114 protein-coding genes and 1 tRNA gene (2 of these 115 only partly in view) are annotated in these 111709 nt (G+C 68.3%); 43 read left to right on the plus strand and 72 right to left on the minus strand.

All coding sequences use genetic code 11. The annotated features are described in order from the left end of the window. The 4 genes in view from B3Z70_RS05220 to guaB are tightly spaced (at most 4 nt apart) and all read right to left on the minus strand, a layout consistent with a single transcriptional unit that may run on beyond the window. Positions 1-359, minus strand: partial view of a 5'-methylthioadenosine/S-adenosylhomocysteine nucleosidase gene (locus tag B3Z70_RS05220; RefSeq protein ID WP_292020402.1) — the 5' portion only. It extends 349 nt beyond the left edge of the window; the window shows 359 of its 708 coding nt (coding positions 1-359); the start codon lies at positions 357-359; its stop codon lies beyond the left edge, outside the window. Next, positions 356-1657, minus strand: a complete 1302-nt coding sequence (locus tag B3Z70_RS05225) for an RsmB/NOP family class I SAM-dependent RNA methyltransferase (protein WP_292020400.1) — start codon at positions 1655-1657, stop codon at positions 356-358. The genes B3Z70_RS05220 and B3Z70_RS05225 overlap by 4 nt, the downstream gene beginning before the upstream one ends. Position 1658: 1 nt before the next feature. Beyond that, positions 1659-2060: an MAPEG family protein gene (locus tag B3Z70_RS05230; RefSeq protein WP_292020398.1), complete on the minus strand. Its 402-nt coding sequence runs from the start codon at positions 2058-2060 to the stop codon at positions 1659-1661. Between the two features lie 4 nt (positions 2061-2064). Further along, positions 2065-3522: an IMP dehydrogenase gene (gene guaB, locus B3Z70_RS05235; protein ID WP_292020396.1), complete on the minus strand. Its 1458-nt coding sequence runs from the start codon at positions 3520-3522 to the stop codon at positions 2065-2067. Positions 3523-3649: 127 nt separating this feature from the next. Here guaB and B3Z70_RS05240 point away from each other — a divergent pair, with 127 nt between their 5' ends. Then, positions 3650-4186 (plus strand): DUF2061 domain-containing protein, encoded by a 537-nt coding sequence (locus B3Z70_RS05240; RefSeq protein ID WP_292020394.1) that lies wholly within the window; start codon positions 3650-3652, stop codon positions 4184-4186. On the opposite strand, the gene B3Z70_RS05245 is transcribed toward B3Z70_RS05240, so the two are convergent. Together B3Z70_RS05245 and B3Z70_RS05250 are read right to left on the minus strand one after the other, a co-directional pair. Continuing rightward, positions 4183-5238 (minus strand): DUF2332 domain-containing protein, encoded by a 1056-nt coding sequence (locus B3Z70_RS05245; RefSeq protein ID WP_292020392.1) that lies wholly within the window; start codon positions 5236-5238, stop codon positions 4183-4185. The genes B3Z70_RS05240 and B3Z70_RS05245 overlap by 4 nt on opposite strands. Beyond that, the gene (locus B3Z70_RS05250; RefSeq protein ID WP_292020390.1) at positions 5235-5945 is read right to left on the minus strand and encodes an RlmE family RNA methyltransferase; all 711 of its coding nucleotides are present in this window, start codon (positions 5943-5945) and stop codon (positions 5235-5237) included. Before B3Z70_RS05250 ends, B3Z70_RS05245 begins: the two co-directional genes overlap by 4 nt. A gap of 72 nt (positions 5946-6017) precedes the next feature. Here B3Z70_RS05250 and B3Z70_RS05255 point away from each other — a divergent pair, with 72 nt between their 5' ends. From B3Z70_RS05255 to B3Z70_RS05265, 3 genes are all read left to right on the plus strand, one after another. After that, positions 6018-6479: a peptidylprolyl isomerase gene (locus B3Z70_RS05255; RefSeq protein ID WP_292020389.1), complete on the plus strand. Its 462-nt coding sequence runs from the start codon at positions 6018-6020 to the stop codon at positions 6477-6479. A 72-nt stretch (positions 6480-6551) separates the two neighbouring features. After that, positions 6552-7649, plus strand: coding sequence for a glycosyltransferase (locus B3Z70_RS05260; protein WP_292044875.1), 1098 nt, complete (start codon positions 6552-6554; stop codon positions 7647-7649). After that, positions 7642-8703 carry a glycosyltransferase family 4 protein gene (locus B3Z70_RS05265; RefSeq protein WP_292044877.1) on the plus strand — a complete coding sequence of 354 codons (1062 nt, stop codon included), beginning with the start codon at positions 7642-7644 and terminating at the stop codon, positions 8701-8703. The genes B3Z70_RS05260 and B3Z70_RS05265 overlap by 8 nt, the downstream gene beginning before the upstream one ends. On the opposite strand, the gene B3Z70_RS05270 is transcribed toward B3Z70_RS05265, so the two are convergent. The 7 genes from B3Z70_RS05270 to B3Z70_RS05300 all read right to left on the minus strand — a co-directional run bounded on the left by B3Z70_RS05270 (position 8643) and on the right by B3Z70_RS05300 (position 15914). Then, on the minus strand, positions 8643-9851 hold the full coding sequence (locus B3Z70_RS05270) for a glycosyltransferase (protein ID WP_292044880.1): 1209 nt from the start codon (positions 9849-9851) through the stop codon (positions 8643-8645). The two genes, B3Z70_RS05265 and B3Z70_RS05270, sit on opposite strands and share 61 nt — an antisense overlap. Next, entirely contained in the window at positions 9848-11083 is a 1236-nt protein-coding gene (locus B3Z70_RS05275) for an O-antigen ligase family protein (protein ID WP_292020340.1), read from the minus strand. The genes B3Z70_RS05270 and B3Z70_RS05275 overlap by 4 nt, the downstream gene beginning before the upstream one ends. Further along, entirely contained in the window at positions 11068-11985 is a 918-nt protein-coding gene (locus tag B3Z70_RS05280; RefSeq protein WP_292020339.1) for a glycosyltransferase, read from the minus strand. Before B3Z70_RS05280 ends, B3Z70_RS05275 begins: the two co-directional genes overlap by 16 nt. Then, on the minus strand, positions 11982-13130 hold the full coding sequence (gene glf / locus B3Z70_RS05285) for a UDP-galactopyranose mutase (RefSeq protein ID WP_292020337.1): 1149 nt from the start codon (positions 13128-13130) through the stop codon (positions 11982-11984). Before glf ends, B3Z70_RS05280 begins: the two co-directional genes overlap by 4 nt. Continuing rightward, positions 13114-14346 carry an oligosaccharide flippase family protein gene (locus B3Z70_RS05290; RefSeq protein ID WP_292020335.1) on the minus strand — a complete coding sequence of 411 codons (1233 nt, stop codon included), beginning with the start codon at positions 14344-14346 and terminating at the stop codon, positions 13114-13116. The genes glf and B3Z70_RS05290 overlap by 17 nt, the downstream gene beginning before the upstream one ends. A gap of 118 nt (positions 14347-14464) precedes the next feature. Beyond that, complete coding sequence (locus B3Z70_RS05295; RefSeq protein ID WP_292020333.1) at positions 14465-14878, minus strand: DUF2177 family protein; 414 nt, start codon at positions 14876-14878, stop codon at positions 14465-14467. A gap of 10 nt (positions 14879-14888) precedes the next feature. Continuing rightward, positions 14889-15914, minus strand: a complete 1026-nt coding sequence (locus tag B3Z70_RS05300; protein ID WP_292020331.1) for an SAM-dependent methyltransferase — start codon at positions 15912-15914, stop codon at positions 14889-14891. A 335-nt stretch (positions 15915-16249) separates the two neighbouring features. Here B3Z70_RS05300 and B3Z70_RS05305 point away from each other — a divergent pair, with 335 nt between their 5' ends. Both B3Z70_RS05305 and B3Z70_RS05310 read left to right on the plus strand, forming a co-directional pair. Then, positions 16250-16975: a CoA transferase subunit A gene (locus B3Z70_RS05305; RefSeq protein ID WP_292020329.1), complete on the plus strand. Its 726-nt coding sequence runs from the start codon at positions 16250-16252 to the stop codon at positions 16973-16975. A gap of 2 nt (positions 16976-16977) precedes the next feature. Beyond that, positions 16978-17628 carry a 3-oxoacid CoA-transferase subunit B gene (locus B3Z70_RS05310; RefSeq protein ID WP_292044882.1) on the plus strand — a complete coding sequence of 217 codons (651 nt, stop codon included), beginning with the start codon at positions 16978-16980 and terminating at the stop codon, positions 17626-17628. Between the two features lie 14 nt (positions 17629-17642). Here B3Z70_RS05310 and B3Z70_RS05315 read toward each other — a convergent pair whose 3' ends face one another. Continuing rightward, positions 17643-18437, minus strand: coding sequence for a hypothetical protein (locus B3Z70_RS05315; protein WP_409410583.1), 795 nt, complete (start codon positions 18435-18437; stop codon positions 17643-17645). Between the two features lie 73 nt (positions 18438-18510). On the opposite strand from B3Z70_RS05315, the gene trmFO reads away from it, so the two are divergent. After that, positions 18511-19917: a methylenetetrahydrofolate--tRNA-(uracil(54)-C(5))-methyltransferase (FADH(2)-oxidizing) TrmFO gene (gene trmFO, locus B3Z70_RS05320; protein ID WP_292020322.1), complete on the plus strand. Its 1407-nt coding sequence runs from the start codon at positions 18511-18513 to the stop codon at positions 19915-19917. Here the strand turns inward: trmFO and B3Z70_RS05325 are convergent. After that, positions 19910-20221: a hypothetical protein gene (locus B3Z70_RS05325; RefSeq protein WP_292044884.1), complete on the minus strand. Its 312-nt coding sequence runs from the start codon at positions 20219-20221 to the stop codon at positions 19910-19912. The two genes, trmFO and B3Z70_RS05325, sit on opposite strands and share 8 nt — an antisense overlap. A gap of 66 nt (positions 20222-20287) precedes the next feature. Further along, on the minus strand, positions 20288-21493 hold the full coding sequence (locus B3Z70_RS05330; RefSeq protein WP_292020318.1) for an MFS transporter: 1206 nt from the start codon (positions 21491-21493) through the stop codon (positions 20288-20290). Positions 21494-21557: 64 nt separating this feature from the next. Here B3Z70_RS05330 and B3Z70_RS05335 point away from each other — a divergent pair, with 64 nt between their 5' ends. Beyond that, the gene (locus B3Z70_RS05335) at positions 21558-22049 is read left to right on the plus strand and encodes a MarR family winged helix-turn-helix transcriptional regulator (protein ID WP_292020316.1); all 492 of its coding nucleotides are present in this window, start codon (positions 21558-21560) and stop codon (positions 22047-22049) included. A 1-nt stretch (position 22050) separates the two neighbouring features. On the opposite strand, the gene B3Z70_RS05340 is transcribed toward B3Z70_RS05335, so the two are convergent. Next, a complete protein-coding gene (locus B3Z70_RS05340) occupies positions 22051-22698 on the minus strand; it encodes a squalene/phytoene synthase family protein (RefSeq protein WP_292044885.1) in 648 nt (215 codons plus the stop codon). Between the two features lie 2 nt (positions 22699-22700). Then, positions 22701-23642 carry a polyprenyl synthetase family protein gene (locus B3Z70_RS05345; protein WP_409410584.1) on the minus strand — a complete coding sequence of 314 codons (942 nt, stop codon included), beginning with the start codon at positions 23640-23642 and terminating at the stop codon, positions 22701-22703. Positions 23643-23838: 196 nt separating this feature from the next. Between B3Z70_RS05345 and B3Z70_RS05350 the strand changes: the two genes are divergently transcribed. The 3 genes from B3Z70_RS05350 (at position 23839) to tgt (ending at position 26250) form a co-directional block, all read left to right on the plus strand. Beyond that, positions 23839-24597, plus strand: a complete 759-nt coding sequence (locus B3Z70_RS05350) for a tRNA1(Val) (adenine(37)-N6)-methyltransferase (RefSeq protein ID WP_292044886.1) — start codon at positions 23839-23841, stop codon at positions 24595-24597. Positions 24598-24664: 67 nt separating this feature from the next. Next, positions 24665-25138, plus strand: coding sequence for a hypothetical protein (locus tag B3Z70_RS05355; RefSeq protein WP_292022275.1), 474 nt, complete (start codon positions 24665-24667; stop codon positions 25136-25138). Beyond that, positions 25138-26250 (plus strand): tRNA guanosine(34) transglycosylase Tgt, encoded by a 1113-nt coding sequence (gene tgt, locus B3Z70_RS05360; protein WP_409514362.1) that lies wholly within the window; start codon positions 25138-25140, stop codon positions 26248-26250. The genes B3Z70_RS05355 and tgt overlap by 1 nt, the downstream gene beginning before the upstream one ends. Before the next feature lie 194 nt (positions 26251-26444). Here tgt and B3Z70_RS05365 read toward each other — a convergent pair whose 3' ends face one another. Then, positions 26445-27002 carry a hypothetical protein gene (locus B3Z70_RS05365; RefSeq protein ID WP_292022273.1) on the minus strand — a complete coding sequence of 186 codons (558 nt, stop codon included), beginning with the start codon at positions 27000-27002 and terminating at the stop codon, positions 26445-26447. A gap of 198 nt (positions 27003-27200) precedes the next feature. Further along, entirely contained in the window at positions 27201-27809 is a 609-nt protein-coding gene (locus B3Z70_RS05370) for a TetR/AcrR family transcriptional regulator (RefSeq protein ID WP_292022271.1), read from the minus strand. A gap of 61 nt (positions 27810-27870) precedes the next feature. On the opposite strand from B3Z70_RS05370, the gene B3Z70_RS05375 reads away from it, so the two are divergent. Both B3Z70_RS05375 and B3Z70_RS05380 read left to right on the plus strand, forming a co-directional pair. After that, complete coding sequence (locus B3Z70_RS05375; protein WP_292022269.1) at positions 27871-28656, plus strand: Coq4 family protein; 786 nt, start codon at positions 27871-27873, stop codon at positions 28654-28656. Further along, positions 28656-29081 (plus strand): DUF2147 domain-containing protein, encoded by a 426-nt coding sequence (locus B3Z70_RS05380; RefSeq protein WP_292022267.1) that lies wholly within the window; start codon positions 28656-28658, stop codon positions 29079-29081. The genes B3Z70_RS05375 and B3Z70_RS05380 overlap by 1 nt, the downstream gene beginning before the upstream one ends. A gap of 9 nt (positions 29082-29090) precedes the next feature. Here the strand turns inward: B3Z70_RS05380 and B3Z70_RS05385 are convergent, their stop codons facing one another. Next, the gene (locus B3Z70_RS05385) at positions 29091-30758 is read right to left on the minus strand and encodes an FAD-binding dehydrogenase (RefSeq protein WP_292022265.1); all 1668 of its coding nucleotides are present in this window, start codon (positions 30756-30758) and stop codon (positions 29091-29093) included. Positions 30759-31033: 275 nt separating this feature from the next. Between B3Z70_RS05385 and B3Z70_RS05390 the strand changes: the two genes are divergently transcribed. The 4 genes from B3Z70_RS05390 to B3Z70_RS05405 all read left to right on the plus strand — a co-directional run bounded on the left by B3Z70_RS05390 (position 31034) and on the right by B3Z70_RS05405 (position 37497). Further along, positions 31034-33949 carry a TonB-dependent receptor gene (locus tag B3Z70_RS05390; RefSeq protein WP_292022263.1) on the plus strand — a complete coding sequence of 972 codons (2916 nt, stop codon included), beginning with the start codon at positions 31034-31036 and terminating at the stop codon, positions 33947-33949. A gap of 152 nt (positions 33950-34101) precedes the next feature. Beyond that, positions 34102-34587, plus strand: a complete 486-nt coding sequence (locus tag B3Z70_RS05395; RefSeq protein ID WP_292022261.1) for a hypothetical protein — start codon at positions 34102-34104, stop codon at positions 34585-34587. 203 nt (positions 34588-34790) lie between these two features. Continuing rightward, complete coding sequence (locus B3Z70_RS05400) at positions 34791-35270, plus strand: hypothetical protein (RefSeq protein WP_292022259.1); 480 nt, start codon at positions 34791-34793, stop codon at positions 35268-35270. Between the two features lie 118 nt (positions 35271-35388). After that, the gene (locus B3Z70_RS05405; protein WP_292022256.1) at positions 35389-37497 is read left to right on the plus strand and encodes a TonB-dependent receptor; all 2109 of its coding nucleotides are present in this window, start codon (positions 35389-35391) and stop codon (positions 37495-37497) included. Positions 37498-37680: 183 nt separating this feature from the next. On the opposite strand, the gene B3Z70_RS05410 is transcribed toward B3Z70_RS05405, so the two are convergent. The 4 genes from B3Z70_RS05410 to B3Z70_RS05425 form a co-directional block, all read right to left on the minus strand. Further along, positions 37681-39564: a TRAP transporter large permease subunit gene (locus tag B3Z70_RS05410; RefSeq protein ID WP_292022254.1), complete on the minus strand. Its 1884-nt coding sequence runs from the start codon at positions 39562-39564 to the stop codon at positions 37681-37683. Further along, positions 39561-40571, minus strand: a complete 1011-nt coding sequence (locus B3Z70_RS05415) for a TRAP transporter substrate-binding protein (protein WP_292022252.1) — start codon at positions 40569-40571, stop codon at positions 39561-39563. The genes B3Z70_RS05410 and B3Z70_RS05415 overlap by 4 nt, the downstream gene beginning before the upstream one ends. A gap of 90 nt (positions 40572-40661) precedes the next feature. Next, positions 40662-41063 (minus strand): PCC domain-containing protein, encoded by a 402-nt coding sequence (locus B3Z70_RS05420; RefSeq protein ID WP_292022250.1) that lies wholly within the window; start codon positions 41061-41063, stop codon positions 40662-40664. Beyond that, positions 41041-41595: a PCC domain-containing protein gene (locus tag B3Z70_RS05425; protein WP_292044889.1), complete on the minus strand. Its 555-nt coding sequence runs from the start codon at positions 41593-41595 to the stop codon at positions 41041-41043. The genes B3Z70_RS05420 and B3Z70_RS05425 overlap by 23 nt, the downstream gene beginning before the upstream one ends. Positions 41596-41792: 197 nt before the next feature. Here B3Z70_RS05425 and B3Z70_RS05430 point away from each other — a divergent pair, with 197 nt between their 5' ends. After that, positions 41793-42551 (plus strand): SDR family NAD(P)-dependent oxidoreductase, encoded by a 759-nt coding sequence (locus B3Z70_RS05430; protein WP_292022246.1) that lies wholly within the window; start codon positions 41793-41795, stop codon positions 42549-42551. Positions 42552-42555: 4 nt separating this feature from the next. Here B3Z70_RS05430 and dld read toward each other — a convergent pair whose 3' ends face one another. The 5 genes from dld to B3Z70_RS05455 all read right to left on the minus strand — a co-directional run bounded on the left by dld (position 42556) and on the right by B3Z70_RS05455 (position 47692). Continuing rightward, positions 42556-44289, minus strand: coding sequence for a D-lactate dehydrogenase (gene dld, locus B3Z70_RS05435; RefSeq protein WP_292022243.1), 1734 nt, complete (start codon positions 44287-44289; stop codon positions 42556-42558). After that, positions 44286-45212: an AEC family transporter gene (locus tag B3Z70_RS05440; RefSeq protein WP_292022242.1), complete on the minus strand. Its 927-nt coding sequence runs from the start codon at positions 45210-45212 to the stop codon at positions 44286-44288. The genes dld and B3Z70_RS05440 overlap by 4 nt, the downstream gene beginning before the upstream one ends. A gap of 27 nt (positions 45213-45239) precedes the next feature. Next, positions 45240-46037, minus strand: coding sequence for an SDR family NAD(P)-dependent oxidoreductase (locus B3Z70_RS05445; protein ID WP_292022241.1), 798 nt, complete (start codon positions 46035-46037; stop codon positions 45240-45242). A gap of 88 nt (positions 46038-46125) precedes the next feature. After that, on the minus strand, positions 46126-46923 hold the full coding sequence (locus B3Z70_RS05450) for a phytanoyl-CoA dioxygenase family protein (RefSeq protein WP_292022240.1): 798 nt from the start codon (positions 46921-46923) through the stop codon (positions 46126-46128). Between the two features lie 40 nt (positions 46924-46963). Further along, positions 46964-47692 carry a GntR family transcriptional regulator gene (locus B3Z70_RS05455; protein ID WP_292022239.1) on the minus strand — a complete coding sequence of 243 codons (729 nt, stop codon included), beginning with the start codon at positions 47690-47692 and terminating at the stop codon, positions 46964-46966. Positions 47693-47847: 155 nt separating this feature from the next. On the opposite strand from B3Z70_RS05455, the gene B3Z70_RS05460 reads away from it, so the two are divergent. From B3Z70_RS05460 to B3Z70_RS05480, 5 genes are all read left to right on the plus strand, one after another. Continuing rightward, complete coding sequence (locus tag B3Z70_RS05460) at positions 47848-48690, plus strand: IclR family transcriptional regulator (RefSeq protein ID WP_292022238.1); 843 nt, start codon at positions 47848-47850, stop codon at positions 48688-48690. Continuing rightward, positions 48687-49862 carry an acetyl-CoA acetyltransferase gene (locus tag B3Z70_RS05465; RefSeq protein ID WP_292022237.1) on the plus strand — a complete coding sequence of 392 codons (1176 nt, stop codon included), beginning with the start codon at positions 48687-48689 and terminating at the stop codon, positions 49860-49862. The genes B3Z70_RS05460 and B3Z70_RS05465 overlap by 4 nt, the downstream gene beginning before the upstream one ends. Continuing rightward, positions 49859-51433 carry an acyl-CoA synthetase gene (locus tag B3Z70_RS05470; RefSeq protein WP_292022236.1) on the plus strand — a complete coding sequence of 525 codons (1575 nt, stop codon included), beginning with the start codon at positions 49859-49861 and terminating at the stop codon, positions 51431-51433. Before B3Z70_RS05465 ends, B3Z70_RS05470 begins: the two co-directional genes overlap by 4 nt. A gap of 101 nt (positions 51434-51534) precedes the next feature. After that, entirely contained in the window at positions 51535-52914 is a 1380-nt protein-coding gene (locus B3Z70_RS05475; protein WP_292022235.1) for a carbohydrate porin, read from the plus strand. Between the two features lie 92 nt (positions 52915-53006). Beyond that, positions 53007-54680, plus strand: a complete 1674-nt coding sequence (locus B3Z70_RS05480; RefSeq protein WP_292022234.1) for an FAD/NAD(P)-binding protein — start codon at positions 53007-53009, stop codon at positions 54678-54680. Between the two features lie 27 nt (positions 54681-54707). Here B3Z70_RS05480 and B3Z70_RS05485 read toward each other — a convergent pair. After that, positions 54708-54784: transfer RNA gene (locus tag B3Z70_RS05485), tRNA-Lys, on the minus strand. A gap of 95 nt (positions 54785-54879) precedes the next feature. On the opposite strand from B3Z70_RS05485, the gene B3Z70_RS05490 reads away from it, so the two are divergent. From B3Z70_RS05490 to B3Z70_RS05505, 4 genes are all read left to right on the plus strand, one after another. Beyond that, positions 54880-55986: a CaiB/BaiF CoA transferase family protein gene (locus B3Z70_RS05490; RefSeq protein ID WP_292022233.1), complete on the plus strand. Its 1107-nt coding sequence runs from the start codon at positions 54880-54882 to the stop codon at positions 55984-55986. Positions 55987-56060: 74 nt separating this feature from the next. Beyond that, a complete protein-coding gene (locus B3Z70_RS05495; protein ID WP_292022232.1) occupies positions 56061-56327 on the plus strand; it encodes a hypothetical protein in 267 nt (88 codons plus the stop codon). Between the two features lie 44 nt (positions 56328-56371). After that, positions 56372-58165 (plus strand): autotransporter assembly complex protein TamA, encoded by a 1794-nt coding sequence (locus B3Z70_RS05500; protein WP_292022231.1) that lies wholly within the window; start codon positions 56372-56374, stop codon positions 58163-58165. Next, positions 58162-62424: a translocation/assembly module TamB domain-containing protein gene (locus B3Z70_RS05505; RefSeq protein ID WP_292044890.1), complete on the plus strand. Its 4263-nt coding sequence runs from the start codon at positions 58162-58164 to the stop codon at positions 62422-62424. The genes B3Z70_RS05500 and B3Z70_RS05505 overlap by 4 nt, the downstream gene beginning before the upstream one ends. Positions 62425-62489: 65 nt before the next feature. On the opposite strand, the gene arsC is transcribed toward B3Z70_RS05505, so the two are convergent. Continuing rightward, complete coding sequence (arsC, locus tag B3Z70_RS05510) at positions 62490-62831, minus strand: arsenate reductase (glutaredoxin) (RefSeq protein ID WP_292044892.1); 342 nt, start codon at positions 62829-62831, stop codon at positions 62490-62492. Beyond that, complete coding sequence (locus B3Z70_RS05515) at positions 62831-63373, minus strand: hypothetical protein (protein ID WP_292044894.1); 543 nt, start codon at positions 63371-63373, stop codon at positions 62831-62833. Before B3Z70_RS05515 ends, arsC begins: the two co-directional genes overlap by 1 nt. 98 nt (positions 63374-63471) lie before the next feature. Here B3Z70_RS05515 and B3Z70_RS05520 point away from each other — a divergent pair, with 98 nt between their 5' ends. From B3Z70_RS05520 to B3Z70_RS05540, 5 genes are all read left to right on the plus strand, one after another. After that, on the plus strand, positions 63472-64722 hold the full coding sequence (locus B3Z70_RS05520) for a hydrolase (RefSeq protein ID WP_292019287.1): 1251 nt from the start codon (positions 63472-63474) through the stop codon (positions 64720-64722). Position 64723: 1 nt separating this feature from the next. Next, on the plus strand, positions 64724-65731 hold the full coding sequence (locus B3Z70_RS05525; RefSeq protein ID WP_292019285.1) for an arginine N-succinyltransferase: 1008 nt from the start codon (positions 64724-64726) through the stop codon (positions 65729-65731). A 151-nt stretch (positions 65732-65882) separates the two neighbouring features. After that, positions 65883-67298, plus strand: coding sequence for a succinylglutamate-semialdehyde dehydrogenase (astD, locus tag B3Z70_RS05530; RefSeq protein ID WP_292019283.1), 1416 nt, complete (start codon positions 65883-65885; stop codon positions 67296-67298). Continuing rightward, complete coding sequence (astB, locus tag B3Z70_RS05535; protein ID WP_292019280.1) at positions 67295-68632, plus strand: N-succinylarginine dihydrolase; 1338 nt, start codon at positions 67295-67297, stop codon at positions 68630-68632. The genes astD and astB overlap by 4 nt, the downstream gene beginning before the upstream one ends. Positions 68633-68639: 7 nt before the next feature. After that, complete coding sequence (locus tag B3Z70_RS05540; protein WP_292044897.1) at positions 68640-69938, plus strand: MFS transporter; 1299 nt, start codon at positions 68640-68642, stop codon at positions 69936-69938. A 99-nt stretch (positions 69939-70037) separates the two neighbouring features. Here B3Z70_RS05540 and phhA read toward each other — a convergent pair whose 3' ends face one another. Next, the gene (gene phhA, locus B3Z70_RS05545) at positions 70038-70913 is read right to left on the minus strand and encodes a phenylalanine 4-monooxygenase (protein ID WP_292019276.1); all 876 of its coding nucleotides are present in this window, start codon (positions 70911-70913) and stop codon (positions 70038-70040) included. Positions 70914-70970: 57 nt separating this feature from the next. Further along, the gene (hspQ, locus tag B3Z70_RS05550; RefSeq protein WP_292019274.1) at positions 70971-71279 is read right to left on the minus strand and encodes a heat shock protein HspQ; all 309 of its coding nucleotides are present in this window, start codon (positions 71277-71279) and stop codon (positions 70971-70973) included. 145 nt (positions 71280-71424) lie between these two features. Here hspQ and B3Z70_RS05555 point away from each other — a divergent pair, with 145 nt between their 5' ends. Beyond that, positions 71425-72522, plus strand: a complete 1098-nt coding sequence (locus tag B3Z70_RS05555) for a Ppx/GppA phosphatase family protein (protein ID WP_292019271.1) — start codon at positions 71425-71427, stop codon at positions 72520-72522. A gap of 4 nt (positions 72523-72526) precedes the next feature. Here B3Z70_RS05555 and B3Z70_RS05560 read toward each other — a convergent pair whose 3' ends face one another. The 5 genes from B3Z70_RS05560 to gyrA all read right to left on the minus strand — a co-directional run bounded on the left by B3Z70_RS05560 (position 72527) and on the right by gyrA (position 78618). Then, entirely contained in the window at positions 72527-73396 is an 870-nt protein-coding gene (locus B3Z70_RS05560; protein ID WP_292019269.1) for a peptidylprolyl isomerase, read from the minus strand. A 32-nt stretch (positions 73397-73428) separates the two neighbouring features. Further along, positions 73429-74304: a peptidylprolyl isomerase gene (locus tag B3Z70_RS05565; RefSeq protein WP_292019266.1), complete on the minus strand. Its 876-nt coding sequence runs from the start codon at positions 74302-74304 to the stop codon at positions 73429-73431. Between the two features lie 8 nt (positions 74305-74312). Beyond that, positions 74313-74801, minus strand: a complete 489-nt coding sequence (gene coaD, locus B3Z70_RS05570) for a pantetheine-phosphate adenylyltransferase (protein ID WP_248119604.1) — start codon at positions 74799-74801, stop codon at positions 74313-74315. A gap of 55 nt (positions 74802-74856) precedes the next feature. Beyond that, the gene (locus tag B3Z70_RS05575; RefSeq protein ID WP_292019264.1) at positions 74857-75690 is read right to left on the minus strand and encodes an aminotransferase class IV; all 834 of its coding nucleotides are present in this window, start codon (positions 75688-75690) and stop codon (positions 74857-74859) included. A gap of 153 nt (positions 75691-75843) precedes the next feature. After that, entirely contained in the window at positions 75844-78618 is a 2775-nt protein-coding gene (gyrA, locus tag B3Z70_RS05580) for a DNA gyrase subunit A (RefSeq protein WP_292019262.1), read from the minus strand. 122 nt (positions 78619-78740) lie between these two features. On the opposite strand from gyrA, the gene B3Z70_RS05585 reads away from it, so the two are divergent. Beyond that, positions 78741-79316, plus strand: a complete 576-nt coding sequence (locus B3Z70_RS05585; RefSeq protein ID WP_292019260.1) for a superoxide dismutase family protein — start codon at positions 78741-78743, stop codon at positions 79314-79316. A 4-nt stretch (positions 79317-79320) separates the two neighbouring features. Here the strand turns inward: B3Z70_RS05585 and B3Z70_RS05590 are convergent, their stop codons facing one another. Next, positions 79321-79851, minus strand: a complete 531-nt coding sequence (locus tag B3Z70_RS05590; RefSeq protein WP_292019258.1) for a DUF1003 domain-containing protein — start codon at positions 79849-79851, stop codon at positions 79321-79323. 29 nt (positions 79852-79880) lie between these two features. Further along, positions 79881-80831 (minus strand): DMT family transporter, encoded by a 951-nt coding sequence (locus B3Z70_RS05595; RefSeq protein WP_292019256.1) that lies wholly within the window; start codon positions 80829-80831, stop codon positions 79881-79883. Positions 80832-80927: 96 nt separating this feature from the next. Here B3Z70_RS05595 and B3Z70_RS05600 point away from each other — a divergent pair, with 96 nt between their 5' ends. Beyond that, the gene (locus tag B3Z70_RS05600; RefSeq protein ID WP_292019254.1) at positions 80928-81206 is read left to right on the plus strand and encodes a type II toxin-antitoxin system Phd/YefM family antitoxin; all 279 of its coding nucleotides are present in this window, start codon (positions 80928-80930) and stop codon (positions 81204-81206) included. Beyond that, the gene (locus B3Z70_RS05605) at positions 81203-81583 is read left to right on the plus strand and encodes a type II toxin-antitoxin system VapC family toxin (RefSeq protein ID WP_292019252.1); all 381 of its coding nucleotides are present in this window, start codon (positions 81203-81205) and stop codon (positions 81581-81583) included. Before B3Z70_RS05600 ends, B3Z70_RS05605 begins: the two co-directional genes overlap by 4 nt. Positions 81584-81587: 4 nt before the next feature. On the opposite strand, the gene B3Z70_RS05610 is transcribed toward B3Z70_RS05605, so the two are convergent. From B3Z70_RS05610 to B3Z70_RS05700, 19 genes are all read right to left on the minus strand, one after another. Further along, positions 81588-82058: a DUF2269 family protein gene (locus B3Z70_RS05610; RefSeq protein WP_292019250.1), complete on the minus strand. Its 471-nt coding sequence runs from the start codon at positions 82056-82058 to the stop codon at positions 81588-81590. Further along, positions 82055-83356 carry an SDR family oxidoreductase gene (locus tag B3Z70_RS05615; RefSeq protein ID WP_292019248.1) on the minus strand — a complete coding sequence of 434 codons (1302 nt, stop codon included), beginning with the start codon at positions 83354-83356 and terminating at the stop codon, positions 82055-82057. The genes B3Z70_RS05610 and B3Z70_RS05615 overlap by 4 nt, the downstream gene beginning before the upstream one ends. After that, positions 83353-83769, minus strand: coding sequence for a thiol-disulfide oxidoreductase DCC family protein (locus B3Z70_RS05620; protein ID WP_292019245.1), 417 nt, complete (start codon positions 83767-83769; stop codon positions 83353-83355). The genes B3Z70_RS05615 and B3Z70_RS05620 overlap by 4 nt, the downstream gene beginning before the upstream one ends. A gap of 49 nt (positions 83770-83818) precedes the next feature. Continuing rightward, a complete protein-coding gene (ssb, locus tag B3Z70_RS05625; RefSeq protein WP_292019243.1) occupies positions 83819-84322 on the minus strand; it encodes a single-stranded DNA-binding protein in 504 nt (167 codons plus the stop codon). 162 nt (positions 84323-84484) lie between these two features. Beyond that, entirely contained in the window at positions 84485-84907 is a 423-nt protein-coding gene (locus B3Z70_RS05630) for a hypothetical protein (protein WP_292019241.1), read from the minus strand. After that, a complete protein-coding gene (locus tag B3Z70_RS05635; protein WP_292044899.1) occupies positions 84907-85578 on the minus strand; it encodes a hypothetical protein in 672 nt (223 codons plus the stop codon). Before B3Z70_RS05635 ends, B3Z70_RS05630 begins: the two co-directional genes overlap by 1 nt. 82 nt (positions 85579-85660) lie before the next feature. Next, positions 85661-88363: a transcriptional regulator gene (locus B3Z70_RS05640; RefSeq protein WP_292044901.1), complete on the minus strand. Its 2703-nt coding sequence runs from the start codon at positions 88361-88363 to the stop codon at positions 85661-85663. A 57-nt stretch (positions 88364-88420) separates the two neighbouring features. Next, positions 88421-89275 carry a flagellin gene (locus tag B3Z70_RS05645; RefSeq protein WP_292021213.1) on the minus strand — a complete coding sequence of 285 codons (855 nt, stop codon included), beginning with the start codon at positions 89273-89275 and terminating at the stop codon, positions 88421-88423. A 135-nt stretch (positions 89276-89410) separates the two neighbouring features. After that, a complete protein-coding gene (locus B3Z70_RS05650; protein ID WP_292021215.1) occupies positions 89411-89683 on the minus strand; it encodes a flagellar protein FlaG in 273 nt (90 codons plus the stop codon). A gap of 84 nt (positions 89684-89767) precedes the next feature. Further along, positions 89768-90598 carry a flagellin gene (locus B3Z70_RS05655; RefSeq protein WP_292021217.1) on the minus strand — a complete coding sequence of 277 codons (831 nt, stop codon included), beginning with the start codon at positions 90596-90598 and terminating at the stop codon, positions 89768-89770. A gap of 144 nt (positions 90599-90742) precedes the next feature. Continuing rightward, positions 90743-91549, minus strand: coding sequence for a flagellin (locus tag B3Z70_RS05660; protein ID WP_292021219.1), 807 nt, complete (start codon positions 91547-91549; stop codon positions 90743-90745). A 280-nt stretch (positions 91550-91829) separates the two neighbouring features. Beyond that, positions 91830-92648, minus strand: a complete 819-nt coding sequence (locus B3Z70_RS05665) for a flagellin (protein ID WP_292021221.1) — start codon at positions 92646-92648, stop codon at positions 91830-91832. A 220-nt stretch (positions 92649-92868) separates the two neighbouring features. Beyond that, entirely contained in the window at positions 92869-93069 is a 201-nt protein-coding gene (locus B3Z70_RS05670; RefSeq protein WP_292021224.1) for a hypothetical protein, read from the minus strand. Beyond that, positions 93020-93499, minus strand: coding sequence for a hypothetical protein (locus tag B3Z70_RS05675; protein WP_292021226.1), 480 nt, complete (start codon positions 93497-93499; stop codon positions 93020-93022). The genes B3Z70_RS05670 and B3Z70_RS05675 overlap by 50 nt, the downstream gene beginning before the upstream one ends. Beyond that, positions 93496-93879 (minus strand): M15 family metallopeptidase, encoded by a 384-nt coding sequence (locus tag B3Z70_RS05680; RefSeq protein ID WP_292021227.1) that lies wholly within the window; start codon positions 93877-93879, stop codon positions 93496-93498. Before B3Z70_RS05680 ends, B3Z70_RS05675 begins: the two co-directional genes overlap by 4 nt. Continuing rightward, positions 93876-94139 carry a hypothetical protein gene (locus B3Z70_RS05685; protein WP_292021229.1) on the minus strand — a complete coding sequence of 88 codons (264 nt, stop codon included), beginning with the start codon at positions 94137-94139 and terminating at the stop codon, positions 93876-93878. The genes B3Z70_RS05680 and B3Z70_RS05685 overlap by 4 nt, the downstream gene beginning before the upstream one ends. Then, a complete protein-coding gene (locus tag B3Z70_RS05690) occupies positions 94136-94291 on the minus strand; it encodes a hypothetical protein (RefSeq protein WP_292044902.1) in 156 nt (51 codons plus the stop codon). The genes B3Z70_RS05685 and B3Z70_RS05690 overlap by 4 nt, the downstream gene beginning before the upstream one ends. Next, positions 94288-95733 (minus strand): DUF2793 domain-containing protein, encoded by a 1446-nt coding sequence (locus B3Z70_RS05695; RefSeq protein ID WP_292044903.1) that lies wholly within the window; start codon positions 95731-95733, stop codon positions 94288-94290. The genes B3Z70_RS05690 and B3Z70_RS05695 overlap by 4 nt, the downstream gene beginning before the upstream one ends. 145 nt (positions 95734-95878) lie before the next feature. Further along, positions 95879-96340: a DUF4112 domain-containing protein gene (locus tag B3Z70_RS05700; RefSeq protein WP_292020738.1), complete on the minus strand. Its 462-nt coding sequence runs from the start codon at positions 96338-96340 to the stop codon at positions 95879-95881. Positions 96341-96409: 69 nt separating this feature from the next. Between B3Z70_RS05700 and B3Z70_RS05705 the strand changes: the two genes are divergently transcribed. After that, positions 96410-97360, plus strand: coding sequence for an endonuclease/exonuclease/phosphatase family protein (locus tag B3Z70_RS05705; protein WP_292044905.1), 951 nt, complete (start codon positions 96410-96412; stop codon positions 97358-97360). On the opposite strand, the gene B3Z70_RS05710 is transcribed toward B3Z70_RS05705, so the two are convergent. The 7 genes from B3Z70_RS05710 to B3Z70_RS05740 form a co-directional block, all read right to left on the minus strand. After that, a complete protein-coding gene (locus tag B3Z70_RS05710) occupies positions 97344-98558 on the minus strand; it encodes a CCA tRNA nucleotidyltransferase (protein ID WP_292044907.1) in 1215 nt (404 codons plus the stop codon). The two genes, B3Z70_RS05705 and B3Z70_RS05710, sit on opposite strands and share 17 nt — an antisense overlap. Continuing rightward, positions 98555-99217 (minus strand): CoA pyrophosphatase, encoded by a 663-nt coding sequence (locus B3Z70_RS05715; protein ID WP_292019997.1) that lies wholly within the window; start codon positions 99215-99217, stop codon positions 98555-98557. The genes B3Z70_RS05710 and B3Z70_RS05715 overlap by 4 nt, the downstream gene beginning before the upstream one ends. Then, on the minus strand, positions 99214-99765 hold the full coding sequence (locus tag B3Z70_RS05720) for a DUF1285 domain-containing protein (RefSeq protein ID WP_292019999.1): 552 nt from the start codon (positions 99763-99765) through the stop codon (positions 99214-99216). Before B3Z70_RS05720 ends, B3Z70_RS05715 begins: the two co-directional genes overlap by 4 nt. 70 nt (positions 99766-99835) lie before the next feature. Beyond that, complete coding sequence (locus tag B3Z70_RS05725) at positions 99836-100486, minus strand: OmpW/AlkL family protein (RefSeq protein WP_292044928.1); 651 nt, start codon at positions 100484-100486, stop codon at positions 99836-99838. Between the two features lie 129 nt (positions 100487-100615). After that, complete coding sequence (locus B3Z70_RS05730; protein ID WP_292024114.1) at positions 100616-101119, minus strand: GNAT family N-acetyltransferase; 504 nt, start codon at positions 101117-101119, stop codon at positions 100616-100618. Positions 101120-101175: 56 nt separating this feature from the next. After that, positions 101176-101949: an enoyl-CoA hydratase-related protein gene (locus tag B3Z70_RS05735; RefSeq protein ID WP_292024113.1), complete on the minus strand. Its 774-nt coding sequence runs from the start codon at positions 101947-101949 to the stop codon at positions 101176-101178. Further along, complete coding sequence (locus B3Z70_RS05740) at positions 101946-103028, minus strand: MBL fold metallo-hydrolase (protein WP_292024112.1); 1083 nt, start codon at positions 103026-103028, stop codon at positions 101946-101948. The genes B3Z70_RS05735 and B3Z70_RS05740 overlap by 4 nt, the downstream gene beginning before the upstream one ends. A 124-nt stretch (positions 103029-103152) precedes the next feature. Between B3Z70_RS05740 and B3Z70_RS05745 the strand changes: the two genes are divergently transcribed. The 4 genes from B3Z70_RS05745 (at position 103153) to B3Z70_RS05760 (ending at position 106517) form a co-directional block, all read left to right on the plus strand. Next, the gene (locus B3Z70_RS05745; RefSeq protein ID WP_292024111.1) at positions 103153-104115 is read left to right on the plus strand and encodes a hypothetical protein; all 963 of its coding nucleotides are present in this window, start codon (positions 103153-103155) and stop codon (positions 104113-104115) included. Between the two features lie 105 nt (positions 104116-104220). After that, the gene (gene xth / locus B3Z70_RS05750; protein WP_292024110.1) at positions 104221-105006 is read left to right on the plus strand and encodes an exodeoxyribonuclease III; all 786 of its coding nucleotides are present in this window, start codon (positions 104221-104223) and stop codon (positions 105004-105006) included. 5 nt (positions 105007-105011) lie between these two features. Next, positions 105012-105527, plus strand: coding sequence for a hypothetical protein (locus B3Z70_RS05755; RefSeq protein WP_292024109.1), 516 nt, complete (start codon positions 105012-105014; stop codon positions 105525-105527). 84 nt (positions 105528-105611) lie between these two features. Next, positions 105612-106517: a cobalamin biosynthesis protein CbiG gene (locus tag B3Z70_RS05760; RefSeq protein ID WP_292024108.1), complete on the plus strand. Its 906-nt coding sequence runs from the start codon at positions 105612-105614 to the stop codon at positions 106515-106517. A 10-nt stretch (positions 106518-106527) separates the two neighbouring features. Here the strand turns inward: B3Z70_RS05760 and recN are convergent, their stop codons facing one another. The 4 genes from recN to B3Z70_RS05780 all read right to left on the minus strand — a co-directional run bounded on the left by recN (position 106528) and on the right by B3Z70_RS05780 (position 109730). Then, positions 106528-108237: a DNA repair protein RecN gene (recN, locus tag B3Z70_RS05765; protein WP_292024107.1), complete on the minus strand. Its 1710-nt coding sequence runs from the start codon at positions 108235-108237 to the stop codon at positions 106528-106530. A gap of 62 nt (positions 108238-108299) precedes the next feature. Continuing rightward, complete coding sequence (locus tag B3Z70_RS05770) at positions 108300-108590, minus strand: BrnA antitoxin family protein (protein ID WP_292024106.1); 291 nt, start codon at positions 108588-108590, stop codon at positions 108300-108302. Continuing rightward, positions 108553-108837, minus strand: coding sequence for a BrnT family toxin (locus B3Z70_RS05775; RefSeq protein WP_292024105.1), 285 nt, complete (start codon positions 108835-108837; stop codon positions 108553-108555). Before B3Z70_RS05775 ends, B3Z70_RS05770 begins: the two co-directional genes overlap by 38 nt. A 38-nt stretch (positions 108838-108875) precedes the next feature. Next, on the minus strand, positions 108876-109730 hold the full coding sequence (locus B3Z70_RS05780) for an outer membrane protein assembly factor BamD (protein ID WP_292024115.1): 855 nt from the start codon (positions 109728-109730) through the stop codon (positions 108876-108878). A gap of 194 nt (positions 109731-109924) precedes the next feature. Here B3Z70_RS05780 and B3Z70_RS05785 point away from each other — a divergent pair, with 194 nt between their 5' ends. Both B3Z70_RS05785 and B3Z70_RS05790 read left to right on the plus strand, forming a co-directional pair. Beyond that, entirely contained in the window at positions 109925-110860 is a 936-nt protein-coding gene (locus B3Z70_RS05785; protein ID WP_292024104.1) for a ribose-phosphate pyrophosphokinase, read from the plus strand. An 83-nt stretch (positions 110861-110943) separates the two neighbouring features. Further along, on the plus strand, positions 110944-111709 hold the 5' portion of the coding sequence (locus tag B3Z70_RS05790) for a hypothetical protein (RefSeq protein ID WP_292024103.1). The gene runs 371 nt beyond the window's last position; 766 of the gene's 1137 nt are visible here — the first part of the coding sequence; its start codon is at positions 110944-110946; its stop codon lies off the right edge, out of view.

Below are 111709 nucleotides of genomic sequence, written 5' to 3' on the forward strand. Positions count from 1 at the left end.
GGGATGGGGCACGGCAGGGGCAGGACCGCAGGCTGGGACAGCAGAGGCGTCACGCCCTTGGGAAAGCCCAGCGGACTGGCGTCCATGTCGCGATAGGCGACCGATGAGGCCTGATAGACGACGGCGTGCTCCAGCACCCGCGATCCGCACGACCCCAGCGACACGATCAGTTCCGGCAGGTCGCCCGCCGCCTCCAGCCGCGCCAGGGCGGTGCTCAGCACCACCGCCGCCTCGACAGGACCGATGCCGGTCATCAGGGGCTGGATGCGGGCGCGCAGGTCTTCGCCGTATTCGGCCGGGGCCGCCATGACGCACAGGACCGAGACGTCGCCGTATCGCTCCTGGCGTCCCGTCCTCACGCGGTGCGCTCGTAAACGGCGGCGAAGAAGCCGTCGGTGTCGGCCGAGGCCGGCGACAGTCGCAGGCGCGCGCCGTCAACCAGTTCGGCGAACTTCGCGCGCACCGCATCGGTCAGTTGACCGGCCGCCAGAAGCTCGGCGACGGCGACCGGACGGAACTCGCTGTTGGCGGCCTCAAAGGCGTCCACGCTGGCCTCGTTCTCACGCGCCAGCATCGAGCAGGTGACATAGACCAGACGCCCGCCCGGCTTCACCAGCTTGGCCGCCTGACCCAGGATGCGGACCTGCAGGCCGTGCAGTTTCTCGACCTCTTCCGCCGTCAGACGCCAGGCGTCCTCGGGGCGGCGGCGCCAGGTGCCGGAACCCGAACAGGGCGCATCGACGAAGACCAGATCGGCCTGACCGTTCAGGTCTTCCAGACCGCCGCCGTTCTGACCGATCAGGACCAGATCGGCCTCGACGCCCGCGCGTTGCAGACGGGGGCGGATGTTCTCAAGACGCTTGTTCACGACATCGGAGGCCACCAGCTTGCCCTGCCCGCCCATGGCCTGGGCCAGACCCAGGGTCTTGCCGCCGCCGCCCGCGCAGTAGTCCACCACCGTCGCGCCCGGTTCGGCGCCCGCCAGCCAGCAGACGACCTGGCTGCCTTCGTCCTGAATCTCGAACTTGCCGGCCTTGAAGCCTTCCAGCGCCTGGATGTTGGGCGGCGGCTCGGACGGCACGCGCAGACCCCATTCGGACCAGGGCGTGCGCGACACGTCCAGACCGGCCTCGCGCAGTTCGGTCTCGACCTCTTGCACCGTCGCGACGGCGCCGTTGACGCGCAGGTCGATGGGCGCGCGGGGCGCCATCAGGGCGTGGGCTTCCCCGGCCCAGCGCTCGCCGAAGACAGCCTTGAAATCCTCGACCACGAACTCGGGCAGACCGGCGGCGACCCAGCCGGGCAGTTCGCCCTGCCCGGCCGTGATGCGGCTGCGCTCCTGTTTCGACAGCGGACGCGGGCCATAACCGTCGCCCGAATGCAGCGCCTCGATCTCTTCCAGCGGCAGGCCGTCGATGGCGTGCAGCGAGCCGATCACCAGGGCGCGCCCATCCTCGCGTCCGCCCATGATCCACGACAGGCGGCCGCGCGCGCGCAGCACCTTATAGACCCGGTCGGCGATGGCGCGGCGGTCCTTGGACCCGGCGTAGCGGTTGGCGGTCCCCCAGGCCTTCATGACGGCCTCGGCCGGTTGGCGGCCCTGGGCGATGGAATCCAGAACGGAGGCGGCGGCGGCGAGACGGGCGGCTGGGGTCAAGTCAGGCTTTCAGGAAAAACAGGGACGCCAGCACCATGACCAGTCCCGCAAGCGAGACTAGCCAGACCAGCGACCGTACATAGGGAACGCCAAAGGCGTAGAGCGGCACATAGACGACGCGCGCGCAGAAATAGAGCGCCGTGCCCCACAGTGTCAGGGGGCTTTCCGCCCCGATCACATGGGCGATCAGCACGGCGCCGATGAACAGCGGCAGGGTCTCATACAGATTGGCCTGGGCGCGTTCCAGACGGCCGGTCAGCGGGCGCGTCGCAGTCGGCGTCGTGTCGCGCGCGCCCGCATTCCATTTCGAACCGAACTCGACCGTCCGCGCCCCTGCCGGCAGGAAGACCTGCACCAGCGCCAGGATCAGCGTCAGGGCCAGATAGGTCAGTTCGGTCGTCATGGCCTCAACCCTGTCTGTAGTTCGGCGCCTCGCGCGTGATCATCACGTCGTGGACATGGCTTTCCCGCAGGCCCGCGCCGGTGATGCGCACGAAGCGCGCGCGCTCCTGGAAGTCGGTGATCGTGCCGGCGCCAACATAGCCCATGGAGGCGCGAAGCCCGCCGACCAGCTGGTGCAGCACCGGGGCGATCGGCCCCTTGTAGGCGGTCTGGCCCTCGATGCCCTCGGGCACCAGCTTCTCGGACGACACTTCCTTCTGGAAATAGCGGTCGGCCGAGCCGCGCGCCATCGCCCCGACCGAACCCATGCCGCGATACGACTTGTAGCTGCGCCCCTGATACAGGAAGACCTCGCCGGGGCTTTCGTCGGTGCCGGCGAACATTGAGCCCATCATGGCCACATTGGCGCCGGCCGCGATGGCCTTGGCCAGGTCGCCCGAATATTTGATGCCGCCGTCGGCGATGACCGAGGCGCCCGTGCCCCGCGCGGCGCGCGCCGCATCCATCACCGCCGTCAGCTGCGGCACGCCCACGCCCGCGACGATGCGGGTGGTGCAGATGCTGCCCGGACCGATGCCCACCTTCACCGCATCGGCGCCCGCGTCGATCAGGGCGCGCGTCGCGTCATAGGTGGCCACGTTGCCGGCGATGACCTGCAGGCGGTTGGACTCGCGCTTGATCCGCTCCACCACCTGGGCGACCGAGGCCGAATGGCCGTGGGCGGTGTCGATCACCACCACGTCCACGCCCGCCTCCGCCAGCGCCATGGCCCGCTCGTAGCCGGCGTCGCCGACGGTCGAGGCGGCGCCGACCAGCAGGCGGCCCTGCTCGTCCTTGGCGGCGGTCGGGAAGGCCTGGGCCTTCTCGATGTCCTTCATGGTGATCAGGCCGACCGCGCGGTAATCCTCGTCCACCACGATGACCCGCTCGATCTTGCGGGTCCGCAGCAGTTCGCGCGCCTCTTCGCGGCCGGCGCCCTCGCGCACCGTGATCAGGTCGCCCGTGGTCATCAGCGAGGCCGCCGTGACGTTCAGGTCGCTCTCGAACCGCATGTCCCGGTGGGTCAGCATCCCGACCAGTTTTCCGGTCGCCGGATCGACGACGGGGAAGCCGGTGATCTTCTTGGCCTCGACGATCTGGCGCACCTCGCCCAGCGTCGTCTGCGGGCCGACCGTCACCGGATTGACCACCATCCCGCTCTCATAGCGTTTGACGGCGCGGACCTGATCGGCCTGCTCCTCGATGGTCATGTTGCGGTGCAGAACCCCCAGGCCGCCGGACTGGGCCATGGCGATGGCCAGGCGGCTTTCCGTCACCGTGTCCATGGCGGACGACAGCAGCGGGATGTTCAGTCTGATGTCGCGCGTCAGCTGGGTCGAGACATCGACCATCGCCGGCATGAACTCGGACGGGCCGGGTTCCAGCAAAACATCGTCGAAGGTCAGTCCTTCGCGTATCTCCATAGGGAGTCTCCGTTTTGCGGGCCGCGTATAACGGGATGCGGGGGGGCGGGGCAAGGGTCTTGCCGCTTATGACCGCGATAGATTTTATTGCTTTGCAACCGTAACGGCGGCTCACCATTCTGATCGCATGGTGGGCGTGATCCTCAGCACGGCGCGGAAACTGGCGATGAAGATCGCCAGCTATGGGCTGATGCACCTGGTGGTGGCGATACTGACGGCCTTCGTCATCACCCGCGACTGGCGCATCGCCCTGGCCGTCGGGGTGGTCGAGCCGATCTTCCAGACCCTGGCCTATTCCATCCACGACCGCGTCTGGCACCGGATCGAACGACGTCGCCTGGCCTCGGGCTTGGAAGAGGCGACCGAGGCCGTCGCCGCCCGTCTGGACGTCATGTCGCCGGACGAACAGGCGCGCGTCCACGATCATGCGGGCCACACCCACGCCCTGCCCCGCTCGTTCCGGCAGATCGCGATGAAGACGCTGACCTACGGCGTCATGCATTTCACCGTGGCCGTCACCGTCGCCTTCGCCCTGACCCACGACATCCGCACGGCCCTGGCCATCGGGATGATCGAGCCGCTGGTGCAGACGGTCTTCTTCACCCTGCACGACCGCATCTGGTCCCGGATCGAAGCCCGACGCGCCCAGGTGGCCACGGCCTAACCCCTCCAGTCGATCTCGGCCCCATGCGGCTGGCAGATCGCCAGGCGCCGCGTCTCACCGCCGGGCCAGACCGTCAAATCCAGCGCCGGTCTCCGGTCCACGCCGCCAGACGCCGCCTCGAAGCTCAGCCAGGCCAGTGGCGCATCCTGCCGCGCACGGGCGCCGACCTGGGCCAGATGATCGCGGATCCGCGCCTGCCCCTCGGGCGGAAAATACTGATAGGCGATGGTGTGCATCACCACCCGGCACACGCCCGGTTCCGGCGCGACCGCCAGCGTCGCCTCCAGCCAGTCGGCGGCGTCGGCCCGGTCGATGGGCGGCGGATCGACGGCCGCCAAGTCCAGCGCCGCCTCCAGCCGCGCCAACCGCTCGCGCTGATCCGCCCAAACATAGGCGGCCAGCCGCTCGCGCGTCGCCGGATCGCGCACGTCAAGCGGATTGCGATCCACGCCGGCCCGCTGCGCGATCTCGACCTCGGTCCTCGGCGGCGAGGCGCCGGTCCAGGTCGGCGCCAGCCGCACCGGCGACCCCGTCCTTCCCGCCTCGGTGTCGCCCAGACGATAGGCATAGCGATCCAGCACGGTGTTCAGCCCCGCGCTGGCGCCCAGTTCGTACAGGGCGAACGACAGGCCGAACCTCTCGGCCAGCACCAGCAGACCCGCCATCAAGGCCGCCGACCGGCCCACCTCATTGGTCTGAGGCGGTCCGTCCAGCCAGGAGGACAAGAAGTGCGCCTGTTCGATCAGAACGCGCTCCACGACGGCCCACGCCAAACCGTCGTCTGGCGCCGGATGTGGCGGATAGAGCGCCGACAGCGCCGCGTCCTGTCCTGACCGAGCCAAGGCGTGCAGCCCGCCCATCAATCGCAGCGGCAGGGCGTCGCCCTGGTGCGACGGGACGCCGATCCACCCCAGCACCCGCCGCCCGATTTCGCCATCGGCCGTCAGCCGCTCCCCGACCAGCCGACAAACCCGCCCGGTGAAGGGCGCGCCCGCTGCGGTGCAGATCACCGCCTGGTCCGCGAACGCCTGCCGGACCGCCGCCTCGCTCATCGCTTGTTCAGCGCCACCAGGAAGACCTCGGCGCTGTCCTTACGGCTGGACGCCGGCTTGACGTATTTCACCGTCTCGAACTCCTCGCGCAGCCGCGCCAGAACCCCGCCGGCGTCGCCGCCCTGGAAGTTCTTGGACACGAAGTTGCCGCCCGGCCTCAGGGTGCGGATGGCGAAATCGGCGGCGATTTCGATCAGGGCGATGATCTTCAGGTGGTCCGTCTGGCGGTGGCCCACGGTGTTGTGCGCCATGTCCGACAGCACCAGATCAGGCGCTCCGCCGACAGCGTCCAGCAGTTGCTGATCCACGCCCGGATGGGTGAAGTCGGCCTGGATGATCGTCGCGCCAGGCACGGGCTCGATCATCAGCAGGTCGACGCCCGCCACCGCCGCCGCGCCGCGATCGACCGCGACCTGCAGCCAGCCGCCCGGCGCCGCGCCCAGGTCGATGACCCGTGACCCGCGCTTGATCAGCCGGAACTTGTCGTCGATCTCGATCAGCTTGAAGGCCGCGCGCGACCGCCAGCCCTCGGCCCGCGCCTTCTCGGACCATTTGTCCGACAGCTGGCGCTTGATCCACTGCTGGCTGGACATCGACTTGGTGTCGGCCGTCTTCATTTTCGTGCCCATGCCGCGCCCTGCGGCGGTCCCGCCCGTGGGGGGACGCACCATCCGTCGGCGCTCTTGGGGCTTTTCGTCTTCGCTCATCGTTCCCACATAGCCCCGACCGGCGTTGCGGGCTATGTCCCGCCTCAAATCAACCCCAAGAGGACGACCGAAATGGCCGACACCCTGACCTTCACCCTGGACACCGGCGACGGCGAAGCCCGCGACGTGGTCATCAAGCTGCGCCCCGACCTGGCCCCCGGCCACGTCGCCCGCATCACCGAACTGGCCTCGGAAGGCTTCTATGACGGCGTGGTCTTCCACCGCGTGATCCCCGGCTTCATGGCCCAGGGCGGCGATCCGACCGGCACCGGCACCTCGGGCTCGACCAAGCCGAACCTGAAGCAGGAGTTCTCGGCCGAGCCGCACGTGCGCGGCGTCTGCTCGATGGCCCGCACCTCGGACCCCAACAGCGCCAACTCGCAGTTCTTCATCGTCTTCGACGACGCCACCTTCCTGGATCGCCAGTACACCGTCTGGGGCCAGGTCGAATCGGGCATGGAACACGTCGACGCCCTGCCCAAGGGCGAGCCGCCGCGCACCCCCGGCAAGATCGTCAAGGCGACGGTCAACTAGGAATACAATCTTGACGTTTTCCGACGATGGCTTGCAGTTGCGAAACTGATCCATCGTCGGGGGACGGCTGGCGTGCGTATTCTCCAGGTCATCGAGCCGTCCGGCGGCGGCTCGGGACGTCACGTCGTCGATCTGAGCGCCGCCCTGATCGACACCGGCCATTCGGTCGCCCTCGCCTATTCGCCTCTGCGGGCCGAACCGCGTTTCGAGGCCGAGGTCGCGGCCCTGCGTTTCACCGCCGTCGAACGCCTGGCTATGCGCCGCGCGATCGGTCCCTGGGACATTTCGGCGCTCAAGGCGCTGAACCGGCTGATCGCCCGATTGGGCCCTTTCGAAATCCTGCACGGCCACAGCGCCAAGGCCGGTGCCCTGGTGCGTCTGGCCCACGCGCCGGGCGCCGCCAAAATCTACACACCCCACGCCCTGCCGATGATGGGCGACGCCGGCGTGGCCAGGGTCGCGGCCGGCGTCGCGGAATGGGCGCTGGCCCACGCAGCGACCGACGCGGTCATCGCCGTCTCGACCGAGGAGGCCGCCGTCGCCCGCCGATGGGGCTTGCCGAAGGACCGCTTGCACGTCGTGTCCAATGGTCTGGCCGCCCCGCCCGGGCCCGACCGCGCCGCCGCCCGCCGAACCCTGGGCGCGCCGGATGACGCCCTGATCGTGGGCTTCGTGGGCCGCCTGTGTCGCCAGAAGGATCCGCTGCGCTTCGCCAGGGCCGTGCGGCTGGCCAGACAGTCCAACCCCCGCCTTCTGGGCGTCATGATCGGACAGGGCGATCTGGCGGCCGCGGTGGCGAGCGAGGGCGCCGCGGCCGTGCGCCTGCTGGGCCAGGCGGACGCGCACGAAATGATGGCGGGCTTCGACCTGTTCGCCCTGACCAGCCGCTACGAAGCCGACGCCTACGCCCTGATCGAGGCCGCCGCGCTGGGCCTGCCCATCGTCGCGACCGAGGTCGGCGGAACCGGCCGTCTGATGGCGGCCGGCGCGCGGATCGACCGCCTGCCCGTGGATGCGCCCGCCGAAGACCTGGCCCAGGCGATGCTGGCCGCCCTGGCCCGCCCGCCCAGGCTCTGCGCGGCGGCGCCCCTGCCCTCGGCCGCGCAGATGGCGGCGCAGACGGCGGACATCTATCGCCAAGCCTTCCAGCGGCGCCGCCTGGGTGACTGAGCCCATCCTGATAAACGGGCGGTTCCTGACCCAGCCCCTCAGCGGCGTACAGCGCTACGCCCGCGAGATCGTCCGCGCCCTGGACCGCCTGCCGCACGCCGGCCTTCGCTACCGGCTGATGATCCCCAGCGGCGCCGATGCCCTGCCTCTGGATCGGATTCCGACGTCCCGCCTGTCCGGCCCCGGCGGCCATATGTGGGAGCAGGTTCGCCTGGCGGACGCCGCCCGCAATCATCGCCTGCTGTCCCTGTGCGGCGCCGGGCCGGTCGGGCATTCGCGTCAGTTGGTGGTGATCCACGACGCCGCCGTCTTCCGCCGCCCCGACCTGTTCAAACCCCGCTACGCCCTGGCGCACCGGATTCTGGATCGACGGCTGGCCAGGCGCGCGCGGCTGGCCACCGTCTCGCGGTTTTCGCAGGGCGAGCTGGCGGCCGTGCTGAACCTGGCGCCCGACGCCATCGCCGTGGCGCCGAACAGCGCCGATCATCTTCGGGACATCCCGCCGGACACGGACATTCTGCGCGCGCTGAACCTGGCCGGACGCCGCTACTTCGTCGCCGTCGGCAATCTGACGCCGAACAAGAACCTTGCCGTCGCGGCCCGCGCCCTGGCCCGTCCTCCCGATCCAGACCTGCGGCTGGTGCTGGTAGGCGCGCATCTGACCGGCGTGACCAGGGCGTCGCTTATGCCCGACGACCCGCGCATCGTCATGGCCGGTCGCCGCACGGACCCCGAGGTCGCCGCCCTGCTGCGCGGCGCGGCGGGGCTGGTCTTCCCCAGCCTGTACGAAGGCTTCGGCATCCCGCCGCTGGAGGCCATGGTTCAGGGCTGCCCCGTGATCGCCTCCGACATCCCGGCGACCAGGGAGGTCTGCGCCGACGCCGCCCTCTATTTCGGCCCGACCGACGACGCAGCGTTAGCCGACCGGATGCGGACGCTGCTGAACGGCCCGCACCCCGCGCGTCTCGAAACGGGCCGACGCCGCGCCGACGCCTACAGCTGGTCCCGTTCGGCCGCCGTCCTCGACGCCCTTCTGGACAGCGCCTGGTCATAGATCGCCAGATGGGCCTTCACCACCGCCGCCTGGGTCCAGCGCGGCGGGCGCGATGCGGCGAACCGCCAGCGTTCGGGCTCGACAATCGCCGCCTGCATCGCCCGCGCCAGGGCCGCGACATCGCCGGCTTCGACCAGCGCCAGGGCGCCCGCCCCTTCCGCCGCCTCGGGCAGGCCGCCGATGCGCGAGGCGATCACGCCCCGCCCCTGCTGCACCGCCTCCGCCGCCGCCCGCCCGAACGGTTCGGCCCACACCGCCGGCGCGACCAGCACATCCGCCATCGGCCAGAAATCGACGGCGTCGACCTTCCCCAGCCAGGCGATGCGCGGATCGGGAAACCCGGCCCGCAGCCGCGCCACATAGGCCGGATCGCCGCGCCCCGCGATCCTCAGCCGCCAGTCGCCTTTCAACCGCGTCGTCGCGCGCAGCAGGGTTTCGATCCCCTTTTCCGGCTCGATCCGCCCCAGAAAGCCGAAGGTCAATCTCGGCTCCTCCACCCAGGCCGGCCGCCGCGTCGGCGCCGTCAGGGGCGCCGCATTGCCGATGACCGAACCGGCCCCAGGCCGAAAATAGCCGGCGCTCCGATGCGCCTCCAGAACCGGGCCGCTCAGCCCGATCACATGATCGACCCCTTGCGACCACGCCCGTTTGCCCGCCGTCAGAAGGACACACGATGCGCACCGCCGCGTGCAGCGCCGGCCCCGCCGAAACATCGACGCCCGCGCGCACATCATCGACCAGTCCCGCAGCGTCTGCACCAGCGGCAGGCCCCGCCGCGCCGCCGCCCGATGGACGGACTGGGAAAACCCGGTCGTCAGATGCAGATGGATCAGATCGGGCCGAACCTGCTCGACCACCCGGTCCACCCCGCCGTCCATCAGCGGATTGGCCGCCTCCAGCCCATGCCACAGCGCCCGTTTCGCCGCCGCGCGGGTCTGGCCGCCATAGGGCCAATAGAGGTTCTTCAGCCGCCGCCGATGGATGGCGACGCCCCGGACCGTCTGCTCGACGATATCGCTGGGCGACAGCGTCAGCACCGCCGTCTCGACGCCCGCCGCGGCCAGACCCTCGGCCAGTTGCGCCACGCTGCGTTCGGCCCCGCCGACATCCTCTGGCGGATACAGGGTGTTGACGATCAGCACCCTCATGGCGGCGTCGCCCTGCGCCAGGCCAGGGCCGCGACCAGGCAACACAGAAAGACGAACCCCGCCCCTTGCGTCAGGTCCTCAGCGAACATCGCCACAATCAGATAGGCCGACAGCGGCGTGAAGACATCCATCCGCGCCGCCGAAACCAGATGCAGCACCAGAAGCGCGACCGCCGCCCCCGCCCCCACTGTCCGCGCCATGAACAGATAGCCGTTGTGACTGACCGACAGGGCGCGATCGGCGCCCATCTCGTTGGCCGTCGTCCAGCCCGCGCCCCAAGGCCGGTCCGCCACCTGATCCAGGGTCCGCCGCCAGGTCTCGACCCGCCCGGCCAGATTGTCCGTCAGCGCCGCCCGGTCGAACCGCTCGGCGAAGCGCGCGTCGTCCAGATCGGCGCCGCCTTGCAGCGTCAGCACACCCGCCGCGACGACGCACAGCGCCAGCACCGCGCCCAGGACATTGAACCGCTCGCGCCATCGCCGACCGACCGCGATCCGGGCCAGCCAGGCGACGCCCGCCGCCGCCAGACCCGCCCGCGACAGCGCGCCCACGAACCCCAGCAAAGCCAGACAGACTCCGACCCAGGTCGCGACGCCCCGCGTCCACCGCCCGCGCGCCAGGGCGATCCCCGCCGGAACCGCCAGACCGATCATGGCCATGGCGGCGTTCGGATGTTCGGCCAGGGTGGTGATCCGCACCTGGGCCGCTACGGTCGTGACCATGGCGCGCGGCGAGGCCAGCCCGACCGCCTGCAACGCCTCGCGCCCGACCAATAACGACAGCCCCGACGTCGCCACATGAACCGCCGCGCCCGCCAGCACCGCCCCAAAGAACAGCCGCCGACACGCCGCATCCCGCACCAGCATCCCCGCGACCGGCGGCGCGACCAGACTGCTGGCGATCCAGCGAAACCAAAAGGCGGCGTCGCCCGCGTCGAACCGCGCCCCGACCGCCGACTGCTGGACCAACAGCGTGACCGTCAGGACGAAGGCGGCGATCCAGCCTATCGCCCGCAGCGGCGGCGTCATCCGCCTGAACTCGATCACCGCCATCGGCAGGGCCGCCGACAGCGCCAGATCGCCCAGGCGCGGCCCGCTGAGCTGTCCCGGCGTCAGGAACAGGGGCGCCGTAACCCCCAGCCCCAGCAGGCCCAGACACGTCCGCCCATAGGCCGCCCTGACCTGCGACCACCGCAGGCCGCGCGCCCGCCCGGCCGCTACGACCCCGTGCAAAACTCGACCTCGGGATTAAAGCGCGCGCCGTCCAGAACGCCTGCGGCCAGCACCCCCGCCTTCCTCCATCGCCCCTTCAGCGCCAGCCCGCCCGCCATCCGCAGCCGCGACGCAGCATAGCGCAGCGCCGATCCCGCCCCCTCGTGCCGCCGCTTGGCCAGGATGACGTTGCGGGTCAGATAGCGGTGCAGCCGCTCGCGCTCAGCGTCCGGCTCGGTCTCGATGCTCAACCGTCCGGGCGCGGCGCGGACGTGAACCACCCGGCTGGCGGCCGCCAGATGCCCCGGCCCGTCGCGCGACAGCCGCAGCGTATATTCCGTATCGTCGCCCCAGACGAACATCGGCGCCAGCGGCAGGCCGTGCTGCGCGACCGCCGCCCGCCCGACCATCAGGGATACGAAAGTCGCCTGCCGCACCGGGATCAGCCCCCGGTCCAGACGCTCGCCCCAGGCCGGATAGCCCAGAGCGTTCTCCCGCCGGTCGATCTCGGGCGTGTTGGTCAGATGGCCTTCCGGCGAGCGGACGCTGGAGCACAGGAAGGCGGGCGCCGCGCCATCGCCGGCCAGCGACGCTTCCGCCGCCAGCAACGCCTCCAGCGCGTCGGGCGCCGCCAACACATCGTCGTCCATCAGCCACAGCCTTTCCGCCCCCGCCTCCATGGCCGCGCGAATCCCGGCGTTGAACCCGCCCGCCCCGCCGGTGTTGGTCGCCATCCGCACCACCGTCGCCCGTCCCGCCCAGGCGTCGGCCAGCATTTCGGCGGTGCCGTCGTCGCTGGCGTTGTCCACCACGATCAGGCCGTCGCACGGCCGCGTCTGGGCCATCAGATGCGCCAGACACCGTTCAAGCAGGACGCGCCGGTTCCACGTCACCACCACGGCGAAGACGGCAGGCGATCTCATGCCGCCATCCCCGCCACGGCCGGCGCCAGGGCCTTGTCGACCAGGCTCAGGGCCCGCCCCACCGCCTGATCCATGTTGTAATAGCGGAAGTCGGCCAGCCGCCCCGCGAACCAAACCTTGCCCGCCAGCGTCCGCGCCATCGCCCGATAGTCGTCCGCCAGCCGTCCCGACGCCTCGGACAGGACCGGATAGTGGGGCTCGGTCACGCCGGGCTCATGAGCCAGCGGATATTCGGTGACGAGGGCGGTCGTCGGGCCCGCCTCGCCCGTCAGGTGGCGGAAATCGGTGACGCGGGTGAAGTCGGGTGCCTGTGGATGGTTGACCGTCCCGACCGGCAGACCTTCGCGAACATCCACCGCACAATGCGCGAACCGGACGCTGCGATAGGGCAAGGCGCCCGCCGACCGCCCGAAATAGTCGTCCAGCGGCCCGCAATAGACCATCCGGTCCCACGTCGTCGGCTCGACCTCCGTCATCGCCGTATTCAGCGACACATGGATGTTCGGATGGTCCAGCAGCCGCACGAACAGGGCCGAATAGCCGTCGCGCGGCATGGCCTGGCATCGGTCGGTGAAATAGCGGTCGTCCTCACCCACCACCACCGGCACCCGGGCCAGAACGGAGGCGTCCAGTTCCCCGACCGGCACGCCCCATTGTCTGGCCGAATACGGGGCGAAGACCTTTTCGAACACATAGTCGGCGATGCGCCGTAGATCGGGATCGTCCGCCGCCGCCCTCAGGTCGTGGATGTTCGGCCGGGCGTCGCGGCTGAACGCCTGCACCATCCGCTCGGACAATCTCGCCGCCGTCGTCTCCGGGAACAGCAGCCGCAGGGACGTCAGATTGAACGGCAACGGAACCAGCCGCCCGTCGATCCATCCCCGCACCCGATGCTCATAGGGTCGCCAGGCCGTGAACCGGCTCAGATAATCGAAGATCCGCGCGCTGTTGGTGTGAAAGACGTGCGGGCCATAGGGGTGGATCAGCCGCCCGCCCTCGTCGCGGCGATCATGGGCGTTGCCCCCGACATGGTCGCGCCGGTCGATCACCAGCACGCGCTGATCCAGGCCGCGCGCCAGCCGTTCGGCCACCACCGCCCCGGTAAAGCCCGCCCCGACCACCAGCCAGTCATACCGCCGCGACATGACGGCTCCGTGCGGGAAACAGCGCGCCCCAGTGGCGTTTCAGGCAGACCGCGCAGATCAGCACGACCACCGCCTCGCCCGCGATCCTGGCCCAGGCCATGCCGGTCGCGCCGAACGCCGGAGCCAGCGCCCACGCCGCCCCCAGGGTCGCCGCGCAACCCGCCGCCGTCATCGCCGCGAACCGGCCGTCCATCCTGAGCGAGGTCATCAGATGCAGGCCCAGCACCTGGCTGACCGCCACCAGAGGCAGGGTCGCGGCCAGCAGCCGCAGGGTCGGCTCCGCCTCCATGAAGGCCGCACCGAACAATCCGCGCACCAGGATCGGCGCCCCCGCCGTCAGGCCGATCCAGACGGCCGTCGCCGCCACGAAGACGCTGGCCAGCGTCCATCTGGCGGTGCGAAAGGCCGCGACCGGATCATGGGTCAGCAGGCCGGCGATCCGGGGCGCGATCACCCCCGCCAGCGGCCGCATCAGCGACCCGGCGGCCGAAACCACCCGATCCGCGACCCCATACAGCGCCGCCTGCGCCGGTCCGGCCAGGGCGGCGACCGCCAACACCCCCGCCCCCGTATAGGCCGCGATCACCGCGCGACTGAGAAACAGTGGCGCGCCGTCCCTCAACGCCCCCACTATCGACGCCCATGACGGACGCCCGATCCACTCCCGCCGCCAGACCCGCACGGCCCCGACCGCCGCCCCGCCCCAGACGCCCGCCGCTTGTATCGCCAGCGTCCCGGCCACACCCAGCCCCGGCCACGCCAGAATGGCCAGGGCAGCCGCCAGCATGAAACCGACCTCCAGCATCGCCATCGGCGCCGGGTCGCGGATGCCCTGAAAATACCACAGCAGGCCGACGCCCTGCCCCACGCCCAACACGATCGCCATGGCCGTCGCCCCCGCCCCCACTCCCAGCGCCGGTGTCAAGCTCGACAGCCCCAAGCCCACGCCGATGGCGGGCAGGATCAGCAACCCTCGCAAGGCGACCGCCTCTCCGACGATCCGTCCACGGTCAGCACGGCAGGCCGCGATATCGCGCGGACCGGAAACCGACAGGCCGTAATCGACGATGACCGACACGATCAGCGCCAGCGACAGACCCGCCGCATAGACGCCGAACCCCTCGACCCCCAGCCGTCGCGTCAGAACCGGATAGATCAGCAGCGGCGCGGCGTAGCGGGCGATGTGGGCGACATACAGCCAACCGGCGTCGGCCACGCGCCGCGCAGACAGCCCTCGCCGCCGGTTCCACCCCACCTGTCGCCCCCGACGCTCAACCCTGGCGCGACGTTACACACGCACGGCGCAGGCCCGCAAGGGCGAGCGAACTCTGGGTTCAGCCGAACCGGCCCTCGGCCCAGCGCGCTGCGAAATAGCCGCCGGTCGCCGACGTCGCGGTCAGCACCGTGCCCCACATCAGGTCGATGACCGTCAGCCTGGTCTGCCACACCGCCAGCGTCGCCTGGTTGGTCAGGTCATAGGTGGCGTAGGCCACGAACCCCAGCACCGCCCCGTTCAACGCCGCCCGCGTCCAGTTGCCGTCCTTCAGCGCGGGCGCGATGGCCAGAAAGACGGTCCCGGCGATGGAGATCAGATAGAACAGCACCGCCGCCTTCATGTCCGGCTTGTCCGCCATGATCGGCCCCAGCACGGGCCGATACAATCGGTCGGTCATGGTCGTCAGCCAGACGAAGTCGATGGCCGCGAACGTCAGTCCCGCCCCGAGGTATGCCGCGACATATTTGATCATGCTCGTCTCCTCAGACGGGTTTCAGTCGGTAATGGCTGACCGCCCAGGTCCGCCCGTCGTCGTTGCCGAACAGGCCGGCCGTCGCCAGGTAGAACCGCCGCCAGCGACGGGTCCACAGCCTGGCGTCGTCGCCATAGGTCTGGCGCATCAACACCGCGATCCGCGGGGCGTTCCGATCCATATTGGCCAGCCAGTCGTTGGCGGTCCGGGCGTAGTGGCCGCCGTTCCAGGTCCATTCCTGCTCCACCGCGAACAGGTCGGGGAACTGCCGGATCAGGCCGTGGCTGGGCATGACGCCGCCGGTGAAGAAGTGCTGGGCGATGAAGTCGCCGCTGTCGGTGTGGTCGAACCGATAGGGGGCGTCGCGATGGGTGAAGACGTGGATGAACATCCGCCCGTCGTCCTTCAGCCAGCCCCGCGCCTTGGTCAGCAGCGCGCGCCAGTTGGCCATATGTTCGAACATCTCCACCGAGACGATGCGGTCGAACCGCTGTTCGGTCTCGAAGGCGTTCATGTCGCGGGTGATGACGGTCAGATTGGTCAGGCCCCGCGTCGCCGCCTGGGCCTCGATATGGCCGCGCTGACCGTGGCTGTTCGACACCGCCGTGATCTTCGCATTGGGGTATGCCTCCGCCATCCACAGCGACAGCGAACCCCAGCCGCAGCCCATCTCCAGGATCGTCTGACCGTCGCTCAGGTCGGCATGGGCGCAGGTCTCGGCCAGCGCCGCTTCCTCCGCCTGATCCAGGGTTTCCGCGCCGGTCGGATACAGGCAGCAGGAATATTTCAGCCGCTCGCCCAGGCACAGCTGAAAGAACTCGGGCGGCAGTTCGTAATGCTGTTCGTTGGCCGCATCCGTATGTTCGGCGATGGCGCGCTGAGCCATGTCGCGGGCGAACGCCGCCTCGTCGTGCGGGCCGTCGCGATCCAGCCGCTTCCTGGCCTCCGTCACCAGACTGTCGATCGCCGGACGGGTGATGAAATCGGGAAAGGGCGCGTCCTGAAGCTGGCGAATGGCGACGTTGGTCAGGTTCATCGGGCGTCCTTGGCGATCAGGCGAAGCTTGCAGGTCTCAGGGAATACGCCGCCCCGCCCCCGGCGGATGCCTCCGCTCTTGAACACGGCGCCCGCGATGCCGACATCCGGTCCGAAGCGGCGCGATTTCGAACGAAGTGCACACTTTGCACCCTGTTTTTTCCGACGCCGATGGGGGGAATTCTGGACGAAGCGCACCCATTGCACCCTGTTTTTCGCAAGGGTGCGTCTGAAAATCGCGACGCCCTATCCACGCCGCGACTTGCCCCCCGCCCGCCCCCGCGTTAGGCGTGGTCAACAGCCGATATTCACCAGGCGATGAAAAAAGGGAGAGCGATGGGAAAGATCTACGCTGACGTCACGTCCGCGCTTGAGGGGCTGACCTTCGACGGCATGACGGTCATGTCCGGCGGCTTCGGCCTGTGCGGCATCCCCGAGAACCTGATCGCCGCCCTGCGCGACAGCGGCGTCAAGGGCCTGACGGTCATCTCGAACAACGCCGGCGTCGACGGCTTCGGCCTGGGCCAGCTGCTCGGCACCCGCCAGATCGCCAAGATGATCAGTTCTTACGTCGGCGAGAACAAGGAGTTCGAGCGCCAGTACCTGGCCGGGGAGCTGGAGCTGGAGTTCAACCCGCAGGGGACGCTGGCCGAGCGCATCCGCGCCGGCGGCGCAGGCATTCCCGCCTTCTTCACCGCCACCGGCGTCGGCACCCTGGTCGCCGAGGGCAAGGAGGTTCGCAACTTCGACGGCCGAGACTATGTGATGGAGACCGGCCTGATCGCCGACCTCTCCATCGTCAAGGCGTGGAAGGCCGACGAGCGCGGCAACCTGATCTTCCGCAAGACCGCCCGCAACTTCAACCCGATGATGGCCACGGCCGGCAAGGTCACGGTCGTCGAGGTGGAGGAGATCGTCCCCGTCGGCTCGCTCGATCCCGACCACATCCACACGCCGGGCGTCTATGTCGACCGCCTGGTCCAGACCGTGTCCGAGAAGCGCATCGAACAGCGCACCGTCCGTCAACGTGTCGCCGGCGCCGCCGCCGGATCGGAGGTCTGATCATGCCCCGCACCCGCGAACAACTCGCCGAACGCGCCGCCCGGGAACTGCAGGACGCCTTCTACGTGAACCTGGGCATCGGCATCCCGACCCTGGTGGCCAACTACATCCCCGCAGGCATGACCGTGACCCTGCAGTCCGAGAACGGCATGCTGGGCATGGGCCCCTTCCCCTATGAGGGCGAGGAAGACCCCGACCTGATCAACGCCGGCAAACAGACGATCACCGAGATCCCGGAATCGTCCTACTTCAGCAGCGCCGACAGCTTCGCCATGATCCGGGGCGGCCATATCAACCTGTCGATCCTGGGTGCGATGGAGGTGGCTCAGAACGGCGACATCGCCAACTGGATGATCCCCGGCAAGCTGGTGAAGGGCATGGGCGGCGCCATGGACCTGGTCGCGGGCGTCAAGCGCGTGGTCGTGGTCATGGAACACGCCAACAAGCACGGCCAGTCCAAGGTCTTGAAAGCCTGCACCCTTCCCCTGACGGGAACCGGCGTGGTCAGCCGCATCATCACCGACCTGGCCACCTTCGACGTCAAGCCGGACGGCGCCGGTCTGGAACTGATCGAACTGGCCGACGGCGTCACTCTGGACGAGGTCGCCGCCAAGACCGAGGCGGCCTATACGGTTTCGGCCAGCCTCGCCTGATCGGACCAGCCGTCTCAGGCTCGGTCCTGAGACGGCGTCCAGCCGTCCAGCCTGCGATAGGCGGCGCCGACGAAGGCCATCGTCAGCGGCGCCTGGATGGCGGTCAGCACCACGACGAACACGACCCAGCCCGCCACACCGGACAGCAGGCCCGCACCCCACAGCAGCACCAGGCCGATCTTTGGCGCGCCGGTCACGATCAGGCCGACCAGCAACGACCAGAAGGCCCCGCGCGCGATGGTCATGCTGTTCAGCGACACCATGTGGCCGCGCCCGACCGTCGCCGGCGCGAACAGGGACAGCCGCACCGTGAAGGCCACGACCGCGAACAGGGCGAAGGCCGTCACCACCGCCAGGAGCCCCAGCTTCCACACCGGCCCGACCGCGCCCCACCGGCGCATCTGGATGGCCTGGGCGTTCAGCTCGGCCATGCCGAACACCGCCAGCAGGACCAGGGCGACGACCGACAGGATCATGGCCATGAACACCGCGCACAGCAGGCCGGCGCCCAGCAGTCGCATCTCCGGCCGCCCGAACTGCAGCCCTGCCGGCCCCAGACCCAGTCCGCGCGCCTGCATCAGGTCATCGGTGATGGATATCCGCGCCAATGCGCCGACCAGCGCCAGCGTCGCGGCCAGAGCGAACGGCGCCCAGACCAGCTCCGTCGCGCCCGCCGCCAGCGGCTGGACGCCCCAGACCACGGCCGCCGGCAGGATCGCGCCCCAGGCCCCGCGCCACAGCCTAGGCAGGGCCGAACCCGTCGCCGACAGCGTCTCGCCCAGTCGCAGAATTCGCCGTCCGTCCAACACCCGCCCCCGATTGCCGGGGGCGGATATAGCAGGGGACCATGACACCGCGCCAGCCAATGGCTAGAAGGCCGCGATGACCGCTTCCTCCCCCTCCCCCTCGCCCATTCACGTCATCGGCGGCGGCCTGGCCGGCTCCGAAGCCGCCTGGCAGATCGCCCAGGCCGGCGTGCCCGTCATCCTTCACGAGATGCGCGGCGTCCCGGGCGTCAAGACCGACGCCCACCACACCGACGGCCTGGCCGAACTGGTCTGCTCCAACTCCTTCCGGTCGGACGACTGGGAGTTCAATGCGGTCGGCTTGCTGCACGCCGAGATGCGGGCGCTGGATTCGATCATCATGGCCTGCGGCGACGCCCATCAGGTGCCGGCCGGCGGCGCCCTGGCCGTGGACCGCGAAGGCTTTTCCGCCGCCGTGACCGCCAGGCTGGAAGCCCATCCGCTGGTCACCATCGTCCGCGAGGAGATCGCCGGCCTGCCGCCGGAGGACTGGGACAATGTCATCGTCGCCACCGGCCCCCTGACCTCGCCCGCCCTGGCCGAGGCCATCCTGAAGGCGACTGGCGAAGAGTCCCTCAGCTTCTTCGACGCCATCGCCCCCATCGTCCACGCCGAAAGCATCGACTTCGACATCGCCTGGCGTCAGTCGCGCTATGACAAGGAAGGCCCGGGCGGGGACGCCGCCGCCTATGTCAACTGTCCGATGGACAAGGCCCAGTACGACGCCTTCATCGACGCCCTGCTGGACGGCCCCAAGGCCGAGTTCAAGGACTGGGAGAACGTCCCCTATTTCGACGGCTGCCTGCCCATCGAGGTCATGGCCGAACGCGGCCGCGAGACCCTGCGCCACGGCCCGATGAAGCCGGTCGGCCTGACCAATCCGCGCGACCCGACGGTCAAGCCCCACGCCATCGTCCAGCTGCGTCAGGACAATGCGCTGGGCACCCTGTTCAACCTGGTCGGCTTCCAGACCAAGCTGAAGCATGGGGCGCAGGCCGAGACCTTCCGCATGATCCCGGGGCTTCAGAACGCCCAGTTCGCGCGCCTGGGCGGCCTGCACCGCAACACCTATCTGAACAGCCCCCAACTGCTGGACAAGCAGCTGCGCCTCAAGGCCATGCCGCGCCTGCGCTTCGCCGGCCAGGTGACAGGGGTCGAAGGCTATGTCGAAAGCGCCTCCATGGGCCTGCTGACCGGCCGCCTCGCCGCCGCGCAGGCGCTGGGCCGCGACCTGTCCGCGCCCCCGCCGGCGACCGCCATCGGCGCCCTGGTCGAACACATCACCGGCGGCCATCTGGCCGGTTCGAAGTTCCAGCCGATGAACATCAACTACGGCCTGCTGCCTCCGCTGGAAGCGCCCAAGGTGGACGAGGACGGCAAGCGCATCCATCCCAAGGAACGCGGCCGCGCCAAGAAGCGGCTGATGAGCATCCGGGCGATGGCCAGCCTGAAGGCCTGGCGCGACACAGCGGTCTCTAGTTAAGGATTGAGACCAAGCCTGAAATGATCACCAACAGCAACGGCGGACTGGCGATCATTATGGCGACGCGATAACGTCGGAAAATAAAAGTCACCCACCCTGCCAGCGGACAGACCAGTAGTAGAACGTAGAAGAACGCGAAAACGAGTGACGAACCGAACCTTTCTCCTTTTTCGAGATCGTCCAACGCGAAAAGCACGGCAAGCGACGCGACATATATTCCAAACAGCCCGAACAAGGTCGCGACCGCGAGAATGACAAGCGCTGGATTTCGCCAGTAATCCCGAGAATAGAGCGCCATCGCCAAATGCTTGTCCCATCGTTTAGAGGTCTCGCCCCTACTATTCACGTTGTCTAAAGGCGAACAAGCCCTTCAGCGCAGCTTGGGCAGGCCCGGCCGGAAGCCCAGCGTCATCACGCCCAGCAGGACCACGCCGACGCCCATCAGCACCCAGGCCTGGGTCAGGTCGGCCATGTGGTCGCGCAACAGGCCGGCGGCCAGCGGCGACAGGCTGGCGATGATGTAGCCGCCGCCCTGGACGAAGGCGAGCAGGTCGCCCGACCGCGCGGGATCGTCGATCTGATCCATCGCCAGGATCAGGCTGAGCGGGAAGATGGCCCCGATCCCCAGGCCGAGAACCAGCACCACCGGAACCGCCAGACTGATCGGCGCGATCACCAGCCCCGCCAGACCGAGCAAAGCCAGCACCAACGCCGTCAGGATCGGTCCGCGTCGATCCGGGAAGCGGCCGATGGTCATCGACACCATCAGGCCCGCCGCGACCTCGGCGCCGGTCATGCCGCTGAGGAGATAGCCGGCCGTGGCCCTGGGCTCGCCCAGGTCGATGTAGAAGGGCGGCAGCCAGGCCAGGACCAGCGTATAGGCCGACGTCCCCAGCCCCATGATCAGGATCAGCCGCCACGCCCGGCCCTGGCGCCAGAAGGGACGTTCCGGATCTATAGCTTCCACCACGGCGGCGCGGTTGGGTTCTTCCGCCGCCGGATCGCGCGACGCCGCCAGCCAGATCAGGGCTGCGGCGAAGGCGGGCGCGCTCCACAGCGCCAGCGTCCCGGCCCAGCCGACCGTCTCGGCCAAACCCGCCGCCGTCGCCGCCGCGATTGCGGCGCCGCCCATGATGCCGGTGGTGTACAGCGCCATGACCGTGCCGAACCGGGCCGGAAAAGCCCGCTTGATGACGACCGGCGCCAGGGCCTGGATCAGCGCCACGCCGACGCCGACGACCGCCGCGCTGGCGATCAGGCCGGCCGTATCCTTCAGCGCCGCCCGCACCAGACAGGCTCCGCCGATCAGCAGCGCGCCCAGCAGAACCCCGCGCCGCTCGCCCAGCCGTCGACGCAACGGCCGGATCGACAGGGCGCCCAGGCCGATCATCAGAACCGGCAGGGTGGTCAGCAGGCTGGCGGCGGTCGAGCCCATGCCCGTGGCGCCTTCGATGAGGTCCAGCAGCGGCCCGACCGCCGCCATCGCCGGACGCAGGTTCAGCGCCAGGGCGACGATGGCCGCCAGCAACAGCAGCGACGCGCCGCGGGTCGGCGCGGCGTCGGATCGTGTGGACATGGAGGACTCCTGCCGAAAATCGCGCTAATCTCTCGACCTCAAGTATCTCGATGTCAAGATAACCATGCCCGACCGAGCCTCCCGCGCCGCCGCCCAATGGGCCGTGCAACGCCCCGATCTGGATATGCTGCCGATGGAGGTGCTGGGCCGGCTGAACGAGGCGTCCCAACTGGTGATCCGCGAGCGACAGACCCCGCTGTTCGCACGCCACGGCCTGCAGCACGGCGAGTTCGACGTCCTGGCCACGCTGCGTCGCTCGGGAGAGCGCGAGGGCCTGACGCCGACCGCCCTGTTCGAGGCGGCGATGATGTCTTCGGGCGGCATGACCGCGCGGATCGACCGGCTGGAGAAGGCGAGGCTGGTCGAGCGCCGGCCGCACCCCAGCGACCGCCGCGCCACGCTGGTCCGCCTGACGGACAAGGGCTTCGCCCTGATCGATTCGATCATGCCCAGCCATCAGGACACGGCGCGGGAGGCGCTGGCCGGTCTGTCGGTCGATGAGCAGAAGGCGCTGAACGCCCTGCTGGCGCGCCTGATCGCCGGCCTGAACGGCTAGATCAGATACGGCCCCGCAGCACGGCCCACAGCAGGCGCAGCCGCTTCAGCGGCTCGGGCCGTTCGGGGTCGGTCAGGGCCGCGTGGGCCACGGCGGGGAAGCCGACGGGCGGCAGGCGTTTCAGCGCCGCATTGGCCGTGGATCGCAGGGCGGCCGCCTCGTGGCCCCGGCCGGTCTGCGTCAGTCCCCGGACACGGCCCGCCTCCGCGACGGCCGCGTCATGGCCCTTGCCCGCCAGGACCCGCACCCCGACCTGCATCGGCCCGACGTAGAAGGCGTCCAGGTCGTGCGGCTCCTCGCGCACGCGGCCGATATGGGCCTCGATCAGGGCGTCGAACGGCGCGCGATCCAGGCCGTGACGCGCGACCAGATCGGTCAGGACCTCCAGCACCGGATGACCCTTGCGCGGCGCGCCGGCGAAGACGCCGTCCATCTGCTCCGCCCACCAGGTGTAGCGCATCTCGGCCAACAGGGGCTGGGTCACGCGCGTCGGGATGGCCATCAACTCGGCCTCGAAGGCGTAGAGCGCGATCAGATCGGCGCGCGCGATGGGATCGGCGACCAGGCGGCTGGACAGCCAGCGGTCCAGGTCGGCGTCGCGGACCTGCTGGTCCAGGGTGTCGGCGGGGGCCTGGGCGGCTTGCGTCACGGTCAGGCCGCGCGCGACACCGCGAAATCGGCAAGGTCCTCCAGCGCCGCGCGCCAGTCGCTGGCGGGCAGGACCGACAGGGCGGCCTTGGCGGCGTCGGCGTACTCGCCGGCCAGGTCCAGGGTCGCGCCGATGGCGCCGGAGCCGACCACCAGTTCGCGGGCGCGGGCGAAATCCTCTGGCGTGCGTTCGCCCTTGGTCACGGTGCGCTCCCAGAAGGCGTCCTCGCGCCCCTTGGTGCGGGTCACGGCCAGCAGCAGCGGCAGGGTGGCCTTGCCCTCGTTGAAGTCGTCGCCGGCGTTCTTGCCCAGGGCCTCGGCCGTGGCGCCGTAATCCAGCGCGTCGTCGGCCAGCTGGAAGGCGATTCCCAGGGCCATGCCGTAATCGCGCAGCGCCGTGACGGCCTGGGCCGAGGCGCCGGCCCCGACCGCGCCCGCCTCGGCGGCGGCGGCGAACAGTTCGGCGGTCTTGGCCGAGATGATCTGCAGATAGGTGGCCTGGTCCAGGTTCAGGTCGTGGGCGCGGGTCAGCTGCAGCACCTCGCCCTCGGAGATCACGCGCGAAGCCTCGGCCAGGATGCCCAGGGCGCGCATCGAATCGGTCTCGACCATCAGTTCGAAGGCGCGCGCGAACAGGAAGTCGCCGACCAGCACGCTGGTGGGCGCGCCCCAGATCAGGTGGGCGGCGACCTTGCCGCGACGCAGTTCGGACGCATCGACGATGTCGTCGTGCAGCAGGGTGGCGGTGTGGATGAACTCGACGGCGGCGGCCAGCTTCTTGGGCGACAGAATGTCGTCGGCGGCGCCCGCCGCGCGCGCGGCGGCGACGGTCAGCAGGGGACGCAAACGCTTGCCGCCCGCCGACACCAGATGCTCGGCCAGTTTGGGGATGATCGGCACGTCCGACTGCATCCGATCCAGGATCAGCGCGTCCACGGCGGCCATGTCGCGCTCGGCCAGCCGGACAAGGGCGTTGACGTCCCCCTTGGGGCGGGGAGCGGCGGCGAGAGCGACTTCCAAGAGATACTCTTTCACTGGCGCGGCGAACCGCGTCGAAGGATTCGGCGGCCGGTTCGACTTGCCCCGGCGCACTGCGGCGCACAATGATGTTCGCCCCCTTGAGGGTCAAGGAGATTGAGGCTTGAACGCGGTCGAAACGACGCCGCCGCAGATCGTGGAGAACGGCCTGCTGAACGGACGGGTGCGGTTGCGCCAGCCCGCGCGCGGCTACCGCGCCGGCATGGACGCGGCCCTGCTGGCGGCCGCCGTTCCCGCCCTGTCGGGGCAGACGGTGATCGAGGCCGGCTGCGGCGCGGGCGCGGTCCTGATGCAGATCGCGGCGCGCCGGCCGGGCGTGCGGCTTATGGGGATAGAGCGCGATCCGGCCATGGCGGCCCTGGCGGTCGAGAACGCGGCGCTGAACGACGTGGCGGCGACGACCACGATCCATTCCGGCGACGTGGCGGCGGGCTTTCGGGCGCTGGATGCGGCGCCGGGCGACTGGGCCGTGTCCAATCCGCCCTTCTTCGACGACGCCTGCGCCCTGCGCGCCCCGGCCGAGGGCAAGCGCGGCGCCTGGATGGCCGACGACGGGCTGAAGGCCTGGACCGGCTTTCTGCTGAAGGCGGTGCGCGAGGGCGGGCGGATCGTGGTGATCCACCGCGCGGATCGGCTGGCCGACCTTCTTGAGTTGCTGGGCGAAAAGGCGGGATCGTTCGCCATCCGACCCATTCATCCGTTTGCGGACGAACCGGCCAAGCGCGTGCTGGTCCAGGCGATCAAGACCGGACGGGCGCCGCTGCGCCTGCTGCCGCCCTTGGTGCTGCACGACCGCGAGGGCGGCAAACACAGCCCCCAGGCCGAGGCGATCCTGCGCGGCGAGGCGGCCCTGGATTGGTGAGCCGGGTGGTCATTCGCCGCCAGACCTCCTAAATGCGCCCTCCCCTTCAGCAGAAAGACCGTCCGACGTGCCCGCCGATCATTTGCCCGACGACCTCAAGGATGGCCTGATCGCCGTCGGCGAGGCCGCGCGCGATCTAAAGTCGCCGTGGTGGATCTTCGGCGGGGCGGCCATGGCGCTTTACGGCCTGGACGAGATTCATGTGCCGGACATCGACGTGCTGTGCGCGCCGCGCGACGCCCGCGCCCTGCTGGCGACGCTGGACGGCCATGTGGTGGCCGATCCGGGCGAGGGCCTGTTCCGCTCCGCCGTCTTCGGCCGCGCGCCGGACCAGCCGATCCTGATCGAGGTGATGGCCGGGCTGGAGGTGCGCGACGGCGGCGACTGGGCCCCGGCCGCCTTCGCCTCGCGCCGTCAGGTCTTCGTGGAGGACACGCCGCTGTTCGTGCCCGACATCCGGGACCACATCGCCCTTTACCGCCTGTTCGGCCGTCCCAAGGACCTGGCGCGCGTCGAACAGCTTGAACGACTGATCGCCTGATGCCCTTCCCTTATCAGATCACCGCCACCGAAGGCCGCGCCCGCACCGGCGTGCTGAAGACCGCGCGCGGCGACATCCGCACCCCCGCCTTCATGCCCGTCGGCACCGCCGCCACGGTCAAGGCGATGACGGTGGATCAGGTCAAGGCGACCGGCGCCGACATCCTGCTGGGCAACACCTATCACCTGATGCTGCGCCCCGGCCCCGAGCGGATGGAGCGTCTGGGCGGGCTGCACAGGTTCATGGGCTGGGACAAGCCGATCCTGACCGACTCGGGCGGTTTTCAGGTCATGTCCCTGGCCGGGATTTCCAAGGTGAAGGAGGAGGCCGTCACCTTCTCCAGCCACATCGACGGCTCAAAACACGTCCTGACGCCGGAACGCTCCATCGAAATCCAGGCCGACCGCATCGGCGCCGACATCTCCATGCAACTGGACCAGTGCGTCGCCTATCCGGCGGAAAAGGACGCGGCCCGCAGGGCGATGGAGCTGTCGATCCGCTGGGGCGCGCGCTCCAAGGCGCGGTTCGGCGAGCGTGAGAAACAAGCTCTGTTCGGCATCCAGCAGGGTTCGACCTTCGAAGACCTGCGCCGTCAATCGTCCGAACAGCTTCAGGAAATCGGCTTCGACGGCTACGCCATCGGCGGCCTGGCCGTGGGCGAAGGCCACGCCGCCATGTGCGAGGTGCTGGATTACGCGCCCGAGTTCCTGCCCCAGGACCGCCCCCGCTATCTGATGGGCGTGGGCAAGCCGGTCGACTTGGTCGAGGCGGTGTATCGCGGCGTGGACATGTTCGACTGCGTCCTGCCGACCCGCGCCGGGCGCCACGGCCAGGCCTGGACCTGGGACGGCCCGCTGAACCTGAAGAACGCTCGGTTCGCCGAGGATCAGGACCCGCTGGACCCGACCATCGACGGCCCGTCGTCGCAGTATTCGAAGGCCTATCTGCACCACCTGATCCGCGCCGACGAAATCCTCGGCAAGGTGCTGCTCAGCTGGCACAATATCGCCTTCTACCAGGCGCTGACGGCGGCCATGCGGGCGGCGATTTCGGAAGGCCGGTTCGAGGCGTTCCGCCGCGACTTCCATGCACGGCACACGTCGAACGGCTGAATCAAGACCAGCCCTCATTCTGTCGATGCCGTCATTCCGGGGCGTCCGAAGGACGAACCCGGAAACCAGGACAACTGCATCGGGCGCCGGACCACATCAAGCGGCGCGATTGCGGCCCTGGGTTCCGGGTTCTTCGCTCCGCTCAGCCCCGGAATGACGAGTTGGGAGGCCGGTCAAGCGAATGCTGACCGGACCTAGCGGTGCGGCCTGAACCAGCTGGGCGCCGCGGGCGGGGCGCAGTTGCGCTGCATCCCCATCCCCTTCAGGAAGGCGCGGCGCATCCGGCCGGACTGGATGGCGGACTGGACGTGCTTGGAATGCTGGTCGGCCCCGCTGAGCCTGCGAATCCAGCTGCGCCCCGGAATGAAGTCGGTGGTCGTGTCGCGAATGGCGTTCAGCGCCGCCTTGGCCGCCGCATCGGCCGCCCGCTCGCTGAGATACGATCCGTCCTGGCGCGGCGGCTCGTCGGTGTCCGGCCCCAGCGCCTCGTCCAGCCGCGCGACCTCGGCCCCGATGGTGGAGCACTGGTTCAGATTGCGCAGGTCGTAGGGATTGGCCTCGGCCTGAAGCAGCACCGTCGGGATCATCTGACGACGCAGGTTGAAGTCCTCCAGCGGCGCCGTGGCCGCCGCGGCGAACCCCGCCCCCACCTGCTCGGCTCCGCCCATGGCCGAACGCCCGGCGTTGCAGCCCGCCAGACCGACCGACGCTGCGCCGGCGACCGCCACTATCGCACAAACAACTGTTCTCATCCGGGCCCTTAGATCACGTCCGGCGGCCCCAGCCAAAGGTCGCTTGGTCATAACTGCGTCGTCACAGCGGCTGGAACAGCAGGATCAGCGGCGGCGCGACGCCCCTCTACGCATGGCGATCACCAGCCGTGCAAACCCTGGCCGATTTCCAGGAACCGCCCATTCGAGCGTGATTTTCGTCGCTTTCCCATGACGCGGTTAATGGCTGGACTTCAAAAGGAAGTGTGGCAGAAGCCCCGCCACGACCTTGCGGCTGGCGTCGTCCTCCTGATCAAGCATGTCCCGCAACGGTGGGCCGATCAGAGCTTCGCCGAAAGCACTCAGCGCTATGAACAACACCGCTGCGGAGAGCCGATTCTGCGACGGATTCACAGGATCGCCCAGCTTGTCCTGAATGGCGTGAACCAAGCCGTTGACCGCGTCTCGGACGGGCTCGAGATGAGACAGGTCGCCCTTCAGCACGATCCAGGCGGCCAGCTTGCCCGCGCCGCCTTCGGCGAAGGCGTCGAAGACGGCGTTGACCAGTTCCAGCGGCGCCCCCTCGTCCGTGCGCAGACGCGCGATCGCCGTATCCAGCGCATTGGACAGGTCCGCCACCATCGACCCCATCAACGCGGACTGAAGCCCCTCCGCCGATCCGAAATGGTGGATCAGATTGGCGTGCGTCATCCCCAGGTCGTCGGCCACAGCCTTGAGCGTGACGGAATCAGGCCCGCCCGCCAGCAACCGCGCGCGGGCGCAGGCCAAGGCCTCCTGACGGGCCTCGTCGGGGGTGCGACGACGACGGCGAACACGCTCTATTGACATTGGTGTTAGTTACATCCATGTAGATAGCAGATTGGTTAAGCGCACCGATGGGAGAGAGCAAGTGACGGCGGAACTAATGATGGATGATGCGGGCCTGCACGCGCCCGCCAGATCGTCGAGTCGGCTCCAACCGCGACGCATCCAGCCGCTCAGGGCCCTGCGCGCTCTGCGTCGCCTGATCGCCGACAAGGAAGATACGACCCAGGTGTTCGAGATCATGAACGCCCTGGCCGGCAGTTCGGTGCGGCGCGGCTATCACAGGATGCTGGAACGCCCCGAGGGCGCGCGGCAGGCTTTCCTGATGATCGAGCTGGCCGATCGACTGCACGACAGGGTCTGGCTGGAATCGCTGCCGCCCGGATCGGTCGGGCGCGCCTATCTGGACTTCATCGACGAGCGCAACCTGTCGGCCTACGGTTTGGCGGGAGAGAGCCAGAAGGTCGCCGATACCGAGATCGAGGCCGCCCATCCCTACGCCTGGTATGCGCGGCGACTGCGCGACATTCATGATCTCTGGCACATCCTGACCGGCTATCGCACCGACGCGCTGGGCGAGGCCTGCGTCGTGGCCTTTTCGCTGCCGCAGACCCGCAGCGCGGGCTTCGGGCTGATCGCGGCGGGCGTGGCGATAGAGGCCGCGCGGGCTCGGACAGGCTACCCCTGCGCACGCGCCATCCTGCAGGCGTGGCGTCGCGGAAAGCGCGCCGCCTGGCTGCCGGCCCTGGACTACGAGGCGCTGATGGCGGAGCCGCTGGATCAGGCCCGCGCGCGCCTGGGGCTGGCGGAGGCCACCGTATATGATCGCATTCCGGTCGATTTCCGGAACAGCTTCCTGGCGCCGGCGTGATGCTGCGCTTGATCGTCGTGGCGGTCGTGGGCCTGGCCGCCCCCGCGCCGGCCTCGGCCCAGGATAGCCAGCTCCTGGGGCGATGGCGGACGGCCGCCCAAGGCGGGGTCGTGGAGATTCACGCCTGCGGCGCGGCCTTGTGCGGGCGGGTAGTGGATGCGGCGCCGCTTCGTCGCAATCCCGATCAGACCGATGTGCGCAATCGCGATCCGGCGTTGAGAACCCGCCCTCTGCGGGGGCTGAGGGTTCTGGAAGGGTTCACCGGCGGACCACGATCCTGGACGGGCGGGCCGCTTTACGACCCCGACAGCGGTCAGCGCGCGGGCCGAGGCGTCCTGACGCTGGTCGAGCGGGATCGACTGTCCGTGCGCGGTTGCGTCGCCGCCATGCTGTGCCGCACCCAGACCTGGACCCGGATGCCTTAGGCGCCGCGATCAGGACATGGCGCGACCTGCGGCCCGACCCGTGAAGAGGCATCCGCCCAGGAAGGAGCCCTCAAGGGCGTTGTATCCATGGGCGCCCCCGCCGCCGAACCCGGCGGCCTCGCCGGCGGCGTAAAGGCCTTCCAGCACCGATCCGTCGGGTTTCAAAACGCGGCTGTGGAGGTCGGTCTGGATGCCGCCCAGGCTCTTGCGCGTCAGGACGTGGAGTTTGACGGCGATCAGCGGCCCCGCAGTCAAATCGAGAAGCCGGTGGGGTCTGGCGACCCGCGCCAGGCGATCGCCAAGGTAGCGTCGGGCGTTGTGAATGCCCTGGATCTGCAAGTCCTTGGCGAAGGGATTGTCGATCTGAGCGTCGCGGGCCAGGATCTCCCGGCGCACCGTCTGGACGTCCAGGAGCGGCGCTGTGGTCAGGGCGTTCATCCCCGCGACCAGTTCATCCAACGCCTTGGCGACCACGAAGTCGGCGCCGTTCGCCTTGAAGGCCTCGACCTCGGGCGAGGCGCCCCTGCCGAGGCGGTTTCGCAGCACGCGCAACCAGTCGCCCGATGTGATGTCGCCGTTCTGTTCCGAGCCGGACAGGGCGAACTCTTTTTCGATAATGGCCTGAGTCAACACGAACCAGGAGTGATCGTGATCCGCCAGATCTGGCGTGGTCCGAAGATAACGCAGGGTCGACAGGGTGTCATAGCCCGGCAAGGCGGGAAACGGCAGGCGACGCCCAAGGGCGTCCAGCCAGAGCGACGACGGACCAGGCAAGATGCGGATGCCATGGCCGGGCCAGATCGGATTCCAGTTCCGCACCCCCTCGACATAATGCCACATCCGGTCCCGGTTCACGAGACGCGCGCCGGCCGCCTCGGCAATGTCCAGGCCGCGGCCATCGACATAGGCGGGAACGCCCGCGACCATGTCGCGTGGCGGGCGCCCCAGACGGCTCGGCCACAGTTCCCGCACCCTTCGATGGTTTCCGCCGATTCCGCCCGTCGCGATCAGCACGGAGGGCGCGCGCAGGGAGAAGGATTCGACGACATCTCGATTCGACGCCGCGCCGCGGGGCGCGGCGTCTGGAGCCAGACGAACCCCGGACACACCCGTCACGCGGCCCGCCTCCACGATCAAGTCGTCCACCCGACTGCGCCAGTGGAAGGTCAGCATGCCTTGCGCCTGGGCCTCCAGCGCGCGCGCTGCGAACGGACCGCTGACGCCCGTTCCCGTGCCCCAGGCGACATGGAACCGGGGAACCGAGTTGCCATGCCCCGCCGCCCGACCGTCTCCCCGCTCGGCCCAGCCGACCATCGGCGTCAAGCGGATGCCATGTTGCCGAAGCCAACTGCGCTTTTCTCCGGCCGCGAACTCCACATAGGCCCGACCCCATCGCGCGGCCCATTCATCCTGGGGGTTAAGGCCGTCCAACCGATCCCATCCGGCGCTGCCCCGCCAGTCGGACCAAGCCAGATCCAGCCCGTCGCGAACGCTCAGGCGGCGCTGTTCGGGGCTATCAACCAGAAAGAGCCCGCCGAACGACCAAAAGGCCTGGCCGCCCAGATTGGCGGCGTTCTCCTGATCGACCAACGCCACCCGCCGCCCCGCCTGAACCAGTTCGTTCGCTGCGACCAGGCCGGCCAACCCAGCACCGACGACAATGGCGTCATGGTTCATCGTTCCCTCCGGCGGCCCGGCGCCATCTTGGCACTCTGTCTCGGTTGCGGATGGCTATCAATCGACAGGATTGTCAATAGGTATTGACATGGCCGTGAGTAGTGCGAAGTTGACGGCAACCGTCGTCGGCCCCGCCCCGTCGAACGGACACATCAGGCGGGAGGAAACGCACATCGCGCATCGCCGAACAGTCGGTGCGTCAGGGAGAGGATCTCATGGCTTCATCGGCCCGTATTCGCGCGCGCCTTGCGCTCTCTGTATCCGCGACAGCCCTGATGATGACCGGCGCTCCCGCGCTGGCGCAGACGGCGACGCCCCCCACGCAGACGTCGCCGACGGTGGTGGACGACATCGTGGTCACCGCGCAGAAGCGCGAACAGTCGGTGCAGGATGTGCCGATCGCCGTCACGGCTCTTTCGTCCGAGGCTCTGGAATCGCGCCAGATCGAAGGGGGATCCGAACTGCTGCGGGCGGTGCCGAACGTCACCTTCTCCAAGGCCAACTTCAGCATGTACAACTTCTCGATCCGCGGGATCGGGACCAAGGCCGTCTCGGCCTCCAGCGATCCAGCCGTGGCCGTCAGCTTCAACAACACCCCCCTGATCCGCAACCGCCTGTTCGAGCAGGAGTATCTGGACGTTGATCGGGTGGAGGTGCTGCGCGGCCCGCAGGGCACGCTGTACGGCCGCAACGCCACCGGCGGCGTGGTCAACATGTTCCCCAAACTGCCGGTGTTCCGGTCGGAAGGCTTCGCCACGGGCGAACTGGGCAACTATGACAGCCGGCGCGGCCAGGCCATGCTCAACATTCCGTTCGGCGAGACCTTCGCGATGCGCGGGGCCTTCGGCTTCACCCAGCGCGACGGCTTCGATTACAACAGCTTCAACGACACCCATGTGAACGACCGCGATCTGTTCACCACCCGTCTGTCGGCCCGCTGGGAACCGAACGCGCGGTTCCGCGCCAATGCGATCTGGGAACATTTCAAGGAGGACGATCAACGCTCGCGCACCGGCAAGCAGCTCTGCACCACCGACCCTGGACCCACCCAGGTCGGATCGGCGACCATCACCACCCCCTATAACCAGGACCAGCTGAGCCAGGGCTGTCTGCCGGGCTCGCTGTATAGCGACGCCGCCTATGGCGCGCCGAATGGCGGATCGTTCGGGCCGGTTCGATTCCTTGGGGCGGGTGCGTCCATTGGCGTGGATGAGAACTTCAATCCCGTCAACATCATCCCCCTTGGCTTCGATCCTTACGAGGGAGTCGTACAGTCCAAGAACTTGCGCGAGATCGCTACAAGCTACGACCCTGTCTTCCGCGCCAAGAATGATGTGTTTCAGGTCAACCTTGAGTTCGACTTGAACGACAATCTGACACTTTACTCTCAGACGGCCTACGCAAAAGACGACTACTATGCGTCTCAGGACTATGCGCGGTATGTTTCAAATCCGACATTCACCGATAGCAGCACAGTCAGAGATTATTTTGGAGATCTTCTGCCCTCTCCAATGACGCCAGGCGGGATCTACACCGATCCTCAGCTTGGACCATCCGACCGAATTCTGTCTGCAGATATCAGCCGGTCGGATAATAGACAATGGTATCAAGAATTCCGCCTTCAATCAAATAATGACGGACGCTTTAACTTCAGCGTTGGAGCGAACTATCTCGACTTCAAGTCACAGGACGACTATTTTGTATTCAACAATCTATTTTCTCTGATTGCGGAGTATTCTTACAATCATACATTATTGCCGAATGGCGGAACCGGCACGCAACCCTGCGACGATTCCTTGCTTGACGAATGTGTCTATGTCGATCCCAATCCCCTCGGCCAGATCAACGAGGAGGGCCATAACTATTTCCGTAGCAAGAACGTCATTCATACCCGATCGTGGGCGGTCTTCGGCGAAGGCTATTGGGACCTCAGCCCGACTTTGCGCCTGACGACAGGATTGCGCTACACGGAGGATCGCAAGGATACGACGCCCTATCCCAGCCAGCTGCTGCTTGGGGCCAATCTCACCGGCAGTCCCGCAACAGCCACCGGCGGCTATGTCCGTCGCGGATACTACGCCCTGCCGGACATCAAACAGAAGTGGGAGGCCGTCACGGGACGGCTTGTTCTGGACTGGACGCCAGACCTGTCCTTCACCGACGACACCCTGATCTATGCATCCCTGTCGCGTGGCTACAAGGGCGGCGGCACCAACCCGCCGCGCCTCGACCTGAACCCCACGGTCGTGCAGTATCAACCCTTGGCCAGCACGTTCGAGCCGGAGTACGTCAACGCCTTCGAGATCGGCACCAAGAACACGCTGCTGGACGGCAAGCTCAGGCTGAACGCGACCGCCTTCTACTACGACTATAAGGACTACCAGGTCTCGCAGATCGTCGATCGCATCTCCCTGAACGAGAACTTCGACGCCAGGATCTGGGGGCTTGAGTTCGAAACGGTTTACAAGCCCACGCCCAACTTCCAGATCGACGCCAACTTCGGCTATCTGAAGACCCGGATCGCCGATGGCGAAGGGTCGATCGACGTGATGAACCGGACCCAGGGGAATGAGGACTGGATCACTCTGCGTCCGTGGATTCAGGTGCCGTCCAACTGCATCGCGCCGAAAAGTCGGGCCGAGGAAATCCTCAACAGTCCGTTCGGCCCTGACTTCGCCTTCTTAGCGCTCAGCGCCCTTTGCGCAGGGTCTTCGCGGTTCGGCACCTTCAATCCAGCGCTCAGCTCCAGCCTGCCCTTCTGGCAGTTCTATGGCTTCACCTACGACCCGTTGACCCAGGCGCCGAACGGCGGCCGAGGCTTCGACGCCGACCTGAGCGGCAACGAACTGCCCAACTCCCCCAACTGGACCGCCAATATCGGGGCTCAGTACACATGGTTCCTGGGCGACTGGGACCTGACGGTGCGCGGCGACTACTACCGCCAGGCTGAGAGCTACTTCCGGGTCTACAATACCGAGTACGACCGTCTGCGAGGATGGGACAATCTTAACCTGTCGGTGAAGCTGGAAGACACGGGGCGGGGCCTGACAGTGCAGGCCTACGTCAAGAATGTGTTCGACGACGCGCCCATCGTCGACGCCTTCACCAACTCCGACGATACAGGGCTCACCACCAACGTCTTCACCCTGGACCCTCGTCTCTTCGCCGTGCGGCTGACCAAGTCGTTCTGATATCGAACAACCGAAAACATACAATCAACAAGGACAAAGCCCGGCCGATCAACAGCCGGGGAGCTCTGGCCCAACGTCGACCAGTATAAATATCCAGGACCGGTCAATTCTAGCAAGGGTCTCATGGAGAACCCGCTCAAGGGAGGACTATTATGATCAAGACGTTTCCCATCGCCGCTGCGGCCCTCGCTGCAGCCGCCATCGCTTCGCCATCTTTCGCCCAGTCGTTTTCTCCCAGTTCGGGCGCCGTGTCTGGGTCAGGGCCTATCAGAATTGTCCAAGCGACCAGCCTCTATTGCAATCTGTCGCTCGAAGCCATGCAGTTGGGCCCCACGTCGATTTTAATCCCAACGCGAACGGTGTCGCCAATGTCGCAAGGATCGGGATTCTGTTTGGCAATGGTCCCTTATGGAAATTGGCAGGCCGACGTGGTGCCCGGCTCATCAACTTCAATCGCGCTGACTCTTGGCTTTAGAACCGACGTCCTTCAGCCATGTTACGGGACTGTCACGGCCAGTTGGAACAATGCGACCAACACCGCCACGATCAACAATGCCGTTCTACCGCTTGTGAATGCTGGTGATCGGCCCTGCATAATCAGCGGGGTCATCCGTATACCCAGCCTGCAAGTTCTTTAAAGCCAGACTCGACCATTCTCCGCCGCCTTGACCTTCAGCGTCCAGTCGCTGATCAAGCCAACTTGCGCCATTATAAACATTTGATTTTTATGAATAAATCGCTTGACTCTCAATCTCTACAGCGCTGTAAATAGGCGTCCAGGATTTAGGACAGTCCAAGTTCAACAAGGGCCTCACGAAGGCCCTCTCAAGGGAGGACTACCATGATCAAGACGCTTTCGATCGCCGCCGCAGCTCTCGCGACGGCCGCTATCGCCTCGCCATCCTTCGCCCAATCGTTCTCGCCCAGTTCCGGCAGCGTATCGGGTTCGGGTTCGGTGACGCTGTCGCAAACCACGACGGTGACCTGCAATGTCTCGGTCACCGCCAGCCCGCTGAGCGCGACCAGCGCGCCCATTCCGACCCGCAGCATTACCGCCGGCAGCATCCTGTGCGCCGCCGTGGCGCCCAGCGGGGCCTGGAGCGCTGCAGTCGTACCCGGCTCGACGACCTCGATCGCCCTGACCATCGGGGCGAACACCGTGGCCAACGATCCCTGCTATGGCACCGTCGTGGTGGCGTGGAACAATGCGACCAGCACCGCGACCTTCAGCAACAATGTGCTGCCGGCGGTCAACGCCGGCGGGCGTAGCTGCACCATCCGCAGCGGCTCCATCCGCATCCCCGGCCTGCAGATCCTCTAGACCGGGCGTTCCCCTGGATCCCCAACCTGAAAAGCCTTGCCGGGCGTCATCGACGCCCGGCCTTTTCCGTTTCGCGCCAGACGGTCGTTCGCGGGCGTGGGGCGTGGGATAGGTCGCCATGCTGTTCGTCGTCGCAGCCCAGGTGGAGGCGCAGGCTCCCAATCCTCCACCTGTCCAGTTGGAGGCGGTCGAGGTGACCGGTCGGCGTGGGGCCGCCCGCCTGCCGCCCGAGCGGGAGCTGGGACCCGACGAGATCGACAATCTCGGCGCCTACGACATCGGCGAAGTCATCGCGCGCCTAAGCGAAAGCCTGGCTCTGCAACAGCCGCCCGTGGTGATCGTCAACGGTCGCCGGGTGGTCGATCCCGGCGCCTTCACGCGCTTTCCACCCGACGCCCTGGTCCGCGTCGAGATGCTGCCGGCCCAAGCGGGGGCGATGTATGGCGGCGACCCGTCGCGTCGCGTCGTCAACATCGTGTTGCAACCTGCGTTCAAGAGTCGGGACGCCCAGGCCAGATATTCGCGCCCCACGGCGGGCGGAACCTCCTCCAGCGCGGCGGATGTGCGGCAATCCCAGATCCGCGACAACCAGAGCTTTCAGGCCGGCGTCCAGGCCTCTCGCACCACGGCCTTGCGATCCGACGAGCGCCCGACCAGTGATTTGAACGCTTCAGGCGCCGGCTATTCCCTGCGCCCGGAGACCGAAACCACCGCCCTCAACGCCTCCATGACCGGCGCCCTCGGCGAGTGGGCGACGTCGTTCACCGCCAATGCGCAAAGACAACAGGAAGGTTTCACTTCGCGAAGCATCGGCCCGCCGGTGCAGACACGTCAGCGAACCGACACCCTGACGCTAGGCGGGGGGCTCGGCGGGCGCATCCTGGGCTGGTCCTTGCGGGCGGGTATGGACGGCGTGATCGCTGAAGGCCGCCAGAAGGGCCTGGCGGCCCTGACCTCGCGAACCCGGATCATGTCCGCCACACTGTCGGCAGACCGCTCCCTGATCGATCTGCCGGCCGGACCGGCGCTGCTGACGGCGGACGCGCGATATGTCAGTTCTAGCGCCCAGACCCGAAACGCGATGACGGACGACAGCCAGTCCTTCCGCTCCCTGGATCTGCGCTCCAACCTCAGCCTGCCCATACTGTCGGCCGCCTCCGGCGGATCGGATGGTTGGAAAGGCCCGGGCGGCGATCTGTCCGTCAATCTCGGCGGAAGACTGAGCACCCTGAACGAGGCCGGCTCGAATGGAGGTCTGAACGCGGGCATGGCCTGGGCGCCCGTCAGCAAACTGCGGGTGTCTTGGCAATGGGCCGAGGCGACCGACGCGCCGACGCGCGAACAGCGGTTCGATCCGCCGCGATACGGGCCGCCCCGAACCGTCTATGATTTTCAGTCCCAACAGGCGGTCGAGATCGCGCCTTTGCTCGGCGGCAACCCGGACCTGAAGGCCCAGGCCACCCGAACCACCACCTTGACAGCGTCCGCCGGACCTTTCGGCGCTTGGGGTGTTCAAACCAATCTCGACCTACAGACCACCCGTGCAACGAATGCGATCGGGGCCCTTCCCGCGCTGACCCCCGCCGTGGAGGCCGTCTTCCCCGATCGCTTCGCGCGGGATGCGGACGGTCGACTGATCGGCGTCGATCAACGCCCCATAAATCTGACGGCGCTGTCGTCCACCACCCTGTCGTCCGGCCTGTCCGCCAACATCCCGTTAGGCGGCGATGCGGCCGCCGCGGCCCGGCGCGGCTCCATGCAGATCACCATGGCTCATACCTGGAGGCTGGAGGACAGCGTGATCATTCGCGACGGCCTGCCTCAACTCGACCTCCTGGCGGGAGACGGCGGGGCGGCCGCTCGTCATCAACTCACCGCGCGCGTCGATGCCCGATATGGGCGTTGGGGGTTGAACGCCGCCCTGAACTGGAGAGGCCCGTCACGCCTTCGCCGCGACCTCGGCGTGGATGGGCCCATGGACCTGCGGCTTTCAAGCCTGACGACGGTCGGGGTCAAGGCCAGCACTACGCTGGCCCGCACAGCAACGCCGAGCGCCACCGAACGACGCCGGACAGAGGGCTTGCGACTGGAGGTCGAGATCGAGAACCTGTTCGACGCCCGCCCCATGGCCACGCTGGGCGACGGCAGCCCCGCCCCCGGTTATGGCCGTAATGACCAGGACCCCTTGGGGCGGACCGTCCGCGTGACACTCAGCCGACGGTTCTGAAGACGCATCCAGATCCTGAACGCGATACCTGCCTTCCCCGCGCCAGCTCAACCTCGCTCCGCATTCGGGCCGTTGGGACTGGACGTGAAAACAGCCCACGCGATGGCGCGCGGGCTGTTCTTATGCAGGAACAGGAGACGCATCTTGCGTCCCCCGTCCCCGTAGTTTGACCTCAACCGTCCGTCACTTCGTCGGCAGGAAGCCGGTGGATATCCAGGGCACGGCGGCGACGACGATCAGGCCGATGACCAGGGCGCCGAGGTAGGGCCAGATCTTCTTCAGGCCGGCGTCGGGATCGACCTTGGCGATGGCGCAGGCGGAGTAGTAGCCGACACCGAAGGGCGGGGCGAACAGGCCGATGCCCATGGCGAGGATGACGACCATGGCGTAGTGGACGTCGTGAATCTCCATCGCCCGCGCCACGGGGAACAGCAGCGGTCCGAACAGGACAATGGCGGGAATCCCCTCCAGAATGCTGCCCAGCACGATGAACATGACGATCGACATGGCCAGGAAGCCGAAGGCGCCGCCGGGCAGGTTCGACATCATGTGCGTCAGGTCGGCCGAGAAGCCCGAGGTGGTCAGCGACCAGGCCATGGAGCTGGCCGCGCCGATGATCAGCAGGATGGCGCCCGACAGGGCGGCGGTGCTGGCCAGCATCGGAATGATCCGGCGATAGTCGAACTTGCGGTAGATGAAGAGGCCCGCGATCACCGCATAGGCGATGGCCAGGGTCGAGACCTCGGTCGCCGTGGCCACGCCTTCCGCTACGAAGAAGCGGATGGCCACCGGCAGCAGCAGGGCCGGCACGGAGATCAGGAAGGCGCGCCAGATCATCTTGCGGTTCGGCCGCACGACCTTGCTCATGTCCTCCTTGCGCGCCCGCATCCAGGAGATGACGCCCAGGGCGATGGCCAGGACGAAGGCCGGCAACAGGCCGCCGACGAACAGCGAGGCGATCGACACACCGGCGACCGACCCGATCGCGATCAGGACGATGGACGGCGGAATGGTCTCTGACATGGCGCCCGAGGCGGACAGCAGGGAGATCATCTCGCCCTCGTCGCCGCCGCGCTTCTTCATCTCGGGGAACAGGATCGGCGCGACGGCGGCCATGTCGGCGGCCTTCGAACCGGAGATGCCGGACACCAGATACATGGCGCCCAACAGGACGTAGTTCAGGCCGCCGCGCACGTGACCCAGCAGCGAAGCCAGGAAGCCGACCATCGCCGCCGCCATGCCCGTCATCTCGATCAGCGCGCCCAGGAAGACGAACAAGGGCACGGCCAGAAGGATCAGCGAACTCATCCCCTCGTCCATCCGGCTGGTCATGACCAGCATCGGCACGTCCGTCATCGTCAGCAGATAGGCGGCCGTCGCCAGGGCGAAGGCGAAGGCGATGGGCACGCCCAAGACCACGCCGCCCAGAAGAACGACGACGAAGAACAGGATCAGGCTGATGTGACCCAGGCCGATCAGCAGGGGCGACAGCGCCCATAGGCCCAAGGCGGCGACCGCCAGTATTCCGCCCGTGACGCCGATGGCTTTCAGCGAATGCCGCGGCAACTGCGTCAGGGCCACGATCAGCATCAGGCCGATGCCGACCGGCAGGGCGGCGGCGCGCACGCCCAGCGACCAGTTCAGCGCCGGCGTCGTGATCATCGATTCTTCATAGGCGTAGAAGATCGCGTGCGGCAGCATCAGCGCCAGAACGAGCGCCGGCCCCATGACGGCCAAGGCCTCCAGGATCGGTCGCACCTTCGGAGACGAGCGGGTCACGATGGTCGTCAGCCGCATGTGCTGGCCGCGTTGCAGGGCCAGCACCGACCCCAGCATCCCCATCCAGATGAAGAGGGTGGACGCCAGTTCGTCGGCCCAGACGATCGGATTGTGCAGGAAGAAGCGGAAGATCACGCTGGTCAGCAGCAGCACGATCTCGACCAGCACGATGATGGCGGCCGGAATGGCGACGGCCTGTTCGAAATAGTGGGCGAACCGGCCGCGCGGATGGACCGGCGGGGTCACGCCCTCGGCGATGACGGCGTTCTCGACTGCGGCCGTGCTCATGCCAGACCTCCCACATAGTTCTCCAGGACACGCCAGGACGTCTCGCCCAACTGCTCGCGCCAGTGGGCGTAGAAGCCCTTGTCCCGCAGGTGTTGGCGGAAGATCTGGGTGTCGGGGCGATTGAGGATCAGACCTTCGTCCTGCATCTTCCTGGGCAGGGTCTCGGCCAGGACGGCCAGGTCCTCGCGCTGCAGGTCGGCGGCGGCTGAGAACTCGGCCTGGACCAGATCGCGCAGGTCGCCGGGCAGCTTGTTCAGGGCGTCCTCGTTCTGCATCAGCCAGAAGCCGTCCCACATATGGTTGGTCAGGGCGCAGTAGTGCTGGACCTCGTACAGCTTGCCCGTATCGACGACGGCCAGCGGATTCTCCTGACCTTCGACGACGCGCGTCTGCAGGGCCGAATAGACCTCGCTGAAGTTGATGGAGGTCGGGGCCGCGCCGAAGGAGCGGAACATCGAGGTCCAGAGCGAGCCCAGCGGCACGCGGATCTTCATGCCCGCCAGGTCGGCCGGAGAGTTGATGGGTCGGCTGCTGGTGGTGATCTGCCTGAAGCCGCTTTCGAAGACCTTGGGCGTGGCGATCAGGTGGCGCGCGGCCAGGGCCTGTTTGATCTCCGCGCCCAGCGAGCCGTCCATGGCGTTGAACAGCTGCTGGCGATCCTGGAAGGCGAAGCCGATGCCGCTGAGCGCGGTCTGGGGCACCAGGATCGACATGATCAGGCCCGAGATCGACAGCATCTGGATCGCGCCCGCGCGAACCTGGGCCAGCATGTCGGCGTCGGTGCCCAGCTGCGAACTGGGATAGACCTCGATGAACAGGCGATGGCCGGACCGCTCGTAGATTCGATCCGCCGCCTCCTTCATGCGCGCGCTGAGGGGGTGGGAGATCGGCAGGTTGGTCCCCAGCCGCCACACGATGTCGGCGTCCGGCCCCTTGCCGCAGGCGCTGAGCGCAACGGGTGCGACCAGCCCTCCTGCCAGCAATGCGCGGCGACTCAAGTTGTTCATGGCCTCTTCCTGTCCTTTTTCCTCGGGCGATCCGGCTCTTGGCGGCCGTTCAACCCCATAGCGATGGCCGGATCGTCCGGCCGAGATGGTTCAAGCGGCGGCGGGCTCCGCCTGGTCGATGACTTCCTCGATCACGATTTCCGCCGTGACGCAGACCAGATTGCGGCCCGGCGTGAACCGCCCGGCCCAGACGTCGCCCGTGGTCTCGCCCACGACGCCCGAGACGCCGGCCGAAACCGCGCCCTCGGCCAAGGCGATCTCGCCCGACAGGGTCAGGATTTCGACCGCCGGACCGCGCAGCACCTTCGGTTCGCCCGAGGCGGTTTCGATGACCGCATCGTTCAAGCTGCCCAGCCCGCTGCGGACCAAAGCGCGTTCGAAACCCAGTTCGGCGGCGGCCTGTTGCAGCCCCTCGACCAGATCCTGATTCGGCCCCAGCCGAACCGTCGCCAGCCGGCCGGTGCGAATGTCAGTGATGTCCGACGGGTTCATGCGTGTACTCGGATACTGGAAAGAAGGTGGAGAACCGGGTTTCGGGATCGGCCGCCTGGCGGAATCCCGAGCCGGTCATCAGATGGACGCGCACGCCGCCGGGACCGGCCACGCAGCGATCCACGTTCAGATGGCCGCCGTGACCGCGCCCCTGGTCGTCGGCCAGGGCGCCGTGCAGGTGCAGCAGGGGCGCGCCGGACACCGAGGGCCCGAACGACCCCGAGGCGGCGACGACGGCGGCCCCGCCCTCGATCTGGATCGCAGCGCCGTATTCGACGGCGCGCTCGCTGTCGGCGCGCGGCTTGGCGACGTGGTAATGGGCCTGGGACAGCCGCCCGCCGATCAGACGAAAGCCGCCGAAGGATTCGCCCAGGGCGGCGAACAGCCGCTCGATCCCGGCCTGAAGGGTTTCGCCCTCGCGGATCGAGCCCAACGACTGGCGCGACTGGTCGCCCGAGGCGGTCATCACCCGACCAAAACGCGAGGCTCCGGGATGAACGACGCGACGGGTTTCGAGAAGCGGCGCGCTCATCTGGAGTCGCCGATTAGAATGAGCCTAAGTCGATCAGCCAAATCGCATACTCCCTTACGGGTCCATATATTGGACCACTTGTTTCTATATTGCCATTATTAGCAGCCCTATTAAGACACGCAAGCCGACTATATTAGGAAATATTGGCGCACCATTAGTCCGCATTATGGACCACTAAGCAGTAGAGGTTGAGAAACATGGCTAGACGTCTCGATAATCGCGTCGTGCTTGTGACCGGCGGCCTGTCCGGCATCGGCGCGGCGGTCTGTCAAAAGCTGGCGGCGGAAGGCGCCAAGGTGATCGCCGGCGACCTGTCGGCCCAGGCCGTCGAACTGGGCGACGACGCCGTGACGCCGCTGAGACTGGACGTCGCGGACGCCGGCTCGGTCCAGACCGCCGTCGACGCCATCGTCGCCAGACACGGACGACTGGACGGGCTGGTCAACAGCGCCGGCATCGCCCGCGAACAACCCTTCCTAGAAACCCCGGTCGAGGCGTTCGACGCGATCATCGCCGTCAACCTGCGCGGCAGCTTCCTGATCGGTCAGGCGGCGGCCAGGGCGATGCAGGCGACCGGCGGCGGCTCCATCGTCAATATCGCCAGCGTGTCGGGCCTTCTCGGCAATGCGGGCCGCAGCGCCTATGGCGCGTCCAAGGGCGGGGTCGTCACCCTGTCCAAGGTGATGGCGGTGGACCTGGCCCAGTTCGGCATCCGGGTGAACGTGATCGCGCCCGGCCCGGTGGAGACGCCGCTGGTGGCCCAGGTCCATTCGGCCGAGACGCGCGCCGAATGGGGCCGCCGCGTGCCGATGAAACGCTATGGCTCGCCCGAAGAAATGGCGGGCGCCGCCGTCTTCCTGCTGTCGGACGAGGCGACCTACGTCACCGGCCATGTCCTGACGGTCGACGGCGGCTTCGTGGCCCAGGGCCTGGCGGCGCCGCTCGCCGCCGAGTGAAACCTCAGACCCATTCGGCGCGGCGCGACGTCATGCCGATGCCGGGGTTCAGGCAGTTGCAAGGGTCCAGCCGCTTGAAATGAGCGGCCTGGGCCGGGCTGGCCTTGTAGAGATGACCGACATTGTGTTCGGCCGGATAGGCGGCGCGCCTCTGGTCCAGCAGATCCCACATCCGATGCTCCAGGGCGATGGGATCATGACCCTTGGCGACGATATAGTCCTGGTGAAAGACGTGGCAGAAGAAATGGCCATAATACAGGCTCTTCAGGATCGGCCGCCGCACGTCTTCGGGCAGGACCTCCATCCAGTCCCGGTCGTTGCGGCGCAGGGCGATGTCCAGGGCGACGATATCCGACACCTGGCGATGATGAACGGCCCGATAGCGCACCGCCGCCCCCGCCGCCGCAAACCGATGCAGGAAGGCGCGAGCGCCCTCGTCCGGCGTGCATTCGAAGAAGGCGGCGGCGGCGTCGGTCAGGGTGCGCGCCAGATAAGCCCTCGCCTCCTCCACGCCCTCGCCTGACATCTTCAGCATCAGATGGTGTTCGAACCGGTCGCGATACTGGTTCATCCGCGCCGGCAGATGTTCGGGGAACAGACCGCTGGCGAACTGCAGCAGGCGGTCGCCGAGGTATTTCGGCAGAAAGCCCAGATCCTCGACGAAGGCGTCGAACCGCGACTTCATCCCGAACAGCCGGCCGATCCGGCCCGTGCCCAGGATGCGGATGGCCAGGAAGGTGTCCTTGCCGTATTTCCGCGCGATGTCGTAGCAGTCGCGGTGCATATACTCGCCGGCGACCGGCAGATGTTCGAAATCGCTCAGGATGTCGCGCCGGATGCGGGTCAGTACCGCCGGATCGTTGGCCCCGATGTAGAAGACGCCCGTCTCGCCCGCCGCCGGAAAAGTGTCCAGCCGCACCGCGAAGACCACCGCCTTGCCCGCGCTGCCCGACGCCTCGAACAGCCGGTCGGGGTCGGCGTTGAACCGGGCCGGGCTGTCGGCGTCCACGTCGCGGACCCGGCGGGCGTAATCGCCGTCCGACGCCTGTCGGCGGTCATCCGCCAGGATTTCGCCCGGCTGGAAATCGCCCGCCTCGACGCGGGCGAGCACCGTCTCGGGATCGTCGCCCAGGGCCACGCCCAGATGATTGACCAACTCCACCCGCCCGCCCGCCCCGACGCGGGCGTAAAGCGCCATCTGGGTATAGGCCGGGCCGCGCTGGATCAGCGAACCGCCCGAGTTGTTGCACACCCCGCCCACGACCGAGGCGCCGATGCAGGACGAGCCGATCACCGAATGCGGCTCGCGCCCCAGCGGCTTCAGCATCAGTTCCAACTGATCCAGCGACGCGCCGGGCAGGCAGATCACCTGCCGCCCGCCCTCGATCAGATGCACGGCTGTCATGCGAAGGGTGGAGATCACCACCACCGGCCGGTCGTAGTCGTTTCCGTCGGGGGTCGACCCGCCGGTCAGGCCGGTGTTGGCCGCCTGCATGATGACGATCCGCCCGGCCTCGACGCAGGATCTGAAGGCCCGCCAATGTTCGACCAGCGAGCCGGGCCGCACCACCGCCTCCACCCGGCCCTGCCCAAAGCGATAGCCCCGGCTATAGCGGCGCGTCGCCTTGGGATCGGTCAGGACATGGGCGGCGCCGACGACGGCCCTCAGCCGGTCGCGCAACTGATCGAATGGAACGGGCGGGCGCGCCGGGGCGGCGGTCGAACGGGGAGCGGTCATCGGATCACGGTCAGGTAAACGGAGATGGAGACGATCGACAGGACGGTCGTCATCAGAATGGTCTGTGAGGCGACGGCGCCGCGCCGGCCATAGACCTGGGCCAGCATGAAGGGGCCGGCGCCGGTCGGCATCATGGCCATCAGCACGGCCATCTGCACAACCTGAAGCGGGGCGTGCAGGATCGGCCCGGCGATGAGCCAGGCGATGGTCGGCTGGACGATCAGCTTGGCCGCCGTCAGGGGCGCCCAGCTCCAGTCGCCAAATCCCGCCTTGGCGTTCTCGGCCAGGAACAGGCCCAGCGCGACCAGGGCGCAGGGAATGGCGGCGCCGGCCAGCAGCCCCAGCAGGGTGGTCACCCCCTCGGGCGGCTTCAGCCCCAGGGTGGAGAAGACCGCCCCGACCGCCGGCGCGATCATCATCGGATTGCGCACTACCGCCCCGCCGGCCTTCATCAGAGCCTTGCCCAGCCCATGCCCATGCGCCCGCGCCATCTCCAGACCGATCAGGCCCAGGGCGTAGAGGACGCAAGCCGTCAGGATGACCGACACGCCCGAAAACGGCAGCGACCAGTCGCCGAACACCAGCAGGCCCAACGGAATGCCCAGAAAGCCATTGTTGGCGTAGGCGGCGCTCTGGGCGTCCACCACCGCGTCGCCCGCGCCCATCCTGCGCCAGGTCAGGGCCAGAACCAGAACGAAGGTCCCGACCAGAGCCCCGGCCATGGCCAGGGTGAAATCCAGCCGATAGCTGGACCAGTGCGCATTGGCGGTGATGCCGAAAAGCAGCGCCGGCTGGGCCAGCCAGACGACGAACCGATTGATCTCCGTGACCGCCGCCGGCCCCAGCACATTCACCCGCCGACACAGATAGCCCAGCGCGATCAGCGCAAAGACCGGCAGGACGACGTTCAGCAGAGCGGTCATGGCTGCAGGGCGATCAGGGTCATTCGATCAGGCGCAGCGCGCGGTCAGGCCGCCATCGACCACGATCTGCGTGGCGTTGACGTATTTCGCCTCGTCCGACGCCAGAAACAGGGAGGCGTAGGCCACGTCCCAGGCGTCGCCCATCTTGCCGGTCGGCGACTGGGCGTCGCGGCGCGCGACCATGTCGTCGAAGTCCCCGTCATAGCCCTTGGTCAGCGCGCCCTTGATCAGGGGCGTATTCATCAGGCCCGGCAGCACGCAGTTGGCGCGGATGCCGTCCCTTGCGTGCTGAAGCGCGATGTTCTGGGTCAGACCCATGACCGCCGCCTTGGTGGCCGTATAGGCCGCATAGGGGAAGCCGATCCAGCGCGTGCCGGCGACCGAGCCGACGTTGACGATGGCGCCCTTCTGCTGGGCCACCATGTGCGGCAGGACGTATTTGCAGGTCAGGAAGACGCTGGTCTGGTTGATGGCGATCAGCCTGTGCCAGCTGTCCTCGGAGGCATCGACGGCGCCGCCGGTCTCGGAGATGCCGACGTTGTTGTGCAGCACGTCTATACGGCCGAAGGCGTCGATACAGGCCTTGACCATGGCCTGAACCTGATCCGATTTGGACACGTCGCAGGCGAAGGTCTGGCACACGCCGCCCTCCTCCTCGATCAGGGCCCTGGTCTCGTCCGCCGCCTCGATCCGCAGGTCGATGGCGAAGACCTTGGCGCCCTCGCGCGCATACAGAACCGCCGCCGCCTTGCCGTTGCCCCATCCCGGCCCGGACGACCCCGCACCCGTCACCAGGACGACCTTGTCCTTCATTCGCTCGCCCATCGGCGTCTCCTCGCGTCTTTCAGTCGTCGGAAAGGAACGCGGGGCGGCCTTGCGACCACGCCCGCGTCCGCACTCGCCGTGATCAGGTTCAGGCGGCGGCCTTCTGGCTGCGCGCATATTCGACCAGGGCGTCGTCGGCGACCGGCTCGATCGGGGTGAAATCGGTGTGGGCGATATACTCAGCCCGCGTCGGCTTGGTGATGGCGTTCGAAAGGGCCGACAGGGTCAGATAGACGATCTTGCGCGGATAGGGGGTGATGTTGCCGGCCGATCCATGCACCAGATTGCCGTGGAACATCAGCAGGCCGCCGGCCTTGCCGGTCGGGGCGACGATGCCGCCCTGCTCCACCAGATTGGCCACCGTATCGTTGTCCAGCGTCCACAGCGGATAGGCGGTGGTCTCGGTGTCGTGACCGGCCTCTATGGCGCCGCTCTCATGGCTGCGCGGCACCAGCATCAGCGGGCCGTTGATCGGCAGGACGTCGTCCAGGAAGACGGCGATGTTCATGGCGCGCGGCTCGGGCATGCCGTCGTCGTTGTGCCAGGTCACGAAGTCCTGGTGCCATTGCCAGACATCGCCGGTGAAGGCCGCCTTCGCGTTGATCTTGAACTGGTGCATGTACACCGGCTCGTTGAATGCCTGGGCCACCGGCTCGACCAGTCGCGGGTGTCTGCCCAGCAGTTCGCAGGCCTTGTTGTAGGTATGGCAGGCGAAGGCCGTGCGCGGCACGCCCGACTTCTCGCGCCAGATCTCCGGTCGTTCGGGGGCGAAAACGTCTGCGGCGGCTTCGCGCAGCACCTCCACCTCTTCAGGCGTGAAAGCCTCGGGAATGAAGATGTAGCCTTCCGTGCGGAAGTGCTCGAGCTGTTCCGGGGTCAGTTTCATGGTCGTTCTCCTGAGCGTCTGAGGGGTTGATCGCCGGTCTTCACGCCGGCTGGGTCTGTCGAAGTCTCTGCTCGGTTTCGGAGCCGGCGTTGGCGGCATGGCTCCAGGCGGCCGAGGCCGCGCCTTCCGCATCCCCCGCCCGGACCAGGCGCACGATCTCGGCGTGCTCGCGCCAGGCGCGGGTGCGGATTTCATCGACCGCCATCACCGCATTCATGGCGCGCTGGATGTGCGGCCACAGCGGCGCCAGCGTCTCCTCGATGGTCGGGTTGCCGCACAGGCCGTAGATGACCTGGTGGAAGGCGACATCGAGCGCGGCCCGCTCGGCCAGAGGCGTCTTCGGTCGAATGGCGTCGCCCGCCGCCAGGGCCGCATCGAGGCGTTTCGCCTCTGCGTCCGACACGCGGCCATCCGCGAATCTCTGAGCAAGCAATCGCGATGCAAGAGAATCCAGCGCCGCGCGGATTTGATAGACATCGCGCAGCTGATCGGGATTCAGGGGCGCAATTTCGACGCCGCGACGCCCGGATTCGATCACCAGACCCTGATGCTTCAGCAGGTGCAGGGCGTGGCTGATCGGCGCGCGCGAGACGCCCAGATTTTCCGCCAGCTCGCCCTGACGCACCCGCTGGCCGGGCGCCAGGGAGCCGTCCGTGATCGCCGCGCGGAGGCGTTGATACACCTGCTCCACGAGCATGGGGGCGGCGCTGATCGAGTCCATCGCATGGGTCATGACGGAATACGGAATACCGTAAATGAGCGAAGCCAACAACCACGTCTCAGCAATTTTATTCTAACGGTCCACTATTTGGACCTTTGAAGTTTCTTGAAATGCCCATTTGACAGGAAAAATAAGTCGGTTCAGTTTCTGGTCCAGAAATGCCTGTATAAGAGTCCAATATATGGACCATTTGGGAGTTTGAGATGACGGACTTGGAAACCAAGGCTGACGGCGCACAGGCGCTGGACCGCGCGCTGGGAATTCTGCGCCTGGTGGGCTCGCGCTCGAAAGAGGGCCTGCGCCTGGCCGACATCGTCAGCCAGTCCGGCCTTGCCAAGCCGACCGCTCACAGAATGCTCAAGGCGCTGGAGCGGAACGGCTTCGTCGAACAGAGCGCGGAGGACCGTCTCTATCACCTGGGGCCGGAGGCCTTCGTCCTGGGCGTCCTCGCCACCGAACGGTTCGGCATCCATCGCCTGGCGTCCGGGGCCTTACAGCGCCTGTCGGCCGCCAGCCAGGACACGGTCTTCCTGTCCGTGCCGCGCGACGGCCACGCCGTCTGCCTGGAAAGGCTGGAGGGCGCCTTCCCCATCCGCACCCATGTCCTGCAGGCGGGCGACCGCCATCCGCTGGGCGTGGGCGCCGGCAGCCTGGCCATGCTGGCGGCCATGAGCGACGACGAGGTCGAGCGGATTCTCGACTCCATCGCCCCTGAACTGGCGACCGCCTATCCGACCTACTCCCCCGCCTTCCTGCGCGACGCGGTGGCCCAGACCCGCGCCTCCGGCTTCGCCTTCAACCCCGGCCGTCTGTTGACCGGCAGCTGGGCCATCGGCGTGGCCGTGATCGGGCCCGAGGGCGACTGCGTGGGCGCCCTGTCGATCTCGGCCATCGAGAGCCGGCTGGGCGAAGCCCGCCGCGCCGAACTGGCTCCGATCGTCCAGCACGAAGCGCAGAAACTGTCGCTGCGCCTCGCCCGACCGGAAATCGCCTCCCCCGCGCCCGAACAGGCGCGCTCCCCTGTACGCTTGAGGAAAACGTCATGACCGAAGCCGCCATCGTCGGATGGGCGCACAGCCCGTTCGGAAAACTCCACGACGCGCCCGATGTCGAAAGCCTGATCGAGATGGTCGCCGCCCAGGCGATCGCCGACGCAGGCATTCAGCAGGACGAGGTCGACGGCGTCTTCGTCGGCGTGTTCAACGCCGGCTTCTCCAAACAGGACTTCCCCTCCTCCCTGGCCATGCACAGCGTGCCGGGCCTGCGCTTCAAGCCGGCGACGCGGGTGGAGAACGCCTGCGCCTCGGGCGCCGCCGCCGTCTTCCAGGCGCGCGACTTCATCGCCGCCGGGCGGGGCCGTTTCGCCCTGGTCGTCGGCGCCGAGAAGATGACCCACACCACCAGCGCCGTGGCCGGCGACGTCCTGCTGGGCGCCAGCTATCGCAAGGAAGAGGGCGACATCCCCGCCGGCTTCGCGGGCGCCTTCGGCCGTATCGCCCAGATGTATTTTCAGAAATACGGCGACCAGTCCGACGCCCTGGCCGCCATCGCGGCAAAGAACCACAAGAACGGGGTCGACAATCCGTACGCTCAAATGCGCAAGGACCTGGGCTTCGACTTCTGCCGCAACGAATCCGAGAAGAACCCCTTCGTCGCCGGCCCTCTGAAGCGCACCGACTGCTCGCTGATCTCGGACGGCGCCGCCGCCCTGATCCTGACGGACGAGGAGACGGCCAAGTCGATGAAGAAGGCGATCCGCTGGCGCGCCGCCGTCCATCTTAACGACTATCTGCCGCTGTCGCGTCGCGACCCGACCCATTTCGAGGCCGGCGCCCAGGCGTGGGCCAAGGCGCTGGAAATCGCGGACCTGAAGCTGGACGACCTGTCCTTCGTCGAAACCCACGACTGTTTCACCATCGCCGAACTGATCGAATACGAGGCCATGGGCCTGACGCCGCAGGGCCAGGGCGCGCGCGCCGCGCTTGAGGGCTGGACCCAGGCCGACGGCCGCCTGCCCGTCAATCGCTCGGGCGGGCTGAAGGCCAAGGGACACCCGGTCGGCGCCACAGGCGTCTCCATGCACGTCATCTCGGCCATGCAGCTGGCCGGCGAGGCGGGCGACATGCAACTGCCCAAGGCCGATGTCGCGGGCGTCTTCAACATGGGCGGCGCCGCCGTCGCCAACTACGTCTCCATCCTGGAGCCGATCAGAGCATGACCCTGCCGACCAGCAACCTGGCCTCCATGCTGGTTCACGCCGCCCAGCATTTCGGCGACCGCCCCGGCCTGATCCAGGGCGACCGCGTTTGGACCTGGACCGAGATCAACGACCGCGTCACCCGCGCCGCCTCGGCCCTGGCCGCGCGCGGCGTGAAACAGGGCGACCGCGTCCTGGTCCATTCGCGCAACTGCAACGCCATGTTCGAGACCCAGTGGGCCTGCTGGCGGCTGGGCGCGGTGTGGGTGCCGACGAACTTCCGTCTGACGCCGCCGGAGGTCGCTTATCTGGCCTCCTCCTCGCGCGCCACGACCCATATCTTCGACACCGGCTTTCCCGATCACGCGGCGGCGGCGAAAGAGGCCAACGCGGCCTGCGAGAACGTCTTCTGGATCGGCCCCGACGCGCCGGGCGAGGATTGGGAGGCCCTGGTCGCAGACGCCAGCGCCCCGCACGTCGAACTGGCCGACGTGGACCGCGACGACGTGTGCTGGTTCTTCTACACCTCCGGCACCACGGGTCGCCCCAAGGCGGGGATGCTGACCCACGGCCAGATGGCCTTCGTCACCGTGAACCACCTGTGCGACCTGATGCCGGACACGACGGAGAACGACGTCTCCCTGGTGGTCGCCCCCCTGTCGCACGGCTCGGGCATCCATGCCGTCACTCAGGTCGCCAAGGGCGCCGCCAGCGTGCTGCTGTCCAGCGAACGGCTGGATTGCGAAGAGGCCTGGCGCCTGGTCGAGAAACACAAGGTGACGAACATGTTCACCGTGCCGACCATCCTGACCATGCTGACCCAGCATGAGGCGGTGGACCGTTACGACCATGCCTCGCTGCGCTATGTCATCTACGCCGGCGCGCCGATGTATAGGGCCGACCAGCAGCACGCCCTTCGCAAGATCGGCAAGGTCCTGGTCCAGTATTTCGGTCTCGGCGAGGTCACGGGCAACATCACCGTCCTGCCGCCGCGCCTGCATACGATCGAGGACGATGCATCCTATCCGATCGGCTCTTGCGGCCTGCCCCGCACCGGCATGGACATCGCCATCCTGTCGGACGACGGCAAACGCCTGTCGGCCCATGAGACGGGCGAGATCTGCGTGCGCGGCCCGGCCGTCTTCCTCGGCTATTTCGAGAACGACGAGGCCAATGCGAAGTCGTTCAAGGACGGCTGGTTCCATACCGGCGACCTGGGCCACCTGGACGACCGGGGCTTCCTCTACATCACCGGCCGGGCGTCGGACATGTTCATCTCGGGCGGCTCCAACGTCTATCCGCGCGAGATCGAGGAAGCGATCCTGACCCACCCGGCCATTTCCGAAGCCTGCGTCGTCGGCATGCCGCACGACAAATGGGGGGAATGCGGGGTCGCCATTCTGGTCGCGCGCGAGGGTCAGTCGGCCGACGCCCAGGCGGTCCTGGCCCACCTCGACGGCAAGCTGAGCCGTTACAAGATTCCGACCGACATCCTGTTCTGGGATGCGCTGCCCAAGTCCGGCTACGGCAAGGTGGCCAAGGCCGAGGTCAAGAAACTGCTTCAGGCGCAGGCCGCATCGGAAGCGGCCTGACCCGACACGCCGGCGCGGGTTTCAGGCCTTCCGCGCCGGCTCAAATCCAAAAGCGCCGCAAAGGCGCTGGCCGATCTTCATGCATTGGGAGGAACAATCGCATGACCAACACCCGTTCCGTCGCCCTGTGCGGCGGCGCTCTCGCCGCCGTCGTGTTCGCCGCCAGTTCGGTCCAGGCGCAGACCGCGCCGTCGGTTCCGACCAACGCCCCGCCTCAGGCCGTAACTCAACAGGCCGCCGCGACCCAGCCCGGCCTGTGGGACCGCCCCGCGCTGACCGGCGACTGGGGCGGCGCGCGCACCCGTCTGGAAGACAGGGGCGTGACTTTCACCCTGAACGAGGTCGTGGACGCGGTTCACAACTTCAACGGCGGCGTGCGCGAGGAAAGCCGCGCGGCCGGCCAGCTGTTCCTGGGCGCCACGATCGACACCGAGAAAGCCTGGGGCCTGCCGGGCGGCAAGGTCCAGGCCACGATCTTCAATCGGCAAGGCAACAGCCTGGCCAATGACGCAGGGCTCGATCTCCTCCAGCCGGTTCAGACCATCTATGGTCGCGGCACGATCTGGCGTCTGGGCCAGCTCTGGTACGAACAGAGCTTCAACGACGGCGCGACCGCGCTGAAAATCGGCCGCGTCACCCACGGCGAGGACTTCGGCGCCACGCCGTGCGGCAATATGATGAACCTGATCCTGTGCGGTCCGGCGTCCAGCCAGATCGTCAGCGGCTATCTCTACAACATGCCGGTCAGTTCCTGGGGCGCCCGACTGCGCCAACGCATCGCGCCTGACCTGCACGTCAATCTGGGCGTCATCGAATCCAATCCCGAAAACCTGCGCGAGGATCGCGGCTTCTATCTGGGGACGCAGGGCGCGACCGGCACGATCTACGCCGGCGAGTTGCAATGGACGCCCAAGCTCGGCGCGAACGGCGATCTGCCGGGAACCTACAAGATCGGCGCCTGGTACGATTCCAGCGATTCCAACAACATCGTCTATGACGTGAACGGCGACTATCAGGCGGTGACCGGCCTGGCCTTCGCGCGCGAAGGCCACCATTCCGGCGTTCACGCCAACGTTCAGCAGCAGCTGATCGCGCCTCAGGCGGACGGCGCCCACGGTCTGTCGGTGGTCGGCAACCTGGCGATTGCGGATCGCGCGACCAACAAGCTGCGCAGCAAGGCGGCGGTCATCGTCACCTATACCGGCCTGGTCCCCGGCCGGGCCAAGGACGACCTCACCTTCGGCGTCGGCGCGGCCATCGTGAACGGTCGCGTCACCGACGCCCAGCGCGCCCAGAACGACGCCGGCCTGCGCGTCGGCGATCCGCAGGACACGGAGTATGCGGTCGAGCTGAACTACGGCTACCGCCTGACCCCCGCCATCACCGTGCGCCCCGGCGTCCAATACATCCACAACCCCGGCGGCCAATCCGACCGCGACGGCATCGTCGTCGGCGGGCTGAAGCTGGTGCTGACGCTGTAAGGCGTTCCTGCCGCCGCGGCCCTCAATCAAGGCTGCGCCGCCTTAATTTTCAAGGCGATGGCGCCATTGTCGTGATGGCGCATTCAGGGGGGATGACGCCATCCATCGCCTTTGTCGGAGCCGGGCCGACGACGATCTACACCCTGGCCGCCCTGCTCGCCGAAGGCCGCCCGGATGTCGACATCACCGTCTTCGAACAGCAGCAGACGGCGGGCATGGGCGCGCCCTATCGGCCCGGTTGGAACGACCCGGCGATGCTGGCCAATATCGCCAGCATCGAAATCCCGCCCGTGCAGGAGACGCTGTTGACCTGGCTGGAACGTCAGGCCCCGGCTGACCTGGCGGCCATGGGCGTCACGGCGCATGAGGTCGATGCGCGGGCCTTCCTGCCGCGCGTGGTTCTGGGCCGCTATCTCGCCGACCAGTTCGCCGCACTGGTGCGCGACGCCCAAGCGGCGGGCGCCAGCATCGAGGTCCGCACGGCCTGTCGCGTCATCGACGCCGCGAATGTGGCGGACGGCATACGGCTGACGGTCGCGCCGCATCTGGGGTTCGTGACGGACGAGACGTTCGACCACGTAGTGCTGGCGACCGGCCACCAATGGCCGTCGGACCCGGAGGTGCGACCCGGCTACTTCCTGTCGCCGTGGCCTGCGTCGAAACTTTCGGCGCTGCCGGCCGCGCAGGCAGGGATTCGCGGATCCTCCCTGACCGCGATCGACGCGGCCGTGGCCCTGGCGCTGGCGCACGGCGATTTCGTCGACGAAGAGGGCGGCGACCTGACCTATGTTCCGCATCGGGGCGCCGAGGCGTTCGGCCTGACCATGATGTCGCGCAAGGGCCTGCTGCCCGAGGCGGACTTCTACTTCCCCCTGCCTCATGCGCCGCTCGTCCTATGCACGGAGGCGGCCATCAACGACCTGATCGCGCGCGGGACCGATGACCTGCTGGACGACGCCTTCGCCCTGTTCCGACAGGAGCTGACGCTGGCCGACCCCGGCTACGCCTGGTCCATCGGCCTTGCCGATGCGACGGTGGAATCCTTTGGCGAGGCCTATTTCGCGGCGCGTGCGGCGACCGACCCCTTTGTCTGGGCGCGCCGGAACCTGGAGGAGGCCCGCCGCAACCACGAAAGTCGGTTCACGATTCCCTGGCGCGACGCCATCCTGCGGATGCACGAGGTGATCGGCGCGATCGTCCCGCATCTGGACGGTCGCCAGTTCGAGCGGTTCGAGCGTTGGCTGAAGCCGGTGTTCGTCGACGATTACGGCGCCGTGCCCCACGCCTCCATCGCCCGCCTTCTGGCGCTGCATGACGCGGGCCGCCTTCAGGTGCTGGCGCTGGGCGACGACTATCGTTTGGACACCCAGCCGGCGGAGGGCTGCGGCGCCGCCGTCCACTATGCCGGGATGCGGCTGCATTTCCCCGTCTTCGTCGAGGCTCTGGGCCAACGTCCGCTGTCGGCCGACGCCTTCCCCTTCCCGTCCCTGATCGCGCAGGGCGTCATCCTGGATCAGGTTTCGGCCGATGCGCCGAAGGCGGTGCGCGGCGTCGCCCTGGACGACGCCTTCCATCCGGTCACCGATCAACTGCCGCCCGACCGCCTGTTCTGCCTGAGCCTGCCCTTCCTCATGGGCCGCCATCCCTTCGCTCAGGGCATCACCAGTTCGCACGAGATGGGAAACGTCGTCGGATCGGCCCTGGCCCAGGCCATAGGCGGCCGAACGGCCGATATCGCACCGCTGGTCACGGCCGAGGCGGCCTAGCCGCGAAACGCGCGCGTTAAATGAAAATGGTACGTCCTCTCGGGCTCGAACCGAGGACCCTCTGATTAAAAGTCAGATGCTCTAACCAACTGAGCTAAGGACGCACCGTGCGACGTCCGGGCGCCGCCCGAACCGTCGAAGGGCGCCTTCTGTTGCAATCCGGCCTTCCGGTCAAGACCGGGTCTGCTACTCATGTCGAATGCAACCGCTTCATGGCCTCCGCATCATCGAATTCGACGGCCTGGGGCCGGTGACCTTCGCCGGCATGATGCTGGCCGACATGGGCGCCGAGGTCCTCAGGCTGACCCGCAGCGAATCGGCGGCGCCCGCCGTGTTCGATCAGGTGGGCGGATCGGTGCTGCATCGCGGGCGCGCCGCCGTGCCGGTGAATCTGAAGAATCCCGCCGACCAGGCGCGCATCCTGACGCTGATCGACGGCGCCGATGCGGTGATCGAAGGATACCGCCCCGGCGTGATGGAGCGGTTGGGGTTCGGGCCGGAGGTCCTGCAGGCGCGAAACCCCGCCCTGGTGTTCGGGCGCGTCACGGGGTGGGGCCAGACGGGGCCGCTGGCGCAGGCCGTGGGCCACGACCTGAACTACATCGGCCTGTCGGGCGTGCTGCACGCCATGGGGGATGCGGACCGGCCGCCCACGCCGCCGCTGAACCTGGTCGGCGACTATGGCGGCGGTGCGATGATGCTGGTGGTCGGCGTTCTGGCGGCCCTGATCGAGGCCCGGACGACGGGCCGAGGCCGCGTGGTCGATGCGGCCATGACCGATGGCGCGGCCCTGTTGGGCGGCATTTTCCAGGCGTTTCGCGGACAGGGGATGTGGAACGACAGGCGCGGCGCGAACCTGCTGGACGGCGGCGCGCCCTTCTATCGCTGCTACGCCTGTCGGGACGGCGGGTTCGTGGCCGTGGCGGCGCTGGAGCCGCGATTCTACGCCGCTCTGCTCCAGGGGCTGGAGATTCCATCCGAGGCCGCGCCGCAATACGACATGGCCGGCTGGCCCGCGATGCACGCGCGTTTCGCCGATCTGTTCGCCCGGCGCGACCGCGACGACTGGGCGAACCATTTCGCGGAAACCGAAGCCTGCGTCACCCCGGTGCTGAGCTTGGCCGAGGCGCCGGATCATCCGCACAATCGCGCCAGGGGCGCCTTCGACCACGGCCTGCCCGGACCGGCGCCGCGCTTCGACGGCAGGGAACACAAGCCCCGTCATAGTTCAGCCCTGCGCTTGGAGGAGGCTGTCGCACTGTGGTCGGCTGAGGGGCCGGCCCGAGGTTCGGAGCAGGCCGGATGACCCAAGAGGTTTTCGGCGCTAAGGGAACGCCAGCGCGCGACGAGCGTTGCAAGGGCGAAGACCCGGGGAATTCAATGAGACGTTCCAACACCCTATTGGCCGCCGCCGCCCTGGCCGCGCTTGCGCTTTCGGCTTGCGACGATCGCCCGTCGCGGTCGGACGACGACCGCGAACCTGTCAAGGTCGAGCAGGAAGCGCCCCCGCCGGTCGAACAACCGCCCGCCCCCGCGCCGGAAGTGCGCGACCCCACGCCGACGCCGCCGCCCAGCGACAGACTGCCGCCCGAGGAACGGTCGTCGGAACAGTCGGTCCAACCCGAAAGCGAAACCCTGTTCTACTGAGAGAACCGGGATTCGACGCGCCGCGCTTTGACGAAAGATCGAGTTTGACGTTCAGGCCTTCCCTGCTGGTCGCGGCGCTCGCGGCCTTTTCGGGCTGCGCGCACGCCGCCGCCGCCGACCCTCGCGCCCAGATTCGCGGCGACATGGACGCCGACCTGCGCCGCGCGCTGGAACGCGCCGTGGGCGAGGTCGACGGTGCGCCGGAAAGCCGGTTCGAAGCCCGCAGACGCGCCGAAAGCGCGGTCGCCTCGGCCACCGCCCTGCTGCGCTCGGAAGGCTATTACCAGCCCACGGTCGAGGACCTGGTCGAGGGCGACGACAACCCCGTGGCCATCGTTTCGGTCCAGCCGGGCCGTCGCTTCCTGTTGAGCGATCCCACCGTGACCTGGAGCGATCCTGCGCCGGAGGCCGAGGCCCAGGCCAAGGGTCGCGACGCCATCGGGTTGAAGGCCGGGGAGCCGGGCCGTGCGGTGGATGTGATCTCGGGCGAAGGGCGTCTGGTCGCGGCCCTGGTGCGCGACGGCTACGCCGACGCCAAGGCCGATCCGCGTCGCGTGGTGGTGGACCACGCCGCCTATACCGTCGCGCCGGAATACCGCATCGATTCGGGCGGTCTGGTGCGGCTGGACGGCGTGCGGGTCCTGGGCCGGGGTCGGACCAATCCCGAATGGGTCGCCGGCCTGGCGCCCTGGAAGGAAGGCGACCGCTACGATCCCGATCAGGTCGCCGAACTGGAACGGCGGCTGCTGGACACCGGCGTCTATGACGGCATCGGCGTGTCGCTGTCGCCCGTGGACCAGACGACGGCCGAGGGTCTGAGGCCCGTGATCGTCAGCCTGCAGGACCGGCCGCGCCGCGTGCTGGAAGCCGGCGCCACCTGGTCGACGGCAGAGGGCGCGGGCGTGGACGTGATCCAGACCCGCTACAACCGCTTCGGACGGGCCGACACGCTGCGGCTGGAAGCCCGGTTGGCCGATATCGACAGCCGCATCGGCGCCGACCTGTCCCTGCCCCACTGGCGTCGGCCGGGTCGGACGCTGAAGCTGGGCGCCGCCGTGGTCAACGAGGACACCGACGCCTATCTGCGGACCGCCGTGGTGCTGTACGCCGACCTGCAGCAGCGGATCGGCAAGACCTCCTATTTCAACTACGGCATCGGTCTGGATGCGGGGCGCTACAGCGAGACACGCTACGACTACACCACCCTGCCGCCGCAGCGGGTGACGTTCGACCGGGACCTGGCGATCATCACGGCGCGCACCAGCGCCTACATCGACCATTCCAACGATCCGCTGAACCCGACCAAGGGCTGGCGCGTCAATCTGGCGGTCCAGCCGACGGCGGTGACGGGCGACAGCAACGTCCTGTTCCTGCGCACAGAAACCCAAGGGACCGCCTATGTGCCGGTCGCCGGCGACCGGACCATCCTGGCCGGCCGGGTGCGGATCGGCTCCATCGTCGGCGGCAGCGAACTGAGCGTGCCGTCCGACCGCCTGTTCTATTCCGGCGGCGGCGGTTCGGTGCGCGGCTACTCCTATCAGGGCGTCAATCCGCAACTGCCCGACGGCACGCCGCGCGGGGGCGTGTCGCTGTTCGAGACCTCGCTGGAGGCGCGCCAGTCGATCGGCCAGAGCTTCCAGGCCGTGGCCTTCGTGGACGCCGGCTCCATCGGCTTCCAGGAGACGCCGAACCTGACGAACATGCGCTATGGCGCGGGCGTCGGCGTGCGATACATGCTGCCGTTCGGCCCGATCCGCGCCGATGTCGCCATGCCGCTGAACAAGCGTGAAGGCGATTCCAACTTCCAGATCTACATCAGCATCGGCCAGGCGTTTTGACCGACACACCGCCCGAGAACGGCTCCGACACCCGGCCCGCAACCGGGCGAGAAGAAACCACGCCCGCAAAGCCGACGCCGGCCAAACGGGCGCGCAAGCGGGGCCTGATCCGGCGCATCGCCCTGATCGCAGGCGCAATCGTCGCCGGTCTTCTGGTGCTGGTCGCGGCGGCCCTGGTGGCGGGGCGGTTCTACATCGCGTCGGACGGCGGGCGGCAGCTGGTGTTGGAGCGTATTCAGGACCTGAAGATCAGCCGCTATGGCCGGCTTAAGGTCTATGGGCTGAAGGGCGACCTGCTCAGCGATTTCACCATCGACCGCATCACCCTGGCCGACAGCCAGGGCGTCTGGCTGGAGGCGAACAACCTCAGCATGGACTGGTCGTATCTGGCCCTGCTGAACCGCAGCTTCCACGCCAACGACATCAGGGCCGAGACCATCCGCGTGCTGCGCCGCCCGGTGGTGGAGCCGCCGACCAACGAACCGTCCGGCCCTCAGCCGATCTCGGTCCGCATCGACAAGTTCGCCGCCAACATCGAACTGATGGAAGGCTTTTCCAAGGAATACGGCCGCTGGAGCCTGTCGGGCGACGCCAGCCTGCCGCGCAACGGCGCCAAGAGCGCGACGGTGAACGCCGACAGTCTGAACCGGCCCGGCGACTTCCTGCGTCTGGCGGCCAGTTTCGGCGGCAAGCTTGAGGACACGCGCCTGAACCTGCGCGCCAACGAGGCCCAGGGCGGGCCGCTGGCCGGGGCGCTGGGCTATTCGCCCGACCAGCCCTTCTCGGCGACGGCGGTGCTGAACGCAGACGTGGTCAACGCGCGCGTCCAGACGGGCCGGTTCGTGCCTCTGATCGTCCAGGGGCATTTCGGCGACAAGGGATCGCGCGTCTCGGGCTTCGCCGACTTCAGCGGCTCGGACCTGCTGGCGCCCTTCGTGACCAAGATCGGCCGCACCGCCCGCTTCGGCTTCGCCATGGTCCCGACGCCCGACAAGGCCAGCCAGGGCGTGGCCTGGAAGCTGATCTCCGACAACGTCCAGTCCGAGGCGCGCGGCCTGATCCGCAACTCCGACCGCAGTTCGCCGGACGGCGTCAAGCTGGACATCCAGACCGCGTCGCTGAGCCGGCTGGTCGGGTCCGACGTGGCCGGGCCGGCCGCCTATTCCGGCCTGTTCAAGGGCGACGCCCAGAACTGGAGCCTGAACGGCGCCGTGACCCTGCTGAACGCCAATGTGGCCAGCTATCGCGCCACGCGGATCGCCGGGCCGCTGAACCTGATGGTCAAGAACGGTCGGATGGACCTGGACGGCGACATTCGCGCCAACGGCGGATCGGGCGAAGGCATCATCGGCGGCCTACTGGGCGCGTCGCCCCGCCTGCAGATGCAGGCGGCGCGAATGAAGGACGGCGCCATCCTGCTGAAGACGGTCGATCTGCAGGGTCAGGGGCTGACGCTGAACGGCTCCGGCTCGCGCAATCTGCTGGGCGGAATGAGCTTCCGCGGCGAGGCGCAGCTGACGGACGCCAGGCGCGTGCTGCCGGACGCGCGCGGCGCCTTCGGCGGACCGATCCGGGCCTCGTCCGCGCGGGCCGGCGCGCCGTGGGTGCTGAACTTCGACGGACGCGGCCGCAACCTGACCATCGGCATGGAGGAGTTGGACCGGCTGCTGGGCAAGACCCCGCGCCTGCAACTGGCCGGGCGGCTGAACGGCGGGCGGATCGAGGTCGAGCGCGGCGAACTGACCGGCGCGGCCGGCCGGGCCGGCGCCAAGGGTCTGATCGAGACGGCGGGCCGGCTGCGGCTGGCGCTGGACTGGAACGCGCGCGGACCGTTCGCGGCCGGGCCGGTCGAGATCGGCGGCGACATGAACGGACGCGGCGCCTTGACCGGCACCCTGTCCCAGCCGCGCGTCGATCTGACCGCCGGCTTCCAGCAGGTCACGGCCGGCGCCCTGACGCTGAACAACGCCGACATGACCCTGAGCTTCCGCAAGGGCGCGGATGCGTCGGACGGGCGGATCGCGGTGGTCAGCGGCTCGAACTATGGACCGGCCCGCGCCTCGGGCAACTTCTTCCTGGGCGGCAAGCGTATTCGGCTCAGCGATCTGGACGTCGACGCCGGCGGGGTGACGGCAAAGGGCGCCATCGCCCTGTCGAACAACATCCCCTCCAGCGCCGACCTGACCTTTACGGCGCGGGCCGGCGCCTTCCTGGCCTCAGGCGAGGCCAACGGCCGCGTGCGGCTGACGGACGGCGTCGGATCGGACAGCGCCATTCTGGACGTCAACGGCCGCAATGTGCGGCTGGCGGGCCAGAGCTGGATCATCCGCACCCTGGACCTGAAGGGGCGCGGCACGCTGAACAACCTGCCCTTCACCCTGGCGCTGGACGTGGGCGGGACGACGCCGGCCCAGTTCAACGGCACGGGCGTCTATTCCCGCCAGAATACGACCCACGGCCTGACGCTGCGCGGCGGCGGCCGGGTGCGCGAGGTGGCCTTCACCACTCGCAGCCCCGCCTCGATCACCCTGAACGGGGCGAACCGGACGGCGCATCTGGACCTGGGCGTCGGCGGCGGCGTGCTGTTGGCCGATCTGAGGCAGGATGCGCGCAGCGTGGCGGTGCAGGCCGACCTAACGCGCGTGGACCTGGGCTCCATCTCCCCCGAACTGCGCGGCAGCGTGACCGGCCAGGTGGCGATGCGCGGCGCGGGCGGCGACCTGTCGGGCACGGCGAATGTCGACCTGCAGAACGTGCGCAGCATTGATGCGCCGCGTGGTCTGGCCGTGAACGGCCGGGTCGATGCGACCCTGGCCGGCGACCGCCTCAGCATCAAGGCGACGGCCGTGGACGAAGGCGCGGTTCAGGCGTCGGCCGATGTGGTCCTGCCGGTCGAGGCCTCCGCCGCGCCGCTGAGGCTGGCCATCGCCCGGACCCGCGAAATGTCGGGGCGCGTGTCCATCAACGGCCAGATCCAGCCGATCTGGGACCTGTTCCTGGGCGGCGAGCGCAGCCTGGCGGGCCAGGTGGCGGGTCAGGCGACCATCGGCGGCACGCTGAACGCCCCGCGCCTGAACGGCCGGTTCGACCTGAGCCAGGGCAATTATCGCGAAAAAGCGGTGGGCCTGGTGCTCAGCGACCTGACGCTGCGGACCCGGTTCGACGACACGGCCGCCCAGATCGAGACCTTCACCGCCAACGACGGCAAGGGCGGAACCGTGTCCGGCCAGGGCCGCGTGGGTCTGCGCCAGGGTTCGGGCTCCAACGCCCAGCTGATGCTGAACCGGTTCCGGGTCATCGATAACGACATCGCCGAGGCGCGGGCTTCCGGCCCGATCACCATCGTTCGCGGCGCCGACGGCAATATCCAGCTGGGCGGCCAGATCGTGGTCGACGAGGCCAAGATCGAACCCGAACTGCCCGGATCAACCGGCATCGTCTCCATGGACGTGGTCGAGATCAATCGCCCCGGCGGCGATCCGGTCGAAAGCGAGCAGAAGGCGCGCGGCCCGCAGATCGGCATGGACATCAGCCTGCGATCCTCGGGCGGCAAGGTGCGGGTCAACGGTCGCGGTCTGAACGTGATCCTGGACGTCAACGCCCGCGTGCGCGGCACCATCGCCAATCCGCAGCTGGCCGGTTCGGCCAATGTGGTGCGCGGCGACTATGAGTTCGCGGGCAAGCGGTTCGTGTTCGACGACACGGGCCGGGTCACCCTGTCGACCGATCCCAAGCAGATCCGCCTGAACCTGTCGGCGACGCGAGAAGACGCGGCTCTGACCGCCACCATCAACGTCACCGGCACGGCGGCCGAGCCGAAGATCGCCCTGACCTCCACCCCCTCCCTGCCCCAGGACGAAATCCTGTCGCAGGTGCTGTTCGGCCGGTCGGCGTCGCAGCTGTCGGCCTTCGAGGCGGCGCAGCTGGCGGCCGGGGTCGCGGCCCTGGCGGGCGGCGGCGGGTTCGACGTGATCGGCAACCTGCGCGAACTGGCGGGCCTGGACCGGCTGTCGTTCGGCGGCGACGCCTCGGCGGTCACGGTGGCCGGCGGTCGCTACATCACCGACGACGTCTATCTGGAGGTCATCGGCGGCGGTCAGAACGGCGCGGCGGTGAAGGTGGAGTGGCAACCCCGCCGCAACGTCGCCATCGCCTCGCAGTTCGGCGGCCAGGGTCAGACCAGCCTGTCGATCCGCTGGCGTCACGAAAGCCGCGAGGCCGGCGACCGTCGCCCCAACCGGGGCGGCCGCAACCGCTAGACCGGGTTGCCCCCTATTCCGCTCATCCCGCCTTTCGCCGGGATGAGCGGAAGAAGAGGGATGTGCTAGAGAACCTCCAGCACCCGCTCCAGCGGGCGACCGACGACGGCGCCCTTGTCGGTCTCGACGATGGGGCGTTCGATCAGGATCGGCTGGGCCAAGGCGGCGGCCACCAGGGCCTCCTCATCGGCTCCGGCGTCGAGCAGCGCCTTGGCCTCGGTCTCCTTGCGGCGCATCAGCCCCGCCATGCCGACCCCGGTGCGCGACGCCAGCCGCGCCAGCGTCGCGCGGTCCCAGCCGGTCTTCAGATATTCGACCACCGTCGGCTCGATCCCCCGTTCCCGCAGCAGGGCCAGGGCGTTGCGCGAGGTCGAGCATTTGGGATTGTGATACAGGACCACGGCCATCAGGGTTCGCTCCTCAGACGATGCAGCATCATCGCGCCCTGCAGCGACGCCACATAGATGAAGGCCGAGATCGCCGCCGCCGGCCAGGTCGTCAGGGTGATCCACAGCGGCAGGTCCGGCGTCGGCATCGTGCCCAGCAGCCGCATCCCCATATTGGCCACCAGGCTATAGGCGATCAGGGCCAGCATGATGATGGGGATGGCGCGCGTCATCGCCCGCCATTGAACCACCCCCAGCACGCCATAGAGCAGGACGGTGAAGACGGCGCCGGAAACCATGGCGAAGGGAAAGATCGCCTTCATCATCTCGCGCTGCATGGCGACCTGATCGGCCGACAGACCCATTCGGGCGTATTCGCCGCTCATCGCCGTTTCGAACCAGCCCGAGGTGAACATCCACCAGGTCGGGATCAGGCCGACGACCAGGGCGATGGCCAGGCCGAACACCATGGACCGGGCCGACCGTTGCGCCTCGGCCATGCCGCGCGGCACCTTCAGCGGGTTCATGGCCCGCAGCCACAGGGCGATGGTCGAACGGTTCATGAGAGGGATCCCTTGTTCGGTCGGAAACTAGCGATGATCGGCGCTCACTTACAGACCCGTCCTTCACCTTTGTCGCCGGTCCGTCTAGGGTCCGGCCGATGCGGATTCTGACCTCCGACCAGGCCGTCCTCGACCACGTCGCCGCGCGACGCGAGGCCATCATCGGGCGCACTATCGACTGGGCGAACATCAACTCCGGCAGCCGCAACGCGGCCGGATTGAACGCCGTGCTGGATGCGCTGGAGGCCGAGGCCCGCCGCCTGCCCGCCGTGGTGCAGCGCATCCCGACCCAAGGCTCCACCAATGTGGCCGACGACGGCCGGGTGCGGACCGAGGCCCATGCCGATGCCCTGAAAATCACCGCCCGGCCCGAGGCGCCGATCCAGGTCGTGCTGACCGGCCACTACGACACCGTCTTTCCCGCCGACAGCCGGTTCCAGACCGTGACCACCCGCGCGGACGGCGCCCTGAACGGACCAGGCGTCGCGGACATGAAGGGCGGGATCAGCGTGTTTCTGGCCGCGCTGGAGGCGTTCGAAACCCATCCCGACCGTCACGGCGTCGGCTGGACCGTGCTGCTGAGCCCTGACGAGGAGATCGGCTCGCCTGCGTCTGCGCCCCTGCTGGCCGAACTGGGCGCGCGCGGCCATGTCGGCCTGACCTATGAACCGGCCCTGGCCGACGGCACGCTGGCGGGCGCCCGCAAGGGCAGCGGAAACTATCATCTGATCGTCACCGGCCGCGCCGCCCACGCCGGTCGCGCCTTCGACGAAGGCCGCAACGCCGTCGCAGGCGCCGCCATCATCGCCGCCGCCCTGCATGGGCTGAACGGCCGGCACGAGGGCGTGACGGTCAATGTCGCCAAGATTTCCGGCGGCGGCGCCCTGAACGTCGTCGCCGACAACGCTGTGGTGCGCTTCAACGTGCGGGTGCCGGACAAGGCCGCCGCCGACTGGATCGACGCCGCCGTCCGCGCCATCGCCGCCACGCCGCCGTTCGAGGGTCTGACGCTGGACCTGCACGGCGGCTTCACCCGCCCGCCCAAGCCGATGGACGCCGCCCAGACCGCCCTGTTCGAAGCCGTCAAGCAGGCCGGCGCCCTGTTGGGCCAGCCCATCGCCTGGAAGCCGTCAGGCGGGGTGTGCGAGGGCAACAATCTGCACGCCGCCGGCCTGCCCAACATCGACACCCTGGGGGTGCGGGGCGGCGACATCCATTCGGATCAGGAGTTCGCCTGGCCCGACAGCTTCGTCGAACGCGCCCAGCTCAGCGCACTGATCCTGTGCAAGATCGCTTCGGGCGAAATCGACGCGGCCAAATTGAAATCCCTGCGGATGGAAACCCTGTAGAATGCTTGTCGTCCGTCCCGCCGGCCCCGCCGACCTCGATCATCTGCTGGAACTGGCCATCCTGTCCGGCCCCGGTTTCACCAGCCTGCCCGAAGACCCCGACGCCCTATCCGACCGGCTGGAGCTGAGCCAGGCCAGTTTCCGGGGCGAGGTCACGCCGCAGGAGGCCTGGTACACCCTGATGCTGGAGGACGGCGACACCGGCGACATAGACGGCGTCGGCTCGGTCAAGGCGACCGTGGGGCTGAAGCGGCCCTTCTTCTCGTTCCGCGTGGTGAACAATACGGCGTCGTCGCCGTCCATCGGGGTCAAGCTGGATCATCAGACCCTGGTGCTGGTCAACGAATGCACCGGCTGGACCGAGGTCGGATCGCTGTTCCTGAAGGCGGATCGGCGGAAGGGCGGCGCGGGCCGTCTGCTCAGCCAGTCGCGCTATATGCTGATCGGCGCCCAGCCCGAACTGTTCGCCGAGAATGTGCTGGCCGAACTGCGCGGCGTCTTTACGCCCGACGGCGCCTGCCCCTTCTGGGACCATGTGGCGCACAAGTTCTTCCCGATGGACTTCGACCACGCCGACCGGATGACCGGATCGACCGACAAACAGTTCATCCTGGACCTTGCCCCGCGTCACCCGATCTATGTCGAACTGCTGCCCGAACCGGCGCGGGCGGTGATCGGCAAGGTTCATCCGCAAGGGGTGCCGGCCATGGCCCTGCTGGAAAGCGAAGGCTTCCGCCCCAACGGCCTGGTGGACATCTTCGATGCGGGGCCGACCGTCTCGTGCGGGCGCGACAATATTCGCACGGTGCGCGATGCGCGGCGGCTGTCGGTCGAAATCGCAGACGGGGTGGAGGCCGAACTGCCCGCCCTGATCTCGACCGACAGCGTCGCCGCCTTCCGCGCCGTGCGCGCTAGGGCCGACATCGACGGCGACACGGTTCGCCTGACCGCCGAAACCGCCGCCGCGCTGAAGGTGCGTAGCGGAGAGACTGTGCGGGTGAAATCGTGACGCCTCCCCTGCCGCTCATCCCGGCGAAAGCCGGGACCCAGCGCTTTGGGCGAAGGCTGCGTGAGATCAGTATTCGGCGCTCATCCGAGACGCCGACGATGCGAAAGACCTGGGTCCCGGCTTTCGCCGGGATGAGCGGAGTATTTGTGCGATGACCCGTTTCACCTCCACCGACCCCGCCACCGAAGCGACCAACTGGGAGGGCGAGGCCGCCAGCCCGGCCCAGGTCCAGTCCGCCGTGGACGCCGCCCGCGCCGCCTTCCCTGCCTGGGCCGACGCCCCGCGCGCCGAGCGGATCGAGGCGGCCAAACGCTATCAGGCCGTGCTGAAGGACCGCGCGCCCCAGATCGCCGAGGCCATCAGCCGCGAGACCGGCAAACCCCTGTGGGAGACCAAGACCGAAGCCGCCGCCATGATCGGCAAGGTCGACATCTCGATCCGCGCCTATGACGAGCGCACCGGCGAGCGCACCAGCGACACTGCCTTCGGCCGCGCCACCCTGCGTCACCGTCCGCACGGCGTGGCGGCGGTGCTTGGGCCGTTCAACTTCCCCGGCCATCTGCCGAACGGCCATATCGTCCCCGCCCTGCTGGCCGGCGACACGGTGGTCTTCAAACCCTCGGAAGAGACGCCCCTGGTCGGACAGGTGATGGCCGAGGCCTTCGCCGCCGCCGACCTGCCGACCGGCGTGGTCAATGTGGTTCAGGGCGGGCGCGATACGGGTGCGGCCCTGCTGGACGCCGGCATCGACGCCCTGATGTTCACCGGATCTGGCGCGGCGGGCGCGCATTTCCGGCGCAAGTTCGCCGACGATCCCCACGTTATCCTGGCGCTGGAGCTGGGCGGCAACAATCCGCTGGTCGTCTGGGATGCGGCCGACGCCGAGGCCGTGGCGGGCATCGCGGTCCAGTCCGCCTTCATCACCACCGGCCAGCGTTGCTCGTGCGCGCGTCGCCTGATCGTGCCGGAAGGCGCGCAGGGCGATGCGATCATCGAGGCCGTCGCCGCCCTGTCCGACCGTCTGGTCTTCGGCCCGTGGGACAGCGATCCCGAACCCTATGCCGGGCCGCTGATTTCGGCCCATGCCGCCGAGGCCGCATTGAAGGCCCTGCAGGAACGGATCGACAGGGGTGCCAAAGTCATCCGCGCCTCCGGCCCCGTCGCCAATCTGCCCGGCGCCTTCGTCAGACCGGCCATCATAGACGTGACGGGGATCGACGTGCCGGACGAGGAGATGTTCGCGCCCTTCCTGTCGGTGACGCGGGTTGCGACCTTCGACGCCGCGATCCAGGCGGCCAACGCCACCCGTTACGGCCTGTCCGCCGGTCTGGTCAGCGATGATCCGAGGAACTGGGACCATTTCATCCGCCGCATCCGCGCGGGCGTGGTCAACTTCAACCGTCCGACGACGGGGGCCGCGGGCGACATGCCCTTCGGCGGTCTGGGCGCCAGCGGCAACCACCGCCCCAGCGCCTACTACGCCGCCGACTACTGCGCCTATCCGGTCGCCAGCTTCGAAGCAGACGCGGTCGCCAATATCGAAGGCGAGATCAAGGGGCTGCGATGACCACCGCCGTCGAAGCCAATGCCGACGGCCTGATCGGTCCGACGCATTCCTACGCGGGCCTCAGCCCCGGCAACCTGGCCTCCAGCCTGAACAAGGGCGAAGCGTCCAACCCGCGCGCGGCGGTGTTGCAGGGTCTGGACAAGATGAAGCTGCTGGCGGACCTGGGCCTGCCCCAGTTCGTCCTGCCGCCGCACGAACGGCCCAACATCCCCTTCCTCCGGTCGCTGGGCTTTACCGGCACGGATGGACAGGTGCTGGATCGCGCGTGGAGAGCCGCGCCGTCCTTCGCCGCCGCCGCCTGTTCGGCCTCGCCCATGTGGGCCGCCAACGCCGCGACGGTGACCCCGTCCAGCGACGCCGCAGACGGTCGGGTGCATTTCACCCCCGCCAACCTGCACACCAATCTGCACCGCAGTCTGGAGCACCGGCAGACCAAGCGCGCGCTGGACGCCCTGTTCCCTGACGCCCGCCGGTTCGCCGTCCACGACGCCCTGCCCGCCGTCGCCCATCTGGCCGACGAAGGTGCCGCAAACCATGTTCGCCTGTGCGCCGCGCACGGCGGTCGCGGAGTCAATCTGCTGGTCTGGGGGCGCGAGGCGTTCGAGCCGTGGGACGCTCCCTTCCCCGCCCGCCAGACGCGCGAGGCCTCCGAGGCCATCGTCCGCCGCCATGAGGCCGGGCGGCCGGTTCTGGCCCAGCAGTCCCGCGCCGCCATCGCGGGCGGCACATTCCACAACGACGTGGTCTGCGTCGGGGCGCTGGACAACCTGTTCTTCCACGAACTGGCGTTCGAGGACACGGAGGCGACCAAGGCCGCCATCCGCCGCGCCGCCAACGGCCTGTTCGAGCCCCAGTTCATCGAGGTCTCCGACGCCGACCTGCCGCTGGCCGACGCGATCAGTTCCTATCTGTTCAACTCCATGCTGATCCAGGTTCCGGGCGAGGATCGCCTGACCCTAGTCTGCCCGACCGAGACGCGCGACAATCCGCGCAGCCACGCGGTCGCCGAACGGATCGCCGCCTCCAACGGGCCGATCGGCGCCGTGCGCTACGTCGATGTGCGCCAGTCGATGCGCAACGGCGGCGGCCCGGCCTGTCTGCGTCTGCGCGTCGTGCTGACAGAGGCTGAGTTGGCGGCGACCAATCCGGCCATGCGCCTGACCGATAGGCTGCACGCCAAACTGTCGGCCTGGGCCGCGCGTTGGTATCGCGAGGAACTGCGGCCCGCCGATCTGGCCGACCCGGCCCTGCTGGACGAGACGCGCGGGGCGCTGGACGAACTGACGACCCTTCTGAAACTCGGGACCGACTTCTATCCCTTCCAGAGAGTGTGATGCGCCCATGACCGCCGATGCGCCTCCTCCTGCCCCCATGTCCCCCGCCCGCCGTTTGCGAAACATCGTCGGCGGATCGGCCGGCAATCTGGTGGAATGGTTCGACTGGTACGCCTATGCGGCCTTCACCCTGTATTTCGCGCCAGTCTTCTTCCCCAGCGAAGACCCGACCGCCCAGCTTCTGAGCGCCGCCGCCGTCTTTGCGGTGGGCTTTCTGATGCGGCCCATCGGCGCCTGGATCATGGGGGTCTATGCCGACCGCAAGGGGCGCAAGGCGGGGCTGACCCTGTCGGTGACGCTGATGTGCACCGGCTCTCTGATCATCGGCCTGACGCCCGGCTATGCGACCATCGGTCTGGCGGCGCCGGCGTTGCTGCTGTTCGCGCGGCTGTTGCAGGGGCTCAGCGTCGGCGGCGAATACGGGTCCAGCGCCACCTATCTGTCGGAAATGGCCGAGCCGCATCGGCGTGGCTTCTGGTCCAGTTTCCAGTATGTCACCCTGATCTCGGGCCAGCTGATCGCGCTTCTGCTGCTGATCGTGCTGCAGAACACGCTCAGCGAGACGGCGCTGGCCAGCTGGGGCTGGCGCATTCCCTTCTTCGTGGGCGCGGCTCTGGCGGTCATCGTCTTCTGGCTGCGTCGGCGGCTGGACGAGACGCACAAGGCCGAGGACGTCAAGGACAAGCCCAGGTCCAGCGCCGTCCAGCTGTTCGTCAAACACCCCAAGGAGGCCTTCATGGTGCTGGGCCTGACGGCGGGCGGCACCTTGGCCTTCTATACCTACACGACCTATCTGCAGAAGTTCCTGGTCAACACGACCGGCTTTCCCAAGAACACCGCGACCGAGATCAGCGCGGCGGCCCTGTTCATCTTCATGCTGCTGCAACCGGCCGTGGGGGCGCTGTCGGACCGGATCGGGCGGCGGCCGGTCATGGTGGCGTTCGGCGTTCTGGGCGTCATCTTCACCGTGCCGATCATGACGCTGCTGTCGCGCGTCGAAAGCCCGATGGCGGCCTTTGGTCTGGCCCTGGCCGGACTGGTGATCGTGTCGGGCTATACGGCGATCAATGCGGTGGTGAAGGCCGAACTGTTCCCCGCCCATATCCGCGCCCTGGGCGTGGCCCTGCCCTACGCCATCGCCAACGCCGTGTTCGGCGGCACGGCGGAATATGTCGCCCTGTGGTTCAAGGACGCGGGGATGGAGAGCGTCTTCTTCTGGTATGTGACCGGCATGATCGGGGTGTCGCTGATCACCTTCATCCGAATGCGCGACACGCGGCATAACAGCCTGATCACGCATACCTAGTCACCTTGTCCGTCATCCCAAGGCTTGTCCCTGGAATCCATACGCCCAGTGCATATGGATCCTCGCCACAAGGGCGAAGATGACGAGGTTGGAATGGCCTCAGGCCGCGAACCGCCCGCCTTTTTCGGCATAGGCCTGGGTGCCGCGGGTGAAGACCTGATCGGTCGGCAGGATGGTTTCGATGGCCAGATCCTCCTGCCCCTTCAGCGCGGCATAGACGGGACCGAAATCCTTCAGCGTCTCGTTCTTCAGCGCTTCCAGATTGTCGATGACGAAATAGACCTGCTGGAAGTCGTCGATGCGGTAGAGGGTCCGCATCACCCGCTCCAGGTCGAAGCCCAGGCGGTTGGGCGACGGGTCGTCCAGGGCGAACACGCTCTCGGTCGAGGAGGACACGATGCCCGCGCCATAGATGCGAAGGCCATCCGCCTCCTTCATCAGGCCGAACTCCACCGTGTACCAGTACAGCCGCGCCAGATTGGGCAACATGCCCAGCGACGCCGCCCGCTGTCCGCCCCTGCCATAGGCCTCCATATAGGCGGCGAAGGCCGGGTCGGTCAGCATGGGAACGTGGCCGAAGACATCGTGGAAGATGTCCGGCTCCTGCAGATAGTCCAGTTGATCCGGGGTCCTGATGAACTGGCCCGAGACGAAGCGTCGGTTGGCCAGGTGGTCGAAGAACACCTCGTCCGGCACAAGGCCCGGCACGCAGACCACGCTCCAGCCGGTCAGGGCCTGAAGCTTGGGATTGATGACATCGAAGTCGGGAATGCCGCCCGCGTTCAGGTCCAGCGCCTTCAGCCCGTTCAGAAAGGCGTCGCAGGCCCGTCCCGGCAGCACCTTCATCTGGCGGGCGTACAGCGTGTCCCAGGTCCGGTGTTCGACCTCGGTATAGGCGGCCCAGTTCTGGGGGATGGTCCAGTCGGCGGCGGCGCCTTCGGGCGGCTGTTCGAAGACGTGCTCGAAGTCGGACATGGGACGCTCCTCAAATCTTTTCCTCAGTCTAACGAGGACTTGCGGCGTCTTCCACCATCAGTGCAGCCGCATGTCCAAAGGGGCGTGGTGGCCGTGGGCGTCGTGGGTGAACCAGCGGCCGACGTCGTCGGGCAGCAGGACGGCGTCGCCGTGTTCCAGCACGGCCTCGGCCGCATAGGCGACGAAACCGCCGTCGTCGCCCAGGGCGAAGACCCGGTAGAAGGGCTGGCTGGGATCGACCCCGCCGGTCTCGGCGGCCGGGCCGTCATAGGCGCAATCGACGTCCATCACCACGCCGCGAAAGGCGTCGTCCCGGTGACGGACGACCTGGCCGATGGAGAAGCGGGCTGTATGAACCTGGGTCATGGTTCTGGATACGACGCGGCGGATGACGCGGACCCCGCCGGGCCGTTCATCTTCCTGACAGAATGGCTTGGCGCGGACGATCTTCGCGCGCTAGGCTGACGGGGACGGGCGCCGCTTCGGACCGCCCACATCGGAATGACGACCCATGCCGGAGACCCACGGCGCGCCCCGACGGCGCGACGAGCGGTCCCAGCCTTCCCGTTCGCGGGATGCGTCGGGTCGGGATGCGCCGCTGTATGGCGCGCTCGATCTGGGGACCAATAATTGTCGGCTGCTGATCGCGCGGCCGTCGCGCGACGGCTTTCGCGTGGTGGACAGTTTCAGCCGCATCGTGCGTTTGGGCGAGGGCCTGTCGCGCACCGGGCGGCTGGACCCGCAGGCGATGGACCGGGCCTATGACGCCCTGGCCCTGTGCGCCGAGCGGATCGTGCGTAAGGGCGTGGACTCTGCGCGTCTCAGCGCCGTCGCCACCCAGGCCTGTCGCGCGGCCGAGAACGGCGCGGACTTCATCGACCGGGTGCGAAGGGGCACTGGGCTTCGCCTGCGCATCATCGACCCGGCCGAGGAGGCGCGGCTGGCGGTCGAGGGGTGCCTGAACCTGATCGACCCCAGGGCCGAGGGAGTGGTCATCATCGACGTGGGCGGCGGCTCCACCGAACTGTCGTGGCTGAAGCGCGAGGAGGCGGAATGGCGCACCACCGGCTGGATGTCGGCGCCGCTGGGCGTCGTCACCCTGGCCGAACGCCACCCCGAGCCGGATAACGCGGGCGAGCCCTGGTACGAGGCCATGGTCGCCGACATGGGCGCGGCCCTGGCGGACGGCGGCATTCAGGACGACGGAATGCTGGACCTGCTGCGGCGCGACCGCGCGCACCTGATCGGCACCTCGGGCGCGATCACCAGCCTGGCGGGCATCCACCTGAAACTGCCGCGTTACAATCGGGATCGGGTCGATGGGCTTTGGATGATGCGCGGCGACTGCGAGGCGGCGGCAGATCGGCTGAAGGCCCTGGGGCCGGAAGGGCGGGCGCGCGAGGCCTGTATCGGCCCCGACCGCGCCGACCTGGTGCTGGCCGGAGCCGCCATCCTGGAGGCGATCCAGCGCGCGTGGCCGTCAGAGCGCGTTCGCGTCGCCGACAGGGGCCTGCGCGAGGGCCTGCTGTTGCAAAGGATGCGCGAGGATCAGAAACCGCCGCGCCGCCGCCGACGCCGGCGCGGTCGTGGCCGGGGATCGGCCGGCTGAGGCTCTAGGCCCCCGGCGTCACCTGCGCCGGGATGTCGATGTCGCAGACGGAGAAGTCGGCGCCCTTGGCCTGGCGCGCCTGATCCACCAGGGCGCGGAAGGCGGCGGAGGTGGTGTTCATCATCTGAACCGTCGGGCGTTCGGCCTGGGGCAGGTCGGCGGCCAGGCGCACGCGGGTCATGCGATCCGGTTCGGTCACAATGCCGTCCGGGGTGGGGCTGGCCTTCAGGGCGCGCACCACGTCCAGCCCCGACACCACCCGCCCCCAGACGGTGTAGCGTTTGTCCAGCGCCGGATAGGCCTGGCGCATCAGGAAGAACTGGCTGTTGGCGGTGTCATTGCCTTCGTCGCGCGCCATGCCGGCGACGCCGGGGCAATACAGGCCCCAGCCGTGGACCTTCTTGTCGCCGGTGCCGGCCATCAGGTCGTCGGGCTGGGTCTGGACCGGCACGGAGCGGACGAAGCCGATCAGGGCGCCGGTCGGGGCGGCGACAGGGGTGAAGGCCATGTCGGGACCGCGACGGAAGGTGAACTCCCCCTTCAGGTCGGGATACCAGCTCTGACCGTCGCCGGTGCCCAGCGGATCGCCAGTCTGGGCCATGAACCAGTCGATCACCCGGTGCCAGGCCAGATTGTCGTAAAACCCACGCGCGGCCAGCAGCTTAATCCGCTCGACGTGGGCGGGGGCCAGTTCGGGCGCCAGTTCGACCAGGATGCGCCCCTTGCTCGTGTCGATGACCAGAAGATCGCTGGGAGAGATGGCGCGCCAGTCGGTCGGGGCCGGCGGGGGCGGAGGCGGCGACGCCTCCTGCGCCAGAACCGGGCCGGACAGAAGGGCGGACAGGACCGCCGCCGCCAATGCGTTTCGAACCATGTCCCCTACCCCTCCTGACGGTCGATCCGGCCTCAGCCGCCGACGACCTCGGCGACCGGCTGGACGTCGCAGATGCTGAAGCCCGAACCGCGCGCGGTGCGGGTCGCGGCGATCCGGTCGGCGAAGGCCCCGTTTGAGGCGTTCAGCACGCGCACGGTCGGGCGCTGCCCCTCCGGCAGGGCCGAGGCCATGCGGACGTGGGTCATGACGTCGGGGTCAGTCACCTTGCCGTCCTCAGCGTCCGAACCCTTCTTGATCTTGTCCAGCACGTCCAGGCCCGACACCACGCGGCCGAAGGCGGTATAGACGCCGTCCAGCTGATCGCGGGCGCCCATCATCAGGAAGAACTGGCTGTTGGCGCTGTCGGGCGAGCCGGAACGGGCCATGCCCAGCACGCCGGGGCAGAACAGGCCGTGGGCGTCCACCTTAAAGTCGGCGGTGACCATCATCTGGGCGTCGGGCTGGGTCTGGACCGGCAAGTTGTTGACCAGGCCGCGCACGCCCAGGCCGGCGTTGGGCACGGCGACGAAACCGGCGTCGCGGCCGCGACGGAAGTTGAACTCGGCCTTCAGGTCGGGCAGTTCGCTGCCGCCCTCGCCCGTGCCCTTGGGATCGCCGGTCTGGGCCATGAAGCCGGGGATGACGCGGTGGAACTTCAGCCCGTCGTAAAAGCCCTGATTGGCCAGGGTGCGGATGCGTTCGGCATGGTTGGGCGCCGCCACCGGAACCAGCTCCACCAGGATGCGGCCCTTGGCGGTGTCGATGACCAGCAGGTTCTCAGGCGCGATGGTGCGCCAGTCGGCGGCGGAGGCCGAGACCGGCGCGGCGGCGGGCGCCGTCGTCTGGGCCTGGACCGCGCTGGAGGCCAGAAGGGCGCCGAGGCCGGCCGCGATGATCGCCTTACGCATAGTCGTTCTCAAATCCCGTTCTTGACCTTGTCCCGCACGCGCGCGGCGATGGCGGGGCTGACGAAACTGTCGATCGCGCCGTCCAGACGGGCGATTTCCTTGACCAGCCGCGAGGCGATGGCCTGGTGGCGCGGATCGGCCATCAGGAATACCGTCTCGATGTCCTGATTGAGGCGCTGGTTCATGGCCGTCATCTGGAACTCGTATTCGAAGTCGGCGACCGCGCGCAAACCCCGGATGATGACGTTGGCGTTCAGTTCCTCGGCGAAATGCATCAGCAGGTTCGAAAAGGGCTGGACCACGATGTCGCCGCCCAGGCCCGCAACCTCGTCCTGCAGCATCCGCACCCGCTCATCGGTGGTGAACAGCGGCCCCTTCTCGTCATTGCGCGCCACGCCGATGACCACCCGGTCCACCAGCTTCAGCGCGCGCTTGATGATGTCGGTGTGCCCGTTCGTCACCGGGTCGAAAGTGCCCGGATAAAGTCCGATGCGCATGGCGTGTCTCCCCAGCCTGTCGCCTGCCGTTCGGCGTCGTTTAGCAGGTGCGAAATCAGCGGCCTAGCCGGCTGACGCCTTCGTCATCGTCGCGGGCCGCGATGACTTGCGGCGGCTGGGCGGACCAGGCGGCCTCGATCCGGGCCAGCAAAGCCGGGGCGCTGGCGAACGTCACGTCGTCAATGGCCGTGATGGCACAGACCGGCGTGGCGCTGTTGCACAGGAAGGCGCCGTCGAACGCGGCGATGTCCGACAGGGCGACTGTCCGGGTTTCCGAGGCCAACCCCGCCTCGGCGAGACCGCGCTGGATCAGCGCCTGGGTCACGCCCGCCAGCATCGGTGCCTGAGGCCAGACGATGCGGTCGCCCTTGAAAAAGCCGATGTTCCACAGCGCGCCCTCGGACACCCGCCCATTGCCGTCGGTGAACAGCGCATCGTCGAAACCAGCGGTGCGGGCGGCGCGGCGCGCGCGGGTCAGCCCCATGGTCGCGACGTGCTTCAGATGCGGCGCCTCCCGCTCATAGGCCATCGCCTTGAGCCGGACCGAGACGGCCAACGGCGGCGGAGGCGGCGAAACCACCGTCATGACCTTCGGCCGACCGACGAACGACGGGGCGCGATGACCGATCTCCGGCGAGAACAGGCTGACCCGCAGCCAGCAGGCGTCGCGGCCCTCGACGGCCTGCGCCATCAGACGACCGAACTCCGCCTGGCCCGGGCTTTCACCGAACAGTTCGACCGCCGCCTGCCTCAGCCGCGCCAGATGCAGGTCCAGGCCGCGCACGGCGCCCTGCTCCACGCGGAAAGATGTGTAGGCGCCGTAGTTGACCAGAGCCTGATGGGCCAGGTCGTCGGGTGTGGCGGGGCGGCCGTCGATCAGTATGTCCATCGCCGAATAACTCCGCTCATCCCGGCGAAAGCCGGGACCCAGTTCTTTCGCTCGGCATTGCGCTGGGCGACCACCGCGCCGCGACAGGCACGATCCGTCGCCCAAAACACTGGGTCCCGGCTTTCGCCGGGATGAGCGGAAAAAGCAGCCCGATCAGGCCTCGCCCCCCTCTTCGCCCGCGATCTCCACGTCATCCCCGCCGCTTTCCGGCAGGCGTTCGACCGAGACGACCTTCTCGTCCTTGCCGGTGCGGAAGATGGTGACGCCCTGGCTGGAGCGGCCGACGATGCGGACCTGGTCCATGCGGGTGCGGATCATCTGACCGCCAGAGGTGACCAGCAGCAGGTCGTCGGTCTCTTCGACCGGGAAGGCCGCCGCCAGGCGGGCGCCCGCGCGTCCGCCCAGACCGTGGGCGGTCAGCCCCTGTCCGCCGCGACCTGTGCGGCGATACTCATAGGCCGAGGACCGCTTGCCGAAGCCGGTTTCCGTGACCGTCAGGATGAACTGTTCGGCCGCGCCCAGTTCGGCGATGCGTTCGACCGACAGGACCGCGTCGCCCGTCGCCTCGTCATCGGCCTCGACCGGGGCGGCGTCCTCCTCGCCCTCGGCGCCGGCCAGGGCCTTGCGCATGGCGTTGGCGTGTTTGACGTAGGCCGAGCGTTCTTCCGGCGTCGCATCGACGCGACCCAGGATGGCCATGGAGATCACCTCGTCCCCGTCCTGCAGGCGCACGCCCCGGACGCCGGTCGAATCCCGGCCCTTGAACACGCGCACGTCGTCGGCCTTGAAGCGGATCGCGCGGCCCAGCGCCGTGGTCAGCAGCACATCGTCGTCGGCGGTGCACAGGCCGACGCCGACCATCCGGTCGTCGCCTTCCAGCTTCATGGCGATCTTGCCGGCGCGGTTGACCGTGGCGAAGTCCGACAGCTTGTTCCTGCGCACGTCGCCCGAACTGGTGGCGAACATGATGTCGTAATCGCCCCAGGTCGCCTCGTCCTCGGGCAACGGCAGGACGTTCATGATGCTGTCGCCCGGCTCGATGGGCAGCAGGTTGACGAAGGCCTTGCCCCGCGATTGCGGATTGCCCAGCGGCAGGCGCCAGGTCTTCAGCTTGTAGGCCTTGCCGTTGGTGGCGAAGAACAGGACCGGCGTGTGGGTCGAGGCGCTGAACACGCCGGTGATGGCGTCCTCGTCCTTCATCGCCATGCCGCTGCGGCCCTTGCCGCCGCGATGCTGGGTCCGATAGGCGTTCAGGGCGACGCGCTTGACGTAGCCGCCGTGGGTGACGGTGACGACCATGTCCTCGCGCGGGATCAGGTCCTCGTCCTCCATCTCGCCGTCGCCTTCACCGATCAGGGTGCGGCGCGGAACGGCGAACCTGTCCTTCACGTCGATCAGGTCGTCGCGGATGATGGCCAGGACGTTCTTGCGGTCCGACAGGATGGTCAGGTGGCCCTGGATGGTTCCGGCCAGGCCGTTCGCCTCGCCGAAGATGTCGTCGCGGCCCAGGCCGGTCAGACGCGACAGGGTCAGGGCCAGGATGGCGCGGGCCTGTTCGTCGGTCAGGCGAATCTTGTCGCCCTCGACGATGACCGTGCGCGGATCGGCGATCAGCTCGACCAGGGCCATCATGTCCCCGACCGGCCAGGCCTTGGCCTGCAGCCGTTCGCGCGCCTCGGTCGGATCGGCCGAGGAGCGGATGATGTGGATCACCTCGTCGATATTGGCGACGGCGACGGCCAGGCCGACCAGCACGTGGCCCCGGTCGCGCGCCTTGTTCAACTCGAACTTGACGCGGCGGACGACGACCTCCTCGCGGAAGTCCAGGAAGATCTGCAGCAGGTCGCGCAGGCCCATCTGCTCGGGCCGGCCGTGGTTCAGCGCCAGCATGTTGACGCCGAACGACGACTGCATGGCGGTATAGCGCCACAGCTGGTTCAGGATCACATCGCCCGAGGCGTCGCGCTTCAGCTCGATGACGATCCGCATCCCCTGGCGGTCGGATTCGTCGCGGACGTCGGAAATGCCCTCCAGCCGCTTCTCGCGCACCATTTCGGCGATCCGCTCGATCAGGGTCTGTTTGTTGACCTGGAACGGCAGTTCGGTGACGACGATGGCCTCGCGGTCCTTGCGGATTTCCTCGATGGAGGCGCGACCACGCACCACGACCGATCCGCGTCCGTCGCGCAGCGCATTGCGCGGCGCGGTGCGGCCCATGATCTCGCCGCCCGTCGGGAAGTCGGGACCGGGCACGATGTCCAGCAAGGCGTCGTCGGTGACGTTCGGATCGTCCAGCAGGGCCAGGGCCGCATCCACGACCTCGCCGAGGTTATGCGGCGGGATGTTGGTCGCCATGCCGACGGCGATGCCGCCCGCGCCATTGACCAGCAGGTTCGGGATCCGGCTCGGCAGGACGACCGGCTCCAGCTCCTTCTCGTCGTAGTTCGGCTGGAAATCGACGGTGTCCTTGTCGATGTCAGCCATCAGGGCGACGGCCGCCGGGGCCATCCGGGCCTCGGTGTAACGCATCGAGGCGGGCATATCGCCGTCGACCGAGCCGAAATTGCCCTGACCGTCGACCAGCATCAGTCCCATCGAGAAGGGCTGGGCCATCCGCACCAGGGCCATATAGACCGAGGCGTCGCCGTGGGGGTGGAACCGGCCCAGCACGTCGCCGACCACGCGGGCGCATTTCGAATAGCTGCGCTCCGGCGTCATGTTCAGGTCGTGCATCGAATACAGGATGCGCCGATGCACCGGCTTCAGGCCGTCACGCGCGTCAGGCAGCGCCCGCGAGACGATCACGCTCATGGCGTAATCCAGGTACGAACGCTTCAGTTCGTCCTCGATCGTGATCGTGGAAATGTCGGAGCCGCCGCCCCGGCCGTTGATCGGAGATGCGGCGTTTTCGTAGCTGTCGTCGGTCAATGAAGCGTGGCTTTATGCGGCCGGAATCGGAACGTGATCCGCTGTGACGATTTCTAGCATTCCAGGGGCCCGGTGGCAAAGCGACGTCGCCGTGAAAGCCCGTCTCTGAAAGGACTTTCCATATGCGCGTCCATACGCTCGCCGCCGCCCTTCTGATCGCCTCGCCGCTGGCCCTGACCACGGCCTGCGCCGCCACCGGCAACGCCCCCAAGGCCGCCGTCGACCGCGCGCCGGTCGGCGCGACCGGCCAGGCGGTCCTGATCAACGCCGCAGGCGCCAATATCGGTCGCGTCGATCTGCGTCAGGGGCCGACCGGCCTGTTGATCAAGATCGAGGCTTCGGGCCTGACGCCCGGCTGGCACGGCATCCACATTCATGCGACGGGCGAATGCGCCGCGCCCTTCACCTCGTCCGGCGCCCACATCAATCACGGCGAGCCCAAGGCCCCGCATGGCCTGCTGAACGCGGCCGGGCCCGACGACGGCGACCTGCCCAACATCTGGGCCGGTGCGGACGGCAAGGTGAACGCCGAACTGTTCACCACCCGCGCCCGCATCTCGTCGGAAGGTCCCGGCCAGTGGCTGTGGGACGCGGACGGCTCGGCCATCATCATCCACGCCAATCCCGACGACCATTCGACCCAACCCATCGGCGGCGCCGGCGACCGGGTGGCCTGCGCGGCGCTCAGCGCCAGTTGATCGATCAGCGGCCGCGTTCGGCCAGGAGGCGGTGGATCAGTTCGGTCTGCTCCTCCTGCCGGGCGGCCAGGTGTTCGACCTTTTCCAGCAGGGCCATGATCTCGATCTCGGCCTTCAGATTGACCTGATAGTCGTTGCCCGCGTCCAGCCGATCCTTGGCCGCCTGTCGGTTCTGGCTCATCATGATGACCGGCGCCTGCACCGCCGCCAGCATCGACAGCACCAGGTTCAGGAAGATGAAGGGATAGGGGTCGAACGCCTCTTTCCGCAGCAGCAGATTGATCGCCGTCCACAGGGCCAGAAAGACCCCGAAGGCGATGATGAACGGCCAGGATCCGCCAAAGGCCGCCACCCGATCCGCCAACCGCTCGCCGAAGGTCTGGCGGTCGGCGAAGGTTTCGTTGATGTCTTCAGAGATGGGACGGCGGTCGGCCGCGCTGGCGACCACGCTGGCCTCCTGGGCGGCAAGTTCGCGCGCCGCCTTGCCCAGCCAGCGGCGAGAGACGTGGTCGGCGTCGAGGGGGATGCGGGTCACGGGCGGCTCCTGAATCGTTTCCGATCAGATCAAGCCTTGGCCGCGCCTGCGCGCAAGCCCCGTTCCGCCAGCGCGACCAGCGCCACCCCGCCCATGGCGATGGCCGAGCCGGTCAGAATCTGCGGCGTCAGGATATCGCCCATGAAGCCCCAGCCGATCAGCATGGACACCACCGGCGTCACCAGCAGATAGGGCGTCACCCGCCCCGCCTCGCGCCGCTGAACCAGCCAGAACAACAGGGTCGTGGCCAGAACCGACGACACCACCCCGGCCCACAGCAGGGACGCCCAGACCATGGGCGTGGCGCGCTGGATCGCCTGCCACTGGCCGTGTTCGAACATCGCCGAACCGAAGGCCATGACGGGAAAGGCGCCCAGGGCCAGAAGGCCCTGCATCTTCAGCGGCGGGATGGAGGTGGTCCGCCGGGCGACCACGGTCGTCACGCCCCAGGCCGCGCCCGCCGCGATGGCGACCAGAATGGCCTTCCAATCCTGCAAGGCGTGGGCGTCCAGCGTCATCCAGGCCACGCCGACGAAGGCCACGCCCATGCCGACCAAGGCCGCCTTGGACAGCCGCTCGCCCAGGATCAGGAAGGCGAACAGGGTGGTGAACGGGATCCACAGCTGGTTGGCCACGGTCACCGGACTGACGTCGGTCGCCAGCCAGTAGGCGATATAGGCCAGCCCGTACTGGATCGGCCCGCCCAGCATCACGATCAGCAGCAGGCTCTTCCAGTCGGGAAAGGGCGGACGCACGAAGGCGATCAGACAGGCCGAGGCGATGCCGAAACGAATGGCCCCGACCATCAACGGCGACAGGGTCTCCGTCGCCAGCTTGGCCCCCGCATTGTTCACCCCCCACACCACGATGATGGCCACGATGGCGGCGATCTCCAACCCCGTCAGGGCGTGCGGCTTGACGGGCAGCGGCGCGGGCGCTGGAGCTGTGTCTGGGGCTGTGTCTGGGGCGGCGTCGGTCATGGGCGGTCTATGGCACGGCGCGGGCGGTTTCGTCGCTCACATGAGGTGTCGCGGCGTTGCATTGACATGTACAGCCTCAACCACCAACCTGTACATATGACCGAAGTCACCCTGACCGCCCTGCGCAAGGATCTCTTTCGACTGGTGGACAGCGTGCTGGCCACCGGAGAGCCACTGGTCATCCGGCGGGGCGGTCGACGACTGACGCTGATCGCCGAAGCGCCCAAGCCCGTCCTGACGCCGGAGGAACGCTACGACGCCTATATGGCGCAAGGAGTGCGCGAGGGCTGGGAGGACTGTCCCGACGATCTCGACACGAACAAGAGCCACTGGACCTGGGACCCGGACACCAAGTTCGATTTCGGCGACAAGTGATTCATCTCGATACCCAAGTCGCCCTCTGGCTCTATTATCGGCTGGACCGGCAGATCAGCCGCCCCGCTCAACGCGCCCTGGCCAGGGATCGCGACATTCGGGTCTCGCCGCTGGTGTTGGTCGAGATCGAGATACTGATCGAGATCGGGCGCGTGAAACTGGCCTCTGCGGCGACCTTGTTCGATCATCTCGAAGATCGATTGGATCTTGTGCAATCCGACGCCGCGATGTCGGCCGTCGCTCAGGCGGCCTGTCGGTTCGGCTGGACGCGCGATCCGTTCGACCGGCTGATCGTGGCCAACGCCATGGCCGACGGCGCGCAGCTGGTCACGGCGGATCAGATGATCCTGCGCCATTTCGATCAAGCGGTCTGGTAGGCGATCAGAACTCGGGCTTTGCGACCATCAGCCAGTAGATGGCCAGGACGCCCGCGAACGCCGGCCAACCCAGTGCGAACCACCAGCGGAAAAGCCGGTGATAGGCGGGCGGCAACGGCGCGCCCTGCCCCGCCGCCTGTTCGGCCAGCGTCATCATCCGGTACTGGATCCACACCACCGGCAGCCAGCAGACGCCGACGAAGACATAGAGGCCATAGGCCGCCAGCAGCCACGGGCTGGTCAGGGACCAGCCCTGCAGATGGATCAGCCCCAGCCCGCTGATCGGTTGAACCACCACGGCGCTGGCGGTGAAGACGAAATCGGCCAGAACCACGATCTTGCCGACATCCGCCACCGTCCTTGCGTCCCTGGTCGCGTGGGCGCGCAGCATGAAGAAGGCGATCCCCGCCCCCGTTCCGAACAGGACCGCGCCCGACAGGATGTGGATGATCTTCAGCAGGACATACAGGCTCATCGGCGGGCGTCCGTGGCGGCGACGAACAGGCACAGCGCCATCATCGGCAAGACCTTCACCCATGGCCCCAGCGGGTCGACCCAGTAATGCGGCAGGCTGATCGTCCCGGCGATCAGATAGCCGACCGTGGCCAGGCACATGAAGATCGCCACCCGCGCCGTCCACGGCCGCACGAACAGCATCGGCCCCAGCACCACGTCCAGCAGCGCCCCCCACCAGGCGACGGGGCCAGCCAGACGGCCATAACCGCCCTCATGCAGGATGGCGACGGCGCCGTTCCAGCCCGGCCCGAAACTGATCAGCCCCGTGATCAGCCAGAACAGGCCCAGCGTCAGGATGGCGACCGGCCGCACGAACCACAGCCGCGCGTGCCAGACATCCTGAACCGAGGCCGGGGTCTGGGCCAGAAAGTCCGTAAAGCCGCGCGAGCGCACGTCCAGCGCCTGGGCCCAACCGCTGTCTCGACCGGCGACATCGTGATCCATCTGTTTGATGGCGGTCGTGCGGATCGGCGAAGACCATCCCAGCCGCCCCAGCAGGTCGCCTATGGCCAGGGCGGGCGCGGCCAGGGCGCGCGGCACGCGAACGACCGGCGCAGGCTTCAGACCCATCCAGCCGCGATAAAGCCGCACCGTCTCGACCATGCTCACCGCCTGCGGCCCTGGCATGTCCAACGATTGGCGCGACGGCGCGCCCGGCTTCACCGCCGCGACGACGGCGGCGCACAGGTCGCCCAGCGGAATGGGCCGGAAGGTCTGGTCGCCGCCGACGACCGGGCTGAACGCCGGAAAGGCCGCCAGCGCCCGGATCAGTCCCGTGCCGCCGAACGCCGCCCGATCCACCACCAGCGACGGCCGCAGGATCAGCCAGTCCAGGCCGCTGGCCTCGACCAGTCGCTCGGTTTCGGCCTTGGTGCGGGCATAGGGGGTGCCGGCCGCCTCGTCCGCGCCAACGGCGGAAATATGCACCAGCCGCCGCACGCCCGACGCCTGACACGCCGCGATCAGGGCGCGCGGTCCATCGACGTGGGCGGCGCGGGTGCTGTCGCCGCCGCCGTCCTGCAGCACGCCGACGCAGTTCACCACCGCATCGACGCCCTCCAGTATGTGTTCCCAGGCCTCGGCCGTCGTCAGTCGTGAAAAGTCTGCGGGCGCCCAGTCGAAACCGGGCGCGCGGCGGGCCGGTTCGGCGATGCGGCGCGCCCCGGCCCGCACCGACCAACCGGCCGAGGCCAGGGCCGCCGCGACGTGGGAGCCGATGAAACCGTTGGCGCCCAGCACCAGGACCCGTCCGCTCATCCCAACACCCTGTCGCTCAGATCCACGCCTTGCGGCGGCATGGCGCACCATGTCGCGCCGGGAAAGCGGCGGCGGCGGCGCGCGATGAAATCATACAGGGTGTCGCGAACTCCGCGCGGGACGATCCGCGCCAGAACCGCCAGCCGATAGGGCGACGGCAGCAGGGCGGCGATGCCCAATACGCCGTCCGAGCGCTGGCGCGCCACGCCGTCCTGGATCAACAGCATCGTATAGGGATCGTCGGGATCGACGCCGTAGTGGACCAGCAGCGCCCGCCCCAGCGGCGACTGCGTGGGCGCCAGACGGATCCGGCCCGCCCGGTCGTGCTTCAGGATCGTGCGCGCCGAGCCGGAACACAGGGCGCAATCCCCGTCGAACAGCACCACCGGCCGGTCGTCGGCGAAGGCCGGCACGGCGGGATCCTCACGATAGCTGTAAGGCCCCCGCCCCACCGATCCGACCTCAGAACGGGATGTCGTCGTTCAGGTCGTAGCTTTCCTTGGGACCGCTGGGCTTGTTGGCCCCGCCGGTGGAGAAGCCGGACGAATAGTCGTCGTCGCCGCGACCGCCGCCGCCGCCGCCGCCGTAACCGCCGCCCGACGAACCGCCTTCCGAACGGCCGCCCAGCATGGTCAGTTCACCCTTGAAGCGGCTGACCACGATCTCGGTCGAGTATTTCTCGACGCCCTGCTGATCGGTCCATTTGCGGGTCTGCAGCGCGCCCTCGATATAGACGGTCGAGCCCTTCTTCACATAGTTCTCGACCACCTTGACGATGTTGTCGTTGAAGATGACGACCCGGTGCCACTCGGTCTTTTCCTTGCGCTCGCCCGAGGACTTGTCGCGCCAGGTCTCCGAGGTCGCGATCGACAGATTGGCGATCCGGTCGCCGTTGGGCATGGAGCGGATTTCCGGGTCGCGACCCAGGTTGCCGACCAGAATGACCTTGTTGACGCTGCCCGCCATGAAAACTTCCTTCTCTCGAAGGGCGGCGCGTCTCTCGCCCGCCCCGTAATTCAGCCGGATGTCTTAGGGCCGAAGCGGATCACCGCCAGCCGCATTCGACATCAGACCCGCCAAACCAGTGGATTAACGAAATGTTCCACCTTTGTTCGCCTCACGCAAGGCCTACTTCGTGGCGGGCTCCGCCGCGATGGCGATGGGGCGTCCCGTCTCGTCGCGCTGGATGGCGCCGGGAATGGCCAGACGGCCGTCGCCGGTGCGCGCCATGGCGAAGAAGCGGCTGCCGGTCAGGCTCTTGCCGATCTTGACCCCCTCGCGATCCACGAAGATGAACCGGCCCTGATAGGCGCCCGCGATCTCCTGGTTCGAGCCGCCCATGCGCAGGAAACGCAGACGCATCTCTTCCAGACGCGCGGCGCATTGCTCCAGCTGAGGCTGGTCGTCGGCGATCTTCTGCAGGCGCGGCGGCTCATTGTCCGGCGTGGCCACGAAATAGCAGGCGCCTTCGGCGAACTCATACTTCGGCTGGTTGGAGCAGGCGCCCAATAAGGCGACCCCGGCGACGGCGGCGAGAACGGCGAGGCGCATCAGTTCATCCCGGGAAATTGGCAGTTGCGATCCTGCTCGGCCAGGGTGCGGAAACGCGCGTTGTCGCTGGACTGTTCCACCCGGCGCGGCACCAGGCGCAGGGTGGTGTCGCCCCAGCGGCCGTACTGGGCGTCGCCCGGCCCGACGCAGGTTCCGGCGTACAGCGCCTGGACGCAGGCGTTCAGGCTCATGCCGGCCGACAGGGTCCGCCAGTCCGAGCCGGTGTGACGCAGACAGGGGCTGCCCGAGGCGGCCGGCGTCGGACGCGGCGCGGGGGTCTGCTCCACGCTGGCGGTAGGGGGCGTCTCGGTCATCTGCACGGCGGGCAGTTGCGGCGGCGGGGCGAAGGCGGCGGTCGGCGCGGCGGCCAGGGCGCCGGTCGAATCCAGCCCGACGTCGAGCGCGTCGGTGGCCAGCCCGTTGCGGCGCGCGCAGTCGGCCAGGGTCGCCATGCCCACGAACTGACCGTCGACGAAACAGCGCAGCTCGCGCGTCGGCTCCAGCGAGGGGGCTTCGGCCAGATTGACCACCAGCCCGCCCTTGGACGCCGGCGGCGCCTCGGTCGGCTTGTCGCCGCCGCCGGTGAAGATCAGGGCCAGCACGACGGCGGCGACGATCACCAGACCTGCGCCGGCCAACAGGATGACGCGGTTGTCTTTCGGAAGGGCCATGGAGGGGCTTTCGCGGATGAGAGGGCCAATAACTCCGACCGGGCGCCGGGCGTCAACCGCCTTGGCCGCCCCTTGCGCGGCGTCAGGCCGTCAGGCGGTTCAGGGCGGCCTGGAAATTGGCGGCCTGGGTCTGCTGATAGGCGGTGGAGGAGCCGCCGACCGTCTGGGTGTTGGTGGTCGGCGCCGTCTGCGGCCCCAGCGACCGATAGGCCGAACGCACCGCCGTCATGGCCTGAGCCAAGGCGTCGATGGCGGCCTTGATGCCGGCCGGGTCGTTCAGATTCAGGGTGTTGGGCAGGTTCAGCCCATAGGTCTTGGCCGACTTGTCGCCTGTCTTGCCGACGAAGCCGGGCGACAGCCCCAGCGCGGCCAGGGCGTCCTTGCCCACCGCTCCGGCCGAGATGACGGCCCCGTCCTTGTTGTCGGCGGCCACGATCTGCAGCCGCTGCACCGGCGGCACGACGCGCGAATCGGTGATGACGGTGGCCTTCAGCTGGCGGTTGGAGGCCGTCATGATCTTCTTGGCCAGGGTGTCCAGCGTATCCTTGGCCTCGATCGTCACGGCGACGGCGCGCCCTCCGCCGGCCGGGGAGATGCTGAACTGATCGCCGACACGCGCCGACGTGGCCACGGTCAGAAGCTTGGAGTCCGCCTGCATGATCTCGCCCTGCGGCAGGCCCAGCCGGTCCAGAACGCTGGCGCCGCCGGAGACGATGCTGAGGCTGGTCGGCGTGACCTGGTCCCCCTCCCCGCGCCAGGTCTGATTGTATTCGACGGCGCCGGTGGCCAGGTCCAGCCGCGCCAGATAGGCCCTGGTCGGATCGGTCTTGGCGGCGCCCGCGTCGCGGTTCGTGCCGGTGATCCAGACCTTGCCGTCCTTGATCTTGACGTCGGCGGCGGTGTCATTGCCGGACCCGCCGAAATAGGTCAGCCGGTCGCTGGACGCGGATTGCAGATCGGTCGACAGGGTGGCCACGAAGACGTCGGTTCCGCCGGCATGGGCCTTGGTCACCGTGCCGATATCCAGAGCTGGATTGTCCGTCTGTCCCGTCAACACGACCTGGCCGTTCTCCACCGAAATCCCGGCGATGGAGCCGCTGGCCAGCCCCAGGTCGCGCGTCGCCGCCAGGGTCGGCACGCCGGACCCGTCCAGGGTGAAGCGGCGCACGACGGCGCGGCCGTCCTCGACGCCTGCGGTATAGATGTCGGCCCCCGACACCGTCATGGCCTGGACGGAATCGTCGCCATCGGTGCCGAACTGAAGCGTCGAAAGGTTCACCCCGACGTCCGGGCCGTTGATCTTGACCGGCTTTTCCTGGAACGTCTGAAGATAGGAATCCCAGCCGCCCAGGGCCGCCTGTCCCGGCATGGCGGATTTGGAGCGCCCGGCGACATAGACCATGCCGTCCGCGCCGAAGCTGACCTCGGTCGCCTCGTCCGCCGCCTTGGCGCCGCGTCTCTGGGTCCACAACTCCTTGCCGTCGTCGTCGAAGACGGTGACGAAACTGTCGGCGGTGTTGGCCACGTCGCCGCTCTTGCCCGGCTCCAGCGCCCCGGTGACGGAACCCGCCACCGCGACCCGACCGTCGGCGTCCACCGCGATGGAGAAGCCGTTCGCGCTCGAGGCGGCGCCCAGCAGCTTGGTCTGGAGCAGGTTTCCGCCTGAATCGTATTTCAGCAGGGCCACGTCGCGGGCGCCCTTGATCGGCTGATTGGCGGCGCCCTGGGTCAGGTCGGCGACCACCCAGATCGCGCCGTCCGGCGCGGGCGCGCTGGCGCGGACGGCGGCGACCCCGGCGGGCAGATCGGTCTGGCCCGCCCGCCCCTCGACCCAGAAGGGATCGTCGACGCCCTGCTGGGCGCCAGGCGCCGCGCCGCCGTCGGCCTGGAACTTCAGCAGCTGCGCCGCGCCCTTGGCGCCGGAGCCCTGGGTCACATAGACCGCATCGGACGTATCGACGGCCTGGAAGCCGACGGTCTCGCCCACGGCGCCGCGCACCCGCAGCGCCCACTGATCCGGCCCGGCCGGCAGGGTGATGGTCTTTGAGCCGCTCTTGATGACCTTGGGCTGGCTTTCGATCATCTGCCGCTCGACGCGGGTGTCGACCCCGGCGGCCTCCAGCGCGCCGTTGATATGGGCGATCACATTGTCCATCGTCCGGGGCGTGGCGCCCATGTCGGACAGGTCGATGCCGACCGACTGCGTCCCGGCGTTGGTGCGGATGGTGACGGCGAACTTCACGTCGCCTTGGAACGCCTTGACGCTGTCGCTCAGCGCGCCGTCGTGGATCGGGGTCGTGGTGAAGGTGGTCTGGGCCTTCTCCAGCGCAAAGCCGGTCTTGACCGTGGACTTGGACACGCCCTGCACCATCCGCACGTCCTCGAAACCGGCGGACTTCAGATAGTCCGACATCTCGACCATGCCCGCCTCGAACCGCTTGCCGACCTGGGCGGCCTCGGCGCTGCTCAGGCCCTTGGCGTTGGCGCGGTCGGCCAGGGCGCTGAGGGCGTTCAGGCCCTGATAAAGGGCGAACAGCTTGCGATAGTCGGTGGAGGCGCCGGCCATGTCCAGATCGACGGCGGCCTCGTTGATCAGTCGCCGCCCGGCCAGCGCGGCGCGCACCATGTCGCTGGCCTTGGGCGCCGCAGCGGCGGCGGTGGAGGCCCACGGCGCCGTCGGCTGGGTCTTCTTTGCCTTCGCGGGCGTGGCGGCCATGCCGATAGGCGACGACGACGCCCCCGTCGACGTCCCGAACAGACCCAGCAGATAGCTGTTGTTGATCATTCAGGCGGCTCCGCGTCGATCATGCCGCCAGCCCGATAACGAACCCTTAAATCCCGATCAGCCCTTGAACAGCGACAGGATGATCTGCGGCGACTGGTTGGCGATGGACAGGGCCTGGACGCCCAGTTGCTGCTGCACCTGCAAGGCGGTCAGGCGGGCGCTTTCCTTGGCCATGTCCGCATCTACCAGATTGCCGATGCCCGCCTCCAGCGCATCGGACAGTTTGCCGACATAGGTGGTGTGACGTTCGATCTGCTTGGACTGGGCGCCCAGTTCGGCCAGGCGCGCCGTGCTGGTGGAGATGGCGGCGTTGATCCGCGTCAGGGCGTCGTCGGCCTTGGCCTTGGTCAGCAGGTCCGGCGCCGCCGTGGCGGGCGTCGCCGCTGCATTGGCGGCCAGCCCCAGTCCGGCCAGCGTCAGGTTCTGGCGGTTCAGCGTGATGGTTTCCGCACCATCGGCGCTGGCCAGGAAGTTGATGCCGGCGGTCGCCGTGCCATCCAGAATGTTGGATCCGTCGAAGATCGCATTGTCCGCGAACGACTGGACCGACTTCAGCAGGGCCTGGAACTCGTCGTTGTAGGAGGTCCGCATAGCCAGGGTGGCGCTCTCGTCGGAGGCGGCGGTGGCCTTGCTCTTCAGCTCGACCAGAAGGTCCGAAATCTGCTCGCCGGCCGCCAGCGACACGTCGGCGATGGAGGTCGCGCGTTTCAGGCTGGTTGCGACGGCTTCCAGCGACCCGCGATCCGCGCGCTGTCCCTGGGCCACGGCCCAGACGGCCGCGTTGTCCCGCGCGCCTTGAACCTTCAGCCCCGTATTCACCCGGCTCTGCGTCGAAGCCAACTGATCGTTGGTCCTGTTCAGATTCTGCAGGGCGATCATCGCCGAGGTGTTGGTGTGGATGCTGGTGGTCATGGCTTCAAGCCCCGGACGTTCTGTTAGCTCCAGCATTAACCATGAGTCGTGAGCGGAGGGTTAACGCCCCGGAAACCATGATTGCGCCGTCCGGCGAGCCGGCGGCGTTCACATTTCCAGAACCGACCCCCGCCGTCAGACGGAGGTGTTTACCACCTTGCCGCCGCGATAGGTCGGATCGACGGCCAGTTTCTGCACGTCCTCGCGCGGCAGCTGTCGGATCACCTCACCCGTCACCCGGTCCAGGACCTTATAGACATAGCGGTTGTTGCCGACCGCCTCGATGGTCAGGCGATACTGGCCGACGTCGCTGTTGTCGTTTCGGGCGTGGGGTTGCGCGACCGGGCCGGACGCAGGCGTTGAAGCGATCTGGGGTACGCTTGTTACTCTCGCGACATGATTTGTCATGGCTCCCCGCGCGGATGGGTCCACGCGCCTCTAGGGGGTGAACGACGCTCGGCCGGGGCGACGGAGCCGCCCCGGCCGGTCGCCTTAGCGGAACAGGCCCAGCAGGATCGAGCTGGACGAGTTGGCGATCGACAGCGCCTGCACGCCAAGCTGTTGCTTGGTCTGCAGGGCCGTCAGCTTGGCGCTTTCCTTGGCCAGATCGGCGTCGACCAGATTGCCGATGCCGGATTCCAGCGCGTCCTGAAGCTTGCCGACGAAGTTGATCGTGCGACCGACCGACTTCGACTGAGTGCCCAGGGTCGCCATATCGGTGGTCATCGCCTTGATGGCGGCGTCCACCTTGGTGGCGAAGGCGGCGGTGGTGGCGGCGTCCGTCGGAGCGACAGCCGCCGTCGTGACTCCCGTGATCGCCGTGGCGGCCGCCTTGTCCGTCGTTCCGAAGCCGATCTCGTAGGTATTGCCCGTCGATGCCGTCGAGGTCGTGACGTTGGTGGCAGTCGTGCCGTTCCACAGGTTCACGCCGTCGAAGCTGGCGCCTTTCAGAGCCGAATCGACCTCCTTGCCCAGCGCATTCCAGTCGGCCAGATAGGCCGCCTGGGCGTCGCCCGACGAAGACGCGATGTTGACCGCCAGGGCCTTCATCTCCTGCAGGGCGGACACGGCCGTATCGCCGGCGGCCAGGGCGACGTCGATGATCGACTGGCCCCGTTGCAGCGAGTTCTTCACCGCATCCTGCGCGCCCATGCTGGCCCGCTGGCTCGTGGCGATGGCGAAGATTGCGCCATTGTCCTTGGCCGAAGATACCTTCTGACCGGTGTTGATCCGGTTTTGTGTCGTCTGCAGCTGAGCGTTGGTGGTGTTCAGATTCTGCAGGGCGATCGAAGCGCCGTAGTTGGTATTGATGCTGTTAGCCATTTTGGCTGTCCTTCTTCACTTCGTGATGGCCGTCGCCCTTTTGGCGACGGGAGCATTTTGCTCAGGGAAGTTGGCGGCCGGACGAAGCCGGCCCCCGGTTGCGAAGCCTTGGCGCGCCGTCGAAACGGATCACGCCTCCGGGCCTCAGCGGAACAGGCTCAGCAGGCTCTGGCTGGAGGAGTTGGCGATCGACAACGCCTGCACGCCCAGTTGCTGCTTGGTCTGCAGCGCCGTCAGCTTGGCGCTTTCCTTGGCCAGGTCGGCGTCCACCAGATTGCCGATGCCGGCCTCGGTCGCATCCTGCAGCTTGCCGATGAAGGTCAGCTGGCGGCCGACCGACTTGGACTGGGTGCCCAGGGTGGCTAGGCTGGTCGTCACGGTCTTGATCGCGGCGTCCACGTTCGCGACGGTCGCATTGGCGGCGGTGATCGCGCCCGTGTTGACGGCTGTCAGGGTGGCGTCGGCCGACGGCGCGGCGGCGAAGCCGATCGCATAGGTGCCGCCCGACGTATTGGTGGTCAGGTTGGTGACAGCGGCCGTGGTCCACAGATTGGCGCCGTCGAAGCTGGCGCCCGAAAGCGCCGAGGCCACTTCCTTGCCCAGGGCGTTGTAGTCGGCCAGATAGGCCGTCTGCGCGTCGCCGGTCGAAGAGGCGATGTTGACCGCCAGGGCCTTCATCTCCTGCAGGGCCGAGGTCGCAGTGTCGCCCGCCGCCAAGGCCACATCCACGATCGATTGACCGCGTTGCAGCGAGTTCTTGACCGCATCCATGGCGCCCATGTTGGCGCGCTGGGTGGTGGCGATGGCGAAGATGGCGCCATTGTCCTTGGCCGAGGAGACCTTCTGACCGGTGCTGATCCGGTTTTGAGTCGTCGACAACGCGGCGTTGGTGGCGTTGAGGTTCTGCAGCGCGATGGCCGCGCCGTAATTGGTATTGATGCTGTTAGCCATTTTGGCTGTCCTTTTTCACTTCAAGTGATGTCCGACGTCATTTTGACGCCAGGAGCTTTTTGCTCGGTGGGTAAGAAGCAATTGCCGGGCCAGAATTCTCGGCCCATAGATCGCATAAGTCACTGTTTTTACATGTTAACCTGCGGTTTACCGTCCTTCCTTCCCGGCAGAATTTGCCGGGCTGATGGCCGCGCCCGGCAAGTTCTGCCGGGCAACAGGCACGCTGTAGCGGGCGGACGCATTAGGCGCCCGCGCCGAAACGGGAAGCCGAACCGCCGCCTTAGTTGCGGAACAGGCTCAGCAGGATCTGGCTTGAGGAGTTGGCGATCGACAGCGCCTGAACGCCCAGTTGCTGCTTGGTCTGCAGGGCGGTCAGCTTGGCGCTTTCCTTGGCCAGGTCGGCGTCCACCAGATTGCCGATGCCGGCCTCGGTCGCGTCCTGCAGCTTGCCGACGAAGGTCAACTGGCGGCCGACCGACTTGGATTGGGTGCCCAGGGTGGCCAGGTTGGTGGTGACTTCCTTGATCGCCGCATCGACGATGGTGGTCGTGGCGCCGGCCCGTGCGGCCGTGCCGGCCGAAACGGCCGTGATCGGGGTCGCCGCCGCCTTGTCCACCGTGCCGAAGCCGATCTGATAGGTTCCGCCGCTGACGCTGGTGGTCAGATTGGTCGCCGTGGTCGTGTTCCACAGGTTGACGCCGTCGAAGCTGGCGCCTTTCAGCGCCTTGTCGATCTCGCCGCCCAGGGCGTTGAAATCGGCCAGATAGGCGGTTTCGGCGTCGGAGCCGGCGACGGACGACTGAATGTTGACCGCCAGCTGCTTCATCTCTTCCAGAGCGGCTGTGACGGTGTCGCCGGCGGCCAGGGCCACATCGACGATGGACTGGCCGCGCTGCAGCGAATTCTTGACCGCATCCATGGCGCCCATATTGGCGCGCTGGGTCGTCGCGATGGCGTAGATCGCGCCGTTATCCTTGGCGGTGGCGACTTTCAGGCCCGTGTTGACACGGTTCTGCGTGCGATCCAGCTGAGCGTTGGTCGCATTGAGGTTCTGCAGCGCGATGGCGGCGCCGTAGTTCGTATTGATGCTGTTAGCCATTTTGGCTTTTCCTGTTCACTTCGTGTGATGTCCGACGCCATTTTAGCGTCAGGAGCGTTTTGCTCGGTCCCATCAGGAGCAAGGGCGGGGCCAGTCGCCAAAGCGCGCTTTGGCCTGGCCGCGCTCTGATTTCATTGAACTTTTGGGATTGAGCGGCGAAACGACCCGGCAAGTCCGGCCGTCGCACGGCAGAAGTTGCCGAGTCGTTTTTGCAGGGTCTTCATCGCGCGGCGCCCTGCCCTGTCCGTTGCGCCGCTTGCATGGCCCGTTCGGCCAGCAGCGTCTCGACCGCCAGGCGTCGCGCGCCGTCGCAGGCCACGATCTGGGCGCCGCGCAGCACATAGGCCGCCTCAAGATCGCCCGTGGTCGGCTCAGCCGGCAGGATCGCCAGGGCGCAGGGGCGTGTCGCTGCGGGCGGCAAGGCCAGTCGCGGCGGCGCAACCGTCGAGCTCGGGCGCGATCCGGCACAGTTGGCCGTCATGATCGCGCAGACGACCAGTGCGGCGGGGGTCCAAGGATTGGTCGGCGTCATCGGCGCTCCTGGCCTGGACGAGGACTGCGGCGGTCGCCCGCTCGGCCTTCGTCGTCTTCTGTTGATAGTGGTCGACACGCAGCGCCTGGTCCGCCGCGCCTTCAGCCTCCAGCCGCCGCGCCCAGTCTTGCGCCGCCGCCTCGGCCGAGGCTGTGCGGGCCCGATCCTGCGCGACCGCAAGGCGTTTCTGCTGCAGGTTCAGCGGGTCCCAGCGGAAGCCCAGCCCGCCCAGCAGGACGACGAGGCAGACCACGGCCGCGACGCCCGCCGCTACCCAGCCCAGCGGCGTCAGGGCGCGCAACAGCGACGGCGCGCTCATGGAAACGCCTTTCGGTCCAGTTCGAAATGCGGCCCGTCGCGCAGCGTCTTCCAGTCGCCGCCCCAGATCAGCGGCGTCTTCTGCTCAAAGGCCGCCGCCTTGAACGCCTCGGCGATCCGGCCATACAGGGGCCAGTCCCAACGCACCTGCCCCTCGACGAGGGCGGCGACATCGACGGCATGGCCGGTCAGGTGGCGCGACCGCTGGGTCCGGCTGGCCCCGGCCTTGACCAGGGCCGCCTGACGCGCCGGCGAGCGCAGCCCCTCGGTGATCATGAAATCCACCGACGAGCGCAAAATGGCCGCCTCGACCACGGCGATCAGGGCCGGATGCACGCCCTGCAACCGCGCGCGAGATCGGACGGACAGACGAAAGCTCATGGCCGCCCTCCCGGCATTCGCAGCCGCGCATTGGCCGACAGGGCGATCAGTTGCTGGGCCGTCGGGGCCACCAGATAGAGAACCAGGATCAGGGCCAGCAGGCCCATCAACCCGTCCGCCGTGCGCGGCAGCATCTGGGCCGGCATCCGCCCCACCACCTGCATCAGCAGCACCCACAGCCCCGCGCTGACCGCAAAGGCGTAGAGGCGGCGAAACAGCCAGCGCCCCTCCGCCAGGGGTTTCTGAACACGTCCGCTCATCGTCCGTCCTCCTCGTCATAGGGGCCTGGATCGCAGCGGCCGTCCCAGCCCGACTGCGCCCGCCATTCGGTGTCGCTGAGACTGTCGGGCGCTTCCCACGCCTCGTCCTCCAGCACCTCGACCGGCTCGGCCGGATGTCTGCGCCGGCTCATCCGACCACCGTGATGCGAACCGCGCCGGCCGCGCCCGAACCGCCCGCGCCGCCCGCCGTCAGGCCCGCGCCGCCGCCGCCGCCCCCGGCCCCGAAACCGCCGCCTGGGCCGCCCGGCGACCCCGCGCCGCTGGCCGAGGCGTTTCCGCCCCCGCCGCCTCCTCCGACCAGGGACAGGGCCGGACCGGACGCCGCCCCCGCAGCCCCCGCAGCCCCGCCCGGCGCGCGCACAGTCGACCATCCGCCCGCCCCGCCGACGCCGCCCGCTCGTGCGCTGTCGGTCGCGCTCAGTCCCCCGCCGCCCGCGCCGCCGCCCGGACCGTCGGGGCACAGGCTCTCGCCCCCCGCCCCGCCAGACGCCGTGATCGAGGACGCCCCGCCCCCGTTGGCCGCGCGCAGACCCAAACCGCCGGAGCCGCCAGCCGCCCCGCCGCCCGCCCCGGTCGATCCGGCAAATCCGCCCGAGGCGCGCAGCAAAACGACGCCGTTGACCGCGATCCGGCTTTCACCGCCGGCTCCCGTCTGGCCGCCCGCGCCGACCGTGACCGACAGGGCGCCGTCCAGCTCCTCGACCGCCCAGCTGCCCTGGCTCAGACCGCCCGCGCCACCCCCGCCGCCGCCGAAGCGCGGGGTTCCGGCCGGGCCCGCCAGACCGGCCCCGCCCGCCCCGCCGCCGCCGACGCAGACGGCCTCGATCCAGCGCGCCCAGGCCGGGGGCGAATAGTCGCCGTCGGCGGTCATCAGGATCGTCTCGCGCCGCACCGCGCCCTGGTCGAAGGCGACCCGGCCGGTGGCGCGGTCCACACGGAAGACGGAGCGCCAGACGCCCGCCTCGTCGCAGGTCTTCAGCCCCAGATCGTCGTCGCCCACCAGCCCCAGTTCGGCGCGGGCCGCGTATCCGCTCTGGAACAGCAGCGACAGCACATCCCCCGCCGCCTGTTTGTTGAACGTCAGCCGCAGGTCGCCGTCGCCGCCGTCCTCGACCTCTCGGGCTGTGAACAGGGCCGAATTCAGCTTGGCCGACAAAGGATTGGCCGCATCCGCCGTGGTCCCCAGCCCCAGCCGGGTCAGGCCCTGGGCCTGGCCCAGCCAGGCCCCCAGCGGCATCCAGCCCGTCTGGCCCCGAACCACCACCACCGCTTCATCCCGCACCACGGCGATCAGGCCGATGGGCGTCGGCACCGCGGCCCAGCCGCCCGCCTCGAACCGCATCAGGCTGCCTTCGCCCCGCCCCGCCCAAGCCGCGCCCTGGGCATCGGCCGGCAGGATGTAGAGGTCGCCGTCTGCTGGGGCGCCCGGCTGGACCGTCGTCGTCCGGCTGACCGCGGCCGTCTGCAACAGGGCGTCCAGCCGCGTCAGGGCCGTGTTCAGGGTCACGTGTTTCTGCATCTGCCCCGCCGCCAGATAAGGCAGGGCCAGACGCGCGCTGAAGTCGTCGCTCATCGAAATCTCCGTTGTCGTCGGAGATCAGTCTGCTTGCGTCGCGTCCTCAGGCCGGAAGATGGTCGCTGGCGCCCGACAAGCGACTGTTTTCAAGCGACTTCAGTTCGGCGGATAGGATGGAGCGCGACCCCCAGCCATCCTTTTTTCAGTCGTGCAGATAGACGATCCGCTTCAGGCCCTTTTCGCCCTGCACCTTGGCCTCGTGTCGGTCGTGGTCGCCGCTGGCTCGGGCGTTGGCCTCGCTATCCTCGACCCAGTGGGTGCTTTCGATATGTTTCTGCAACGCGCGCGCCGCCATCAGCTGGCCGGGAAAGAAGGTGTCCACCAGATCGCCGGCCAGCGGCACCGTTCCCGTCGCCGCGTCGAAGGCCATATAGGCCCCCATCCGCGCCAGGGTGGCCGGCGTCGCCTTGGCCCGCACCGCCTGCAGCATCAGCCAGCCGCCGGTGCCGACCGTATAGACCGTGCCCACCACCGGCACCCAGGTCAGCATCGCATCCAGCCCCATGCCGAACGGGCCGATGCCGATGACCCGGTCGGACAGCTTCTTGACGCCCTCGACATTGGACCAGATGTTTTCGATATCGCGGATTGACCGTGCGGCCATATCGCCCTCCAAGCGTCGCCCTAACGCGGGACGACGCGTCCTTGTTCAATCCGAAAGGTCGGTGCGCCGATGACCCTGTTCAAGTTGACGGCGAATGCACTGGCCGGCGTCGCCCTTGCGGGCCTGGCGGTATTCGGGATCGCGGCCTTGAGCGGCGTCGGCCATCGCTGGGTCGACATCCTGGCCCAGTTCACCGCCCCCGCCCTGCTGGCGGCCGTGGCGGCGACCGCCGTCTGTCTGTTGCTGCGCCTGTGGCCCGCCGCCGGCGTGGGCGCGGCGGCCTGTCTGGTGCTGATTATCGCGGTCTGGCCTCAGTGGACGCCGACGCGCGGGACGGCCGCGACGGACACGCCCATCGTGCGGCTGTATTCGGCCAATCTGTGGGTCTTCAACACCGACGTGGAGGCCATGCGACGCTCCATCGTCGCGGCCGACGCCGACATCCTGGTGCTGGTCGAGGTGGGCGAGGCCCCGGCGGACCGGCTGGACACGCTTCTGGCCGGCTATCCCCATCGCACCGCCGTGGGGCGGATGCGCGGGCCGGGCGACCATGCCCAGTCCATCGTCGCCTCGCGCTATCCGATCATCCAGCGCCTGCCCGACCGGCCGGACGGCCTCAGCGCGGCCGGCGCCGTGGTGAAGACGCCCATCGGGCCGATCAACGTCTTCGCCGTGCATCTGACCCGGCCCTGGCCCTATCAGTATCAGTGGGGCCAGATCACCCAGGTCATGGCCCTGACCGAGCGACGGCTGGCCGCGCCGGCCAATCCCGTCATCGCCGCCGGCGATTTCAACAGCGTCTCGACCGCGCGGATCGGCAAACAGATCCAGGCCGACATGAACCTGATCCCCGCGCCCGGCTGGCCCGGCACCTGGCCCAGCCAGGCCCCCGCCTTCGCCGGCATCACCATCGATCAGGTCTATCGCTCGCCCGACCTGGCCCTGATCACGCGCCGCCTGGGCCAGCCGACCGGCTCGGACCACCGGCCGGTCATCACCGAGTTCACCCGCGCCCGCTAGCCGCGGTCAACGCCTTCAGCCGCGCCTCGTGCCCGTCGGCGGGAAAGTCGTCGGCGATCCAGCCGTCCTCGAACGCCTTCAACAGCCGCCCCGTCTCCGGTCCCGGCGTAACGCCCAGCCGCGCCAGGTCACGCCCGGTCACCGGCGGCTTCGGCGGCGTCCAGTCCGCCGCCAGCGCCCTCAAGGCCGCGCCGTCGCCGCCCCCCGCCGCTTCCGCCCGCGCCAGCCGATCCTGAAAGGCGCCGCGCCCCAGCCGATAGAGGGCTGCCCGCGCCTGGACCGCCCCCATGTCCGGCGCGACCACGGGACCGTCCGCCACCGCCGCCGTCAACCGATCCCGCTGCGCGTTCGACAGGCGCAACGCCCCCGCCACGCCCGCGACCGCCGCCGCCTCGGCCGGCAGCAGCGCCGACAGCCGCAGGACCGGATCGGGCGTCAGATCGCAGATGGCCTGAAACAGCGTCAGCGGCTGGACCTGCGGCAGCACCCGATCCAGCACCCCCGCCTCGGCCATCGCCTGCACCGCCGATCGCGGATCGGGTGCGGCCAGCAGCTTCAGCAGTTCCTTGGACACCCGCTCGGCCGACAGCCGATCCATGCCGGCCTTCAGCGCCGCGCAGGCCGCCAGCCCGGCGGCGTCGGGCGCACCCCGCCCGTACCAGGCGTAAAACCGGAAAAAGCGCAGGATACGCAGATAGTCCTCGCGGATGCGCGTCTGGGCCTCACCGACGAAGACGATCCGCCCCGCCGCCGCATCGGCCAGCCCTCCCCCGGTCGGATCGAACACCTGGCCCGCCGCATCCGCATAAAGGGCGTTCAGGCGGAAATCGCGCCGCGCCGCATCCTGGGCCCAATCCTGGGTGAAGGCGACCACGGCGCGGCGACCGTCGGTCTCCACATCCCGGCGCAGGGTGGTGATCTCATAGGGTCGGCGTTCCGAAACCCCCGTCACCGTGCCGTGCTCCACCCCGGTCGGCACGGCCTTCAGCCCGGCGGCCTTCAGCGCCGCCATCGTCTGGTCGGGCGTCAGTCGGGTGGCGATGTCGATGTCGTCCACGGGCTGGTCCAGCAGGCTGTTTCTGACGCAGCCGCCGACGAACCGCGCGCAGCCGGTCCCGCCCGCCGTCTCCAGCGCCGTCATCACCGCGCGGGTCGCCGACGCCTCCAGCCACGGCTGGCCGCGCATCGACACGCTCACGCCGCGTCCTCGTCGGCGGCGGCGACCGGATGGGTCTCGTCGCCGTACAGCCGCGCGTGCAGACCTTTCAGAATGCCCGCCGTCACGCCCCAGATGTAGCGTTCGCCCCATGGCATGGCCCAGAACCAGCGCCGCAGCCCCTCGTCCAGATCATAGAAGTCGCGCCGGTGGTTGGCCGCATCCATCAGGAAATCCCACGGCGTCTCGAACACCTCCGCCACCTCGTCCGGCGACGGCGTGACGGCCGGGGCCGCGTCCAGCCAGCCGATCACCGGCGTCACCAGAAATCCGGTGCCGGTCTCGTAGGCGTCGGACAGCCCCAGCACCTGAACGGCGGAGGGCTTCAAGGCCACCTCCTCGTCCGCCTCGCGCAGGGCCGCCTGAACCGCGTTTTCGCCAGGGTCCAGCCGCCCGCCGGGAAAGGCGATCTGGCCCGTGTGCCGCGCCAGGGTGTCCGCCCGGCGCGTCAGAAGCACCGTCGCCCCCTCGGGCCGCGCGACCACGGGGATCAGCACCGCCGCCGGCCGCAGCTCCCCCGCCGCCCGCGCGCTGCCGGGGTTCAGGTCATAGTCGGATCGGTCGGGCTTCACCCCCGGCCGCCAGCTGTCGACCGGCGCCAGCCTCTGGCTCAGACGCGCCTTCAGCGTATCCAGGCTCATGCCACGGCTCCCAGCGAAAAGGCCTGACCGCCCGAGCGCACGATCAGCCGCCCGTCCACCTCCTCGGCCAGTTCCACCAGTTCGTAGAAGACCGGCCGCGCGATCCGCGCCCACAGATCGCGGCGCACATGGATGCGGGGCGCCGGCTCGCCCGTCACCGGATCGGTCTCGACCACGATGGCGTCGTCGGGACCGGCCCGCACCTCGTCGCCGACATCGGTCGTGAAAATCAGGTCGTCGCCTTCGCGCCCCAGCGCCACGGCGCGGAACGGCAAGTCCTCGACCCGGATCTTCATCTTCTCGACCGGCGTGACCAGGTGATAGCCGTCGGGGTCCTTGCGCAGGACGGTGGAAAACAGCCGCACCAGCTCCTTGCGGCCGATGGGCGATCCCTCGTGCATCCACACGCCGTCGCGCCGGATGACGATGTCGATCTCGCCGCAATGCCGGGGGTTCCACAGATGAACCGGCGGGACGCCGCGTCCCGGAGCCTGTTTCGCCGCTTGCGCCAGGGCGTTCAGCCCGGTCTTTGATGCCTCGTCCGCCATTCGCAAGACTTAGGCGCGCCGGATCGGTTCGTCACCTGTCCAGCGCGCCAGCGGTCCTTTAGGTCACGGATCAGAACTTGCGGCCAAAGCCCACGGACACGACCCAGGGGTCCAGGTTCACGTCGCTTTTCAGCGCGCCGTCGTTGATGTCGGCGTCGGTGTTGAACCAGACCTTCTTGACGTCGACGTTCAGGCTCCACGGCCCTTTGACGCCGATGTCGGCGCCTGCCTGCAGGGCGTAGCCGAAGCCGTCGTCCAGCTTGACCTTGAAGTTGTTCTTATCCTTGCCGTCGAAGAAGACCATGTAGTTCACGCCGGCCCCGACATAGGGGCTGAATCGGCCTTCGGTCAGCGGGCGGTATTGCAGCGTCACCACCGGCGGCAGGACCCAGGTTTCGTGAACCGCGACGTCCGTCACGCCGCCCTGGGCGCGAATCTCATGCTGGGTGGCGCCCAGAATGGCCTCGATGGCCAGATGATCGGTCAGGAAATAGGTGAAGCCCAGCGTCGGCATGACGCTGTCGCCCACATCGACGTGCAGGCCGCTGTCGGCGCCGGCGGCGGTGGTGATGGCGTCGTCGGCCTGAGAGAAGACATCGGTCACGCGACCGTTGACGATCCAGTCGCCGGCGCGCGGCGTGCTCCAGGCGTCCGCGCTCGACCCGGCGGCGCTCTGGGCCAGGACCGGCGTGCCGACGGCGGCCGCGGCGACGGCGGCCAGGAGGGCGAATCTGTAGGTTTTCGCTTCGGTTATCCCCGACGTCCAGGCCGCCTGATGCGGCCGCTCTTCGGCGTCAGGGGCGTGATGCGCGCGGTCGGCGGGGCGCGCCTTGATCCAGCGCAAAAAGCCCTATCGCGCGATGGCGACGACGCCGGATACGGTCGGGACGCCTGTCGCCAGCCACAGGATGCGTCGACGATCCACCGGCCCAGGCAGCACCACCTCCGGCGCGGGAATGAAGCCGAACCGCTCGAAATAGGCCCGGTCCCCCACCAGCAGCACCCCGCCCACCTGCCCGGCCAAGGTCCGCGCATGATCCAGACAGGCCGCGACCAGTTCGGCGCCCAGACCGTCGCTGCGGCGCCCAGCGTCCACCGCGATCGGCCCAAGGAACAGGGCCGGCGTCGGCCCGACCGTGACGGGCCACAGGCGCACCGAGCCGATCACCCGCCCCTCATGATGGGCCACGAAGCCGGCGGACGGCGTGGAGCCTTCGCGCAGACGCTCGGCCGTCTTGGCGAACCGCCCTGGCCCGAAGGCGGCCATGACCAGCCCCTCCACGCCTTCGGCGTCGGCCGGGGTTTCGGCTTGGATACGGTTGACGGCCGGGGGCGTGGCGAGGGCGTGCGACATTGGCGCGCGCACCTAGAAGCAAAGCTGCGCCAAATCAAGGCGCAGTCTTGTGACGGTCAGCCGACCTTGGAGAAGTCCGGCGCCCGCTTCTGGGTGAAGGCCATGAAGGCCTCCATCGCCTCGGGGCTCTTCATCTGCGACACGAAGGCTTCGCCCTCGCGCTGCATCAGGCCCCACAGCGCCTCGGCGTCGCGCATCAGCCGCTTGGTCTTGCGGATGGAGTTGGGCGCCCTTGCGGCGACCTGCGCGGCCAGGGCCGCCGCCGTCGCATCGACCTGATCGGCCGGAACCGCCCGATTGGCCATGCCCCAGGCCAGGGCCGTGCGCCCGTCCACAGCCTCTCCGAACGCCAACATCTCGAAGGCGCGCTGATGGCCGATCACCGCCGGCAGCAACAGGCTGGACGCCGCCTCGGGCGCGATGGCCAGATTGACGAAGGGCACGGACAACAGGGCGTCCTCGGCCAGGACCACCAGATCGCAGTTCAGCAGCATGGTCATGCCCACGCCCACGGCCCGGCCCCTGGCGGCGGCCACGGCCGGCTTGTCCAGATCGGCCAGCGACTTCAGGAACCGGAACACCGGCAGGTCGGACGGCGTCTGGGTTTGCGAGCCCAGGCTGATGAAATCCTGAATATCGTTCCCGGCGCAGAAACTGTCGCCTTCCGCCCGGAACAGCAGCACCCGCACCGCATCGTCGGTCCGGGCCCGTTCGGCAGCCTCGGCCAGGCCCGTGTACATGGCCTGGGTCAGGGCGTTCTTCTTGTCGGGTCGGTTCAGCGTCACGGTCAGGACGCCATCGGCCAGTTCTGTGCGGATATGTTCGCTCACGTCGTTTCCTCGTCCTGTTCGACGGCGGTCCACCAGTCGACGCCGTTCTCGTCGCGCGTCCGTCGGGCGCGGCCGCGCTTTTCCAGATAGTTCAGATGCGCCTGGGCCTCGCCGGTCGCCATGCCCAGAACACCGTCTCCGACCGCCCGACCGAACACGGCCGGGAAACCGTCGATCACCCTAGACGGTTGACGCAACGTCCGCTCAAGCCGTTTCAGCGCCGTCTCGTGCCCGCGCTTCAGCGCGTCCAGCCGCAGATGAACGCCATAAAAGGGCTCGCCGTGCGCCGGCAGGATCAGCCCGCCCTCGGGCGTCAACCCACGCAGCCTGTCCAGCGACGCCATCCAGTCGCCCAGCGGGTCCGCCATCGGTTCGGTCGGCCAGACGGAAACGTTCGACGATATGCGCGGCAGGATCTGATCCCCGGCCAGGAAGACGTCGTCCGGCCGCCGCCACAGGCAGACATGTTCGGGACTGTGGCCCGAGCCGATCACCACGGTCCAGTCGTCGTCGCCGATCCTGACCGTATCGCCCTCGGACAGCCGATGATAACTGCGCGGCATCGGCGCGACGCCCTTGGCGAACCCGCCATAGTCCGCCCGCCATTTTTCGATCTGATCTTCCGTCCAGCCGGCGGCGCGGAAGAACCGCGCGCCGTCCTCGGGCGCATCGCCGGCCTGCTCGGTCATCAGCATCCGGGCCGTCACATATTCCAGCTGCGACATCCACAGCAGCGCGCCCGACCGCTCGCACAGCCAGCCGGCCAGACCGATATGGTCGGGGTGCATATGGGTGCAGATCAGCCGCGTGATCGGCCGTCCCTCCAGCGGCCCCGCCAGCGCCGCCTCCCACGCCGTGATGGCGTCGGGCGTCCGCAGGCCCGTGTCGATCACCACCCAGCCCTCGCCGTCCCGCAGCGCATAGACGTTCACATGATCCAGTTGAAACGGCAGGGCGAACCGCAGCCACAGCACGCCGCGCGCGACCTCCACCGCCTCTCCCGGCGCGGGCGCGCCGTCGAACGGATAGGTCAGCCCCCGCGCATCTCTCGCCACAGTCGCAGCCCCATCGTCCGCCAAGTCCGTCTCCTATCGCAACGCGCCGAGTTGTAGTCTGGCGCGGCCGGTCGCGTCCACCCGCCTTGACCCGGACCCAATAGCCGGTCACGAAGTCTGCCAGTTTTCAGAACTCAGGTGTTTCCCGATGAAATCCCGTCTTCTCGCCGCCGTCGCGGCGCTTCTGTTCAGCGCGGCGGTCGCTGCGCCCGCCCTGGCGCAAGACGCCGGAACCCCTTCAACTGATCCGGACAGCGCCGCGCGAGCCCCTGCTCAAGCCGTGACGCCTTCGCGCATCAGAGGGCGAAACAACGAACCCCGCCGCGAGCGGGCGCCGGCCGCCCCGACGGCGGAGCAAATCCTGGCCGCCGCTCAGGAACAGATGGCCCTGACCACGACGGGCTGTCAGGTCAGCGAAGCCAAGCTGCTGGGCAAGACCGCGACGGGCACTACCGTCTATGAAGTCGCTTGCGGCGCCGCGCCCGGCTATATGCTGGAAACCAAGACGCCGCCCGAGGCTTCCAGCTGCCTCATCCTGGCCCACACCGCCGAGCAGCGCCGCGCCGCCGATCCGGCGGCCGACGTCGGCCCCCAATGCACCATCGCCGCCAACACCGACACGCAGAAATTCCTGCGCGACTACGCCAAACAGGCGAGCGTTCCCTGCACCGTCGATCAGGCCAAGATTCTGGGCCAGTCGGGCGACGGCGCGATCGTCTATGAAATCGGCTGTTCGGACGCCGCCGGCTACTGGATCAAGCAGGAAGCCGGCGCCTGGACCAAGACCCCGTGCATCCAGGTCCTGGCTGAAAACGGAAAGTGCGACTTCACCACCACCGCCGAGAACGCCGGCTATGTGAAGACGCTGCTGGCCGGTTCCGCCGCCGCGCCCTGCAACGTCACAGAGGCCCGGCTGATGGGCCGCAACGCCAACGGCGTCTTCTATGAAGCCAAGTGCGACGGCGCCGACGGCGTCATCGCCCGTGTGAACGCCGAAAACGTGGTGCAGCAGATCTACCCCTGCGCCACCGCCCAGCAGATCGGCGGCGGCTGTAAGCTGACGACGGCCCCGGCCGCTGCGGCGCCCGCCCCCGCCGGCGGCCGCCCGTAAGCGACGGTTCGATAAGGACAGGAAAGGCCGCCGGGCGATCCGGCGGCCTTTTTCTTTTGAACGACGGTCTTTTCGGATCGCGAGACGCAGCCTAAGCCTTGGCCCATGCGCATCGCCACCTGGAACGTGAACTCCGTCAACGCCCGCCTGCCCACCGTGCTGGCGTGGCTGGAGCAGGCCGCCCCCGACGTCGCCTGTTTCCAGGAGATCAAATGCGTGGACGAGAAGTTCCCTCGCGAAGCCTTCGAGAGCCTGGGCTACAATGTCGAAACCCACGGCCAGAAGAGCTACAACGGCGTCGCCCTGCTGTCGAAATATCCGCTGTCCGATATCCGGCGGGGCCTCCCGGGCGACGAGGCCGACGAACAGGCCCGCTACATCGAGGCCCTGATCGAGGCGCCGCGCCCGATCCGCGTCGGCGCGATCTATCTGCCCAACGGCAATCCCATCGGGACCGAGAAGTTCGCCTACAAGCTGGCTTGGTTCGACCGGCTGAACCGCCATGCGCAGGACCTGCTGACGTTGGAGGAGCCGCTGGCCCTCTGCGGCGATTACAACGTGATCCCCGAGGCCGAGGACGCCAAGACCCCCGCCGCCTGGACCGACGACGCCCTGTTCCAGCCCCAGAGCCGTCAGGCCTTCCGCGCGCTTAAGAACCTGGGCCTGGCCGACGCGCACGAGATCGGCGGCGAGCCGGCCGGAACCTTCACCTTCTGGGACTATCAGGCCGGCGCCTGGCAGCGCGATCACGGCATCCGCATCGACTTCGCCCTGCTGTCGCCCCAGGCCGCCGACCGCTTCCGGGGCGTCGAGACCCACCGCGACGCCCGCGACATGGAAAAGCCCAGCGACCACGTGCCTGTCGTGGTCGAACTGGATCTGGAGGCCTGACGCCGATGGCCGACGCCTTGCGGGTGGGTCTGCTGATCGCCCTGGCGGCGGCCCTGCTGACGACCCTGGCCCTGGCGCTGTCGTGGTGGATGGAGCCGCCGCGCCGCCTGCGCCGCGCCATGCTCAAGGCCCTGGGCGCCACGCCCGAGGTTGAGGCCCTGTCGCCGGGCGAGGGGCGCGCCTGCGCCCTGAACTTCGACGTCGAACAGGTGGTGGTGCTGTGGGCCAACGGCGCCCATGGCCTGGCCTACGCCTTCGACGAGGTCGAGGGCGGCGAGATCATCGTCGATGGCCATGTCGTGGCCCGCGTCCGACGCGGCGAGGCGCGCAAGTCGCTGGACGTCCTGGCGCCCGACGCCGAACAGGTGGTGCTGCGCCTGATGTTCGCCGACGCGCGCCATCCCGAGTTCGAACTGGCGCTATGGGACGCCGCCCTGCCCGTCCAGACCGGCTCGCCGGGCGAGGCCCTGCGGCTGGGCCGGCGCTGGCTGTCGCACATGGAGGCCCTGCTGAAGGGCTGATCCGCGACAGGGCCTTTCGGTCGCCGCGATGGGGCGGTAGAAGCCCCGCTCATTCCTACCGACGCCTTTATCAAGGAGGCCGCCTTGGCCCGCCTTTTCGACGCCTATGTCGTCGCCGACTGGACCGCCGCCGAAACCAGGAAGCTGGGCGACACCTCGCTGTGGATCGGCGTGGCCAAGCGCGACGTGCGTTTCCGCCTCTATACCGAGACCCACAACGTCGCCACGCGCGCCGAGGGCGAGGCCCTGCTGGCCTCCATCCTGGCCGACCACCGGAAGCGCGGCGACCGCGTTCTGGTCGGGCTGGACTTCAACTTCGGCTATCCCGCCGGCACGGCCGCGCGGCTGAAGCTGGACGGGACGCCTTGGCAAGCGATGTGGAAATTCATCGCCGCCAACATCGTGGACAAGGCCGACAACACCAACAACCGCTATCAGGTGGCGGCCAAGATGAACCGGCTGATGACCGACGAGGCCTGGCCCTTCTGGGGCGCGCCGGCCAAACAGGCGCAGCGCTGGCTGACCACGACCAAGCCGCCGGTTGGCGCCGGCGCCGACATCCCCGAGTTCCGCGCCACCGAGGACGCGGTTCGCAAGGGACGGCTTCAGCCCAAGAGCGTCTGGCAGATGCATGGCGCGGGCGCCGTGGGCGGCCAGACCCTGGTCGGCATTCCCGCCGTGCGCCGCCTGTTGGAAAGCCTGGGGCCGTCCGGCGCCGTCTGGCCGTTCGGCACCGGCTGGCGGGAACTGACGCCCGACGACGTCGAGCCGCTGTCCGCCCTGGTCGTGGAGGTCTGGCCCTCAATGTTCGCCGCCACGCTGGAACCGGGCGAGTTCAAGGATCAGGCCCAGGTGCGCACCACCGCCGAGGCCCTGGCCCGCATGGACGACGCCGGCGACCTGGCCAGGGCCTTCGGCCCGCCCAAGACCGCCGCCCCAGACCTGATCGCCCAGGTCGAACAGGAAGAGGGCTGGATTCTCGGCGCCTGAGGGCCGCCCTCTATCCGATCAGCGCCCCCGCCGCCGCCCGGGCTTCGTCGGTGATGGCGGCGCCCGACAGCATCCGGGCGATCTCTTCGCGGCGATGATGGTCGTCCAGGGCGACGACCGTTGTTGTGGTCATGACGCCGGTTTCGGAGGCCGCATCGGCCTTCTTGACCTTCCAGTGGGCATGACCGCGCGCCGCGACCTGGGGGCTGTGGGTCACGACCAGCACCTGGGCGCCGGTCGACAGCCGTTTCAGGCGCGATCCGACGGCCTCCGCCACCGCGCCGCCCACGCCCTGATCCACCTCGTCGAAGATCATGACCGGCTGGCGAACGTCTTCGCGGCTGGCCAGGGCCGCCTTCATGGCCAGGGCGAACCGCGCCAGTTCGCCCCCGGACGCGATGGCGTCCAGCGGGCCGAAGTCGGTTCCGGCGTTGGTGGCGATCTGGAACCGCACGGTCTCCAGCCCCTCCGGCCCGCGTCGTCCCTCGATCCGCTCCAGCGCCACGCGGAACCGCGCCCGCTCCAGCTTCAGCGGCGCCAGTTCGCCCATGACGGCGGCGGTCAGCCGATCGGCCGCCGCCTCGCGCGCCGAGGTCAGGAACTCGGCCGCCAGATCATAGGCTTCGGCCGCCTGCGCCGCCTCGCGGCCGGCGTTGGTCAGCGCCTCTTCGCCGTCCTCGATCAGCCGAAGTTGCTCGCGCAACCGGATGCGCAGCGTCGGCAGGGCGTCGACGCTGGTGTTCAGCTTTCGCGCCGCCGCGCGCAGGGCGAACAGCCGTTCCTCCGCCTTGTCCAGCCGACCGGGTTCGTAGTCGAAGGCGTCGGCGGCGGCGTCCACGGCCGCGATGGCCTCGGCCGCCTCGACCATGGTGCGGTCGATGGCCTCCACGGCGGCGGACAGTTTCAGAATGACCGGATGATCGCCCTCGGCCCCCGACTGCCCGGCCCGCTGGCGCGCGTGTTCGACGGCGCGAAGGGCCGAGCCCAGCTTCTGGCTCAGCTTGTCGCCGCCCAACTGGGTGCGGGCGTCGGCCAGATCGGCGATGGCCTTTTCCGCCGCGCCCAGCAGGGCGCGTTCTCCGGCCAGTTCGGTCTCCTCGTCGGCGCGCGGATCAAGCGCGTCCAGTTCCGACAGGTTCAGGCTGATCTCTTCCTGACGCGCGGCGGCGTCGGCGGCCTGGGCCTTCAACTCGGCCAGCTTGGCTTCGGCCGCCTTCAGCTTGATCGAGGCGGCGGCCACCGCCGACAACTGCGGCTGAAGCCCGCCATAGGCGTCCAGCGCCCCGCGATGGGTGCGCCAGTCCAGCAGGCCCACGGTCTCATGCTGGCCATGCACCTCGACCAGGGCGGCGCCGATCTCGCGCAGGGCCGTCACCCCGGCCGGCTGATCGTTGACATAGGCCCGGCTGCGGCCGTCCGCGCCCAGCACCCGGCGCAGGATCAGATCCTCGCCCGGCTGAACATCGAATCCCTTGTCGGCGATCAGGGCCAGAAGGTCGGGATCGTCGGGCGCGGAGAACACCGCCGTCGCCACCGCCTGTTTGGCGCCGTGCCGCACCAGTCCGGCATCGCCCCGCCCGCCCAGCGCCAGGCCCAGGGCGTCCAGAATGATCGACTTGCCCGCCCCCGTCTCGCCGGTCAGCACGGTCAAGCCGCTCTCGACCTCCAGATCGAGCACGTCCACCAGGACGACGTCGCGAATGGACAGGGCGGTCAGCATGGGCGCACGCGATTCGACATCGGCGCTATCCTAACGCGCCTGCTCAGAGAACAAATCAGGAATTACAGCCCCGATGCGCGACGAAGCGCGGCGTTGATGCCCGATTGCCATCCGGGCCCCTGCGCGCGCCAGTGTTCGATCACGTCGGCATCGATTCGAAGGGTGACCTGCGTCTTGGGGCTTTCCGACCTTGGTCTGCCGGGTGAGCGCTTGAACTGATCGATGACGTCGTGGGGCAGAACCTCCCGCGCGGGCCGAAGTTTGGCCGCGCGCTCCGCAGTCAGCTCCGGCGCATCATCGTCGTCGAGAAAAGGTTCAGTCGGCGCTTCCGATACGCCTTTGGTCTTCGACATATCTCTGCTCCCGGTCATTGGCCTTTCGCAGGCTTATCGCCCGCACGTTTCCGCCTCGAAGAGTGAACGCCAAAACGTGCAGCCGCTCGTCCAGTTCGCCATAGGCGATCCATCGGGGCTCCCCGTAATCGAAGCGATCATCCACCTCGACCAAGGCTTCATCCATCTGCATATCGCCTGCCCGCGAAAGGGAGACTCCATGCTTGGCGATATTGGCGGCGTCCTTGTCGGGGTCGAAGACGATCATTTATGTAGCTACATAAACCCTGATCGTCAAGATCGACCTCAGCCCGGGATGAGGCGCTTCAGCCAGCTTTCGCGCTTGGCCTCGGGGGCCTTTTCGGGCGTCTGGCCGTTTTCGGTCAGCAGGGCGTAGGCTTCCGAATACCAAGGGCTGCCGGGATAGTTGTAGCCCAGGACCGCGCCGTTGCGGGTCGCCTCTTCCTTCAGGCCCAGCTGCAGGTTCACCTCGACCAGACGATAAAGGGCCTCGGGCGTGTGCGAGGTGCGTTGATAATCGGGGTTGGCGATCACCGCCTTGTAGCGGTTCAGGGCCGCCAGCGGCTGGTTGGCGCGCTGATAGTAGCGGCCGATGTTCATTTCCTTGCCGGCCAGTTGGTCGTTGACCATGTCGATCTTGACCGCGGCGTCCGAGGCGTAGGGCGTGCCGGGATAACGCCGCGCCACATCCTTCAGACCCGCCAGGGCGGCGGTGGCGTAGCCCTGGTCGCGGCCGACGTCGGTGATCTGTTCGAAGTTGCAGACCGCCTTCATGTAAAAGGCGTAGGCCGCCGACGGATTGCCGGGGAACAGCTGGATGAACCGGTCCGCCGCCGCGATGGCGTCGGCGTAGTTGTTGTTCTGGTAGTAGGCGTAGATCTGCATCAGGATCGAGCGACGCGCCCAGTCCGAATAGGGGTGCTGGCGTTCGACTTCCTGGAAATAGTCCACCGCGTCGGACCAGCGCCGCTGCTGCAGGCGGTCATAGCCGGTGTTGTAGAGCGCCTCGACGGGACGCTCCTCATAGGCCAGCTTGGGACGCTTTGCGCCCGAGCAGCCTGAAATCGTCACGGCGGCGAGCGCCGCGGCCATCAGCACCATGCCGGAACGGAACTTAGAAGCGGACAAGGACGACCCCATGACGTGTGAAGACAACGGTCATAGGACCGCTTCCCCCGGAAACCAAGGCGGCGATCTCTAGCACCCGCGACCGAGCCGCGCCATGCCGAGGAAATCTCCGCATGTGACTTGCCCTGCCCGGCACCGCTGGTAAAGAGCGCGCCAACCGACCGCCGTTCATGGGGGGCGGATGACGGCGAAAGGATGACCGGCCGATGAAGCTGCTCTCTGGCAACTCCAACCGCGCACTGTCCCAGGCGATCGCCGACCACCTGGATGCGCCGCTGACCAAGGCCCAGGTCAAGCGGTTCGCCGACAACGAGGTCTTCGCCGTCATCGAGGAGAATGTGCGGGGCGAGGATGTCTTCATCCTGCAATCCACCTCCTACCCGGCCAACGACAATCTGATGGAACTGCTGATCATCACCGACGCCCTGGTGCGGGCCTCGGCGAAGCGGATCACGGCCGTCATGCCCTATTTCGGCTATGCCCGTCAGGACCGGAAGACCGGCGGCCGCACCCCGATCTCGGCCAAGCTGGTGGCCAATCTGATCACCCGCGCCGGCGCCGATCGGGTTCTGACCATGGACCTGCACGCGGGCCAGATTCAGGGCTTCTTCGACATTCCGACCGACAATCTGGTCGCCACCCCGGTCCTGGCCCAGGACATCAAGGACCACTATCCGCGCGGCGACGACCTGATGATCGTCTCGCCCGACGTCGGCGGCGTGGTGCGCGCCCGGTCGCTGGCCAGCCGCCTGAACGCCGACCTCGCCATCGTCGACAAGCGCCGGGCCAGGGCGGGCGAGAGCGAAGTCATGAACATCATCGGCGATGTCGAAGGCCGCCGATGCATCCTGTTCGACGACATCGTCGATTCGGGCGGCACCCTGGTCAACGCCGCCAAGGCCCTGATCGACCAGGGCGCGACCGAGGTCTCGGCCTATATCAGCCACGGCGTCCTGTCCGGCCCCGCCGTCCAGCGCATCACCGACGGCCCGCTGAAGGAACTGGTGATCACGGACTCCATCGAGCAACCCCACGAAGTTTTGAACTGCTCGAAAATCCGAACGGTTTCCGTGGCTCCGCTGATCGGAGAGGCTATCCGACGGATCGCCAACGAGGAATCGGTCTCCAAGCTGTTCGATTAACCCTCGGGTAACCATAAGGAACGCCTTATAAGCGCCCATAGTGTTGGCGCTTTTGCGCGCGTGATCGCCTTGAGGATGTTCCAATGAAATCGGCCCCCCTGCGCCGCGGCGTCTCCGCCGTCGCCCTCGTCGCCGCCATGATACTCGCCAGCTGCGAGAGCGGACCCTCCAAGGCCGAGCTTGAGGCTCAACGCCTCGCGGCCGAACTGGCCGCCCGCCAGCCCCCGCCCATCTCGCTGAACCAGGGGGTGGCCGAGGCCGCCTCCATCTACGTCGCCTTCCTGCGCGAGGCCCGGACCATCCAGCCCGGCGGCTTCCCCGACCCGGAATCGATCCAGGCGGCGATCCGCAAGGGCGCCTCCTACGACGCCGAACAACTGTCTCGCGGCCTGATCGCCTATGGCGCCATCATCGCCATGCAGTCGCCGGAGTTCGTCGCCGGGGTGCGTCAGTACGCCATCGACCCGACCCAGCGTCAGCAGATGGTGGCCCAGATCGTCGCCGATCCGGCCTACGCCGCCACCCTGCCCGGCGCCGACGCCGCCGCCGGCCTGATCGCCAGCACCATCGGCAAGGATTCGGTCGCCATGCGCGCCATCGCCGAGGGCATCGAACAGGACGCCTATACGATCCAGGGCCGCAGCGATCCGCGCCGCCGATGGGCGATCACGCCCATCGCCAACCGCGAGGTCCGGCTGGAGGGGGCCAAACATCTGTCAGAGGTCAACATGCTGCCGTCGGCCGAGGAATCGGCCCAGCTGTTCGCCGCCGGCAACAGCGGAACGGGCCTGGCGCTGGAAGCGTCGCGCAAGGGTCCCCCCTACACCCCCGCCGTCGTGCGTTCGCTGG

The organism is Brevundimonas sp. UBA6550, from assembly GCF_002434505.1.
Lineage (GTDB): Bacteria > Pseudomonadota > Alphaproteobacteria > Caulobacterales > Caulobacteraceae > Brevundimonas.

Coding starts and splice junctions, on each gene's coding strand:
- B3Z70_RS05230 (WP_292020398.1), bottom strand. CDS start 2,060: ATGACGACCGAACTGACCTATCTGGCCCTGACGCTGATCCTGGCGCTG.
- guaB (WP_292020396.1), bottom strand. CDS start 3,522: ATGGAGATACGCGAAGGACTGACCTTCGACGATGTTTTGCTGGAACCC.
- B3Z70_RS05240 (WP_292020394.1), top strand. CDS start 3,650: ATGGTGGGCGTGATCCTCAGCACGGCGCGGAAACTGGCGATGAAGATC.
- B3Z70_RS05245 (WP_292020392.1), bottom strand. CDS start 5,238: ATGAGCGAGGCGGCGGTCCGGCAGGCGTTCGCGGACCAGGCGGTGATC.
- B3Z70_RS05250 (WP_292020390.1), bottom strand. CDS start 5,945: ATGAGCGAAGACGAAAAGCCCCAAGAGCGCCGACGGATGGTGCGTCCC.
- B3Z70_RS05255 (WP_292020389.1), top strand. CDS start 6,018: ATGGCCGACACCCTGACCTTCACCCTGGACACCGGCGACGGCGAAGCC.
- B3Z70_RS05270 (WP_292044880.1), bottom strand. CDS start 9,851: ATGAGGGTGCTGATCGTCAACACCCTGTATCCGCCAGAGGATGTCGGC.
- B3Z70_RS05280 (WP_292020339.1), bottom strand. CDS start 11,985: ATGAGATCGCCTGCCGTCTTCGCCGTGGTGGTGACGTGGAACCGGCGC.
- glf (WP_292020337.1), bottom strand. CDS start 13,130: ATGTCGCGGCGGTATGACTGGCTGGTGGTCGGGGCGGGCTTTACCGGG.
- B3Z70_RS05295 (WP_292020333.1), bottom strand. CDS start 14,878: ATGATCAAATATGTCGCGGCATACCTCGGGGCGGGACTGACGTTCGCG.
- B3Z70_RS05300 (WP_292020331.1), bottom strand. CDS start 15,914: ATGAACCTGACCAACGTCGCCATTCGCCAGCTTCAGGACGCGCCCTTT.
- B3Z70_RS05305 (WP_292020329.1), top strand. CDS start 16,250: ATGGGAAAGATCTACGCTGACGTCACGTCCGCGCTTGAGGGGCTGACC.
- B3Z70_RS05310 (WP_292044882.1), top strand. CDS start 16,978: ATGCCCCGCACCCGCGAACAACTCGCCGAACGCGCCGCCCGGGAACTG.
- trmFO (WP_292020322.1), top strand. CDS start 18,511: ATGACCGCTTCCTCCCCCTCCCCCTCGCCCATTCACGTCATCGGCGGC.
- B3Z70_RS05330 (WP_292020318.1), bottom strand. CDS start 21,493: ATGTCCACACGATCCGACGCCGCGCCGACCCGCGGCGCGTCGCTGCTG.
- B3Z70_RS05335 (WP_292020316.1), top strand. CDS start 21,558: ATGCCCGACCGAGCCTCCCGCGCCGCCGCCCAATGGGCCGTGCAACGC.
- B3Z70_RS05345 (WP_409410584.1), bottom strand. CDS start 23,642: ATGGCCGCCGTGGACGCGCTGATCCTGGATCGGATGCAGTCGGACGTG.
- tgt (WP_409514362.1), top strand. CDS start 25,138: ATGCCCTTCCCTTATCAGATCACCGCCACCGAAGGCCGCGCCCGCACC.
- B3Z70_RS05365 (WP_292022273.1), bottom strand. CDS start 27,002: ATGAGAACAGTTGTTTGTGCGATAGTGGCGGTCGCCGGCGCAGCGTCG.
- B3Z70_RS05370 (WP_292022271.1), bottom strand. CDS start 27,809: ATGTCAATAGAGCGTGTTCGCCGTCGTCGTCGCACCCCCGACGAGGCC.
- B3Z70_RS05380 (WP_292022267.1), top strand. CDS start 28,656: ATGCTGCGCTTGATCGTCGTGGCGGTCGTGGGCCTGGCCGCCCCCGCG.
- B3Z70_RS05385 (WP_292022265.1), bottom strand. CDS start 30,758: ATGAACCATGACGCCATTGTCGTCGGTGCTGGGTTGGCCGGCCTGGTC.
- B3Z70_RS05390 (WP_292022263.1), top strand. CDS start 31,034: ATGATGACCGGCGCTCCCGCGCTGGCGCAGACGGCGACGCCCCCCACG.
- B3Z70_RS05395 (WP_292022261.1), top strand. CDS start 34,102: ATGATCAAGACGTTTCCCATCGCCGCTGCGGCCCTCGCTGCAGCCGCC.
- B3Z70_RS05400 (WP_292022259.1), top strand. CDS start 34,791: ATGATCAAGACGCTTTCGATCGCCGCCGCAGCTCTCGCGACGGCCGCT.
- B3Z70_RS05405 (WP_292022256.1), top strand. CDS start 35,389: ATGCTGTTCGTCGTCGCAGCCCAGGTGGAGGCGCAGGCTCCCAATCCT.
- B3Z70_RS05410 (WP_292022254.1), bottom strand. CDS start 39,564: ATGAGCACGGCCGCAGTCGAGAACGCCGTCATCGCCGAGGGCGTGACC.
- B3Z70_RS05415 (WP_292022252.1), bottom strand. CDS start 40,571: ATGAACAACTTGAGTCGCCGCGCATTGCTGGCAGGAGGGCTGGTCGCA.
- B3Z70_RS05420 (WP_292022250.1), bottom strand. CDS start 41,063: ATGAACCCGTCGGACATCACTGACATTCGCACCGGCCGGCTGGCGACG.
- B3Z70_RS05425 (WP_292044889.1), bottom strand. CDS start 41,595: ATGAGCGCGCCGCTTCTCGAAACCCGTCGCGTCGTTCATCCCGGAGCC.
- B3Z70_RS05430 (WP_292022246.1), top strand. CDS start 41,793: ATGGCTAGACGTCTCGATAATCGCGTCGTGCTTGTGACCGGCGGCCTG.
- dld (WP_292022243.1), bottom strand. CDS start 44,289: ATGACCGCTCCCCGTTCGACCGCCGCCCCGGCGCGCCCGCCCGTTCCA.
- B3Z70_RS05440 (WP_292022242.1), bottom strand. CDS start 45,212: ATGACCGCTCTGCTGAACGTCGTCCTGCCGGTCTTTGCGCTGATCGCG.
- B3Z70_RS05445 (WP_292022241.1), bottom strand. CDS start 46,037: ATGGGCGAGCGAATGAAGGACAAGGTCGTCCTGGTGACGGGTGCGGGG.
- B3Z70_RS05450 (WP_292022240.1), bottom strand. CDS start 46,923: ATGAAACTGACCCCGGAACAGCTCGAGCACTTCCGCACGGAAGGCTAC.
- B3Z70_RS05460 (WP_292022238.1), top strand. CDS start 47,848: ATGACGGACTTGGAAACCAAGGCTGACGGCGCACAGGCGCTGGACCGC.
- B3Z70_RS05465 (WP_292022237.1), top strand. CDS start 48,687: ATGACCGAAGCCGCCATCGTCGGATGGGCGCACAGCCCGTTCGGAAAA.
- B3Z70_RS05470 (WP_292022236.1), top strand. CDS start 49,859: ATGACCCTGCCGACCAGCAACCTGGCCTCCATGCTGGTTCACGCCGCC.
- B3Z70_RS05475 (WP_292022235.1), top strand. CDS start 51,535: ATGACCAACACCCGTTCCGTCGCCCTGTGCGGCGGCGCTCTCGCCGCC.
- B3Z70_RS05480 (WP_292022234.1), top strand. CDS start 53,007: ATGACGCCATCCATCGCCTTTGTCGGAGCCGGGCCGACGACGATCTAC.
- B3Z70_RS05490 (WP_292022233.1), top strand. CDS start 54,880: ATGCAACCGCTTCATGGCCTCCGCATCATCGAATTCGACGGCCTGGGG.
- B3Z70_RS05495 (WP_292022232.1), top strand. CDS start 56,061: ATGAGACGTTCCAACACCCTATTGGCCGCCGCCGCCCTGGCCGCGCTT.
- arsC (WP_292044892.1), bottom strand. CDS start 62,831: ATGGCCGTGGTCCTGTATCACAATCCCAAATGCTCGACCTCGCGCAAC.
- B3Z70_RS05515 (WP_292044894.1), bottom strand. CDS start 63,373: ATGAACCGTTCGACCATCGCCCTGTGGCTGCGGGCCATGAACCCGCTG.
- B3Z70_RS05520 (WP_292019287.1), top strand. CDS start 63,472: ATGCGGATTCTGACCTCCGACCAGGCCGTCCTCGACCACGTCGCCGCG.
- B3Z70_RS05525 (WP_292019285.1), top strand. CDS start 64,724: ATGCTTGTCGTCCGTCCCGCCGGCCCCGCCGACCTCGATCATCTGCTG.
- astD (WP_292019283.1), top strand. CDS start 65,883: ATGACCCGTTTCACCTCCACCGACCCCGCCACCGAAGCGACCAACTGG.
- astB (WP_292019280.1), top strand. CDS start 67,295: ATGACCACCGCCGTCGAAGCCAATGCCGACGGCCTGATCGGTCCGACG.
- B3Z70_RS05540 (WP_292044897.1), top strand. CDS start 68,640: ATGACCGCCGATGCGCCTCCTCCTGCCCCCATGTCCCCCGCCCGCCGT.
- phhA (WP_292019276.1), bottom strand. CDS start 70,913: ATGTCCGACTTCGAGCACGTCTTCGAACAGCCGCCCGAAGGCGCCGCC.
- hspQ (WP_292019274.1), bottom strand. CDS start 71,279: ATGACCCAGGTTCATACAGCCCGCTTCTCCATCGGCCAGGTCGTCCGT.
- B3Z70_RS05555 (WP_292019271.1), top strand. CDS start 71,425: ATGCCGGAGACCCACGGCGCGCCCCGACGGCGCGACGAGCGGTCCCAG.
- B3Z70_RS05560 (WP_292019269.1), bottom strand. CDS start 73,396: ATGGTTCGAAACGCATTGGCGGCGGCGGTCCTGTCCGCCCTTCTGTCC.
- B3Z70_RS05565 (WP_292019266.1), bottom strand. CDS start 74,304: ATGCGTAAGGCGATCATCGCGGCCGGCCTCGGCGCCCTTCTGGCCTCC.
- coaD (WP_248119604.1), bottom strand. CDS start 74,801: ATGCGCATCGGACTTTATCCGGGCACTTTCGACCCGGTGACGAACGGG.
- B3Z70_RS05575 (WP_292019264.1), bottom strand. CDS start 75,690: ATGGACATACTGATCGACGGCCGCCCCGCCACACCCGACGACCTGGCC.
- B3Z70_RS05585 (WP_292019260.1), top strand. CDS start 78,741: ATGCGCGTCCATACGCTCGCCGCCGCCCTTCTGATCGCCTCGCCGCTG.
- B3Z70_RS05595 (WP_292019256.1), bottom strand. CDS start 80,831: ATGACCGACGCCGCCCCAGACACAGCCCCAGACACAGCTCCAGCGCCC.
- B3Z70_RS05600 (WP_292019254.1), top strand. CDS start 80,928: ATGACCGAAGTCACCCTGACCGCCCTGCGCAAGGATCTCTTTCGACTG.
- B3Z70_RS05610 (WP_292019250.1), bottom strand. CDS start 82,058: ATGAGCCTGTATGTCCTGCTGAAGATCATCCACATCCTGTCGGGCGCG.
- B3Z70_RS05615 (WP_292019248.1), bottom strand. CDS start 83,356: ATGAGCGGACGGGTCCTGGTGCTGGGCGCCAACGGTTTCATCGGCTCC.
- ssb (WP_292019243.1), bottom strand. CDS start 84,322: ATGGCGGGCAGCGTCAACAAGGTCATTCTGGTCGGCAACCTGGGTCGC.
- B3Z70_RS05630 (WP_292019241.1), bottom strand. CDS start 84,907: ATGCGCCTCGCCGTTCTCGCCGCCGTCGCCGGGGTCGCCTTATTGGGC.
- B3Z70_RS05635 (WP_292044899.1), bottom strand. CDS start 85,578: ATGGCCCTTCCGAAAGACAACCGCGTCATCCTGTTGGCCGGCGCAGGT.
- B3Z70_RS05640 (WP_292044901.1), bottom strand. CDS start 88,363: ATGATCAACAACAGCTATCTGCTGGGTCTGTTCGGGACGTCGACGGGG.
- B3Z70_RS05645 (WP_292021213.1), bottom strand. CDS start 89,275: ATGACCACCAGCATCCACACCAACACCTCGGCGATGATCGCCCTGCAG.
- B3Z70_RS05650 (WP_292021215.1), bottom strand. CDS start 89,683: ATGACAAATCATGTCGCGAGAGTAACAAGCGTACCCCAGATCGCTTCA.
- B3Z70_RS05655 (WP_292021217.1), bottom strand. CDS start 90,598: ATGGCTAACAGCATCAATACCAACTACGGCGCTTCGATCGCCCTGCAG.
- B3Z70_RS05660 (WP_292021219.1), bottom strand. CDS start 91,549: ATGGCTAACAGCATCAATACCAATTACGGCGCGGCCATCGCGCTGCAG.
- B3Z70_RS05665 (WP_292021221.1), bottom strand. CDS start 92,648: ATGGCTAACAGCATCAATACGAACTACGGCGCCGCCATCGCGCTGCAG.
- B3Z70_RS05675 (WP_292021226.1), bottom strand. CDS start 93,499: ATGAGCGCGCCGTCGCTGTTGCGCGCCCTGACGCCGCTGGGCTGGGTA.
- B3Z70_RS05680 (WP_292021227.1), bottom strand. CDS start 93,879: ATGAGCTTTCGTCTGTCCGTCCGATCTCGCGCGCGGTTGCAGGGCGTG.
- B3Z70_RS05685 (WP_292021229.1), bottom strand. CDS start 94,139: ATGAGCGGACGTGTTCAGAAACCCCTGGCGGAGGGGCGCTGGCTGTTT.
- B3Z70_RS05690 (WP_292044902.1), bottom strand. CDS start 94,291: ATGAGCCGGCGCAGACATCCGGCCGAGCCGGTCGAGGTGCTGGAGGAC.
- B3Z70_RS05695 (WP_292044903.1), bottom strand. CDS start 95,733: ATGAGCGACGACTTCAGCGCGCGTCTGGCCCTGCCTTATCTGGCGGCG.
- B3Z70_RS05700 (WP_292020738.1), bottom strand. CDS start 96,340: ATGGCCGCACGGTCAATCCGCGATATCGAAAACATCTGGTCCAATGTC.
- B3Z70_RS05705 (WP_292044905.1), top strand. CDS start 96,410: ATGACCCTGTTCAAGTTGACGGCGAATGCACTGGCCGGCGTCGCCCTT.
- B3Z70_RS05715 (WP_292019997.1), bottom strand. CDS start 99,217: ATGAGCCTGGATACGCTGAAGGCGCGTCTGAGCCAGAGGCTGGCGCCG.
- B3Z70_RS05720 (WP_292019999.1), bottom strand. CDS start 99,765: ATGGCGGACGAGGCATCAAAGACCGGGCTGAACGCCCTGGCGCAAGCG.
- B3Z70_RS05730 (WP_292024114.1), bottom strand. CDS start 101,119: ATGTCGCACGCCCTCGCCACGCCCCCGGCCGTCAACCGTATCCAAGCC.
- B3Z70_RS05745 (WP_292024111.1), top strand. CDS start 103,153: ATGAAATCCCGTCTTCTCGCCGCCGTCGCGGCGCTTCTGTTCAGCGCG.
- xth (WP_292024110.1), top strand. CDS start 104,221: ATGCGCATCGCCACCTGGAACGTGAACTCCGTCAACGCCCGCCTGCCC.
- B3Z70_RS05755 (WP_292024109.1), top strand. CDS start 105,012: ATGGCCGACGCCTTGCGGGTGGGTCTGCTGATCGCCCTGGCGGCGGCC.
- recN (WP_292024107.1), bottom strand. CDS start 108,237: ATGCTGACCGCCCTGTCCATTCGCGACGTCGTCCTGGTGGACGTGCTC.
- B3Z70_RS05770 (WP_292024106.1), bottom strand. CDS start 108,590: ATGTCGAAGACCAAAGGCGTATCGGAAGCGCCGACTGAACCTTTTCTC.
- B3Z70_RS05775 (WP_292024105.1), bottom strand. CDS start 108,837: ATGATCGTCTTCGACCCCGACAAGGACGCCGCCAATATCGCCAAGCAT.
- B3Z70_RS05780 (WP_292024115.1), bottom strand. CDS start 109,730: ATGGGGTCGTCCTTGTCCGCTTCTAAGTTCCGTTCCGGCATGGTGCTG.
- B3Z70_RS05785 (WP_292024104.1), top strand. CDS start 109,925: ATGAAGCTGCTCTCTGGCAACTCCAACCGCGCACTGTCCCAGGCGATC.